At 42.3% G+C, this 115,343-nt stretch carries 113 protein-coding genes, 2 tRNA genes, 2 rRNA genes, 1 pseudogene and 1 riboswitch (1 of these 119 running past the window's edge); of the genes and pseudogenes, 38 read left to right on the top strand and 80 right to left on the bottom strand.

Features of this window, described 5'->3' with window-relative positions; all coding sequences use genetic code 11:
* The 4 genes in view from HPK16_RS10270 to mnhG are tightly spaced (at most 35 nt apart) and all read left to right on the top strand, a layout consistent with a single transcriptional unit that may run on beyond the window.
* Positions 1 to 713 carry the 3' end of a Na+/H+ antiporter subunit D gene (locus HPK16_RS10270; protein ID WP_181676888.1) on the top strand. It extends 772 nt beyond the left edge of the window, so 713 of the gene's 1,485 nt are visible here — the last part of the coding sequence; the start codon falls outside the window, past its left edge; the stop codon is at positions 711 to 713.
* Positions 714 to 720: 7 nt separating this feature from the next.
* A complete protein-coding gene (locus HPK16_RS10265; protein ID WP_181676871.1) occupies positions 721 to 1,197 on the top strand; it encodes a Na+/H+ antiporter subunit E in 477 nt (158 codons plus the stop codon).
* 35 nt (positions 1,198 to 1,232) lie between these two features.
* Entirely contained in the window at positions 1,233 to 1,484 is a 252-nt protein-coding gene (locus HPK16_RS10260; protein ID WP_222717534.1) for a Na(+)/H(+) antiporter subunit F1, read from the top strand.
* Positions 1,468 to 2,049 (top strand): monovalent cation/H(+) antiporter subunit G, encoded by a 582-nt coding sequence (mnhG, locus tag HPK16_RS10255; RefSeq protein WP_181676870.1) that lies wholly within the window; start codon positions 1,468 to 1,470, stop codon positions 2,047 to 2,049. The genes HPK16_RS10260 and mnhG overlap by 17 nt, the downstream gene beginning before the upstream one ends.
* A 46-nt stretch (positions 2,050 to 2,095) precedes the next feature.
* Here mnhG and menI read toward each other — a convergent pair whose 3' ends face one another.
* The gene (gene menI / locus HPK16_RS10250; protein WP_181676869.1) at positions 2,096 to 2,470 is read right to left on the bottom strand and encodes a 1,4-dihydroxy-2-naphthoyl-CoA hydrolase MenI; all 375 of its coding nucleotides are present in this window, start codon (positions 2,468 to 2,470) and stop codon (positions 2,096 to 2,098) included.
* Positions 2,471 to 2,613: 143 nt separating this feature from the next.
* On the opposite strand from menI, the gene HPK16_RS10245 reads away from it, so the two are divergent.
* Positions 2,614 to 3,090, top strand: coding sequence for a divergent PAP2 family protein (locus HPK16_RS10245; protein ID WP_220132313.1), 477 nt, complete (start codon positions 2,614 to 2,616; stop codon positions 3,088 to 3,090).
* A 109-nt stretch (positions 3,091 to 3,199) separates the two neighbouring features.
* Entirely contained in the window at positions 3,200 to 4,948 is a 1,749-nt protein-coding gene (locus HPK16_RS10240) for a SpaA isopeptide-forming pilin-related protein (RefSeq protein WP_181676868.1), read from the top strand.
* A gap of 58 nt (positions 4,949 to 5,006) precedes the next feature.
* Here HPK16_RS10240 and HPK16_RS10235 read toward each other — a convergent pair whose 3' ends face one another.
* The gene (locus HPK16_RS10235; protein WP_181676867.1) at positions 5,007 to 6,221 is read right to left on the bottom strand and encodes an NAD(P)/FAD-dependent oxidoreductase; all 1,215 of its coding nucleotides are present in this window, start codon (positions 6,219 to 6,221) and stop codon (positions 5,007 to 5,009) included.
* 284 nt (positions 6,222 to 6,505) lie between these two features.
* Here HPK16_RS10235 and HPK16_RS10230 point away from each other — a divergent pair, with 284 nt between their 5' ends.
* Together HPK16_RS10230 and HPK16_RS10225 are read left to right on the top strand one after the other, a co-directional pair.
* Positions 6,506 to 7,501 carry an FAD-dependent oxidoreductase gene (locus HPK16_RS10230; RefSeq protein WP_181676866.1) on the top strand — a complete coding sequence of 332 codons (996 nt, stop codon included), beginning with the start codon at positions 6,506 to 6,508 and terminating at the stop codon, positions 7,499 to 7,501.
* Between the two features lie 447 nt (positions 7,502 to 7,948).
* Positions 7,949 to 8,575 carry an SDR family oxidoreductase gene (locus HPK16_RS10225; protein WP_181676865.1) on the top strand — a complete coding sequence of 209 codons (627 nt, stop codon included), beginning with the start codon at positions 7,949 to 7,951 and terminating at the stop codon, positions 8,573 to 8,575.
* A gap of 59 nt (positions 8,576 to 8,634) precedes the next feature.
* Here HPK16_RS10225 and HPK16_RS10220 read toward each other — a convergent pair whose 3' ends face one another.
* Entirely contained in the window at positions 8,635 to 8,868 is a 234-nt protein-coding gene (locus tag HPK16_RS10220; protein WP_181676864.1) for a YuzB family protein, read from the bottom strand.
* A gap of 18 nt (positions 8,869 to 8,886) precedes the next feature.
* Positions 8,887 to 9,210 (bottom strand): YuzD family protein, encoded by a 324-nt coding sequence (locus HPK16_RS10215; RefSeq protein ID WP_181676863.1) that lies wholly within the window; start codon positions 9,208 to 9,210, stop codon positions 8,887 to 8,889.
* Between the two features lie 729 nt (positions 9,211 to 9,939).
* Here HPK16_RS10215 and HPK16_RS10210 point away from each other — a divergent pair.
* Positions 9,940 to 10,176 (top strand): NifU family protein, encoded by a 237-nt coding sequence (locus HPK16_RS10210; protein ID WP_036095114.1) that lies wholly within the window; start codon positions 9,940 to 9,942, stop codon positions 10,174 to 10,176.
* Positions 10,177 to 10,219: 43 nt separating this feature from the next.
* Positions 10,220 to 10,720, top strand: a complete 501-nt coding sequence (locus tag HPK16_RS10205) for a phosphatidylglycerophosphatase A family protein (RefSeq protein WP_181676862.1) — start codon at positions 10,220 to 10,222, stop codon at positions 10,718 to 10,720.
* 167 nt (positions 10,721 to 10,887) lie between these two features.
* On the opposite strand, the gene HPK16_RS10200 is transcribed toward HPK16_RS10205, so the two are convergent.
* The 4 genes from HPK16_RS10200 to HPK16_RS10185 form a co-directional block, all read right to left on the bottom strand.
* Positions 10,888 to 12,186 (bottom strand): hemolysin family protein, encoded by a 1,299-nt coding sequence (locus tag HPK16_RS10200; RefSeq protein WP_181676861.1) that lies wholly within the window; start codon positions 12,184 to 12,186, stop codon positions 10,888 to 10,890.
* Positions 12,187 to 12,254: 68 nt separating this feature from the next.
* Entirely contained in the window at positions 12,255 to 13,019 is a 765-nt protein-coding gene (locus HPK16_RS10195; RefSeq protein WP_343064813.1) for a TIGR01457 family HAD-type hydrolase, read from the bottom strand.
* 28 nt (positions 13,020 to 13,047) lie between these two features.
* Positions 13,048 to 13,326: a YutD family protein gene (locus HPK16_RS10190; RefSeq protein ID WP_149024253.1), complete on the bottom strand. Its 279-nt coding sequence runs from the start codon at positions 13,324 to 13,326 to the stop codon at positions 13,048 to 13,050.
* 5 nt (positions 13,327 to 13,331) lie between these two features.
* Positions 13,332 to 14,699 carry a bifunctional metallophosphatase/5'-nucleotidase gene (locus HPK16_RS10185; RefSeq protein ID WP_181676860.1) on the bottom strand — a complete coding sequence of 456 codons (1,368 nt, stop codon included), beginning with the start codon at positions 14,697 to 14,699 and terminating at the stop codon, positions 13,332 to 13,334.
* 154 nt (positions 14,700 to 14,853) lie between these two features.
* On the opposite strand from HPK16_RS10185, the gene HPK16_RS10180 reads away from it, so the two are divergent.
* Both HPK16_RS10180 and HPK16_RS10175 read left to right on the top strand, forming a co-directional pair.
* Positions 14,854 to 15,693: a sulfite exporter TauE/SafE family protein gene (locus HPK16_RS10180; RefSeq protein WP_181676859.1), complete on the top strand. Its 840-nt coding sequence runs from the start codon at positions 14,854 to 14,856 to the stop codon at positions 15,691 to 15,693.
* Entirely contained in the window at positions 15,694 to 16,068 is a 375-nt protein-coding gene (locus tag HPK16_RS10175; RefSeq protein WP_181676858.1) for a DUF1634 domain-containing protein, read from the top strand.
* A gap of 31 nt (positions 16,069 to 16,099) precedes the next feature.
* Here the strand turns inward: HPK16_RS10175 and HPK16_RS10170 are convergent, their stop codons facing one another.
* The 4 genes from HPK16_RS10170 to HPK16_RS10155 all read right to left on the bottom strand — a co-directional run bounded on the left by HPK16_RS10170 (position 16,100) and on the right by HPK16_RS10155 (position 18,071).
* The gene (locus tag HPK16_RS10170; protein WP_181676857.1) at positions 16,100 to 16,453 is read right to left on the bottom strand and encodes a type II toxin-antitoxin system RelE/ParE family toxin; all 354 of its coding nucleotides are present in this window, start codon (positions 16,451 to 16,453) and stop codon (positions 16,100 to 16,102) included.
* Positions 16,450 to 16,620, bottom strand: coding sequence for a hypothetical protein (locus tag HPK16_RS10165; RefSeq protein WP_181676856.1), 171 nt, complete (start codon positions 16,618 to 16,620; stop codon positions 16,450 to 16,452). Before HPK16_RS10165 ends, HPK16_RS10170 begins: the two co-directional genes overlap by 4 nt.
* A 187-nt stretch (positions 16,621 to 16,807) precedes the next feature.
* Positions 16,808 to 17,653 carry a DUF72 domain-containing protein gene (locus HPK16_RS10160; RefSeq protein ID WP_181676855.1) on the bottom strand — a complete coding sequence of 282 codons (846 nt, stop codon included), beginning with the start codon at positions 17,651 to 17,653 and terminating at the stop codon, positions 16,808 to 16,810.
* A 13-nt stretch (positions 17,654 to 17,666) separates the two neighbouring features.
* A complete protein-coding gene (locus HPK16_RS10155; protein WP_181676854.1) occupies positions 17,667 to 18,071 on the bottom strand; it encodes a DUF6157 family protein in 405 nt (134 codons plus the stop codon).
* Positions 18,072 to 18,127: 56 nt separating this feature from the next.
* Here HPK16_RS10155 and HPK16_RS10150 point away from each other — a divergent pair, with 56 nt between their 5' ends.
* Positions 18,128 to 18,418, top strand: coding sequence for an antibiotic biosynthesis monooxygenase family protein (locus HPK16_RS10150; protein WP_181676853.1), 291 nt, complete (start codon positions 18,128 to 18,130; stop codon positions 18,416 to 18,418).
* Between the two features lie 60 nt (positions 18,419 to 18,478).
* Here HPK16_RS10150 and HPK16_RS10145 read toward each other — a convergent pair whose 3' ends face one another.
* From HPK16_RS10145 to sufC, 9 genes are all read right to left on the bottom strand, one after another.
* Positions 18,479 to 19,429, bottom strand: coding sequence for a zinc-binding dehydrogenase (locus HPK16_RS10145; RefSeq protein ID WP_181676852.1), 951 nt, complete (start codon positions 19,427 to 19,429; stop codon positions 18,479 to 18,481).
* A 159-nt stretch (positions 19,430 to 19,588) separates the two neighbouring features.
* Positions 19,589 to 20,680, bottom strand: a complete 1,092-nt coding sequence (gene uvrC / locus HPK16_RS10140) for an excinuclease ABC subunit UvrC (RefSeq protein ID WP_181676851.1) — start codon at positions 20,678 to 20,680, stop codon at positions 19,589 to 19,591.
* 122 nt (positions 20,681 to 20,802) lie between these two features.
* On the bottom strand, positions 20,803 to 22,110 hold the full coding sequence (locus tag HPK16_RS10135) for an immunoglobulin-like domain-containing protein (protein WP_181676850.1): 1,308 nt from the start codon (positions 22,108 to 22,110) through the stop codon (positions 20,803 to 20,805).
* Positions 22,111 to 22,398: 288 nt separating this feature from the next.
* Positions 22,399 to 24,270, bottom strand: a complete 1,872-nt coding sequence (locus tag HPK16_RS10130) for a glycosyl hydrolase family 18 protein (RefSeq protein WP_181676884.1) — start codon at positions 24,268 to 24,270, stop codon at positions 22,399 to 22,401.
* A gap of 610 nt (positions 24,271 to 24,880) precedes the next feature.
* Positions 24,881 to 26,275: a Fe-S cluster assembly protein SufB gene (gene sufB, locus HPK16_RS10125; protein WP_036065803.1), complete on the bottom strand. Its 1,395-nt coding sequence runs from the start codon at positions 26,273 to 26,275 to the stop codon at positions 24,881 to 24,883.
* A 24-nt stretch (positions 26,276 to 26,299) separates the two neighbouring features.
* Positions 26,300 to 26,743, bottom strand: coding sequence for a Fe-S cluster assembly sulfur transfer protein SufU (sufU, locus tag HPK16_RS10120; RefSeq protein WP_181676849.1), 444 nt, complete (start codon positions 26,741 to 26,743; stop codon positions 26,300 to 26,302).
* On the bottom strand, positions 26,740 to 27,966 hold the full coding sequence (locus tag HPK16_RS10115; protein WP_181676848.1) for a cysteine desulfurase: 1,227 nt from the start codon (positions 27,964 to 27,966) through the stop codon (positions 26,740 to 26,742). Before HPK16_RS10115 ends, sufU begins: the two co-directional genes overlap by 4 nt.
* Before the next feature lies 1 nt (position 27,967).
* A complete protein-coding gene (gene sufD / locus HPK16_RS10110) occupies positions 27,968 to 29,260 on the bottom strand; it encodes a Fe-S cluster assembly protein SufD (RefSeq protein ID WP_181676847.1) in 1,293 nt (430 codons plus the stop codon).
* A gap of 18 nt (positions 29,261 to 29,278) precedes the next feature.
* Positions 29,279 to 30,067, bottom strand: coding sequence for a Fe-S cluster assembly ATPase SufC (gene sufC, locus HPK16_RS10105; RefSeq protein WP_036065799.1), 789 nt, complete (start codon positions 30,065 to 30,067; stop codon positions 29,279 to 29,281).
* A gap of 336 nt (positions 30,068 to 30,403) precedes the next feature.
* Between sufC and HPK16_RS10100 the strand changes: the two genes are divergently transcribed.
* Complete coding sequence (locus HPK16_RS10100) at positions 30,404 to 31,462, top strand: Lmo2079 family surface lipoprotein (RefSeq protein ID WP_181676846.1); 1,059 nt, start codon at positions 30,404 to 30,406, stop codon at positions 31,460 to 31,462.
* 279 nt (positions 31,463 to 31,741) lie between these two features.
* On the opposite strand, the gene HPK16_RS10095 is transcribed toward HPK16_RS10100, so the two are convergent.
* A complete protein-coding gene (locus tag HPK16_RS10095) occupies positions 31,742 to 32,470 on the bottom strand; it encodes a GntR family transcriptional regulator (RefSeq protein WP_036059960.1) in 729 nt (242 codons plus the stop codon).
* 42 nt (positions 32,471 to 32,512) lie between these two features.
* Positions 32,513 to 33,904: a glycoside hydrolase family 1 protein gene (locus tag HPK16_RS10090; RefSeq protein WP_181676845.1), complete on the bottom strand. Its 1,392-nt coding sequence runs from the start codon at positions 33,902 to 33,904 to the stop codon at positions 32,513 to 32,515.
* Positions 33,905 to 34,213: 309 nt separating this feature from the next.
* On the opposite strand from HPK16_RS10090, the gene HPK16_RS10085 reads away from it, so the two are divergent.
* Both HPK16_RS10085 and HPK16_RS10080 read left to right on the top strand, forming a co-directional pair.
* Complete coding sequence (locus HPK16_RS10085; RefSeq protein WP_077912480.1) at positions 34,214 to 34,324, top strand: putative holin-like toxin; 111 nt, start codon at positions 34,214 to 34,216, stop codon at positions 34,322 to 34,324.
* 191 nt (positions 34,325 to 34,515) lie between these two features.
* Positions 34,516 to 34,617, top strand: a riboswitch (purine riboswitch).
* An 88-nt stretch (positions 34,618 to 34,705) separates the two neighbouring features.
* Positions 34,706 to 36,001, top strand: a complete 1,296-nt coding sequence (locus tag HPK16_RS10080) for an NCS2 family permease (protein WP_036059954.1) — start codon at positions 34,706 to 34,708, stop codon at positions 35,999 to 36,001.
* Positions 36,002 to 36,032: 31 nt separating this feature from the next.
* Here the strand turns inward: HPK16_RS10080 and hisJ are convergent, their stop codons facing one another.
* Complete coding sequence (gene hisJ / locus HPK16_RS10075) at positions 36,033 to 36,863, bottom strand: histidinol-phosphatase HisJ (RefSeq protein WP_181676844.1); 831 nt, start codon at positions 36,861 to 36,863, stop codon at positions 36,033 to 36,035.
* A 247-nt stretch (positions 36,864 to 37,110) separates the two neighbouring features.
* Entirely contained in the window at positions 37,111 to 39,672 is a 2,562-nt protein-coding gene (locus HPK16_RS10070) for an immunoglobulin-like domain-containing protein (protein WP_181676843.1), read from the bottom strand.
* A 264-nt stretch (positions 39,673 to 39,936) separates the two neighbouring features.
* Here HPK16_RS10070 and hisZ point away from each other — a divergent pair, with 264 nt between their 5' ends.
* The 10 genes from hisZ to hisC are packed head-to-tail and all read left to right on the top strand — an operon-like array spanning position 39,937 to position 47,417.
* The gene (hisZ, locus tag HPK16_RS10065; protein ID WP_181676842.1) at positions 39,937 to 41,109 is read left to right on the top strand and encodes an ATP phosphoribosyltransferase regulatory subunit; all 1,173 of its coding nucleotides are present in this window, start codon (positions 39,937 to 39,939) and stop codon (positions 41,107 to 41,109) included.
* Positions 41,106 to 41,744, top strand: a complete 639-nt coding sequence (hisG, locus tag HPK16_RS10060) for an ATP phosphoribosyltransferase (RefSeq protein ID WP_181676841.1) — start codon at positions 41,106 to 41,108, stop codon at positions 41,742 to 41,744. Before hisZ ends, hisG begins: the two co-directional genes overlap by 4 nt.
* Positions 41,741 to 43,039: a histidinol dehydrogenase gene (gene hisD, locus HPK16_RS10055; RefSeq protein WP_181676840.1), complete on the top strand. Its 1,299-nt coding sequence runs from the start codon at positions 41,741 to 41,743 to the stop codon at positions 43,037 to 43,039. Before hisG ends, hisD begins: the two co-directional genes overlap by 4 nt.
* Complete coding sequence (hisB, locus tag HPK16_RS10050; protein WP_036059941.1) at positions 43,026 to 43,610, top strand: imidazoleglycerol-phosphate dehydratase HisB; 585 nt, start codon at positions 43,026 to 43,028, stop codon at positions 43,608 to 43,610. Before hisD ends, hisB begins: the two co-directional genes overlap by 14 nt.
* The gene (gene hisH, locus HPK16_RS10045) at positions 43,611 to 44,231 is read left to right on the top strand and encodes an imidazole glycerol phosphate synthase subunit HisH (protein WP_181676839.1); all 621 of its coding nucleotides are present in this window, start codon (positions 43,611 to 43,613) and stop codon (positions 44,229 to 44,231) included. It begins immediately after the preceding gene.
* The gene (gene hisA, locus HPK16_RS10040; RefSeq protein WP_181676838.1) at positions 44,210 to 44,935 is read left to right on the top strand and encodes a 1-(5-phosphoribosyl)-5-[(5-phosphoribosylamino)methylideneamino]imidazole-4-carboxamide isomerase; all 726 of its coding nucleotides are present in this window, start codon (positions 44,210 to 44,212) and stop codon (positions 44,933 to 44,935) included. The genes hisH and hisA overlap by 22 nt, the downstream gene beginning before the upstream one ends.
* Positions 44,925 to 45,686 (top strand): imidazole glycerol phosphate synthase subunit HisF, encoded by a 762-nt coding sequence (hisF, locus tag HPK16_RS10035; protein WP_036059938.1) that lies wholly within the window; start codon positions 44,925 to 44,927, stop codon positions 45,684 to 45,686. The genes hisA and hisF overlap by 11 nt, the downstream gene beginning before the upstream one ends.
* Positions 45,683 to 46,003 (top strand): phosphoribosyl-AMP cyclohydrolase, encoded by a 321-nt coding sequence (gene hisI / locus HPK16_RS10030; protein ID WP_181676837.1) that lies wholly within the window; start codon positions 45,683 to 45,685, stop codon positions 46,001 to 46,003. Before hisF ends, hisI begins: the two co-directional genes overlap by 4 nt.
* Positions 46,004 to 46,005: 2 nt before the next feature.
* Positions 46,006 to 46,320, top strand: a complete 315-nt coding sequence (gene hisE / locus HPK16_RS10025; protein ID WP_036059979.1) for a phosphoribosyl-ATP diphosphatase — start codon at positions 46,006 to 46,008, stop codon at positions 46,318 to 46,320.
* 14 nt (positions 46,321 to 46,334) lie between these two features.
* Positions 46,335 to 47,417: a histidinol-phosphate transaminase gene (gene hisC, locus HPK16_RS10020; protein WP_181676836.1), complete on the top strand. Its 1,083-nt coding sequence runs from the start codon at positions 46,335 to 46,337 to the stop codon at positions 47,415 to 47,417.
* 737 nt (positions 47,418 to 48,154) lie between these two features.
* On the opposite strand, the gene HPK16_RS10015 is transcribed toward hisC, so the two are convergent.
* Both HPK16_RS10015 and HPK16_RS10010 read right to left on the bottom strand, forming a co-directional pair.
* The gene (locus tag HPK16_RS10015) at positions 48,155 to 48,481 is read right to left on the bottom strand and encodes a hypothetical protein (protein WP_181676835.1); all 327 of its coding nucleotides are present in this window, start codon (positions 48,479 to 48,481) and stop codon (positions 48,155 to 48,157) included.
* 141 nt (positions 48,482 to 48,622) lie between these two features.
* Entirely contained in the window at positions 48,623 to 48,922 is a 300-nt protein-coding gene (locus HPK16_RS10010) for a DUF1433 domain-containing protein (protein ID WP_246369379.1), read from the bottom strand.
* 166 nt (positions 48,923 to 49,088) lie between these two features.
* On the opposite strand from HPK16_RS10010, the gene HPK16_RS10005 reads away from it, so the two are divergent.
* Genes HPK16_RS10005 through HPK16_RS09995 form a run of 3 tightly spaced genes read left to right on the top strand, consistent with a single transcriptional unit; the run spans position 49,089 to position 50,505 of the window.
* Positions 49,089 to 49,634 carry a Tle-like phospholipase domain-containing protein gene (locus HPK16_RS10005; RefSeq protein WP_181676833.1) on the top strand — a complete coding sequence of 182 codons (546 nt, stop codon included), beginning with the start codon at positions 49,089 to 49,091 and terminating at the stop codon, positions 49,632 to 49,634.
* Positions 49,601 to 50,104 carry a hypothetical protein gene (locus tag HPK16_RS10000; RefSeq protein WP_181676832.1) on the top strand — a complete coding sequence of 168 codons (504 nt, stop codon included), beginning with the start codon at positions 49,601 to 49,603 and terminating at the stop codon, positions 50,102 to 50,104. The genes HPK16_RS10005 and HPK16_RS10000 overlap by 34 nt, the downstream gene beginning before the upstream one ends.
* Before the next feature lie 14 nt (positions 50,105 to 50,118).
* Complete coding sequence (locus HPK16_RS09995) at positions 50,119 to 50,505, top strand: hypothetical protein (RefSeq protein WP_181676831.1); 387 nt, start codon at positions 50,119 to 50,121, stop codon at positions 50,503 to 50,505.
* 54 nt (positions 50,506 to 50,559) lie between these two features.
* Here the strand turns inward: HPK16_RS09995 and HPK16_RS09990 are convergent, their stop codons facing one another.
* Complete coding sequence (locus HPK16_RS09990) at positions 50,560 to 51,345, bottom strand: 2OG-Fe dioxygenase family protein (RefSeq protein WP_181676830.1); 786 nt, start codon at positions 51,343 to 51,345, stop codon at positions 50,560 to 50,562.
* Between the two features lie 273 nt (positions 51,346 to 51,618).
* On the opposite strand from HPK16_RS09990, the gene gdhA reads away from it, so the two are divergent.
* Positions 51,619 to 52,992 carry an NADP-specific glutamate dehydrogenase gene (gdhA, locus tag HPK16_RS09985; protein ID WP_181676829.1) on the top strand — a complete coding sequence of 458 codons (1,374 nt, stop codon included), beginning with the start codon at positions 51,619 to 51,621 and terminating at the stop codon, positions 52,990 to 52,992.
* A 39-nt stretch (positions 52,993 to 53,031) separates the two neighbouring features.
* On the opposite strand, the gene HPK16_RS09980 is transcribed toward gdhA, so the two are convergent.
* From HPK16_RS09980 to HPK16_RS09900, 16 genes and pseudogenes are all read right to left on the bottom strand, one after another.
* A complete protein-coding gene (locus HPK16_RS09980) occupies positions 53,032 to 54,921 on the bottom strand; it encodes a NeuD/PglB/VioB family sugar acetyltransferase (protein ID WP_181676828.1) in 1,890 nt (629 codons plus the stop codon).
* Positions 54,918 to 55,445, bottom strand: coding sequence for an acyltransferase (locus HPK16_RS09975; protein ID WP_181676827.1), 528 nt, complete (start codon positions 55,443 to 55,445; stop codon positions 54,918 to 54,920). Before HPK16_RS09975 ends, HPK16_RS09980 begins: the two co-directional genes overlap by 4 nt.
* The gene (locus HPK16_RS09970) at positions 55,438 to 56,868 is read right to left on the bottom strand and encodes a hypothetical protein (protein ID WP_181676826.1); all 1,431 of its coding nucleotides are present in this window, start codon (positions 56,866 to 56,868) and stop codon (positions 55,438 to 55,440) included. The genes HPK16_RS09975 and HPK16_RS09970 overlap by 8 nt, the downstream gene beginning before the upstream one ends.
* A 22-nt stretch (positions 56,869 to 56,890) precedes the next feature.
* Entirely contained in the window at positions 56,891 to 58,033 is a 1,143-nt protein-coding gene (locus HPK16_RS09965; protein WP_181676825.1) for a DegT/DnrJ/EryC1/StrS family aminotransferase, read from the bottom strand.
* Positions 58,026 to 58,634, bottom strand: a complete 609-nt coding sequence (locus HPK16_RS09960) for a sugar transferase (RefSeq protein WP_181676824.1) — start codon at positions 58,632 to 58,634, stop codon at positions 58,026 to 58,028. Before HPK16_RS09960 ends, HPK16_RS09965 begins: the two co-directional genes overlap by 8 nt.
* Positions 58,612 to 59,775, bottom strand: a complete 1,164-nt coding sequence (locus HPK16_RS09955) for a glycosyltransferase family 4 protein (protein ID WP_181676823.1) — start codon at positions 59,773 to 59,775, stop codon at positions 58,612 to 58,614. The genes HPK16_RS09960 and HPK16_RS09955 overlap by 23 nt, the downstream gene beginning before the upstream one ends.
* 1 nt (position 59,776) lies before the next feature.
* Positions 59,777 to 61,048, bottom strand: coding sequence for a nucleotide sugar dehydrogenase (locus HPK16_RS09950; protein ID WP_181676822.1), 1,272 nt, complete (start codon positions 61,046 to 61,048; stop codon positions 59,777 to 59,779).
* Positions 61,049 to 61,050: 2 nt separating this feature from the next.
* A complete protein-coding gene (locus tag HPK16_RS09945; protein ID WP_181676821.1) occupies positions 61,051 to 62,238 on the bottom strand; it encodes a glycosyltransferase family 4 protein in 1,188 nt (395 codons plus the stop codon).
* Between the two features lie 12 nt (positions 62,239 to 62,250).
* Positions 62,251 to 63,693: pseudogene (locus HPK16_RS16845) on the bottom strand (polysaccharide biosynthesis protein).
* Positions 63,694 to 63,714: 21 nt separating this feature from the next.
* Positions 63,715 to 64,401 (bottom strand): CpsD/CapB family tyrosine-protein kinase, encoded by a 687-nt coding sequence (locus tag HPK16_RS09930; protein WP_036059925.1) that lies wholly within the window; start codon positions 64,399 to 64,401, stop codon positions 63,715 to 63,717.
* A 13-nt stretch (positions 64,402 to 64,414) separates the two neighbouring features.
* On the bottom strand, positions 64,415 to 65,080 hold the full coding sequence (locus HPK16_RS09925) for a YveK family protein (protein ID WP_181676818.1): 666 nt from the start codon (positions 65,078 to 65,080) through the stop codon (positions 64,415 to 64,417).
* 2 nt (positions 65,081 to 65,082) lie between these two features.
* Entirely contained in the window at positions 65,083 to 65,580 is a 498-nt protein-coding gene (locus HPK16_RS09920; RefSeq protein ID WP_181676817.1) for a DUF4352 domain-containing protein, read from the bottom strand.
* 249 nt (positions 65,581 to 65,829) lie between these two features.
* A complete protein-coding gene (locus HPK16_RS09915) occupies positions 65,830 to 69,033 on the bottom strand; it encodes a toxin Cry1Ac domain D-VI-related protein (protein ID WP_181676816.1) in 3,204 nt (1,067 codons plus the stop codon).
* A 114-nt stretch (positions 69,034 to 69,147) separates the two neighbouring features.
* Positions 69,148 to 69,813: a Crp/Fnr family transcriptional regulator gene (locus HPK16_RS09910; protein WP_181676815.1), complete on the bottom strand. Its 666-nt coding sequence runs from the start codon at positions 69,811 to 69,813 to the stop codon at positions 69,148 to 69,150.
* A 357-nt stretch (positions 69,814 to 70,170) separates the two neighbouring features.
* On the bottom strand, positions 70,171 to 71,643 hold the full coding sequence (locus HPK16_RS09905) for an AcpB/EbpR/MafR family transcriptional regulator (RefSeq protein WP_181676814.1): 1,473 nt from the start codon (positions 71,641 to 71,643) through the stop codon (positions 70,171 to 70,173).
* Positions 71,644 to 71,896: 253 nt separating this feature from the next.
* On the bottom strand, positions 71,897 to 72,520 hold the full coding sequence (locus HPK16_RS09900) for an SH3 domain-containing protein (RefSeq protein ID WP_181676813.1): 624 nt from the start codon (positions 72,518 to 72,520) through the stop codon (positions 71,897 to 71,899).
* Positions 72,521 to 72,877: 357 nt separating this feature from the next.
* Between HPK16_RS09900 and HPK16_RS09895 the strand changes: the two genes are divergently transcribed.
* Both HPK16_RS09895 and HPK16_RS09890 read left to right on the top strand, forming a co-directional pair.
* Positions 72,878 to 73,927, top strand: a complete 1,050-nt coding sequence (locus HPK16_RS09895; RefSeq protein ID WP_181676812.1) for a lactonase family protein — start codon at positions 72,878 to 72,880, stop codon at positions 73,925 to 73,927.
* Between the two features lie 58 nt (positions 73,928 to 73,985).
* The gene (locus HPK16_RS09890) at positions 73,986 to 75,023 is read left to right on the top strand and encodes an oxidoreductase (RefSeq protein WP_181676811.1); all 1,038 of its coding nucleotides are present in this window, start codon (positions 73,986 to 73,988) and stop codon (positions 75,021 to 75,023) included.
* A gap of 55 nt (positions 75,024 to 75,078) precedes the next feature.
* Here HPK16_RS09890 and HPK16_RS09885 read toward each other — a convergent pair whose 3' ends face one another.
* From HPK16_RS09885 to HPK16_RS09785, 21 genes are all read right to left on the bottom strand, one after another.
* Positions 75,079 to 75,486: a VOC family protein gene (locus HPK16_RS09885; protein WP_181676810.1), complete on the bottom strand. Its 408-nt coding sequence runs from the start codon at positions 75,484 to 75,486 to the stop codon at positions 75,079 to 75,081.
* Positions 75,487 to 75,513: 27 nt separating this feature from the next.
* Complete coding sequence (locus HPK16_RS09880) at positions 75,514 to 75,819, bottom strand: hypothetical protein (protein ID WP_181676809.1); 306 nt, start codon at positions 75,817 to 75,819, stop codon at positions 75,514 to 75,516.
* 19 nt (positions 75,820 to 75,838) lie between these two features.
* Positions 75,839 to 76,525 carry a histidine phosphatase family protein gene (locus tag HPK16_RS09875; RefSeq protein ID WP_343064812.1) on the bottom strand — a complete coding sequence of 229 codons (687 nt, stop codon included), beginning with the start codon at positions 76,523 to 76,525 and terminating at the stop codon, positions 75,839 to 75,841.
* A gap of 107 nt (positions 76,526 to 76,632) precedes the next feature.
* Entirely contained in the window at positions 76,633 to 78,114 is a 1,482-nt protein-coding gene (locus HPK16_RS09870; RefSeq protein WP_181676807.1) for a peptide MFS transporter, read from the bottom strand.
* 91 nt (positions 78,115 to 78,205) lie between these two features.
* Entirely contained in the window at positions 78,206 to 79,387 is a 1,182-nt protein-coding gene (locus tag HPK16_RS09865) for an iron-containing alcohol dehydrogenase (RefSeq protein WP_181676806.1), read from the bottom strand.
* 173 nt (positions 79,388 to 79,560) lie between these two features.
* On the bottom strand, positions 79,561 to 80,328 hold the full coding sequence (locus HPK16_RS09860; RefSeq protein ID WP_181676805.1) for a formyl transferase: 768 nt from the start codon (positions 80,326 to 80,328) through the stop codon (positions 79,561 to 79,563).
* Positions 80,325 to 81,314: a polysaccharide deacetylase family protein gene (locus HPK16_RS09855; protein ID WP_181676804.1), complete on the bottom strand. Its 990-nt coding sequence runs from the start codon at positions 81,312 to 81,314 to the stop codon at positions 80,325 to 80,327. Before HPK16_RS09855 ends, HPK16_RS09860 begins: the two co-directional genes overlap by 4 nt.
* 24 nt (positions 81,315 to 81,338) lie before the next feature.
* Complete coding sequence (locus HPK16_RS09850) at positions 81,339 to 82,040, bottom strand: CpsD/CapB family tyrosine-protein kinase (protein ID WP_181676803.1); 702 nt, start codon at positions 82,038 to 82,040, stop codon at positions 81,339 to 81,341.
* The gene (locus HPK16_RS09845; protein ID WP_181676802.1) at positions 82,040 to 82,708 is read right to left on the bottom strand and encodes a YveK family protein; all 669 of its coding nucleotides are present in this window, start codon (positions 82,706 to 82,708) and stop codon (positions 82,040 to 82,042) included. The genes HPK16_RS09850 and HPK16_RS09845 overlap by 1 nt, the downstream gene beginning before the upstream one ends.
* Before the next feature lie 19 nt (positions 82,709 to 82,727).
* Positions 82,728 to 83,981, bottom strand: coding sequence for an MATE family efflux transporter (locus HPK16_RS09840; RefSeq protein WP_181676801.1), 1,254 nt, complete (start codon positions 83,979 to 83,981; stop codon positions 82,728 to 82,730).
* Entirely contained in the window at positions 83,974 to 84,510 is a 537-nt protein-coding gene (locus HPK16_RS09835) for an acyltransferase (RefSeq protein WP_181676800.1), read from the bottom strand. Before HPK16_RS09835 ends, HPK16_RS09840 begins: the two co-directional genes overlap by 8 nt.
* The gene (locus HPK16_RS09830; protein ID WP_181676799.1) at positions 84,503 to 85,936 is read right to left on the bottom strand and encodes a hypothetical protein; all 1,434 of its coding nucleotides are present in this window, start codon (positions 85,934 to 85,936) and stop codon (positions 84,503 to 84,505) included. The genes HPK16_RS09835 and HPK16_RS09830 overlap by 8 nt, the downstream gene beginning before the upstream one ends.
* Positions 85,933 to 87,111 carry an aminotransferase class I/II-fold pyridoxal phosphate-dependent enzyme gene (locus HPK16_RS09825; protein ID WP_281368038.1) on the bottom strand — a complete coding sequence of 393 codons (1,179 nt, stop codon included), beginning with the start codon at positions 87,109 to 87,111 and terminating at the stop codon, positions 85,933 to 85,935. The genes HPK16_RS09830 and HPK16_RS09825 overlap by 4 nt, the downstream gene beginning before the upstream one ends.
* A 7-nt stretch (positions 87,112 to 87,118) precedes the next feature.
* On the bottom strand, positions 87,119 to 87,721 hold the full coding sequence (locus HPK16_RS09820) for a sugar transferase (protein ID WP_181676797.1): 603 nt from the start codon (positions 87,719 to 87,721) through the stop codon (positions 87,119 to 87,121).
* Positions 87,693 to 88,835, bottom strand: a complete 1,143-nt coding sequence (locus tag HPK16_RS09815; RefSeq protein WP_181676796.1) for a glycosyltransferase family 4 protein — start codon at positions 88,833 to 88,835, stop codon at positions 87,693 to 87,695. The genes HPK16_RS09820 and HPK16_RS09815 overlap by 29 nt, the downstream gene beginning before the upstream one ends.
* On the bottom strand, positions 88,835 to 90,106 hold the full coding sequence (locus HPK16_RS09810; protein ID WP_181676795.1) for a nucleotide sugar dehydrogenase: 1,272 nt from the start codon (positions 90,104 to 90,106) through the stop codon (positions 88,835 to 88,837). The genes HPK16_RS09815 and HPK16_RS09810 overlap by 1 nt, the downstream gene beginning before the upstream one ends.
* Positions 90,103 to 91,272 (bottom strand): glycosyltransferase, encoded by a 1,170-nt coding sequence (locus HPK16_RS17110; RefSeq protein ID WP_181676794.1) that lies wholly within the window; start codon positions 91,270 to 91,272, stop codon positions 90,103 to 90,105. Before HPK16_RS17110 ends, HPK16_RS09810 begins: the two co-directional genes overlap by 4 nt.
* Positions 91,273 to 91,286: 14 nt before the next feature.
* Complete coding sequence (locus HPK16_RS09800) at positions 91,287 to 92,696, bottom strand: polysaccharide biosynthesis protein (RefSeq protein WP_246369378.1); 1,410 nt, start codon at positions 92,694 to 92,696, stop codon at positions 91,287 to 91,289.
* Between the two features lie 21 nt (positions 92,697 to 92,717).
* On the bottom strand, positions 92,718 to 93,221 hold the full coding sequence (locus HPK16_RS09795) for a hypothetical protein (RefSeq protein ID WP_181676793.1): 504 nt from the start codon (positions 93,219 to 93,221) through the stop codon (positions 92,718 to 92,720).
* Positions 93,222 to 93,336: 115 nt separating this feature from the next.
* Positions 93,337 to 98,001 (bottom strand): toxin Cry1Ac domain D-VI-related protein, encoded by a 4,665-nt coding sequence (locus HPK16_RS09790; protein WP_181676792.1) that lies wholly within the window; start codon positions 97,999 to 98,001, stop codon positions 93,337 to 93,339.
* A gap of 100 nt (positions 98,002 to 98,101) precedes the next feature.
* Positions 98,102 to 98,767, bottom strand: a complete 666-nt coding sequence (locus HPK16_RS09785; RefSeq protein ID WP_181676791.1) for a hypothetical protein — start codon at positions 98,765 to 98,767, stop codon at positions 98,102 to 98,104.
* A gap of 390 nt (positions 98,768 to 99,157) precedes the next feature.
* Between HPK16_RS09785 and HPK16_RS09780 the strand changes: the two genes are divergently transcribed.
* Both HPK16_RS09780 and HPK16_RS09775 read left to right on the top strand, forming a co-directional pair.
* Complete coding sequence (locus HPK16_RS09780) at positions 99,158 to 100,597, top strand: AcpB/EbpR/MafR family transcriptional regulator (protein WP_181676790.1); 1,440 nt, start codon at positions 99,158 to 99,160, stop codon at positions 100,595 to 100,597.
* Between the two features lie 222 nt (positions 100,598 to 100,819).
* Complete coding sequence (locus HPK16_RS09775) at positions 100,820 to 101,431, top strand: Crp/Fnr family transcriptional regulator (protein ID WP_181676789.1); 612 nt, start codon at positions 100,820 to 100,822, stop codon at positions 101,429 to 101,431.
* A gap of 49 nt (positions 101,432 to 101,480) precedes the next feature.
* On the opposite strand, the gene HPK16_RS09770 is transcribed toward HPK16_RS09775, so the two are convergent.
* Positions 101,481 to 101,783, bottom strand: a complete 303-nt coding sequence (locus HPK16_RS09770) for an antibiotic biosynthesis monooxygenase family protein (protein WP_181676788.1) — start codon at positions 101,781 to 101,783, stop codon at positions 101,481 to 101,483.
* 173 nt (positions 101,784 to 101,956) lie between these two features.
* On the opposite strand from HPK16_RS09770, the gene cbpA reads away from it, so the two are divergent.
* Positions 101,957 to 102,598, top strand: coding sequence for a cyclic di-AMP binding protein CbpA (gene cbpA, locus HPK16_RS09765; RefSeq protein ID WP_181676787.1), 642 nt, complete (start codon positions 101,957 to 101,959; stop codon positions 102,596 to 102,598).
* A gap of 145 nt (positions 102,599 to 102,743) precedes the next feature.
* Positions 102,744 to 103,661, top strand: coding sequence for an ABC transporter substrate-binding protein (locus tag HPK16_RS09760; RefSeq protein ID WP_181676786.1), 918 nt, complete (start codon positions 102,744 to 102,746; stop codon positions 103,659 to 103,661).
* Positions 103,662 to 103,715: 54 nt separating this feature from the next.
* Here the strand turns inward: HPK16_RS09760 and HPK16_RS09755 are convergent, their stop codons facing one another.
* Positions 103,716 to 104,873 carry a serine hydrolase domain-containing protein gene (locus HPK16_RS09755; RefSeq protein ID WP_425487930.1) on the bottom strand — a complete coding sequence of 386 codons (1,158 nt, stop codon included), beginning with the start codon at positions 104,871 to 104,873 and terminating at the stop codon, positions 103,716 to 103,718.
* Positions 104,874 to 105,168: 295 nt separating this feature from the next.
* On the opposite strand from HPK16_RS09755, the gene HPK16_RS09750 reads away from it, so the two are divergent.
* The gene (locus HPK16_RS09750) at positions 105,169 to 106,185 is read left to right on the top strand and encodes a tagatose-bisphosphate aldolase (RefSeq protein ID WP_181676784.1); all 1,017 of its coding nucleotides are present in this window, start codon (positions 105,169 to 105,171) and stop codon (positions 106,183 to 106,185) included.
* 47 nt (positions 106,186 to 106,232) lie between these two features.
* Here the strand turns inward: HPK16_RS09750 and HPK16_RS09745 are convergent, their stop codons facing one another.
* The 8 genes from HPK16_RS09745 to HPK16_RS09710 form a co-directional block, all read right to left on the bottom strand.
* Entirely contained in the window at positions 106,233 to 107,198 is a 966-nt protein-coding gene (locus HPK16_RS09745) for a tRNA dihydrouridine synthase (protein WP_181676783.1), read from the bottom strand.
* Between the two features lie 114 nt (positions 107,199 to 107,312).
* The gene (locus HPK16_RS09740; RefSeq protein WP_181676782.1) at positions 107,313 to 107,879 is read right to left on the bottom strand and encodes a DUF6630 family protein; all 567 of its coding nucleotides are present in this window, start codon (positions 107,877 to 107,879) and stop codon (positions 107,313 to 107,315) included.
* 79 nt (positions 107,880 to 107,958) lie between these two features.
* On the bottom strand, positions 107,959 to 108,351 hold the full coding sequence (gene rpsI / locus HPK16_RS09735; RefSeq protein WP_036059869.1) for a 30S ribosomal protein S9: 393 nt from the start codon (positions 108,349 to 108,351) through the stop codon (positions 107,959 to 107,961).
* Between the two features lie 21 nt (positions 108,352 to 108,372).
* Positions 108,373 to 108,810, bottom strand: coding sequence for a 50S ribosomal protein L13 (gene rplM / locus HPK16_RS09730; RefSeq protein ID WP_036095006.1), 438 nt, complete (start codon positions 108,808 to 108,810; stop codon positions 108,373 to 108,375).
* A 366-nt stretch (positions 108,811 to 109,176) separates the two neighbouring features.
* Positions 109,177 to 109,917 carry a tRNA pseudouridine(38-40) synthase TruA gene (gene truA / locus HPK16_RS09725; protein WP_181676781.1) on the bottom strand — a complete coding sequence of 247 codons (741 nt, stop codon included), beginning with the start codon at positions 109,915 to 109,917 and terminating at the stop codon, positions 109,177 to 109,179.
* A gap of 15 nt (positions 109,918 to 109,932) precedes the next feature.
* Positions 109,933 to 110,730 (bottom strand): energy-coupling factor transporter transmembrane component T family protein, encoded by a 798-nt coding sequence (locus HPK16_RS09720; protein WP_036080602.1) that lies wholly within the window; start codon positions 110,728 to 110,730, stop codon positions 109,933 to 109,935.
* On the bottom strand, positions 110,727 to 111,599 hold the full coding sequence (locus HPK16_RS09715) for an energy-coupling factor ABC transporter ATP-binding protein (RefSeq protein ID WP_181676780.1): 873 nt from the start codon (positions 111,597 to 111,599) through the stop codon (positions 110,727 to 110,729). Before HPK16_RS09715 ends, HPK16_RS09720 begins: the two co-directional genes overlap by 4 nt.
* The gene (locus HPK16_RS09710) at positions 111,575 to 112,414 is read right to left on the bottom strand and encodes an energy-coupling factor ABC transporter ATP-binding protein (RefSeq protein WP_181676779.1); all 840 of its coding nucleotides are present in this window, start codon (positions 112,412 to 112,414) and stop codon (positions 111,575 to 111,577) included. Before HPK16_RS09710 ends, HPK16_RS09715 begins: the two co-directional genes overlap by 25 nt.
* 367 nt (positions 112,415 to 112,781) lie before the next feature.
* Here HPK16_RS09710 and HPK16_RS09705 point away from each other — a divergent pair, with 367 nt between their 5' ends.
* Positions 112,782 to 113,675 carry an acetamidase/formamidase family protein gene (locus tag HPK16_RS09705; RefSeq protein WP_181676778.1) on the top strand — a complete coding sequence of 298 codons (894 nt, stop codon included), beginning with the start codon at positions 112,782 to 112,784 and terminating at the stop codon, positions 113,673 to 113,675.
* Between the two features lie 41 nt (positions 113,676 to 113,716).
* On the opposite strand, the gene HPK16_RS09700 is transcribed toward HPK16_RS09705, so the two are convergent.
* The 5 genes from HPK16_RS09700 to rrf (HPK16_RS09680) all read right to left on the bottom strand — a co-directional run bounded on the left by HPK16_RS09700 (position 113,717) and on the right by rrf (HPK16_RS09680) (position 115,338).
* Complete coding sequence (locus HPK16_RS09700) at positions 113,717 to 114,796, bottom strand: winged helix DNA-binding domain-containing protein (protein ID WP_181676777.1); 1,080 nt, start codon at positions 114,794 to 114,796, stop codon at positions 113,717 to 113,719.
* Between the two features lie 79 nt (positions 114,797 to 114,875).
* Positions 114,876 to 114,991 (bottom strand): 5S ribosomal RNA (rrf, locus tag HPK16_RS09695).
* A 19-nt stretch (positions 114,992 to 115,010) separates the two neighbouring features.
* Positions 115,011 to 115,083, bottom strand: a tRNA-Thr gene (locus tag HPK16_RS09690).
* 56 nt (positions 115,084 to 115,139) lie between these two features.
* Positions 115,140 to 115,212, bottom strand: a tRNA-Asn gene (locus HPK16_RS09685).
* 10 nt (positions 115,213 to 115,222) lie between these two features.
* Positions 115,223 to 115,338: ribosomal RNA gene (gene rrf, locus HPK16_RS09680) — 5S ribosomal RNA — on the bottom strand.
* Between the last annotated feature and the right edge of the window lie 5 nt (positions 115,339 to 115,343).

Below are 115,343 nucleotides of genomic sequence, written 5' to 3'. Positions count from 1 at the left end.
TTATTCGGGTGTATACGCTGTTCTTCTACAACGAGACAAGTTTTGCGCTACCGTTGTTGTCGACGCTTGCGCTCATTACGATTATGCTCGGTGTCATTGGCGCGATTAGTTACAACGATATGAAAACGATTATGATTTACAATATTTTGATTGCGGTTGGTGTGATTCTATTCAGCGTCTCACTGATGACCCGTGAAGCCATGACTGGTGCGATTTTCTACTTGATTCACGATATGCTGATTAAAGGGACACTGTTTCTCGTTATTGGCACTATCATTGCGATTACCGGCTTTTCCAGCATCAAAAAATTCAGTGGCCTCATGAGCGTAAAACCATCGCTCGGCTGGACGTTCTTTATCGGGGCGCTTGGTCTTGCTGGTATTCCACCACTCAGCGGCTTTATTGGCAAACTTTTAATCGTGGAAGGCGCTTTTTCCGTTCAGAATTATGTTGGTGGGATTGTCGTCCTGCTTTCTAGCCTGTTCGTCCTCCTTTCGATGATTAAAATTTTCTCCAAAGGGTTCTGGGGTGAGAAAAAAGGCACGTTTAAACTTGATATTCCGTACCGAAAAATGATGGTACCCGTCTTGATGTTACTCGCGATTTCTGTCGCTTATGGTATCTTTTCAGAAGGTATGTATCCGCTGATTGAAAAAGCGGTCGATCCATTAGTTGACCCATCGATTTATATTCAAGCGGTACTGGGGGAGTGATGCAAAAATGGCGTTTCAATTAATTATTAATATTATTCTTGCCTGTTTGTGGATGTTCCTGCAGTCTTCTTTCACGATGGGAACTTTCATTCTTGGTTTTATCATCGGGATATTCTTGCTGTTCTTCATGCGCCGCTTCCTTGGCTCTCGTTTTTACATTTGGCGAATTTTAGCGCTCGTGAAATTGATTTTTAACTTCTTTAAAGATCTTATTATTTCGACCGTGATGGTGGCGCGTATCGTTCTTAAAAAAGATATGAACATTCGTCCGGGGATTTTCCGTTATGAAACAACGCTTGAAACCGACTGGGAAGTGACGATGCTGGCGATTCTGATTACGCTGACACCGGGGACGCTTTCTATCGATATTTCTGATGACTACAAAGCAATTTATGTGCATTCGCTTCACGTTCCGAATATTGAAGAGGAAATTGCGACCATTCGCAAATCCTATGAAGGCGCGATTATGGAGGTGTTCCATTGATTATTCTAAGTACAGTTCTGGCTATTGCCCTGTTTATGTATTCCATCTCGATTTTCCTTTATCTATACAGGATTTTAAAAGGACCTACGACCTCAGATAAAGTTGTGGCGCTTGATTCGATTGGGATGAACCTTGTCGCCATTGTTGCCCTGCTTTCAATGCTTCTGGACACCAGTGCTTATTTGGACGTTATTCTCTTGATCGCCCTACTAGCCTTTATTGGCACTGTTTCGTTCGCTAAATTCGTGGAGAAAGGTAAGGTGATTGAACGTGAACGTGATAATTGAGATTATTATTTCGATCATGATTCTGCTCGGTGCCTCGCTCAGCATTTTAGCGGCGATTGGTGTTATCCGCCTTCCTGATGTCTATACGCGAACGCACGCGGCTGGTATTAGTAATACGTTTGGCGTAAGTTTACTGCTTTTTGCGACGGTTGGTTATTTTTTTCATTCAGGGAGTGGTTTTAATGCGCGGGTTCTACTTGCGATTCTGTTTATCTATCTGACCACGCCGATTGCCTCCCACTTAATTAACCGTGCAGCTTATGATACGGGTGTGCCACTGGCGATTCGAATTCGTGACCAACTGCGTTCCGTCAAAAAAGACGAGATTAAGCAGCGGAAAAATATTATTATTAAGCAAGAACAGTTGGAGCGTGCTCGTCAAGAACGTGAGGAGTTAGAGGAACAACTGGATTGGGATTTACGTGAAGAGAAGATTGTGGAGCGTGAAGAGTTGGAGGACGTTGCTCGTGAACACGAGGAAACATTGATCGAGCTTGAATCCGATGACTCGGAACAGGAAATAATCGAACTTGATGAGGAAGAAAATAGCGATAAAAAAGAATAAACAAAACGCCATGCCCTGCGAAAAAATATCGCGGACATGGCGTTTTTTATGCTCGTTTTTCTTTTACAGCTAATGTGCAGCGACTAATGCATAGTAGTTTATTCTCTGTTACGCTACGTATCTCGACTTGCCAAACGTGCGTCGTTCGGCCGATATGAATAGGTGTCGCCGTAGCAAGCACATAGCCGTCTTGTATGGATGAAATGTGGTTTGCGTTAATCTCAAGGCCGAACACGATTTCATTCGCTTGCACATGCGCTGAGGCCCCTATGCTCGCGGCTTGTTCTGCGAGTGCCACCGATGCGCCACCATGCAAGTATCCAAATGGCTGACGGGTTTTCTCATTTACTGGCATTTTTACGGTCGCGAACTCCTTCGTCAATTCCACCAATTCCATTTCTAAGTGTTCTCCTAAACTCATAGCTTAATCGCGCCCTTTCCTTACCTCTTATTTCCTCATTATAGCTGAAAAATCTGCTTAATTCTAATCCCAAGTAGGTTTCCCTTCCCTTTTCTTGTGGTACAATACTAATATAACTGTTTGCTAGGGAAGAGGAGATCGCCATGTTAATCAATGTACCTTTAATTGCTTCACTTATTGCTATTTTTTTCGCGCAATTTGTCAAAGTTCCGATCCATTTGCTCGTTTATCGTAAAATGCAATGGAGTCTCATGTTTTCAACGGGAGGTATGCCTAGTTCGCATTCGGCTGCTGTAACAGCGCTCATGACTACACTTGCTATTACGTACGGGATTGATTCTCCTTATTTCGCTATTGCTGTTGTTTTCGGGATTATCGTCATGTTTGATGCTACCGGCGTTCGGCGCCAAGCTGGGGAACAAGCCGTCGCACTTAATAAATTAGCTCGAGATTTCCATGAATTTGTAGAACACGCAAAAGGACTGACGGAACCAGGACAAGAAGAAAAGCAGAAACACTTGAAAGAAATGCTCGGTCATAAACCAATGGAAGTTTTCTTCGGCGCTTTAACTGGTATTGCGATTGGTTTTATTGTGGATTATTTATTTGGACTTTTATAGAAACACGAGGCGATTCGCAAAATAAGCGGTCGTCTTTTTTTGTTCGTTTTGAGACTTATTAGATGGGGAATAAAGAGAGTACACGAATTGAAAATAGGAGTTGAGCTATATGTTAAAAGGGAAACTGGCGTGGCTTTTTTTAGTCATTATTTTTGTAGTTGTCTGTATAAGCGGCGTGAAGGTTCATGCGTCTTCTAACTTTGAAGCGAATAATTGGCAAATATCATGGATGATTAAAAACGCTAATTTTGAAGAAGTCGATATTGCTGATTTTGGAATTTCCGCCGGAGCGCCACATGTTTGGTATGTTGATCAGGAAGGTGTGGAGGCTTGGGGAACCTCTAATCCCTCTGGTAGAATTGAAGTATGGCAAAATGGAGATGGGCAAACCATCCCTGCCTACTCGGGAAATAATTTTATTGAGTTGAATTCTGATGCTCCTGGACCTGTGTATCAAGATATAAAAACGATTCCAGGTTCGACATTAACGTGGAGTTTTGCGCATCGTGGCCGTCATGGTGTCGATACGGCTGAACTCTTGATTGGCTCACCAGATAATCTAGTCCCTATTTTTCTCGCTTCTGATGATAAAAATGCGTGGGGGACTTATTCTGGAACTTACGTCGTCCCTGCTGGCCAAACGCATACGCGACTCACTTTTGCGCCGATTTCTACTGCTAACGGAAATTTAACCATCGGGAATTTTTTAGATGATATTAATTTGTACATCAATGTTGAGGGGGCGCAGATTGGTGACCATGTCTGGTTTGATGAGAATGGGAACGGGTTGCAAGATAATGGCGAGGCTCCGGCACCTGGTGTGCAAGTGAATTTGTATGATACCACTGGAAATTTACTGCAAACGCAAACAACAAATGATCTCGGCGGCTATTTATTTACTGGTTTATTGCCTGTCGATTATGAAATCGCTTTTGTGAATCCTGATCCTAGCCACTATGCTTTCACTAAACAAGGGTTGGGCAACAACATAGAACGGGACTCTAATCCTGATAAAAATGGGATGGCCAGCGTCAATGTGCCGGGTATTCGCTCGGACGTGATTTCTGTGGATGCAGGTCTAACAACGCTTGGTTCCGCGATTATTCATAAAACAGATGGCGCTAAAAACTTGGCAGATGCCTCCTTTGATGTGCGAGATAGGGATGGTAATTTAGTCACGAATGTCACCACCGATGCGAGCGGAATAGCGATCGTTGGCAATTTAACACCTGGAACTTATACCGCAAAAGAAACTAGTGCACCGATCGGCTACCAATTACAGCAAACCGTGACTTCTTTTGACATCGTTTATGAACAAACAACCCCCGTCGAGATTAATGTGACGAATCAGCTGAAAACGGGATCCGTCACCGTGCATAAAATTGGCGAGAAAAATCAGCCGTTGCCTTATGCGGTTTTTCAGATCAACCAGAAATCAGGCGACGAGATTGGAACAATAACCACGGATAAAAATGGTGTAGCTACGATGGCAGGCTTGATTCCTGATGACTATGTCTTGACCGAGGTGGCGGCACCGGAAGGCTATGAGCGCTTGAAGGAGCCACTATCTTTCACGATTCCTTTTAACCCGACCGAGACAGTGGAATTGACGGTGAAGAACAAACTGGTGGATACGCCTTCACCTCCGCCTCCTCCGCCCATCGTGCCGAAGCCGGAAAAACCATTGAAACCTGAAAATCCAACGAAATCTGATACCGTGGCACCAATTAGTACGCCTGTGAAGCAAGGGACAACCGCAGATAAATTACCTGAAACAGGGGATGCTAATGATTTAGTTGTAGTATTTATTGGTATTTTCGCTCTAACAACTAGTATGTATCTCGTTCGACGCAAATAAAAAATAGGACTTGGAATGGAGCTCACCGTGCAGCCTCATTCCAAGTCCTATTTCGCTGTTATTTATAAAACTTAAATTTACCTTTATTCATCATGACGCCAGTTCCACCAATTTGGTATAACGCGCGGTCATCGATTACTTTTTTCATAACAGACGCTGGGTAGCCTTTCAAGCTTCGGCCCATTACGACACCAATCGCATCGTTGTCTCCGATAGAACATACTGTACCTTTTTCGTGATAAACGAATGGTGCTAAATCTGATGCGTAACCTTTTACCAATTTAGCAAGATTCACCGCAGCAATATCCGCTTGTTGCATCGCGATTTGTGCTGTTGGTGGGTACGGACGATCATTTGCCGGGTTAATCATTAACGAGCAATCCCCGATAATCAAAATTTCTTCGTTGCCTGGAACTGTCAAATCGTCGTTTACTTTCACACGACCACGGCCAGCTTCGAATCCAGATGCTTCGATAACGCTATTTCCACGTACACCCGCGGCCCAGATAACAGTCGCCGCTTTGATTTCCACGTCCTCTGTTTCACTTTTCGCATATTTAATACCGTCTGCTGTAGCTTCCTTCACTGGAGTTCCAACGTTAAACTCTACGCCACGGTCTTCTAAAACGCCTACGCCATAGTCTACTAGTTTTGCATCGAATTGTGGCAACACTTTTGGTGAAGCTTCCATACAAACAATGCGGACTTTTTCACGAGGTACGTCATATTTTTTCACAAGTTCTGGAATGCGGTTTGTTAGTTCCCCTAAGAACTCAATCCCCGTGAATCCAGCGCCACCAACGACGATTGTCAATAACTCATCGCGTTGTTCTGTTTTCCATTTTGCAAAACTGCCTTCGATTTGAGCACGAATTTTCTTAACAGAATCAATGCTTGTAATCGTGTACGCGTATTCTTTCAAACCGCTGATACCGAAAGTTTCTGCTTCTGATCCAAGTGCAATCAGCAAGAAGTCGTACGAAATATCCCCTTTGTTCGTCAATGTTACTGTTTTGTCGTCTTTATTGATTTTCTCCACAGTATCTTGAATGAAAGTTGTTTTTGTTGGGTTGACTACTTTCGCGATAGGATACATTAGTTTTTCTGCATCTAATGTTCCTGCGGCAGCTTCATGTAACCATGTTGTTTCATGATGATAGTCATTTTTGTTCACCAATATTAATTCCGCTTCAACATTCAATTGTTGCAACTTGCGCAACGTCTTCAAGCCGCCATACCCAGCTCCCAGAATGACGATTTTTGGCTTACTCATCTGTATCACATCCACTTTCCCATTGTATTTTTCTCACAAAAAACTGCATCAGGTCAAAGCCTAATGACAATTATGTAGATTGCGCTTAAACATCTACGTCTCAAGAAGAAGGCAAAAAGCCCTCACCCTATATCTTAGCTCTTTCACGCTTTTTTTTCAAGAGAAGAAGCTCACAATGTGATAAAATTCTGAAAAGCTATTGCCATACTGTTTCTGTTGTTTTTATGGTAGAATGGTTTTGTTATGAAAATTCGAGAGAACATTTATTTATAGGAGGTTTTTTTGTGGACGATCAAACAAAAATTTATGATATAACGATTATCGGTGGTGGCCCAGCTGGACTATTCGCAGCCTTTTATGCGGGTATGCGAAAAGCCAACGTGAAAATTATCGAGAGCTTGCCTCAACTAGGCGGACAACTTTCCACGCTTTACCCCGAGAAATATATTTACGATATTCCAGGTTTTCCAAAGGTTCGCGCACAGGAGCTTGTCAATAACTTGGTCGCTCAAATGAAGCCTTTTGATCCAACCATTTGTCTGGAAGAAGCCGTTGCAAGCGTTGAAAAACAAGCAGATGGTACGTTTGAAATCAGCACAAATCAAGATACACATTATAGTAAAGCCATTATTATTACAGCAGGAAACGGTGCTTTCCAACCGCGCCGCTTAGAACTAGACGACGCGATGCAATACGAAGGCAAAAATCTGCATTATTTCATCAATGACCTGAGCCGTTTTTCAGGACGCCGCGTAGCCGTTTGTGGTGGTGGTGATTCCGCAGTAGATTGGGCTTTAATGCTAGAACCAATCGCGAAAGAAGTTTCGATTATCCACCGACGTAACGCCTTCCGTGCCCATGAACATAGCGTTGAAAAGCTAGAACAGTCCTCGATTACGGTTAAAACACCATTTATCCCGACCGATATTATCGGCGATTCCGAGAATTTGACACAAATCGTTTTAGAAGAAGTAAAAGGCGACCGAAAAGAAGTACTTGAGATTGATGATTTCATCGTGAACTACGGCTTCGTTTCCTCTTTGGGACCTATTAAAGAATGGGGCCTAGATATCGAACGTAATTCAATTGTCGTCAATTCCAAAATGGAGACAAATATCCCTGGCATCTATTCCGCAGGCGATGTCTGTACGTATGACGGCAAAGTAAAACTAATCGCAACAGGATTCGGTGAAGCACCAACCGCCGTGAATAACGCCATGAATTACATCGATCCAAAGTCCAGAGTGCAACCGATGCACTCGAGCTCGATGTTTGACTGAAGTGCTGAAAGAGCCCGTTTAGCCTCGACAGAAATTGTTAGAGGGCGCAGTGAAAGTCCTCCTTTGACTTTTACGGAGGTCACGAAATTTCCGAGAGGCTGGCTCTTGAAGCCGGATCCGAAGGCGCTCAACCACGACGCAACACATAAATCATTGCCCACTTAATCGAAGTGCTGAAAGAGCCCGTTTAGCCTCGACAGAAATTGTTAGGGGGTGCAGTGAAAGTCCTCCTTTGACTTTTACGGAGGTCACGAAATTTCCGAGAGGCTGGCTCTTGAAGCCGGATCCGAAGGCGTTCAACCACGACGCAACACATAAATCATTGCCCACTTTGGTTGCCTTATTTTAATCGAAGTGCTGAGACAGCCCGTTATGTTGATTCACACAAAACAGACAACCCTGCTACTACTAATCAAAGAATTCTAATCCTAGAAAGGAAGTTTTCACATGAACATATTAGTAATAGGAGCCAATGGTCAAATCGGGAAACAAACCGTAGCACTACTGGCGAAAAATGCAAATTTCAATGTTGTGGCTATGATTCGCAAAGAAGAACAACGAACAGCGCTTGAACAACTTGGCGCAAAAGTAATCATTGCCGATTTAGAAGATGACTTTAGTCCAGCCTATAGCGACATTAATACCGTTATTTTCTCCGCGGGATCTGGTGGACATACCGGCCCTGAAAAAACCATTGCCATCGATCAAGACGCAGCGATTAGAGCAGTCCATTACGCCGAACAAAATGGTGTCTCACATTTTATCATGGTTAGTTCCGTTTGGGCTGATCAACCAGAAAATGGCCCTGAATCACTACACCAATATCTCATCGCTAAAGGAAATGCTGATAAGGCGCTCCAACAAAGCAAGCTGAATTACACAATCGTTCGTCCTGTACTGCTCACAAACGAGCCAGCGACCGAGCATATCAGTGATTACACAACGGGTCCCATGACTATTACTCGAGCAGATGTCGCCCTTTTTCTCAGCACCATTGTCGATAATAGCAAGACATACAAACAAACCTACACCTTTCAAAACGGTGATACGCCGATAGATAACTATATTAAATAAAAAAACAGGCTGGTTACAAAAAGAGTCGTCATACTCTTTTGAAACCAGCCTGTTTTCTATTAAAAAGGATTGTCCTCTAAAAATTGATAAATATTCGCGACCAAATCGGCCGGTGTCTCTCCTCGAACCACTTCCCCATCCACCAGTGCGAACATAGAAGAAGCGCACAAATCGCAATACGTCAGACAGTCATATTCAATCACATCCAAGCTCACATCAGCATCCAATGTATCAAATGCCTCCTGCGCCCCTGAAGCTAAATTATTCACACAAAACTCCACAATCGGATTCATGATTTCCTCCAATCCAATTTACGCGGGTTGATAGCCACGATCTGTCATCATCGCATAGATATCCTTCAAACGCGGATTCCCCTCAGCAATGACATTACCATCAATCACAATGACAGGATACATATAATCCTCTTCCACAATCATCGTTGCCATTCGCTTCATCTCAGCTTCTTCCTGCGGGGCAAAAATATCAACATATTCCACTTGAAACGGTTGCTCTGGAAACTTACGACCTATCGCTGCCCTAAGCCATTCTTCCGTCTCTTTAGAAGATGGAGATCCAACACAACTCGCACAAATATTCGACGATCCATAAACAAAAATTTTCGCTTCTTTTTCCATCTTTGCTCACCTCTCTTTTATTCTACAAAATATAGGCTTCAAAAGCGAGTAAACCGGTTTCTTTATTGAATTATAAAACTATTTCGATATGTAATTGTTGACACGCTATTCTGTCTATATTATACTTACAGATAGTTCCTTTAATGCGTTCAAGTAGTGCATCAAGAAACTAATACTGTTTGTTACCGTGCTTAATCCACACGGTTAACATAAAAGTAACACTCCCTTTTTTAGTCAGATTTACCCGTCTGACTATATAAACTTGCCCCATCCCTTCTTGAGCCTTAGGGATGGGGCATTGTTGAGGCTGTTCGAAATGAAATGAGTTACAGCCACAATATAAGAGTGAACGAAGTGAGCTGTTAATCCTTCTACCTACTCTACTATGCAAGTATGGCCCCGCTTCCAACTTCCACCAAACAAGTGGAATGAGGACGCTCTCGTTCGATTTGCGTAAAGCCAAATCTTCGTCCTACGCGAAAGGACGTTTTCGCGGTTTCGCTAGGTCTCAAATTCCAAATAAAATTTATCTGCATTACGAGTAAATGAACAAAAAAATTTTAGCTCTTTCTCAACATAGTTTTCAAATATTTTCATGATTGGTTCCATCTGGCATTCCTTTAGAACCTCCCTCTTCTTCTGGACTCTATCCCTTTCTTTTTTTTCTGATGCTGTTATAATAGGGGATATAAGTGAGAATTATTCACAGTTAGGAAGGAGTCGAATGCCATGAATAGCGAGATGTATGCGGAAGTGGATACTGCTCTTAAGAAATTTAGACCTTTTTTAGTCAGAGATGGCGGCGACTATGAGCTTGTTGAAGTGACGCCAGATGGTATTGTAAAAATTCGTTTACTCGGGGCTTGCGAAACGTGCCCAAGTTCAGATATGACGTTAAAAATGGGAATTGAACTCACCTTATCAGAAAAGGTAATGGGTTTTAAAGAGGTTGTTCAAGTTTTTTAAAAGGAAGCTTGTGCCGATTTTGTTTGAGTTGGGAGAGATAGAGATGGTCGAGAAACAAAGTGAACTAGAGAAGAAAGCAAGAGAGTGGCTTATAGAACGCGGGGTAACAATCGATGATATCGCCGATTTAGTACTATTTTTACAAAAACAATATCATTCTGCGTTGAGCCTCGATATTTGTCGTGAAAACGTGGAACGTGTTTTGCGTAAACGTGAGGTCCAAAATGCGATTTTAACAGGGATTCAGCTCGATGTTTTAGCTGAGGAAGGCAAACTCGTCCAACCATTACAAAACATTATCGGTGCTGATGAGGGGCTATACGGCGTTGATGAGATTCTAGCGCTTTCTATCGTCAATGTATATGGTTCCATTGGATTTACAAACTACGGCTATATCGATAAAGTGAAGCCTGGCATTTTAGCGAAATTAAACGAGCATGATGGTATACAAGTCCATACATTCCTTGACGATATCGTTGGCGCGATTGCTGCTGCTGCCGCAAGTCGGTTGGCGCATAGTTACCATGATGATATCGTACAATAAACCCAAAGAAGCATCTAGATTCAGACTCTCGATGCTTCTTTGCTGTCTAAAAACTATATTTTACGCTAAAACCTGTCCGTGTCTCCAAACCTCAGCGTGTCGACAAATACCTAGTTTCTAGGCAAAAGTGAGTACCGAATGGGTGTTTGTCGGCACACTGATAAGAATCAGACTCTCGATGCTTCTTTTATGACTTCCACTTGGCGGATCGAGTTTTTATTCATGCTTTGAATCGTGAAACGCCAACCAGATTCCTCTAAGAAATCACCAGTTTCCAAATCGAAACGCTGATAAAGTAGCCATCCTGAAAGCGTGTGAACGCCTGGACTACTAAGCTCAATCCCCAGCTCCTCTTCCACAGATACCAATGGTTCGTTGCCTTCGATAATGAAATGGCCCTCTGCAACCTTCCGAATCCCTTTTGGCGATGTCGCTTCTTCCATATCCCCAACGATAATTTCCATCACATCTTCTAGTGTAACGAGCCCTGAGGTTCCACCATATTCGTCTGTCAAAACAACGAATGACTGGCCTTCTTGCTGCATTTTGAATAGCAATTCCTGTAACTTCATTCCCTCAAAAACTTGCATAATCGGTGTCATAAATTTCTCAATCGGCTGATCTAAAACAGCTAAGTCACGCCCTAATCCTGCCATCACAGCACTGACTTGTAGCATCCCCACAATATGATCCTTGTCGCGCTCCTCTGTTACTGGAAAAATATGATACGTCTCTTTTGCAGTTAGCGAAAGTAAATCCCGAACCGAATCCGACTTGCTAATTGTAATCATTTTCATTCGAGGAATCATTACCTCTTGCGCTGGAACATCATCTAATTTGAAAATATTTTGCATATAGCGAAACTCTTGTGGATTCAGTAAGCCTTGCTGATAACTGTCATCCAACACAATCTTCAATTCCGTCGGTGTCATCCGGTCCATGTCCTCATCGCCCGACTTCACACCAAATATTCGCGTAATCAAGTTAGCCGAATGGTTGAGTAGCCAGTTAAGTGGGAACGTTATGTAATACCACCAAATCAGCGGGCGCGCAATGAACATAGCTACTTTTTCCGTACTGTGGATGGTGAATGTTTTCGGCGCAAGTTCCCCTAAAACCACATTCAAAAACGTAATCAAAATAAAAGCCGTGAAAACCGCGATTGGTCCTTCGATGCTGGCTGGTATTGGCAACACATCAAAAAGTGGCTGTAACCACCCGCGCATCGTTGCCTCACCGATCCACCCCATAGCAAGTGCTGCAAGTGTGTTACCTAGTTGGCAGGCCGCAAGATAATCATTCATTTTTGCTGTCACTTGTTCCACATATTTGGCACGCGGATTTCCACTCAATACAAGCTGGCGCACCGTGGGCTTTCTAATCGCAACAATCGCAAATTCGCTCGCTACAAAAAAAGCCGTCATCACGATTAAAAACACCACAAAAATATCATTAAATACGGCCATTCCAACATCGCTCCCTAGTAATAAGAAAAGACGGTACTTTCATCAAGTAACCACCTTTTTTCGTATCATTATAATTCCCACTCAGACAAGTTCATAACACGATGAATCGGCTGCACTTCTTTTGTCGCCAACTGTTCTGACGAGGTAAAACCTGTATGCACAATGAGTGTATCAATCCCAAATCGAATCCCAGCCAAAATATCGGTCTCATAATTGTCGCCAACCATAATGACACGCTCTTTTTTCACACCAAGTTTCGCAATCGCTTGCTCCATAATAATCGCTTCCGGTTTTCCAATGAATATCGGCTTCACGCCTGTAGCGATGGTCACAACAGATGTAATCGAACCATTTCCTGGTAGCAAGCCACGCTCTGTCGGAATCGCAGCATCCCCATTCGTCGAAATAAACATTGCGCCAGAACGAACCGCCATGGTCGCCGTCGCTAACTTCTCATAATTAATGTCTCGGTCAATCCCCATCACCACAAAATCAGGGTTCTCCGCGGTCAGCTCAAAACCCGCTTTCTCGATTTCGTGCCTCACGCCTTCTTCGCCGATCAAATAAACCGTCTTTTTGCGATCCACTTGCTCCAACATAAACTCAGCCGTCGCTTGCGATGTTGTAAAGACTTGATTCGTCGTAGCTGGAATGTCGAATTTTCGTAAAGTTGCCGCGACCTGTTCTGGCGTTTTTGAGGAATTATTCGTTACATATAAATACGGAATATGTGCCTGATCCAACTTCTCAATAAAGCCCTGCGCTTCTGGTATTGGCTCACTTCCAAGATACATCGTTCCATCCAAATCAATTAAATAACCGTCATATTTCACTTTTCGCCGACCTCTTTCTCGCTTTCGCCTATTTCACTACTTTTTTAATCACAAAATATTTGCATCCAAAATTGCAATACTCATACAAATACTCTTTTAATGTGCTAATTTTCGTATCATAAGTCGCTTTCCGGTTATCGTCATCAAAAAAGCCTTTCAATCGAAGCTGGTCATAGCCCCAATCGCCAACAATATAATCGTAGCGCGCCAAAATATCGCTGTATCTCTCCGTCAAAGCCTCTTCATCAAAAGCTTCCCGGTTATCCTCAATAATTTCATACGTCGTGTTCTGAATCGTAATCATGATTCCAGTCAACCTCCCTCACCGTATTTTTCTTTTAATTTCCATGTCATAACATCACGCAATAACTCTGGCGTATAAACTTCTTTTTCTGCTACCCGTTTAATAATCGGGAAAAATGGTGCATAGACAAACGTGTCGTGCGTCACCACTCGGTATATTTTCTCTGGATCAATCACTTCACCGTCCCATAATGCCATATTTAATTCCACATCAAAGGTCATCCGCTTTGTCAAAATGGTACCAAAGACTTCACCACGAAAACCGAAGCCGCGCAATGGAATATCGCGTAACTCCTCTTCTTTTTCCGCAATCTCATGAATCAAAACATCCAACTCCACGCCCGTCATCGAAAGCGCAATAAAATTCAGCGGATGCGGCAACAACTGGTGGATATCATACGCCGTCACAATCCCCTTTGGCAAGTCCGTCATATAAATACCTGCATTCGTCAAAAAGGTATCCGCGCCAGTCCACTCACAAGCCGCTTCGTGAAAGAGTTCTGAAATCTCGGAGCTTTTAAACCAATTATGCTCTAGTTGATGCGGAAGTGCAACCACTTTCTGATCTAATTCCGCCATTCCTTGTTCTAGAAATGCCGCCACCTGATTTTCTTCATCTACCGGCGCAGCTAATTCCGCCACTGTGTGCACGCGCGCTTGTTTTGATACCAATTTGCCAGTTGCTTCATCGAATTCTAGCGTCACTTCACCCACATATTCTCCCCATCGTCCAGCTGCAGCGAGCAAAGCACCACATACTTCTTTGCCATGTTCCAACAGATGATGCGTGTGCCCGCCTAGAATAAGATCTATTTCTGGTATTTCAGTCGCAATTTTTTCATCCAATGGCAACCCAAGATGGCTGAGCAAAATAATAACATCCGCCTGAACCCGGCTAACTTCACGTTTAATTGCCTCTATCGGTTCCGCGATACCCCAACCGAGCGACTCATAATACTCCGTAAAGCAAGCCGTTGCACCAATGACTGCAATTTTTATATCGTCACGTTGAATATAAATATGCGCTTTCGCAAAATGAGCAAGTTCCGTGCGCGCCATATCTTCAAATACATTGCAGCAAACAACCGGGAACTCCGCCGCGTCATATAGATGCGCCAATTCCTCGTGCCCAAGCGCCGCACCCTCATTGTTCCCAATCGTCACCGCATCATACGGCAAGCTATTCAAAAGGCCCACATTTCCCTGCCCCATCGAGCCTTCTGTATAAGGATGCACGCGATCAATAAAATCACCAATATCAAAAAACAAATCATCCTGCGCCGCCATTCGTTTTTCTCGTAAAAAAGCAAAGATACGCGGCCATTTCTCCAGATGACTATGAATATCATTTGTATGCCAAATCGTTAAATGCTTCATGGTAACATCCCCTTCTTTCGTCTCCCTCTATTGTAGCCTAAATGGTTCCTTTTGACACGTCACAAAACTGCTTTTTGTCCTCTATTTTCCTTTTAAATTACTCAAAAGTGGCGTATGATAGACAGTATACACTAAAAAAAGGAGGGCTTATTTCTTGGATATCTATCAAATTTTTGCACTTTTACTCATCGCTATTTTTGCAGGCGTGCTCGGTTCCGTGCTTGGTCTTGGCGGTGGAATCATTGTGACCCCAGCGCTTACACTCCTTTTTGGCATCGATATTAAATACGCGATTGGCGCCAGTATTATTTCTGTTATCGCAACAAGTAGCGGCTCAGCCATTGCTTACATAAAAGATCGCATCACCAATTTACGTGTCGGTATGTTTCTCGAAATCGCGACCACACTCGGAGCCATAACTGGCGCTTTTGTTGGCGGACTTCTCTCTGCCACCGCGCTTTACATGATATTTGGCTTCCTACTTCTCTACTCAGCAATCACAATGATCAAAAAGGTCGGCTCCGAGTTCCCAACAAATGTGAAACCCGACCCTATCGCGACAAAGTTACGCCTTCATGACAGCTATTACGACAAAGCGCTGCGTCAACAAATCGATTACCAAGTCGCAAACGTGCCAGCTGGTTTTGGAGTTATGTACGGCGCCGGGATCGCTAGCGGCCTACTTGGAATCGGCAGTGGCGCCTTCAAAGTCATGGCGCTTGACGTCTTCATGAAAATGCCGCTCAAAGTTTCGAGTGCCACAAGTAACTTGATGATGGGCGTCACAGCTGCTGCCAGCGCCACCGTTTACCTATTTCGCGGTGATATCGATCCAATGATAGCCGGCCCCGTAGCAATTGGCGTATTAATCGGCGCAACAATCGGAACCAGAATCATGCAACGCCTAAAAAGCAAAGTCATCCGTCTTGTTTTCATTCCCGTTTTGATTTATGTGGCTTTGCAAATGATTTTAGAAGGATTGGGGTGGATCTAAATGACTGATAAATCAACAACAGATGAGGAAATGCACCGCGTGGAAGCCGTCGTCAGTTCCCTGCTTCGAATCGGAGTTATGCTTAGCGCTGCAATCATTCTCGCCGGCCTACTTCTACTCATGTTCACCGGCACGAGCGGTTACCCTGGCACAACCTATCCAACGTCACTAACCGCGATTTTCTCTGGTATAGGCGAATTCAAGCCCTACGCGATTATCATGTTCGGTCTCTTTTGTCTCATCCTGACACCAGTTCTTCGCGTGGTCGTCTCGCTCGTTACCTTTTTGAAAGAAAAAGACTACCTGTACGTTGGTATAACAGCAATCGTCCTTATCATCTTAGTCATTAGTTTTCTAATTGGCACAACAGAATAAATAAAAACAGTAGATAAGCTTTTGGGCCTGTCTACTGTTTTTCGTCGTTATACATTGGTGTATCTTCCCGAATAAGGACATCATAATTCTGTTCTTGAGCCAAAATACGATGCAAAATTACTTTCTGCGTACCCTCGCAAACTTCATAGAATACAAGGTACGCCTTGCCGATCCTCATTTTCCGATATTCTCGTTTGTATTTAGGATCTCTGAGCGCTACTCCCATCAGAGGAAATATCCTCAAACGTGCTTCCAACTTTTCGAGTTTTTGATAGAATTTATCCTTCTGGCTTACGCTACAATATTGATATTCGAAGTAATGAAGGATCGCTGCTATATCTTCTTTAAAAGCTTCTGACCACTCTATTCGCAACGTGCTACTCATTGTTCATTAGTAAATCCTAGTTCTGCCCAACCGACGCTCGATGCTATTGTACGGCCATTTTTCACATCTTCTTGTGATTCTCTTAGCTTTGCAAAAATTTCTAATTCATCGTAAACAGTGATTCTTTCTAGTGTTGGAGGAACAGCATAATTATTATTTTTTGTCATTTTCATCTCTCCTCATAATTTTAACTTCGGCTCATTTTCTTCTCTTTCATCTTAACACGTTTTGCATTCTTTCACTACTTTTCACTCAAAAGGTGCTAAAAAAGTTTTTAAGCCCATTTCACTGTTTTTTAGGCCTGCTTTTAGTCCAAAAAACAAAAAAAGAGGAGAAATACATCCCCTCAAACAACTATAAATCAAATATATTCATCTGCATTGGAGCGAGTCCTTCATACGAAATATCCAGCGCCTTCTGAAGCTCCTTCGCATTATCCGCTGCATCTCCGCCAGAATTATTGTTAAAAATCACGATAATCTCTTTTGACTGCTTCTGCAAATAACGAATATTCTCAGCCCAATAATTAATTTCCTCCGCATTATAACGATAAAGCGTCCGAACTTCTCGCCATTCAGGACTGTTCGCCTTCATCCAGCCAGCGCTATTCCGACCATGAAGTCGTATCAACGTCATGTCCTCGTTCGTCGCCTTAAGTACAATCGGCACGCTTCCATTCCCAACTTGCGGCTCATCCACAACGGTATGAATAAATCCTAACTCTTTTAATAAATCCAACGTCTGGTCTCTAGTAGTCTCGGTATACCATGTCTTATTACGAAATTCAATCGCAACAGGAAGGTCTCCCATTTTCGCGCGTACAGCACGTAAATAACGCACATTTTCCTGCGTACAACTAAAATACGGCGGAAACTGAAATAATATCGCTTTTAACCGTCCTCGCTCACTCATCGGAGCAATCGCATCCATAAACCGACGATACATTTCCGTTTCTGAGTCATAATATTGCTGCCACTCTTTATGTTTCGTCATCGCCTGAAATGCCTTCACCACAAATGAAAATTCGTCTGGCGTACGTTCCACCCAGCGCTCCGTCGTAGAAGGCGCAGGAATCGCATAAAAACTCGTATCCACCTCCACCATCGGAAAATTCCCCGCATAATCCTCTAACTTATGCTTACTCGTTCCCGAATAAATCGTATCATGGTCACTCCAGCCCGTCAGTCCAATTGTAATCATTAAAAATCTCCCCCTATCGTTTAGATTTCATCGCTCGCGTAACGTTCAAGTCTTCCCGATTCGCTAATTCCCGATATTCTGGGCTTTCCACCGCAACCAATTTCACATAACCCTCCTGATTAAAATGCAAGCCCCAGCCATATCGCTTTCCAAGTGGAGAGGTCCGCATACACGCCTGACTTTTCCCCCAGAAAGCTGCTTTTTCCGATTCACGCGCAGCCTCAGGAATATTTTTATGCAACATATGCGTTTCAAAAAGCACCTCTTCTTGCGTATATTTATAATCATTCCCATTCAAAAGTTCAAATTGAATCTCGCCAATCGTTTTTTTAGGGCGTTTTACATTCGGAAACTCACCGTGATCCGCCTTACTATCCTCCGCAACCAAAATAAACGTATCATAATAATTCACATTCATTACTTACACCTACTTCTTAAGTTTATAGTACAATAGCCAAAAGGAGGAATCTAATCATGATTTTAGAAAGCGCTCTACTACAAGTAACACTCGGGGATACAAAACAATTCGAGAACGATTTTGCTACCGCATCCAAGTTTATCAGCTCCATCCCAGGCTACATCAGCCATGAATTACACCATTGCATCGAGAATCCTACTGATTATTTACTGCTCGTTCGGTGGGAAACATTAGAAGATCATACAGAAGGTTTTCGGAAATCCACAGCCTATGAAGAGTGGAAAAAACTTCTCCATCACTATTATAACCCTTTCCCGAAAGTGAAGCACTTTACACGAATTATTTAACTAAAAATGCAAAATAAAACCCGAAAAGATACACAACATATCTCTGCGGGTTTTACTGATTTAATTCAAAATAATGACCTTACCAAAACTATGGCTACTCTCTAAATATGCATGCGCTTTAGCTGTTTCCTCCAATGAAAAAATCTTTTCAGGCTTCACGCGAATACCATATTTACTTATATAATCTAGCAATTCATTCATTTGCGCACTGCTAACATCACTGGACGGGAAACCGGTCAAATATCCTTTCTTAGTATCAAAAATAGGATCAAATTCTTCCAAATACCATTGTCCGCCTAGTTGACCAGTACTACAAACTATTCCCTCTTCCAAAATATGCTCAAAACTATTTTTCACGGTAGCCGGTCCGATTAGCTCGAAAATTTTATCGTACTTCTTGTCGGTCTGCAGTTCGCCATCCCGATCTTCCATTACATCGCTAAAACCAGCTTTTTGCAACATTTCCTTTTTGACCATATTACGGCTTGTTCCATCGATTTCAATGTTTGGATATCGGCCTTTTACCAAGTTAAGGAAAGCGATACCAACACCACTCGTCCCGCCTCGAACTAAAATACGGTCCGATTCTTTCACTCGCAACATTTTCAGCGATCCAAACGCGGTATAATACGTTTCTGGAATTGTCGCTAACTCCTCCCAAGTTAAATCAGTCGTAACAGGATAGATTTGTTCGTTCGGAAGCAACACATATTCTGCATACCCACCATCAAAATCTCGTCCCATTTCCCCCATGATAGAAACTACCTTGCCACCTTCTGGTAAACGCGCTTCATCCGTTGATTCTTTTACAACACCAACTGCTTCGATCCCTAAAATTCGCGGAAACTCGACAGACGGCGATAAACCTTGACGCGTAAAAATTTCTGAATGATTAATCCCGAATCCCATCACTTTAACTAGTGACCAGCCTGGCTTTACCTGGGGCGTCGGAAGTTCTTGATAAACTAGCTTTTCCGGTCCACCAGCTTCTGATACAACAACTGCCTTCATATCATTACCTACCTTTCGATACTTCAACTCAAAATAGTTTTGTCGCAAATACTATTTTACTCGGATTTTCATTATGAGTCTCTTTTTATCTCCTGTTGGCAGTTCCATTGCAAATTCAAACTACAAAAAAACAGTCCCCGTTTAGAGACCGCTTCTCGTTTATTCTTCCGTCTTCTCCGCATACTCCAACATTTTAAAATGAGCATCGAGTGCACTTTTAGCATTCTCATGTATGAGTTCCAACAACGCTTTCTTTTCGCCTTTTTTTGGCACGCGTACTTTTATCCCTAGCGCCTTCGCCAGCAATTTCGTGTCCAGTTGTTCAGGAACGAGTAATTCTTTGGGCAACAAATGATTCGGATGATTATAAAATGCCATTACAAAACTCTCCACCATCTCCATCACATCGCCGACAATCTCAAAAACTTTCGCGTTTCTCCCAACAATAGCCCCATTTCGGATAAAAAAGAGCTGAATCGCGCAAAACTGATCCTGTTCAGCAAAATGCATCATATCTCGATGTCCGAAATCACGCGCCATCACTTTTTGCTTTTCTGTGACACGTTCTAAAACATTCAAAAGTTCATGCGTTTCCTTCGCGCGCTCAAATTCGAGATTATTTATTTGCTCATTCATCCGATTTTCGATGTCACGCTTCACCTCTTTTTGCCCGCCGTTTAAGAAGTCACTAATTTTCTTAATTTGCGCGTCATATTCTTCTCTCGTAACATCACGGGCGCACGGACCAATGCACATGCCTAAATGGTAGTAAAAACAAGGACGACCTTTCTTCCCGTTACAATGACAAAGTGGATATATCTTTTGTAGCAATTCCTGCGTAGCCGTTGCTGTATGACGACTAGCATAAGGACCAAAGTAAAAAGCACCATCTTTCTCGATTTCTTTCGTGGTCTCGAGGTGCGGATTCGTTTCATTCGTGATTTTAAGATACACGTAGCGGATTTCGTCTTTTAGCATCACATTATATGGCGGTTGATATTTCATAATGAGCGTCATTTCAAGTAGTAACGCTTCTTGCTCCGTACTAGTAATAATCAGCTCAAAATCGTGAATATGATGAACCAAACGCGCTGTTTTTCCAACCTGCGTTTTCGTAAAATAAGACTTCACACGTTGCTTGAGGTTCTTGGATTTTCCGATGTATAAAATAGTGCCCTTTTTATCACGATATATGTAGCAACCTGGTGATTCAGGCAATGTTTTTAGCTTTTGTTTCAAATCGGCTTCCATGAATAGCACCTCCAAAAACGTGTATTTATCCTCTTATTTTAGGCTTAACTAGATGTTTTGTAAAGCTGTGTCAACATTAAAAAGCAGAGATTCCACCTGATTAGGAATCTCTGCTTTCTATATCAAAATCTTCTAAGCATGCGATATGCGATTATTATTAATCCTGCACCAGGAATTATAACATGTCTTCGTTTTCCTGTTGTGACCGGTAGTGTTTCTTCCGGTTCTGATAGTGCGTTCGTCGCTTCGTCTGAACTGCTCGCTGCCTTCACTGTCATTTGTTGGGTTGTATTGGGCGTTTGGGTTGTATCATTATTATTATCGACAGCCGCTACTTCTTGCTCCATCGTCGCCGTTTTTTGAGGTGTGGTAGCTTCTGTTTTGGTTGTTCCAGACTGTGCTTGTGCTGTCGCTGTCATTGTATCCGTAGTAGTATCCACATTGACACTTCCATCAGTTACTGATGCTCCTCGTTGCGTTTCTTGCGTTGTTGTACCGCTTACGGTCTGGTTATTGGTGGTATCATTATTATTATTTGCTGCTGTCCCGTTGTTTGCCGTCCCATCATCCACGATAACAGGAGCCTCCAACACGGTAACCACACGTGTAAATGTTGTTGTATTTCCATCCGAATCTGTGACTTGATATAGGACTTCATAATCACCTGCTATGCTCGTATCCACATCATTTTGCGTCACATCTATCAATGAGGTTATATCCCCGTCCTCTTTATCATTTGCCTGCATACCTACCATTGGATCAAAATCAGCATTAGCATCCACCGTGGTATTCTGTTCACCATCTATCGTCGGCGCCTCCGTCACAATCACTTCACGTGTAAAAGTCGTTGTATTTCCATGTGAATCAGTTACTTCATATACAACATCGTAGTCTCCTGGCTTACCCGTATCCACTGGATTTGAAGTGACCACTAGTTGGTTTGTTATATCGCCATCTTCTTTATCCGTCGCCTTCATCGTATCCATTGGATCAAAAGTACTTCCAGGATTAATTTCCGTTACGCTTTCGCCTGTAATGACTGGGGCTTCCGTTCCGATAACGGTTGTAGAAACTTGCAAGCCACCGCTAACTTGGCTATCATGAACTGTAATTTTATCTCCAACTTTGAGCTCTTGGTCTGGAACTTGATAACTATAGTTCCCGTTTTCATCAACTAATATATTATTCACAACTGATTTATTTTGCGTTATGTTTAGAATGCTTACATAATCACCAGGAATTCCTGTCCCAGAAATAAATTGATCCACATCATTCACTGAATTAACTGTAAGCTGCGTACTTACCGGTGCCGTCATCATTGTTACTGCTGGCACTTCCGCCGCATTGGCCTGTACACTTTCCAAAGATAATGGCGTGATAATTAAAAAACTAGCGATTAAAAAACAAGAAATGGACTTTTTAGCATTCATTATTAACCAACCTCTTTCGCTCTTTTATACTTAAATAATATCACGGAACGAAGAAGGTGAATTGTATTTTTTATACACTTTTTCAATCTAATTATGACTTTTTGGTCATTTTCGTAGCTGCACTCCAAATGCCTTGCTCTATATAAACCAAGCTTTCTAAAAAGCCAACGACATTCAACGCTTTGGGAACATAAAAACAGAGCCTTTTTAGGGAAGCCACTATATAACTTCCAAAAATAGACTCTGTGTTTATTATTTCATTTTAAGTTAATGTATACAGTAACTTTACTATAAAACTAATTCCCATGGTCCCCATTCAGCTGCACCAGGAACGTCTCCTTGTGTCCACCATTTCGCTTTGTAAGTTTTCCCTTGATATATGGCAGTGTCTCCCGCAACGTAAATGGAGTCCGCTTTCCATGTATCTCCGGCTGGTAATGCGTTTACTGTGACTGCCACGGCATTACTTGTTACTGTACTAGTTCCTGTAGCAGAACTATCCGTGTTGGTTACAATGCAATAGTAATAACTTGTACCTACTACGCTTGTTGGTGCATTATAGGTTGCACTAGTTGCACCGCTTATTGCTGTGCCGCCAGTGTTCACTTTACTAGAAGTTTTATACCACTGGTAACTAAGTGTTCCTTGTGATACATTTGCGCCTATTGTAAGAGCCGCTGCCCCGCTCAAAGTAGTTGTTTTATCTGTTGGTTGACTCGTAATAATAGGCGTTGCGGCACTACTTGTAGCACTAACGACTACCGATACCGCATTACTTGTCGTTGTTGCAGTCTTGATTCCTGTCGCTGTATTGTCCGTATTGGTTACAACGCAGTAATAGTAATTGGTACCTTCCGCATTTGTTGGCGCATTGTATGTTGCGCTTGTTGCACCACTTATTGCTGTACCGCCAGTATTTACTTTGCTAGAGGCTTTATACCACTGATAGCTAAGTGTTCCTTTAGATACAGAACTGACTACCGTTAAATCTGCTGTGCCACCTACTTTTATCATTTTATCAGTTGGCTGGCTAGAGATTGTTGGAGCTTTAGCATCTGGTGACGGTTGAGCTGAATCATTTGCTGCTTTAATAATTGGCGCAATCGTATTTACAAAATTGTTTCCGTTCGTTTCATCCCAACCAATGGACCATGTCATAATCCCGCGGTAAGTAGGATATTTGGCAAGCAAGGTATTTAGAGCGGACGCATAGACTGAAACGCTTTGTGCCCCATTACCTGCAGCACTAGTAGCAGGAACACCGAAAGCAACTTGATCTGGTCGTAGCCCTGCAAAAGTTCCTTTATCCATCGTTACAAATCCCGTAATAAGCATCTCAGAAAGACGAGTGTATCCTTCTGCAGAATAAACTTGTGCAAAAGGCGCACCAGCATTTGCTGATGGTTGTAGCCAAGCGAAGTCGCCATTAAAACCGTTATAGTATTGTGGGTGAATGTATGTCAAAATATCACGAGTAGCGTTGAGAACGGGGAGAAATGCTCCGCCATTACCTGTACTAATTGCGCCATTTTGGACATAATTATACTCAGGAGCCGCAGAAATAATGAAGTCAGATCCGTAAGTAGTTTTCAGATTGCGAAGTAAGTATTCAAGATTTATGGACTGCTGTGAGGTAAGTTGGCCAATTTTGTCAGTATTCATAACAGCTATGGAACTGCCCTCAAAATCAACATCAAAGCCGTCAAATCCGTATTCATTAATAATACTTTTAACGCCATTCAAGAAAGTATCTCGCTGTGCCGCATTATCCATATGAACAACACCATTTTGTCCGCCGCAAGAAATGACGATTTTCTTACCTTGAGCTTGTAGCGTTTGAATATCTGCTTTAAAAGCTGCTATCTGCTGAGCTTCTGTGCCTGGATAGACTGCGGAAAGATCCATTGACAAATTCGGCGTATAGTAGTTGCCTTTCGTCTCGATAAATGAAACGTTAATGACATCCCAACCTGAACTTGCTTGAGCCAATGTTTTTTTCGATCCACCATTACCACCCAGCCAGTAGCCAATGTTCACATGCGGTTTAAGCTGTGTACTTGATGCAGCGGACACATGCGTTGTGAATGCCATCACGGCGGAGAGTACTAGAATAATAGCTAATCCTGCTGTCAGAATATTTCTTTTCAATGATACGTTCATGAAAAAATCCCCCTAATATAATCATTATTATTACCATGGTGAGATACTCTGATGTTACTTCCCTCTAAAAGATTCCCAACCTTAAGTAGACGCTAACCTTAGTAAGTGACCAAACAATACAATTTTTCCAACTAGTAAAAATCACCCTTTCGCATCATTCTATTTTTCACTAGATTTCTTCTAGGTTGATTGGGAATTATCTTTGCATTAATGAACTAGGAGATGGACATTTATTCTCGTCACAAAAGAATACGCTTCCATAGATATTATTATCAAAAATTCCCATATGTTCATATTAAGATAAAGTTATAAAAATGTCAATTTTAACCGCTAACTTCTGATATGATATCGTAATAATTCTTTCTTTTCATGTATTGAGATATGCTGGTATTGTCCATTTGTAAGAACTGGCGTAAAGATAAAATATGTAGTTAAAGGAGTCGGACATCTGTCTATCCAAATCACCGCTGATGCAACAATGAATACAATCGAAACAGATTTTATGTAGATAATAATATCCTGATAAAGAAAACGAGATAAGCTTCCGCCTACCTCGTTTTCTTTATCTATTAGGGACATTCAAAGCCATTAAAAAATGGATATCGAAATGTTACCCGATACTGCCTTCCATTTCGAACTTAATCAAACGGTTCATTTCGACAGCGTATTCCATTGGTAATTCTTTTGTAAATGGCTCAATGAAGCCCATGACAATCATTTCTGTTGCTTCTTCTTCTGTTACACCACGGCTCATCAGATAGAATAGTTGTTCCTCAGATACTTTAGAAACTTTCGCCTCATGCTCTAAGGAAATATCACTATTCAGGATTTCGTTGTACGGAATCGTATCCGATGTCGACGCGTTATCCATAATTAGCGTATCACACTCGATATTCGAGCGAGATCCTGCTGAATTACGGCCAAAGTGAACGATACCACGATAGGTTACGTTACCGCCTTGTTTCGAAATCGATTTGGAAACGATAGTCGATGATGTATTTGGTGCCAAGTGAAGCATTTTCGCTCCGGCATCTTGGCGTTGTCCTTTACCAGCAATCGCGATGGAAAGTGTCATACCACGTGCGCCTTCACCGCGAAGATGAACAGCTGGGTATTTCATCGTTAGTTTCGAACCAATGTTACCATCAATCCATTCCATTGTCGCATTTTCATCACAGAAAGTACGCTTCGTTACTAGATTGTACACGTTGTTTGCCCAGTTTTGAATTGTTGTGTAACGGCAATAAGCATCACGTTTTACAATGATTTCAACAACTGCTGAGTGAAGGGAATTCGTCGTGTAAACGGGAGCTGTACAGCCTTCCACGTAGTTTACGCTTGCGCCTTCATCCACGATAATTAGTGTACGCTCAAATTGTCCCATGTTCTCCGAGTTGATACGGAAATAGGCTTGTAGCGGTGTATCGACTTTCACGCCTTTTGGTACATAGATGAACGAGCCACCTGACCAAACTGCTGAGTTAAGCGCCGCGAATTTATTATCGGTTGGCGGGATAACTTTTGAGAAATACTCACGGAAAATATCTTCGTTTTCTTTGAGCGCTGAATCTGTATCTTTAAAGACGATTCCGATGTCTTCAAGATCTTTTTTCAAGTTATGGTAAACTACTTCGGACTCGTACTGCGCAGAAGCTCCGGCAAGATATTTCTGCTCTGCTTCGGGAATTCCCAGTTTGTCGAAGGTACGTTTGATTTCGTCTGGAACCTCGTCCCAATCGTTTACCGTGTGATCCGATGGTTTCACGTAATAGCGAATATCCTCAAATTTCAGTTCGGATAAGTCGCCACCCCATTGCGGCATCGGCATTTTATAAAATTGTTCTAAAGACTTCAAGCGGAAATCAAGCATCCACTGAGGTTCTTCTTTAATACTCGAAATTTCTCTCACGATATCTTCTGTTAAGCCGCGTTCACTACGGAAAACGGACGTATCTTTATCATGAAAACCGTATTTATACTCGCCCATTTCTGGAATTTCAGTCATAGTCAAGATCCTCCTTTAAACTTATTATTTCTTTCCTTCGAATTCAAAAATGGCACGTTCCATGGCTTTCCATGAAAGAGTTGCACATTTGATTCGAGCTGGGAATTTAGCAACGCCTGATAAAGCTTCTACGTCACCATTTTCGTCGATAACATCATGTTCGTGACCTTGTACCATTTCTGAAAAGTCACGCGACATTTTGAGGGCTTCTTTTTCTGATTTCCCGATAATGCTCTCGGTCATCATGGAAGCACTCGCCATCGAGATCGAACATCCGCTACCTGTAAATTTGGCGCCAGTAATGATTTCATTTTCCACTTTGAGATGGAGATGAATTTCGTCACCACACGTCGGGTTATTCAGGTCAATCGTGACACTTTCGTCGTCGAGCGTGCCGTTGTTGCGCGGATTTTTGTAGTGATCCATAATAACTTGGCGATATAATTGATCTAATTTGCGACCACTCATAGTCCGAAATACTCCTTTGTTAGCTTGAGGCCAGCGATAAACTGGTCGACCTCCTGCTTGGTATTATATACGTAAAAACTCACTCTGGCTGTGGATGACGTATCCAACCACTTCATGAGCGGCTGTGCGCAATGATGTCCGGCGCGAATTGCCACGCCTTCTTCATCGAGTACTGTCGCGATATCGTGTGGATGCGCGCCTTCCAAATTAAACGTAATCAGTCCGCAACGCTTCGTCGCGTCTAGTGGACCATATATCGTAATGCCGTCCAGCTTCTGCATTTCTGCCATCGCATAGGCGGTTAATTCTTCTTCGTGATTGTGAATCAGGTCAAAGCCAATCGTTTCCAAATAGTCAATCGCAGCGCCAAGACCAATCGCTCCCGCAATGTTCGGCGTCCCTGCTTCCATTTTCCACGGCAGTTCTTTCCACGTCGAGTCATGTAACTCTACAAAATCGATCATTTCACCGCCAAATTCCGTCGGGTTCATCGCATCAAGCAATTCCCGTTTCCCATAAAGCGCACCGATTCCTGTCGGCGCCATCATTTTATGCCCCGAAAAAGCGTAAAAATCAGCGTCCAACGCGAGTACGTCGACCTTCATGTGCGGCACAGCTTGGGCGCCATCTACAACGATAACCGCGCCAACTGAATGCGCCAAATCCGCAATCTCACGAACCGGTGCAATCGAGCCGATCACATTGGAAACGTGAGCAATCGCAACAATCTTGGTTTTTTCATTGATTACTTTTGCAGCGTTAGCAAGCGTAATCGTCGCATCCGCGTCCAATTCAATATAAACTAGCGTCGCGCCCGTCCGTTTCGCCAACTGCTGCCACGGAATCAAGTTACTATGATGCTCCAAATGGGAAATCACAATCTCGTCTCCCGCTTGTAAATTAGCGTCACCATAACCGTTTGCAATCATATTAATCGCCGTCGTCGTCCCGCGCGTGAAAATAATTTCCGCCGTCTCGCGAGCACCAATAAAGCGCGCCACCTTCGCCCGGCTACCTTCATAAGCATCCGTCGCGCGAGCCGCCAGCGTATGAACACCGCGGTGAACGTTCGCATTTTCCCACTCATAATATTTCATGACTGCATCTAAGACTTGCTTCGGTTTTTGGGAAGTAGCCGCATTATCCAAGTAAGCAAGCGGTTTTTCATTGATCTCCTGCTTTAAAATCGGAAAATCAGCCTGAATTTTTTGGGTTAGCGTCATGTTAGCGCACTTTCCCTTCGATAACTTCCTTCAGTTGAAGTTTCACACTTTCGATTGGTAGTTGACGTACAACTGGATCAAGGAAACCATGAATAACAAGTCGTTCTGCTTCTTGTTTCGAAATTCCGCGACTCATTAGATAGAAAAGTTGCAACGGATCCACACGACCAACTGACGCCGCATGTCCAGCCACTACATCATTTTCATCAATTAAAAGAATTGGATTCGCATCTCCACGCGCTTTTGGACTAAGCATCAACACGCGAGATTCTTGTTGCGCATCCGATTTCGACGCACCATGTTTAATATGGCCAATACCGTTGAAAATCGTTGTCGCGCTATCTTTCATAACACCGTGTGACAAAATCGTACCCAGCGATGCCAAGCCGTAATGCGTCACACGCGTCGTAATATTTTGCGTTTGTTTTCCACGACCAACCGTCACCGTTTTCACGTCACTGACAGAGCCATTGCCCATCAAGTTCGTCGTATTTTCATTAATCGTATCGCCATCATTCATCAAACCAAGCGCCCACTCCACACGGCTATCGTTTCCAACATGTCCACGGCGGCTAACATAAGTCGTCGCGCCACTTCCCAAGTTGTCCACCGCACCGAATTTAATTTGCGCATTGTTCTTTGCAATAACCTCAGCAACAATATTCACAATACCTTTATTCTCCGCGTTAAGCGTCACATAGTTCTCCACGTAAGTCACGGCGCTATTATCATCAGCAACTAGCAACACATGGTTCACAAGTGGAGAGCTCGCATTTTCATGTGCAAAAACCGCTTGAATCGGCTCTTTCACTTCCACGTTTTTCGGTACATACAAGAACAATCCACCGTTCACAAGCGCCGTATGGAAGGCCGTCAAACGACTTTCATCCACTTTTACCGCTTCGGTCATGAAATATTTCTGTACCAGTTCCGGATGTTCCTTCGCCGCCGTGATGATATCCGTAAAAATAACACCCGCTTCAGCCAATTCTTTGCTCAAATGAAGTCGCGCTGGGCGATTATCAATTTGAACATATACATTCGCGTCCTCAGCAACTAAAGCCTGCACACTCTCCGGTAACGCCTCATTCGTCACACCCGCTTGAAAGGCCGCATAAGCCTCAAACTTCGTGAAATTCCAGCGATCAATCTTTGTTTTATCTACAAATGGCAATGCTAATTCCGAAGCTTGTTGCCATGCATTTATCCGTAGCTCTGTTAACCAGCCAGGCTCGCCTAAATCGCCTGAAAAAGCACGGATAAAATCATCTTTTACAGCTAAATTTTCTGTCATGATTTATCCCTCACTCTCTTATTTTTGGTCAACGGTTTCTTCTTCTTCGTCAAACTCGATACCAAGTTCTTGCTTAATCCAGTCATAACCTTCGCCCTCTAAGCGCTTCGCAAGTTCAGATCCGCCACTTTTCACGACTTTCCCTTGCATCATCACGTGTACAAAATCAGGCTCGATATAATTCAACAAACGTTGGTAATGGGTAATAATCAAGCAACCAAAACCTTCGCCGCGCATTTCGTTAATACCTTTTGAAACGACTTTCAGTGCGTCGATGTCAAGACCTGAATCGATTTCATCCAAAATCGCAATCGTCGGCTCAATCATCAATAATTGCAGAATTTCGTTACGTTTTTTCTCTCCGCCAGAGAAACCTTCATTCAAATAACGCTCAGCCATCTCTTCGTCCATTTCCAAAATAGCCATTTTCTCGTCTAATTTACGGATATATTGCATCAACGGAATTTCTTTACCTTCTTCACGACGGCTATTAATCGCAGCACGCATGAATTCAGCGTTTGTAACCCCACTAATTTCACTCGGATATTGCATTGCTAAAAATAGACCAGCACGAGCGCGTTCATCTACTTCCATTTCCAGAACATCTTCCCCATCAAGTTCGATAGTCCCTTGTGTTACTTCATATTTAGGATGCCCCATAATTGCTGAGGATAGCGTCGATTTACCAGTTCCGTTAGGTCCCATTATTGCGTGGATTTCCCCAGTCGAAATTTCTAGGTTAACCCCTTTTAGAATCTCTTTACCTTCTATTTCAACATGTAAATCTTGAATTTTCAACGTTGACATTAAAAATTACCTCCTAATTTTTTCGCATTATTTTTCAGTACGTATGATTCTAGTTTAGTATAATTCTAATCTAATTACAACTATCCGAAATACATTCTTTTTAAAATAGTCTTGCTTTGTGGTATAGCCTTACTTTCCCCTCCATCAATCATATTATCAATCGTTCCATGACACTTGAGAAAATCGCACGTAACGTCCTTTACTAGTGTACCAAAATGCCACACCGAAAACACTCAAAAAGGTTTAAAAAAGGATTGTCGAAATGCAGTCGGTATGCTATGGTTGTGTTAGTATAACAATTCTGGAATACCCAAAATTATGGGAGGCATATTTAATATGAAGAAAGCCATCATCGCATTAGCTTTGATTGTCCTGTCGGTAGCCTTATTTTTAACGGCTTGTACATCGCCAAAATCAGAGTTCATGTCATCTTTTCGAAATACCGTAAAAAACAAGCAATTTACAACTTTAATAACGTTGCAACCAACGGAAATCTCAGGTTTTGAGGAACTTAACCAGTTGAATCCGGACGCCTTAGTAGCAAGCAATGTAACCGTCAAAACATCGCGTGACAGTGAACGCGATTTAACCTATAATACATTCGGACTTCATGTCGGCGGCGTCCCAACGATGGATGTAACCGCCCATTCTTTCCAAAACGGTAGTACTGGCAAAATTTTTGTACCTGCCAATGATTTTTTCCAAACAGCAACACCAGTCACAAACATGCTAGATTTAGCGACCAATTCGGTATTCTCCAAAGTGCTAGCTGAAAACGAAGACTTAAAAGACAAGCAACTTGACCTATTACAAACGTGGCAAAATGTCACCAATCAAGTCATCGATGAAAAAACAGTGGACGAGCAAGCCGATCAACTTCAAGCAATCGAAGGAAAAACCGCTTTTCTGATCTATGAAAACTTGAATAAGTTAGATAAGAGTCATTATCAAACGGAAAATGGGACGATTAGACTCACGCTTAGCAAGAAAGAACTCGCCGAATTGGCAAATGCTTGGCTAGAAGAATTCCGCTCAAATCCTGATTTTATAAGTTTTTACGCAAACGTATCTGGACTAAAAGAATCGCAAGCAAAGGAATCATGGGATGCTAATAGTAGCGATATGCAAGAAACGCTGAAGGCGCTCATTCAAAATAAGAACATCCAACTGAGCACGGTGATGACCTTACATCCTGACGCAGACAAAGGTATTAAAAAGCTTGTTATGACCGTCGATTATGCCAATCAGGAAAATCATCAGAAACTAAAATTCAACTTTATGATGGAGCTTCTAGACTTTGAGAAAATTCCTGAGTCTCCGAGTAAGGCAGATATCGTTACGAAGAAAGAACTCGATAATGTGATGACCGACGTTATACAAGCGCAGCGAAAATGATTATCGCGTACGTCTGATAGTACAATCACCATTACCTTATTGGGACCCACATTACTGATTTTCATGAAATTCTTAGATTCCCTTCCTTTTGTTTTCATCCGTTTTCTGTAATATAGTCTTTGTAAACAAGATAGCTTTTACGTTTCCCCCCTTTTTCGTAATTGACTATCTATCCTTTTTTCAAGCTAGTTCCCCTGCTAGCTTGTTTTTTTATTTCTGGAACGAAAAACAGGCGTATCGAAAATCTAATGACAGATTTCCGATACGCCTTTTTCTTATTCACCGTCTCGCAATATTCACCGTTGTAAACACGAATTTATCATACCGGTGGCGCGATTTCGAATACTCGAAAGCCATCCCATTATTCAAATAAACCGTTTGTTCAACTTCAATCACCGGGTCCATCTCCGAACAATCAAGATAATCAAAATCCATTTGTCCCGGCTTATCCGCCCGAATTTGCTTATAGGAACTCGCAATTTTCAAGTTCAACCGTTCGCGAATATACGTATAAATCGAATGCTCCAGCACTTCCTGCGTCACACCAGGAATCAGCGCAACAGGCATGCACGTATGCTCTAAAACATAAGGCTCACCGTCCACAAGCCGTGCCCGAACAATATCATAAACCGGTGTTTCCAGATCAATATTTAATCGTTCGGCTACATATTTATCAGGAAATGTCACCTGGAACTGCACGATTTTACTTTCTACATCGCGTCCTTCCAACAACTTTGTAAAGCCGTTCACTTCCTGACTATGAATGTTCAACCGATCCATGTCAAGCGCTGACTTAATGATAAACGTTCCGTGTCCACGCTTGCGATACAACAACCCTTCCAAAACAAGAACCTCAAGTGCCTTCTTCATCGTCATGCGGCTACAATCAAATTCTTTTGCAAGTGTCATTTCATCTGGAATTGGTTTATCAAGCGAATATTCTTTGGCGAAAATACGCTTTTTCAACGCCTCCGCGATAAAACTATATTTTGTCTGATTATTTGCCATGGCGCTAAACACCTCTTTTTTCTTTCTATTCTATCACAAAAATTACTCAGCGAAACCATGATTATCGGAAAGCTCTTTATACCAGCGACCAGAAGATTTGATTGTCCGTTTGTAATCTTGATCTAAGTTCACTTCCACCAAGCCGTAACGGTTTTTGTATGCATTTGCCCACGACCAACAATCCATAAATGTCCACAAATGATACCCTTTACAGTTCGCACCTTCCGCCATTGCTTTATGCAACCATTTCAAATGATCCTTAATAAACGCAATCCGGTAATGGTCATCAATGTATCCATCCGCTGTACGATAACGATCCTCGCCCTCAACGCCCATCCCATTTTCAGAAATGAAGAACGGAATGTTACCATAATTATCACGCAGATTAATCGAGATATCATAGATCGCCTTCTCGAAAATTTCCCAGCCACGATACGGATTCATTTTACGATAAGGCATTTCATAGTTATCAAATAAATGCTCTGGCATAAGCGGCGCATCTGGGTGAGCGGCATACTCCTTCGCTTTCACACGACGCGGCTGATAATAGTTCACGCCAAGAATATCAATAATATTGTTCTTAATAACCGCCAAATCTTCCTCTGTATAGGTCGGTAAAATAGCATGTTCCTTCAAAATATCTACCAAATCAGCCGGAAATTCTCCCTTTGTCACAGGATCTAGGAAACTGCGATTAAAAATCAAATCGGCAATATGTGCTGCGCGAATATCAGCTGGATTTTGGCTACGTGGATAAGATGGCGTCAAGTTCAAGATGATACCAATCTCCCCACCTTGTTCAAGCGCATGATATTCCTTCACCGCAAGCGAATGCGCAACCGTCGTGTGATACGCCACTTGCACCGCCCGTTTGAAATCGACAACATTCGGATAATGCGCATCATATAAATAGCCCATCTCAACCGGAACAATTGGCTCGTTAAACGTAAACCAATGCTTCACTCGATCGCCAAACAGCTCAAAACACGTTTTTGCAAAAGTCGAATACGCACTAACAACTTCACGGTTTTCCCAGCCACCGATTTCCTGCATCGACATCGGCATATCAAAATGATACAAGTTCATAAACGGCTCGACACCATTCGCTAACATTTCGTCAATTACACGGTTATAAAAATCAACAGCTTTCGGGTTTACCTCTCCAATCCCATCAGGAATCAAGCGCGACCACTGAATCGACGTCCGGAACGAATTATGTCCCGTTTCCTTCATTAACTGGATATCCTCTTTATATTGATAATAGAAATTAGACGTGTTCGCAGGCCCAACATCATTGAAAAAACGACCCGGTTCAATGTCATACCAATGATCCCAAATGCTCGGTTTTCTGCCATCAACATCAGCAGCACCTTCCGTTTGAGGACCCGAAGCCGCACTACCCCACCAAAAATCTTGCGGAAATTCATATTTCATCATTTCTACCTCCAAGAGACGAGCATCAAGCGCCCGTTTAATATCTTTATTATACCCTATTTATTTAAAAGTATAAACTTATAACTCGTCAAAGGTATATTTGATGTGAAAGTAAAGTAAAAACACTCATTTGGACTAAATACAAACATCCAAATCGAGTGTTTTATTATATTTCAATTCGATTAGAGATATACATACTTCATCTTTCTTGTTATAATAAAATCAGTAGAGACGTAAAGATGGTGGCTATCAACATGAAGGTGGTGATGCTTATGAACATGAGCGCTAACCCTTTGGAAAGGATCAGCAATGTCTGTTGCAGAAGCACTCGCGCTCATGATCGGCTTTGGAAGCTTTTTAGTTTCCTTAATCGGTCTAGTAGTCAAGATTGCTAAAGCAGTACAACAAGACAAAGAATAGCCATCTACCTCAACTTTGACGGGTTGATAGATGGCTATTCTAGCATTTATAAATAAGTCACTGTTCTTGGAAATCTCTACTTGCGAAGAGGGTTGTGTTACTAGCACGACTCTCTTTTCATATTCATTATAACAAAATTCCTATCCCCACGCAACATTTCTTCTCCTCCCCTCTTGCTAACCGCCCCCAACTAAGCTAAAATAAAAACATGTCGTATATGTCTAGGAATATGGCCCAGACGTTTCTACTTAGCTACCGTAAATGGCTAAACTACGAGCAATAGCATACTCGATTTCTGCTTTTTAGGCAGGATCGGTTCTTTTTTGCGATGGCTCATCTTTGAAAAATGTGCGACAACACAATTCAGGGAGGCTTTTTTTAATGGAAAAATTGTTTAGACTACGAGAAAATAAGACAACGATTAAAACAGAAATTTTGGCGGGGTTAACGACTTTCTTGTCAATGGCTTACATATTATTTGTGAATCCGTCCGCACTTGCAACAACCGGGATGGACATGAGCGCGGTATTCGTTGCTACGGCTCTTGCGGCTGTCGTCGGATCGTTACTCATGGGACTTATCGCGAACTATCCAATCGGGTTAGCGCCAGGAATCGGACTTAGTTCTTTTTTCGCGTACACGGTTTGTGCGCAGTGGGGAATTCCTTGGGAGACCGCATTATCGGGTGTTTTAGTCTCAGGCTGTGTATTTATTGTCCTAACCGTTACAGGAATTCGTGAAAAAATTATTAACGCAATTCCAACCGAGTTAAAATTCGCCGTGGGTGCAGGGATTGGTTTTTTCATCGCTTTTCTTGGCTTGAAAAACGCGGGGATTATCGTTGGAAATAAGGCGACACTCGTGGCACTGGGCGATTTGCATAATAGCGCTGTCCTGCTCGCCGTTTTCGGTATCGTTATTACCATTATTCTCATGACTTTAAATATAAATGGAGCGATTTTTATCGGGATGGCAGCGACTGTCATTGTCGGCATGATTTTCCAACTAATCGATGTGCCAACTCAAGTCGTGGCGCCGATTCCAGATATTTCGCCTACTTTTGGACAAGCACTCTTTCACCTTGGCGATATTTTCACACCACAGATGTTGATCGTCATTTTGACATTCTTCTTCATTGATTTCTTTGATACGGCTGGAACACTCGTTGCGGTAGCGAATCAAGCAGGATTCATGAAAGATAACAAAATCCCACGCGCAAGCCGTGCCTTGTTCGCTGACTCCTCGGCGACGATTGTTGGCTCGATTCTAGGAACCTCTACAACAACTTCTTATGTAGAATCGACAGCGGGGGTTGCGGTTGGCGGACGTACCGGATTGACCGCGATTGTCATAGCAATTTGTTTCGGATTATCGATGTTCTTTTCACCACTACTCGGCGTTATCACAAGCGCTGTAACAACTCCTGCCCTAGTGATTGTCGGCATTCTAATGATTGGTAACGTGGCACATATCGACTGGTCCAAATTCGAAATCGCCGTTCCTTGTTTCATGGTTATTTTGATGATGGTACTTAGTTTCTCGATAGCATCAGGAATCGCGCTCGGCTTCATTTTCTACCCGATTACGATGTTTTTCAAAGGTAGATACAAAGAAGTCCACCCGATTATGTACGTATTAATGATCTTATTTATCTGCTATTTTATATTCGTTGTTTAAAAAAAGTTGGGCGCGATGACGCCCAACTTTTTTAATGGTTTTCATAGTAGTCATAGCCTCGCCCCGCATCCGCCAAGCTATGCGAATCCGAGCCATAAACCAATTCAATCCCCAATCCTCGCGCCTCGTTCACTACATCAAGCGGTGGATACGTTTCTCCACAAAATTCCTTGTAAAGTCCCGCCGTGTTCCAATCCAACTGATATTCCCGCGCCTTAACATCCCTCAGCAAATCTGAAATATGGAGTCGCGTATCCTTTTTCATCCCAGTTTCTTCATTTACAAAAAAGCGCTGAAACTTCTGGCAAAGTGAAATATGCCCCAATCGCGTCGGCTTCGCTGGCCCTAAGTCAGCAAACAACGATTCTCGAATCAATGCATAATACCCCTTCTGAACTGCATCAAAGCTACCATAATACTTCAAAATTCCCGCCTCAAAATCCTCCGCTGAAAAATCAATAAAGCGCCAACCACCGACTCCTGGCATAAAGTGTAGCGACAAAACACCATCATCCATCTGCGAACCATACTCCCTTAACAACGCCCGCGTATCCTGCTCAAATCCCGGCAAAAAATCCACTTCTAAACCGACATGAACCCGAATCTGATCTTTATATTTACGCTTCATAGCATGCGCTCGCTCAAAATAAGCATCTAATTGATCCCATCGAATCGCTGCTGTCGCAATGTCTTCCATTGGATTCGCAATAACTTCCTCAAAGGCTCTCGGCATTGGTGGATGCTCCGTAATCGAGTAATCTGTAAACCCTAAAGTAATCGCCTTTTCAATCATCGCCTCTACCTTATCCCCCGAACCATGCGGACAAAATTCCGTATGCGTGTGTCCATCCCATTTTTTCACTTTGCATCGCTCCTTTTTTTGTTTATTGTATCATCACTCCGTCAAAAAAAGCCATGATAGTGTATATCATGGCTTCATACTAAGGATTACATGCTCGCTTTGCTCTCATGCATATTGGGGCCGTAACTCTTTTCTTTCGAACAGCCGGGAAGGATTACATGCTCGCTTTGCTCTCATGCATATTGGGGCTGTAACTCATTTCATTCGAACAGCCCCAACAATAATTATTTATCGACACGCTGATATTCTATTTCACTATAACTGGTATCCGCTTGATTTCTTTAAATTTCGCATCCACCGCTACAATTTCTAAATTATCCGCGCTGCTCGTAATTTTTTTGATGATATCTGTACATGTGTAGGTTCCTGTTATTGGATTCAAATCAGCTTGTTTTGCAACTTCACCGTTCACAAAAAGTCGCACGTATTTAATGTCTTTACCGTATGTTCCTGTTAGCGTTAGACTTCCAAATGCATAATCGTCGGCTGTTAACGCAAGATCAAGCGCAATCGGCTCCACGAAAACTGTTGTACGACCAACTTCCACGTAACCATTGTCTACTCCAACAACTTCTACTAAATCGGTATCTTTTAAAATACTTTTCTTAGCATTCTCAAAAATATAGCTACCGTCTGCTTTTATCGTTGCTTCTTGCACTGCTTTACCATTGACCCAAAGACGTACTTTACTGATATTCTTACCAATCGTACCAGTAAGTGGCAATGTACCAAATTTATACGTATCCGCTTTTATCCAGTTTTCTAGTGGAGAGCTCGTAACTTTTACTCTCACGCGTTTCACTTCCACATTTCGTGCATCAACACCAACGACTTCCACAACTTCATCCTTTGATACTACAAATTCAGAGATATCCATCACGCGGTAAGTTCCATCTGGATTAGTTGTCGCTTCGGCCACTGATACGCCATTTACCCAAAGAGAAACTTTTGTGATGTCTTTTCCGTATGTGCCTTCGATATTCGCCGTGTCCATTTGATATGAATTAGCTGTTAGCGCATAATCTTTGACGATAGAGCCTGTAATTTTCACTGAAACGCGTGTTAGTTCGATAAATTTAGAATCAACCGCTACGATTTCAACTTTGTCTGTTAGTGATTTGACATAGTTTGCTGCTTTTTCAATGGTAAACGTGCCATCTGCATTCAAAGTGGCTTGTGTCACAGCAATCCCGTTGACCCACAGACGAATTCGCGGAATGTCTTTGCCGTAAGTTCCTGTTATCGTTGCTTCACCTAGTTTGTAATCATTCGCAGCAAGGGTGATGTCTGCTCCTTTTGTTACATATATACTCGCTACGATTGTTTTGCCACTAAGTGGTTTTGTAGTGTATACAGTGAGGTACGTATTAATGACTTGTTTGGGTATCGAAACGCTGTACTTTCCGTTCGCGTCTGCCGTGCCTGATCCTAAAATAAGCGAGCCATTTCGAACAACCACGCTTGCATTCGGTTCGCCGCTTCCTGTTACCTCTGTTGTCAGTGTCGTCACCGGATTAATCGTGATTGGAGTAATGATATTGAATTCACTCTTTGCCTTATCCAAATCTTTCTGAATGCTCATTCTTGTTGTATAATCTACTACTAAATTGACCTGTGTCTGCGCTTTATTCAAGTCTATTTGATTTGTTGTTGGTTTGACATTATTCGCAGCATTGTCTCCAATAAACAGTTCATTGACTAGTTGACGCGCAAGTTCTTCTGGTGTCGGAACGGCTGTTACTTTCAAGTCTGCAATTAAATACGACACGTTTTGTACTTGTGCCCAAATCGCAACGGTATCGCCAACTGCTAAAGTGTTTGGGGACACGATACTCTTAATATTTCCGCTTACTGAACTCGTTGTCGTCATCGGATTATTATTTAACGTAAACTTGTAAGCATATTTCGCTTGTTCCGTATTATCCAATGCAAAAGTAGCCGCTTTATGATCAGCATTTAGCGTGATTCCTTGAAACGCATCGCGCGCGCCTACAAGTGTTTCGGCTTTATTCACATAGCTTTGTAGTACATCTTTTTCTGGTGATGCAGGTAGGACCGCGACTTTCATTTGCGCTGCTGCAACACTTGCCTTGCTCGCCGTTTTAGCCACCATTTTGGTAGGATCATTCGCCACAAACAGGCCTAAAACCGCGGTTTCTGCTTCTTCATAAGGTATGCCAATGACATCTTGTGTTGACTCTGTTGCCACAAAACGCTGTCCTTTAGAGTTCAGTAGGTTCACGTAAACTTTGACTTTCATGCCTTTTTCTAAAGTCACAGCTCCCATGTTGAGCCATGAGCCGTCTGCATCGTACCGATTCACACGATTTAGCGCTACCTTGTATGTATTGTCTGCCGTTGCCATGCCTGTTGTCATCGCGATTCTCGTGCCGGCTGCATTGTAAACCTCTGCGATGAAAACAGTTTGTGATTCGAGTTTTCCAGTGATTTCCGTTGCTCCGTTTAGAGCGCTGTCGATGGTTAATGAGGATTGGATTTTCGCGGTTAATTGGCTGATCGCCTTATCCAGAATCAATCGTAACTCGGCTTGCTGGATTGGATCTTCTAAAAGTGCCACATCTGCAATCGCATCGTTGACTGGTGTTTGATCTAGTCCCGCTCGAATATCATTTTTTGGGTCTTTACCTACAAATAATGCGTTGATTTCGGCTTTCACATTTCCGTAGATAGAGCCTTGTACTGCTTGGTTCGCTGCTTGTGCCCCAACTGGTGCCACTGCGATAACCGATCCTGCAAAAACATTCGCTGCTAAAAAAAGTAATGCTGTTTTCTTCATTATTCTATTCATTCTTTTCGCCCCTTTTGATTTATTTGTTCATAGTTCTACTTCAATCCTAGCAGTGTCCGCCTCGAAAAAAATACAATATTTCCGCTTTTTGCTGAAAATTAATGACACTTTAGACATATTTAGAAGATACAGCTCACTTATTTCTAGAATATTCTATGAATTTATTGGTATACTGGAGATATTCTTCCTTTTATATTTACAAAAACGCTTTAACCTGCTAATATGGTAATACAATAAAGTTTACGTGAAAAGGGGCTCGAAAATATGAAATGGAATCGGAATTTACCTATTGGAACCAGAGATAAACTTTTTAAAGAAGCGGCGTCGGCTTATGATATGGAGCATCTGGTGAATCGGTCGTTTCATGCGCGCGGGTATCAGAGAATTGAAACGCCTGTCATCGAATTTGATGATGTTTTCTCGGCGATTAGTGATGTGAATTTGTACCGATTTTTTGATAAAAAGGGGCGGTTGACGGTTTTGCGGCCAGATATGACGTCTCCGATTGGTCGGGTGATTAGTACGACGGGTGTGACGCCGCCACTCAAGCTTTCGTATAGCGGAAAGGTGTTTCGGGCGAACGAGGAATTGGCTGGGGAACGCAATGAAATGACGCAGGCTGGGATTGAAATTATCGGGTTTGCTTCTATTAAAGCGGAGATTGAATGCATTACGAGTGCGATTATGGTTTTGAAACAGCTGGGAATTAGTGATTTTCAAATTGAGATTGGGCACGCGGCGATTTATCAGGCGGTGATTCAGACGCTGGATTTGCAAGGTAGCGACGAGGAAGCTTTTCGCCAAGTGTTGCAGAATAAGAGTTTATTTGGGATTCGGGCGTTTGTGGAAAGCCATCCGAGTGTGATGGATGATTTTATTCTGGCATTACCGCGCTTATTTGGTTCGGTGGATACGATTCGGGAAGCGCAGGCGTTGACGGACAATGTCGTTATTTTGGAGGCATTGACGCAGATGGAGACGATTATTGAGGTCGTGAATGTGCCGGAGCATTTGTCGGTGGATATTGGTTTGGTGCAGGAGCTTCATTATTATACGGGCGCGATTTTCCGTGGTTATGCGGATATGTCGGCGGTTCATTTTTTGAGCGGTGGTCGTTATGATTCGCTTTTCGCTGAATTTGGTGAGGATAATTGGCCTGCTGTTGGGTTAGCGCTGAATTTGGATGAGATTGTATCGCTGAAGCGGCGGTCGTTGAAGGAGGATGCGCCGGACGCGAAAACGTTTATTCATTATTCGCTTGAAACGACGCATCTGGCGGAAAAAATTCTTGCCGAAACGCCTAATAGTTCGCTTAGTTTTTTCGATCAGCTGTCGGAGAGCGTTGCCTTTGCGAAGAAATGGCAATTTAGTAAAATTATTGATGTTAGCGACCATACTGTGCGCGAAATCGATCCGGAAAAGGAGGTTTTGACATGAAATCACTGCAAATTGCCTTAACGAAAGGACGCTTGGAGAAGTCCGCGGTAGCACTTTTGGAGCAGGCTGGTGTGGATTGTGCGATGTTACATGAGAAAAGTCGGAAGCTTATTTTTAAGAGTGAGGACGCGCCGTATTCGTTTATTTTGGCGAAGGCTCCGGACGTGACGACGTATGTGAAGCATGGTGTTGCGGATATCGGGATTGTTGGGAAAGACGTGCTGATGGAGCAGGACAAAGAGCATTACGAGATGCTGGATTTGAAAATTGGGCGGTGTCAGTTCTGCCTTGCGTCGACGCCCAGCTACGATCCTAGTGATTATAGGCGCAAAATTATCGCGACGAAATACCCGACGGTGGCGACGAAATATTTTCGCGAACGTGGCGAGGATGTCGAGATTATCAAGATTGAGGGTTCTGTTGAGATGGCACCAATTCTGGGACTCGCCGATGCGATTATCGATATCGTAGAAACTGGTTCGACGCTGCGTGAGAACGGCTTGGTTATTTTTGATACGATGTACGATATTTCGGCGCGGCTCATCGTGAACAAAGCGTCGCTGAAACGGAATAAAGCGCAAATTTTTGAATTGATTGATTTGTTGGAGAGAACGCTTGAGGAGGACGCGAAATGAGGTTTATTTCTGGAGATAAAAAGGCGATATTGGAGCAGTTACATAGCGCGACGAGTGCGGATACACAAGTCGAGACCGAGGCTTCTGTCAAAGCGATTATCGAGGATGTGAAAGCGAATGGTGATGCGGCGCTTTTTAGACTGACGGAGCAATTTGATGGGGTTCGATTAACGGATTTTAGAGTGGCGCAAAGTTTGCTGGACAATGCTTTGGATCACGTGGAAGCTGATTTTATCAAGGCGTTGGAACAGGCGAAGGTGAATATCCTGTCTTACCACCAAAAGCAGAAGCAATCTGGGTTTGTGGACACGGAGAAACATGGCGTGATGCGCGGTCAGCTCGTTCGTCCGCTTGAAACGGCTGGGATTTATGTTCCCGGTGGCACGGCAGCTTATCCTTCTTCCGTTTTGATGAACATTTTACCTGCTAAAATCGCTGGTGTGCCGCGGGTTATCATGGTGACACCGCCTGGAAAAGATGGCTTAAATCCGTATATTCTAGCTGCTGCGAAAATTGCGGGTGCCGATGAAGTTTATCAAATCGGGGGCGCGCAAGCCATTGCTGCTCTCGCGTTTGGGACTGAATCGATTCCAAAAGTGGATAAAATTGTTGGGCCAGGTAATATTTTTGTGGCGCTGGCAAAACGGGAAGTGTTTGGCATCGTGGATATCGATATGATTGCGGGGCCTTCAGAGGTTGTCGTGGTCGCGGACGCAACGGCGAATCCTCGTTTTGTTGCTGCGGATTTATTGTCGCAGGCGGAACATGATACGTTGGCGCGCGCGATTCTTATTACGACGAGTGCGGCGTTTGGTCAAGCCGTTGCTTCCGAAGTGGAAAAACAGCTTCAAACCCTTCCACGAGAAAAGATTGCTCGGGCTTCGATTGCCAATTTTGGACAGGTAATTGTCGCTGAATCTGTGGAAATCGCGTTCGATATTATGAATGAGATTGCGCCGGAGCATCTCGAAATCCAGTTGGAGAACCCGATGGATTATCTGAGTTATGTTAAAAATGCTGGCTCGGTTTTCTTGGGCGCTTATGCCTCCGAGCCGCTTGGTGACTATTTTGCGGGGCCGAATCATGTATTGCCGACGAGTGGAACTGCGCGCTTCTTCTCCCCACTCGGTGTCGCTGATTTCTGCAAACGGACCTCGTTTATTTCTTATACAAAAGACGCGCTGGCGAAGGAAAAAGATGCGATTGTACTGCTCGCTGAAAAGGAAGGCTTGACGGCGCACGCTCGCGCTATCGAAATTCGATTTGAGGAGGATGACGAAGATGAGAACAGCTAAAATAGAACGGAAAACCGCGGAAACATCGATTAAAATGGAGGTTTATTTGGACCAGCCGGAGAAATGCGAGATTAACACTGGGGTTGGCTTTCTTGATCACATGTTGACTTTATTTGCGAGGCATAGTCGAATTGGATTTGTTTGTGAGGCGATTGGAGATCTGGATGTCGATTCGCACCACACGGCGGAAGATGTCGGGATTGTGCTCGGCCAATGTTTGAAGGAAGCGCTTGGCGATAAAGCTGGTATTAATCGTTATGGTTCGGAATATGTGCCGATGGATGAGTCGCTTGGCTTTGTGGCGCTTGATCTCAGCGGGCGTTCATATCTCGTTTTTGATGCTTCGTTTGATAATCCGAAACTTGGTGATTTCGATACGGAACTGGTGGAAGAATTCTTCCAAGCGGTGGCGTTTAATGCTGCGATGAACCTGCATTGTCGCGTGCTTTACGGCAAAAATACACATCACAAAATTGAGGCGCTTTTTAAGGCGTTTGGGCGTGCTCTGCGTCAAGCAATCACGGTGAATCCTGATATTCAAGGGGTCAACTCGACGAAAGGTGTGCTGTAAATGCAGATCGCCATTATCGATTATGACGCTGGCAATACGAAAAGTGTGAGCAAGGCGCTTGATTTTATCGGGATTGAAAATACGATAACTGCTGTGAAAAAGACGATTTTAGAGGCGGATGGCATTATTTTGCCAGGTGTTGGCGCGTTTCCGCAAGCGATGGCGGCACTCGAAGAACGCGATTTAATTGCAGTTTTGCAAGAGGCTGTCGCACACGGAAAACCGCTACTTGGTGTTTGTCTCGGAATGCAATTATTGCTTGATTCTAGTGAAGAATTTGGCTATACGCAGGGACTTGGACTCATTCCTGGTCACGCGAAATTGCTGCCAGATACAGCGAAAATTCCGCATATGGGCTGGAATCAGTTGGAAGTGAAACAGGACTCGCCGTTAACGCGGGATCAGGATGGTAATTTTGTGTATTACGTGCATTCTTATTACGCGGTTTGCGACGCTAAGTACGTGATGGCATCCAGTGATTATTCCGTGGAAGTTCCCGGTATTATCGCCAATGAGAACGTGTATGGCGCCCAGTTTCACCCTGAAAAAAGCGGACAAGCAGGACTCGAAATTTTACAAGGATTTAAGGAGGTAATCACATGCGCATCTTCCCAGCAATAGATTTGAAAAACGGTCGTTGTGTGCGGCTATATCAAGGCGATTTCGCACAGGAAACCGTTGTAAACCCTGACCCAATCGCCCAAGCTACAGCGTTTAGTGAACAAGGCGCAACCTATTTACATATTGTCGATTTGGACGGTGCGCTTGAAGGAAAACCGATTAATCTGGACGTAATTCGCGCGATGAAAAAAGCAGCTGGGCTCCCCGTGCAAGTTGGTGGCGGCATTCGAACGATGAAACAAATCACGTTTTATCTCGAAGACGCTGGTATTGATCGTGTTATTATTGGCTCGGCGGCACTGGAAAACCCAGATTTAGTTCGTGACGCGGTGAAGCTTTATGGTGCCAAAATCGCGGTCGGAATTGACGCGAAAAATGGCTTTGTTGCAACGTCTGGTTGGCTTGATGTGAGCGCTACAGATTACTTGACGTTCGCAAAAGAAGTCGAAAAAAGCGGCGTCCAAACGATTATTTTTACGGATATCGCAAAAGACGGGACGCTCGAAGGTCCGAATTTGGAGCAACTTCAAGCTTTGCAAAAGGCGGTAAGTGTCGATATTATCGCATCTGGTGGCGTGAGTAATAAACAAGATTTGGTGCAGCTTTCCGAGCTCGGTTTATACGGCGCAATCTGCGGTAAAGCTTTGTACAACGGCAATATTTCGATGGCAGAAATCACGGAGGTGGAGAATCTTGCTGACTAAACGAATCATTCCATGCTTGGATGTGACGGATGGACGCGTCGTGAAAGGCATCAATTTCGTATCGCTAACCGATGTCGGTGATCCTGTCGAAATCGCCAAAGCTTACAATGAAGCTGGCGCGGACGAGCTCGTTTTCCTTGATATCACCGCAACCCATGAAGAACGCCGCACGATGATCGATGTCGTCGAACGCACCGCAGAACAAGTCTTCATCCCGCTTACTGTCGGCGGTGGCATCCATTCCGTCGCAAACATGAAAGCCTTACTTCAAGCTGGCGCGGATAAAATTTCACTGAATTCTGCGGCTCTCAAAAATCCCGATTTAATCGCGGAAGGCGCTGCCAAATTCGGCAATCAATGCATCGTTGTTGCCATCGATGCCAAATTTCACGCGGAAGATGATTCTTGGCACGTTTACAGTCGCGGCGGGCGTGAGGACACCGGTCTTGATGCCATCCAATGGGCAAAAAAAGCCGTCTCACTCGGCGCCGGTGAAATCCTGCTGACTAGCATGGACGGTGACGGCACCAAAGACGGTTACGATATCGCACTCACCGACGCGATTTGTAAAGCGGTCTCCGTTCCCGTTATCGCATCAGGCGGTTGTGGAAACGCCGATCACATGGCAGAAGTATTCGCCAAAACAGGCGCTGACGCCGCACTTGCCGCTTCAATTTTCCATTACGGCGAAATGACGATTCCAGAAGTCAAACAAATTTTGCAAGAGAAAGGAGTTGCGATTCGGCCATGACACTCGATTTTTCCAAAGGCCTCATCCCCGCGATTATCGTGGAGGACACGACTGGCGACGTCCTCATGCTCGCCTATATGAACGCCGAAAGCTATCAGAAGACGCTCGACACGAACACAACTTGGTTTTTCTCCCGTTCCCGTAACGAACTCTGGAATAAGGGCGCGACATCCGGCCACTTCCAGCACGTCAAAGAAATCCGTTCCGACTGCGACAACGACACACTCCTGATTCGCGTCGACCAAATCGGAGCCGCCTGCCACACTGGCGCGCACAGCTGTTTCTTCAATCTAGAAAAGGAAGTGACCGAAAAATGACGATTCTAACCGAACTTTACAACCAAATCAACGACCGCAAAACCACACCAAAAGAAGGCTCCTACACCAACTATCTATTCGACCGCGGACTCGATAAAATTTTGAAAAAAGTAGGCGAAGAAACGACCGAAGTAGTCATCGCTGCAAAAAATAACGACAACGCGGAACTCACATCCGAGCTCGCCGACCTGACCTACCACGTCCTCGTTTTGCTGGCAGAGAAAGGCCTAACACCCGACGACATCGCACGCGAACTCGAAAAACGCGAAGGCAAAATCAGCGTCACGAAAGACCGCAAGCCAATCGACGAATTATAAGGAGGCTCACTCACATGGTAAAATCATCGCTAAACACCCTATCCGCCTATAAACCAGGCAAACCATTAGAAGAAGTCCGCCGCGAACTAGGACTCAAAAAAATCACCAAACTCGCATCCAACGAAAACCCGTTCGGCACATCCAAAGCCGTCACGCGAATCCTCAAGGAAGACACGATTGATCTATCCTACTATCCCGACGGCGCCGGCCGAATTCTGCGCGAAAACATCGCCACTTTTCACGGCGTCGCGACAGATAATATCCTGCTCGGTTCAGGCCTCGATGACGTTATCCAAATCATCTCGCGCGCCATCCTAGAACCTGGCGACAACATCATCGAAGCCGCGCCGACCTTCTCCCAATACTCCCTTCATGCCACAATCGAAGGCGCCGAAACGCAGCGCATCCCAGTCGATGAGACAACCGGAAAATCCGACCTCATCGCCATGGCAAGCGCCGTCAATCCGCGCACAAAAATCATCTGGCTCTGCAACCCAAATAACCCGACAGGCACCATCTCCACCCAGCAAGAAGTCCTGTCCCTACTCGAATCCGTGCCCAAAGACGTCCTCGTAATCAGCGACGAAGCCTATTTCGAATACGCCACAACCACAGAATACCCAGATACATTCGCGCTCCTAGACCAATTTCCAAATCTCATCATCATGCGCACTTTTTCCAAAATTTACGGCTTAGCAGGCTTGCGCATCGGATACGCCATCATCCCAGACGCCCTAAAAGAGCCCCTCAACATCGTGCGGCTCCCATTCAATACATCATCGATCGCCCAATCCGCCGCAATCGCTGCACTTGCCGACCAAACCTTCGTCGAAAAATGCGTCACGGCCAACACCGAAGGCCTAAAGCAGTGGTACGACTTCTTAGACACACGCGGCCTAGCCTACTACAAATCAGACGGCAACTTCATCTTTTTCGACACCGAGCGCGACGCCGCCGAACTTTTCAACCAACTACTCCAAAAAGGCTTCATCGTACGCGCCGGACTCAAACCAAATTGGCTACGAATCACCATCGGATCCGAAGCCGAAAACCGCGAATGCATCCAAGCCTTAGCATCTATTTTAAACAATAAATAACGCACTCTAACACGTCTCTAAGCCTACTCTCATCACATTTTAATCAAAGTAGACCAACCTGACAAAACTGTCACATTGCCGTTTCAAAATGTAAGCCAAAGCGATGTTACAACTCCCCATTTAAAGTTATACTTGTTTTATTGGAGCAAGTCATCTTTTCCCCAAGATGATGTGGCGGCGACGATAAATAAAAATGAGCTTTCTTTTAAAGACCTAATACACGCTTCAAAAGAAAACTCATTTCCTATTCAAAATAGACGAGCATTACTCGCTTTGCTCCATATGGAGAATACATCCTATACCATAAAATTTCCCTGATATCCCTTTTATATCGTCGCCACCACATACTCCTAAAACTCCCTACAAGCACATGCGGTTCCCCCCGTGTGTGTTTTTTGTTGATGCACTTACGAAGCGTACTTAGCTGAGTTAGAGCATCAATATGCATGCGAACGCAGTTGAGCAGGTAATCCCCCAGCGACTCTTACACTCCAAACCACGAACCAACACCACACCAATACCAGCCACCCCAAGAAACTATTACTTCTTCCCGCTAGCCACAAAACACGAAATTCAATACCAAGCCCACCACCGCAACAATAACGGCAATCAACAACAATCCCGATTTCGTGTTTACATAATTGATTACATTCAATACCAGAAGTAACGACCAGATTTAATTTTGATGCATATAATCGCTTCATACCCGCGCTCACATCCTTACTTATTTCTATCTACTAGAAAGTTTTCCCCGTATTCTCCTCTACCCATTTGTCTAAACCAGTCTTCGGATAGTAAATATAGCCATCTATAGTAATACTAGGCAAATTCCCAAGCTTTTTCAGTTGCTTCATTTCTTTTTCACCAATGCCTAAATAAGACGTCACTCCGTCCTCGTCCAACAATGTTGTTTCCGAGTTCTCAACGTGGACTCCTATAGATGATCCATCATCCGACAGCTCAATTGGATTTGGGCTATCTTCCGAATCAGATAAGCCGCTTCCAATCATAAAACCAGCCACAATCACACAAATCCCAATAATCCACGCATGCTTATTCTCCATATCATTGTTCTCCCTCTTCTTATTCTATTTCCAAGACAGACTTATAGACACCTATCTTAACCAATTCATCCTATTGGATTAGTTCCTATATTCGCGATCATAATGCTATGTATATTTTAAGCAACCCTCATCATCCATTTCCTAATCTAATTCTTTAATTTCAGAAACAGACTTATCCACATCATATTTAGCCAACGCCCCTAATTCGGCTGACATGTCAATAGATTCCTCAAAATGCCCGTCATAAATATCCGCACTGAAATTCAAATTCTTATCACCATTTACATAACCATCTATATAAGGTATGCCCATCGGTGTTACGCCAGTCTTGGTTATTTCAACATTACTAATATCCTTATAATTGTATTTCAGGTAAGTTTCAATCCGATTTTTTTCAACAAGCATCTGAGCCTCTTGCTTATTTTCCACATTATTGTTCATAATAACTATTCCTCCTATCGCTATTGCTACGAGTACACACAATGAACCCACAATGATTATCCGCTTCTTCAAACCCATCACCTCTTGGATAATTATATCATATAAAGCTCTATTCTGTTATAATGGTGGTAATTCCTGTTATGTACTACAAAAAAGGAGCATACTGATGATAAAAGACGAGCTGAATTTCGAACTATCCAATAAAATATATAAAGATGCAAACTTAGAACAAGGTCACATTATGAAAATCACCAATCAAAAATGGGTTACATTGGACTCCATAAATACTAAAGATAGCCTACAAGGTGCTGCAGTGGTAACACTAAAAGAGTACAACGATTGGAAATCAGGTAAACTAAAAGAATTCTCACATATTATTTTTGCATCGCGAGGTTCTCAGGAGGCAAAAGACTTCGTCGTTGATGCCAAATTAGCCACGCCATCCAAGCCAGAAGCTGGAGATCAATTTTATGATTACGACCAATTTGTCAGCAAAACTATTAGCAAATATACAACGAAAGATTACAGTTTTACTGGTCACAGTTTAGGCGGCGCACTTGCTCAATATGAATCTGTAAAACATCTAAAGCCCGCAACTACTTTTGCAGCAGCCAGAAGTTTCAATAAACTAACTGATGAAGAACAAGCAAAAGCAAAAAACGGTGACTACAATTTTCCATGGAACGTAATGATACCAAGCATTCTGTCCTAAATATTTTTAATCTATCTGGGCATATGCCTAACACTTTTACAGGGCGTTTCAATTCTAACGGCTCTGCAAAACTAGCTATTTCACCTGATGATATTCAACAACTAGGCAACCGCATTAAAAATTTATCACTACATATAGATAATATGATACGTTCCCTTGAAGAAGCCCGTGACTTTGAAGAAAGTAAAATACGCTCGCTCAAAAACAAAATGTATAATGAAACATACGGCGGTACGTATAGTCGCTTAACTGAATATGATGTAGATGATATGTTACAATATCTATCAAAAAATAAAGCAGGGGGCATTTACCGACTGCATGACGATGAAGAATTAGTCGATTTTGTTAGCCGCTTAAGAAAAATAAAACAAGAACTATATGAATTCGGTGATAACGTTGGCTATGCTGGGTATAAATTCAAAGAACAAGATGCTGACCTTGGCAATATTCTATCAAGGATTTTATCATAGAATAGGAGTTAATAATGGATTATTCAAATATGTTAGCCGATATAGATAAAGCACTGGAAAACGCCATTGCACTCGGTTCTAAGCAAGCTATCGACAGCTTGCAATCTGAGAAAACATACATCGAGCGTCAAGCACAATTGACTCTGTTACATGCAGAACTAGAGCAAGCAAGAAATGAGATTTCAGCTGAAACTAAAGAAATACTTAACGGCAACACCCAACTCTTTGAAGAATGGTTTCATGAATTAACAAGCATAGAAAATCAACTAAAAATTTCTTTCGAGAGTAAAACGGGGCAAGCAATTGGGACTTCACTCATGGACAAACGCAACAAACTTTGTCAATACTATGCCCAAGACTATCGAGAGTTACAGAGCAGCTTTAAAGTCAGAACGTTTTAAAGAGAATAAGCGAGTAATCATCATTCCGCATGGTTACTCGCTTATTCTAGCCCATCAAAGCGGCTTCACAACAGTCGGCTGATAATCAATTAAAATCATCGACCGCTCTCCAGCCTCGTCATCCTCACCCTTACGCACCGCACTCACATAATGGCTCACCGCCACATCCGCAACTCCGTAAGACTCCAAACCTTCCGTCAACGCAAAATCCGCAAAAATATGCCCCTCATCAATATCTTCTGGGAACTGATCCACATCATCCACCGTCGCAATCACATTCTCTCCACCAACAACATTCTGGCGTCTCACCAAATGCGCAAACGTAAACGGCTCCCCGTCTCGATGCAAACAATTCGGCGATGAAACCGCCTCGTCCCCATCACGCTCCACCTTCAACTTCACAAAATGCACACCCACATTCACCGGCATCACCATATCCCGCGCGTCCCAATACGTCTGCGCAAAATCAAACTGAATAATCCGCTTCAAAAGCTCATTTTCAAGCATCGCCGGCCGCAGCATTGGAAAACTACGATACGCATCCTTAAACTCCGGATTAAACGTCCCTTGAAAATACTCCGCAACCGCTTCCCCGTCCGCATTCACCATCGCCGGCAACCATTCCACCTGATTTGACCACGGCAAAATAACCGCACGCGAAAAACGGCGATAACGATGAAGTCCAGCTGCATAAGCATCCATCGGCAAATCCTCAAAAGCCCGCTCAATCTCGGCAAACTGTTCCGCAATCCAAATCGTATCCTTCTTATATAAATGACCAATATCCGCTCCCGCATCGAACCGAATAAAGCCTTTTTCTAACATATCATTTTTGTACACTATTCATTCCCTCATTTCTTTTCAAAACTCCCTCTCATTGTAACATTCCGAAGCCGCTCAAAGAAAGCGTTTATAAATTGCGCACCTTGTTAAAAAAATCAGAAAAATCGTTTTTTTACCTTGTAACCTTGACCTTTTTCATGTAAACTAACATTATAAGTGAAATTTCAGAATAACAAAGCCCTGAAAAATAAGAACAAACGCAAGTATCTATATCCCATTCAATGATACGTTTATTCTCACTTAAAATAAAACCACAAGGAGCGATTCAATATGGTACAATCAACAACACTGACAAAAGAAGTCGAGGCTGCCGAAAGCTACACGGCACGTATCTTTGAAACAGTAAAAAAACGCAACCCTTCCGAAAGCGAGTTCCACCAAGCAGTCGAAGAATTTTTACAATCCTTAGTCCCTGTTTTAGCAAAAGAGCCAAAATATGAGGCAGCTGGAATTTTAGAAAGATTGACCGAGCCAGAACGACTCATCACATTCCGCGTCCCTTGGGTAGACGATAACGGCAATGTCAAAGTCAACCGTGGTTTCCGCGTGCAATTCAATAGCGCTATCGGTCCATATAAAGGCGGACTTCGTTTTCACCCATCCGTAAACGGCAGCATCGTCAAATTTCTTGGGTTCGAGCAAATTTTCAAAAACTCCTTAACTGGCTTGCCAATCGGTGGCGGTAAAGGTGGTTCCGACTTCGATCCTAAAGGCAAATCAGACAATGAAGTTATGCGTTTTTGCCAGAGCTTCATGTCCGAATTACAGAAATACATTGGGCCAAATACCGACGTTCCAGCTGGTGATATCGGTGTCGGAGCTCGCGAAATCGGCTTCCTATTCGGTCAATACAAGCGCCTAAACGCCTTCGATGCCGGCACATTAACAGGTAAAGGCCTGAACTACGGCGGAAGTTTAACACGTACCGAAGCAACCGGTTACGGCGTCGTGTACTTCACACAAGAAATGCTCCAAGACAAAGCTGATTCCCTAAAAGGCAAAAAAGTCATCGTTTCCGGTTCAGGTAACGTCGCGATTTATGCCATCGAAAAAGCCCACGAACTTGGCGCAACCGTCATTGCATGTAGCGATTCAAGCGGCTATATCCGAGACGAAAACGGCATCAACGTCGCAACCGTCAAACAATTAAAAGAGCAGGAACGTAAACGCATCAGCGAATACACGACGCATCATCCAAATGCCACTTTTGTCGCAAACGGAGATATTTGGTCCCTATCCGCTGACATCGCATTACCTTGCGCAACACAAAATGAAATCAACGCAGATCAAGCCGCGACACTCGTTAAAAATGGCGTCATCGCTGTAGCAGAAGGTGCGAACATGCCATCCACACTCGATGCTGTCGCTGTATTCCAAGAAAATGATGTGTTATTCGGACCTGCCAAAGCCGCAAATGCTGGTGGAGTTGCTGTATCAGCGTTAGAAATGGCTCAAAACAGTATCCGGATGAGCTGGACTTTTGAAGAAGTCGATTCTCACTTGAAATCGATCATGAAAAATATCTACAAAAACGCTAGCGCCACGGCATCAGCTTACGATGCATCCGGTAATCTAGTCGTTGGTTCCAACATCGCCGGTTTCCTCAAAGTTGCCGATAGCATGTTGACGGAAGGTATTATCTAAACAGCTAAAAGACCAAATAATGACGGATTGCTTCCCTCACTATTCGGTCTTTTTTCTGCTATATTCTAATGTGTTAGTCTCAATATTATGCGTCAGTGTACTCCCTGCACCAACAACGGCGTTCGCACCAATACTGATATTCGGCACCACGACACTCCCGGCACCAATCAATACGTTATCTTCCACCGTACATCCGCCCGTCACAACACTTCCCGGAGCAAAATGAACAAAATTCCCAACCGAAATGTCATGTTCCACAGTAGCTCCGCTGTTTACAATAACATGTTTTCCAAGCACCGTATTCGCCTGAACGATCGATCCTGCCATCACTAAGCTGCCCTCGCCGATTTCCACCGTTGCCTCGATAAACGCAGTCGGATGAACGATCACCGCAAATTTTTTCCCAGCCAAAGCCAAGGTTCTAGCGATTTTTTTCCGAATGTCATTATCACCAATCGCTACAAAAAAGGCAACATCGGCATCCATTTGCGTCAATCCTTGTAATTTTTCGTCGAGTGATGTATAGAAAATCCCTTCTCGCGCAACGGATTCACGATACTTATCATCCCAGACCTCGGTCAGCCGATACGTCCCACTCTCCCGAACGATATTCTGAACCATTTTACTATGCCCGCCGTCGCCAATAATAATGAGCGATGCCACCGACGATTCTTTTTTCCTAAATAAAAATGGCGCCACCTTCCGGATATCCTCCCATTTCACAAACAATACATCACGAAACGGCACTTTATATTTCCGCTTAAACCAAAACAGCATCGTCATGCCACAAAAGGCATACGAAACCACAGAAGCAAACGCAGAACCATAAATATGAAACGATGGAATAAGCGCCACATTCAAGCCAATGTTCAGTAACACACTAATGAGCAATGTGATGAAGTAAAAGCGCCATCCACCATTTGCCGAAAACAGCGTTCCAATAATTTTCGTATACACCATAAAAGGAACCGCCAAAAACATCAATACAACAATTGGATACGCCGCTACAAAATCTGCTCCGAATAAGAAGCCCAGTATCGGTTTTCCAAACACAATCACCATAATCGCAACGAGAACAACCGCCGTGAAACCTAACCGAATCGAAAATGTCATGCGTTTGATATCATCTTTTCGCGCATTATGATGGAACATGACCTCTTTAAAAATATCCGGAATCATCCACGAATACTCCGCAAGCGCCACACCCGTGCTATACAACCCAATATGATAAAAATCAACGGACATCATTTTCAAAATAATAATATCTGCTTGATAATTAATCGCGATTAAAAAAGAGGTCAACAACGGGAGAAAGGCCAGCGCTGTCATCTTCTTATATTTCACTGGAACAATCGTAAACTTAAAGTCCTTATCCCACAACGACACTAGAGAAAAGACCATCGATACATAGCTTTTCAATCCGAAAATAATCAAGATCAGATACAGATTTTCACTCGTCAGAAAAAAGGCGAGAGTAATCAATCCTGTATTGATAAGCGATGACATAATAATAATCATCGACTGCTGCTTCAAATTTTCCACTAGATTAATCTGTGTCACTTGTAAATTCAGCACATTCACACTAATCAGCATCGCCGTTATACTTAAAACTACATTTTTCGTGATAATCATAATCAGCATAGAAATGATTAAATACAGGAAAAACTGGAGGAAAGAATAGCTCACAAAAAGATTTTTAGCACGCTTATCTTGTTTTCTAAAATGCGGATAAATGAGCGAAATACCCAAATTTAGAATCGTCGTCCCTACAATCACAACATTGACGATAAACATATATTCCCCGCGCATCGCAGGCCCAAAATATCTCGCCACCAGCATCAAACTAATAATCCCATTAAGAACGACGAACCCCTTTTTAACAAAAGTCAGGAAGAACGCATTATTAAACATGTTTGAAGCGAAACTCATAGCACTGTTTCCTGCGTGCGAATCACACGAGCTGGCACGCCACCAATAATCGTATGTGGCTCAAAATTCTTCGTTACTACCGCGTTGGCCCCAACAGTTGTACCTTCTGCCACCGTAACTCCCGCATTAATCACCGCATGACTCGCGAGCCACGAACCTTTTCCAATGACGACACCATCCGGCTTGTAATCCATCGAAACCTCACCATTTTCATACACATGTTTCGACGTCACAATCACACACATCGGCCCAACCGAAACATTCCGCTCAATCTTCAAACCGCCCGTACCGTTCAAATAACATTGGTGCGCAATATACACATCATCGCTAATACTAATGAGGTCCGGACGATTAATAATAACCCGCGCTCCAATCCTGAAATTAGACCCACATTGCTTAAAAAACGGACGCATCAACCGACCACGAATTTTCGTCGTAATATCTGTATTCGGCATCCACGCAGTCAATAATTGAATACAGTGCATTGGCAAAACATATCGGAAAAACAGTTTTTTCTTACTCATAATGAACATCTCCTAAACGTTTCTTGTAAACAATTTTGCGATTCACATAGTAAACAATTAAAAACAGCGCCAAGTTATAACTCAAATCATTGATAATATTCATCGTATTCTGCCCCATCAACATCCCCATTCGCGTACAAACTAATGTAAGGAAATAGAACATCTCGATAGAACGCGTCTGATCAATTTTGGATTGAATGAAGTAAGCCAGACAAACCACTAACACCGACAACAACGGCGACAATAAATAACCAAAAAACAAGTTCCCTTGCCCGATCATTGGCAAAATTTGCGTCGCATGATCCGAATAAAAATAACGTTGATTAAAGAAAATATTCGAATACTCAAACGGCAAATCTTTCACCAACATGTTAACCCCAATCATCGGTCTAAAAATATCGAAAAACAGTACACTCCAATGTTGCGCTTCTGGGTAAATCAGCTTCGTTTCAAGCGCCATCGCCACATTATACGGTCCGCCAAAATACACTTGTAAATTATCCGTAAAATCCGTAACCCCACTCGTGCCACCAGATATCGAGGCAATATTTCGCACCGTACTCATAATCAAAAGAATTCCAACGAGCATTCCGACGACAAGCAATACAACGAGTTTGAAATACTTCGGAAACAACAATCGAAATGTCACTAAACTAACAATCGCAACTAACACAATATCTGAACGATTCGTACCGATAAATATGCCAATATTAGCAAATAAAGCACCTATCGCAATCCACACATAGAGTAACTGACTTGTTGCCCGATGCCTCTTATGCGCCCACCACGTAACCATAATGAAAACAAGCTGCTTCGCTAAAATAAACATGTAGCCACCAAGCATAACCATCACATTACTATCTTCCATCACGTCCACTAAATCCGGTTTTGGAATAAAGAAGCTAATCGATGAAATCACATTTGGTATTCCAAGCGCCGCCACAATAGCCACGACGATAAACACAGCATATCCAAAATAACTTTTCGTTTCATCAAATGGTTGCTGCGTATTTCTCGGTTTGTATTTCTTATTTTGGAAGTAATCCAGTATTCCAATGACAATCGTCACGACAATAAGCTCATACACCATTAAATAAATCGCCGTTTCCATCGAGCCTGCAAGCGGCGGTTCCGGTGATCTGCCTCCATAATAATCATTGAACACGATAAAATAAGGCAACACGACAAATCTAGCAAATCCAATTCCCGTAAAAACAATGAGAAATACTTTGAACCGCTGAAATAAGGCTCTCGAAAAGACTAACAAGAAACAAATCGTAAATGTCAATGGTAATAAATAGAGTCGCTCATAACCACTTGCATTGATATTTCCTGCCACGTAGAAAGTGACAAATCCACCGATGCCGAGCATGATTACATTTACTGCTATAACGTAGAATTGTTTAGGAATTTTTATTGGCATATTTATTCATACATCCTTCAAATTATTTGCTGAGAATATTCTTTACTGCTTCGATTACATATTCCTGTTCTTCTTGCGTCATCTGCGTACTGGACGGAAGGCATAACCCTGTCTCGTACAACTTTGTCGCCACATCTCCTGCTTCATCTGCATAAAACGGCGCATCTTGGAAAAGTGGTTGCTGATGCATCGGCTTCCATAATAAGCGACTATCAATTCCCTTCGCCTTCAATAATGCCATCACGTCTTCCGGTGTTTTCTCATCCGTATCAAATGTCATCGTCGAAAGCCACCGATTTCCTGTTGCAACATCCAATTCCGGCATCATGATAATACTCGGAACATCCGCTAATCCTGCCTCATACGCTGCAAATATCTCCTGTTTTTTAGCCACCCGATCATTCAAAACGTCCATTTGCGCGATACCAATCCCGGCAAGCACATTACTCAAGCGATAATTATAACCAACTTGTTGATGTAAATAATACGGCGCATCTTCTTTCGACTGGCTAGCTAAAAAGCGGGCTTCTGCGATTTTCTCTGGTTGCTTAGAAACTAAAGCACCGCCACCCGATGTCGTAATGATTTTATTCCCATTAAAAGAGAAAATACCAAGGTCACCGAGCGTTCCAAGCGGGACATTTCGATACGTGCCTCCAAGTGCCTCCGCCGCATCTTCTACGATAGGAACCCCGTATTCGTCAGCCAAAGCGATGATTTCGTCCATTTTCGCGGACTGTCCATAAATATGCACAACGATGATTGCTTTTGGCAGTTGCTTCTTTTGTCGCGCGTCTTCTAGTGCCGTTTTGAGAGCAATTGGGGACATGCACCAAGTCTCTTCCTCCGAATCGATAAATACTGGTTTGGCGCCTAGGTACAACGCCGGATTGATGCTGGCGACAAACGTAAACGTGGAGCAAAATACCGTATCGCCCGCACTAACATTTAAAAGTTGAAGCGCTAAATGAATAGCTGCCGTTCCAGAAGAAACAACCGCTGCCTCGGAAACATGATTATACGATGCGATACTTGCTTCAAAGCCGTCTACATTCGAACCCAATGGCGCAATCCAATTTTCCTGAAAAGCCTTCTGAATATATTTCTCTTCCATACCACTCATGTGAGGTACTGCTAACGGAATCATCTTTTTTGTTTTAAGCATGTTTAATCTCGTCCAACCTTTCCATCGTCACTTGCTCTGACGTATTCACATTTTCTCGACGAATCACTTTCAAAATCGTTTTTTTGTAGATGCGCATATCGAGTTTCAGCGACTGATTTTCGACATAAAAGAGGTCTAATTGAAACTTCTCCTGCCAACTGATGCTATTGCGCCCATTCACTTGTGCCCAACCGCTGAGACCTGGCTTCGTATCGTGACGTTTCTTCTCTTCTTCGGAGTAAAAAGCGAGATATTCTTTTAACAGCGGTCGTGGTCCAATAAAATTCATATCACCCTTGATAACATTCAGTAATTGTGGCAACTCATCCAAACTCAGCTTCCGTAATGTGTTACCAAATGGATGAAGCCGTTCGTTATCCGGTAATAACTGACCTTCTGCGTCCCGCTCATCTGTCATTGTTTTAAACTTATATATCTTGAAAATCTTTTCGTGCAAACCTACGCGTTCTTGCGAAAAGATGATTTTCCTGTCTAATTTCACCCATACGAGTACGGCGATGACTAGTAACAATGGCGCTAGTAACAATAACATCACGATGGCTAGGCACCGATCCATATTATTTTTCCATTTCATATACATCTTGCTTATCGACCTCCGTTTCTCTGTACACACTATCTAACTGGTGCCAAATAATTTCAGATCTAAATTCTCGACCCACTCGCATGCGCCCGTTTCTACTAAACTTGTCGGCCAAATCGGTATCTTCAAGTAACGTCATCAGCGCTTTTTTCATATCCGCTACATGACCCGCTTCGACCAGTAATCCCGTTTCATTCGGTATAATCGCGTCTTTTGCTCCCGTCACATTTGTTGTAATAACAGGCACATTCGCCGCAGCTGCCTCTAAAATGACATTTCCAAAGCCCTCACGGTAAGTCGGTAAAATAAACACGTCCATCAAGCGGTAATAAGAAGCAGTTTTAGGGACAAATCCGGTTTTTATGATATCTGGATTTTCCTCGATTCGCTTTTGCGTTAGCGGCGAAACCATATCACCCGCTTCAAAATCACCAACTAAGAGTAGCTTGAGATTCTCGTGTTCCTCAGAAAGTTCCGTGAAAGCCGCCACCAAATCATCGATGCCTTTGTCTTTCGTCAACCGTCCTACATAACCAATGACCTTGCGCCGATTATCTGGCGAGTGTTGTTTCTTCAGATGTGCTACCTCCACCACGTCTAACTGAAATTCAGCTAAATCTAGACCGTTGTAGCTCCCAGATCCCAACACGTGAATCTTCTCTCGCAGTGCTAGCCGTTCTTCCACCAAAACTTCCTTCAAACTAGGGCTGACCGCAAGACATGTCGTGCTCAGTTTACAAACTAATTTTTCAATGAAGTGTAGTAGCTTTCGTTTTTTCCCAGTACACGTCTCAAATCTTAGTCCAATCACCGAGTAAATTCGCATCGGTGTACGTGTCAGAAATGCCGCTATCATGCACAGTAAACTCGCTTTTGGGGTGGATACGTTGGTGATGTCTGGTCTCACTTTTAAATAAATCATGATAATTCGGAGCAAGGAGAACAAATCGGAAAATGGTGATATTTCGCGCGTCATTCGTACGTTGTGCACCGTGATATTCTCCGGTAGCATCTGATCTATCTCTCCACTTGGCGAACAAATCAAGTGAACGTCGTAGCCCAGTTTGCTAAAGTATTCTAGCTGTCCTCGGAGAAGTTGTAGGCTGATCGATGACGTCACGCCCATGAGTAATTTGGCCATATTATAGTCTCCAGTAGTCAATATGACTTGGTTTTTCCACGCTATTTAACGCACCTTTCACATCCATGAAAATCCCGCCTGGCGTGACTAAATCGGCTAAGCCTTCCCAACCAGCTGTTAGATACTCGGCGTGTGGTACTGCCATAATAACCGCGTGACTCGGTTTCAACTCCGTAAAAGCTACGATTTCATCGTTAAGCTTCGTACCTTCCGCTTCCAATTCCGTATCTGAAAGTTGAACCTCGATGCCAAACTGCTTTAATTCAGCGATAATATCCATTACTTTGGAGTTTCTCATATCAGGAACATTCTCTTTAAAAGTCACACCTAGAATCGTCACCACGCTATTTTTTATCGGTAAATCAGCGGCAATCATTTTTTTGATGAGACTAGCAACGATAAAATGGCTCATACCATCATTAATTCGACGACCGGCTAAAATCATATGTGGATCGTAGCCAAGCATCTGCGCCTTGTGTGTTAGATAATAAGGATCGACGCTGATACAATGCCCACCAACAAGACCTGGTGCGAAGGGTAGGAAATTCCACTTCGTTTTCGCTGCGGCTAACACTTCCGATGTATCGATGTCTAACCGATCAAATATCATCGCAAATTCGTTCATGAGTGCGATATTTAGATCTCGTTGCGTATTTTCAATCACTTTCGCGGCTTCGGCTACCTTGATGCTGCTTGCTTTATAGACATCCGCTTGAATCACCGACTTATACGTCTCATAAATAATTTCTGTTACCGCTTCTGTTTGACCAGATACAATTTTGTTAATAGAGGAAAAGGTGTTCTTCTTATCACCGGGGTTAATTCGCTCTGGGGAATAGCCTACATAAAAGTCTTGACCTGCTTTTAATTGGGCATATTTTTCGAGGACTGGCACACATTCTTCTTCGGTCACGCCGGGGTACACTGTCGATTCATACACGACAATCGTTCCGGCTGTTAAATTCTCGCCAATGGTCTTGGAGACACTAATTAACGGCGCTAAATTCGGTTGTTTATCGTTGGTAATCGGGGTTGGTACAGCGACAATAATAAAATCGCATGCCTGTAATTTCGTTACATCTGACGTAAAGTCAATCCTTGCTTGTTTCAGGTTTTCCGTCGTTACTTCTTTTGTCATATCGATATTATGTTGAAGGGCTTGGATACGCTCTTGATTAATATCGAATCCGACGACGTTTTCCTTTTGTCCGAAGGCTACCGCTACTGGTAAGCCGACATAGCCTAGACCTACGACTGCAATTTTCCTAGCCATTATTATAATTCCTCATTTCGTTTGTTGTGTATGGTGTTTTTAAAATCCTGAAAGAATCGTTGTCTGATTTCTTGTAACCGTTCACTCTGAAAAGTTGCCGCTCGTTCAAAAGCCAGCTCGGCGTATCGTTGCCGCTGTTCTTGGTTGTTTGCGAGTTTGACTAATTTCCTAGCTAGCTCGGCAACATCGCTTGGCTCGTGTCGTTGTTCCTTTGTGATGAGTTCTGGAATACCACCGACGTTCGATCCTAAACAACTGCAACCTCTTGATAAGGCTTCGATTAACGCTCTTCCTTGCCCTTCTGTTTTGCTTGGCATCAGGAAAATATCGATATCATCCAACCATTCGTAGACGCCTTGATGAGGTAATGTTCCCGAAAAAACGACGTGTTCTGTTAATCCTAGTTGCTCAATCATTTCAAGCCATTCTTCTTTTGAGCCACGCCCTAAAATTCGAAACTCGAACGGTGGTAAGTCTGATGTAATACTTGCAAGTGCTTGGAAAGCCGTCTCAAAACCTTTATAAGGCGATGATAACGAACCATTCATGCCGATAATCAGTTTTTCCGCTGGCGTCGCGTTTCTTTTTTGGCGTCGCTCAATAGTTTCCATTGCCAGCTTGGGAAGTTCTACATTAGAACAAGATACGCTGTCACCATTTGTCGGGTAACGTTCTTGCAAGTGCCTATCCGTGATATAAAGCGTACGTTGAGATTCTCTAACGCTTCGCTTCATTTTCCGTTCTGCAAAAGGAGCGTATAATTTCCCTTTCCAATCACCGTACGTCGCCATCGCGTTATAAGCATCGCCAACGACTTCAATACAGTAAGGCGTATTCGTTTTCCAAGCTGCTTTGACTGCCATATAGCCGATTTCTGAAGGTAAGCGAGCGATGACTCCATCGGCTTTTTCAACCGCCGCGAGTACCGTTTTGTATCCTTGTGGAAATGGTGTGAAAGCCCTGATTCCATATGGATTTGGCATGCCTTCAAACGCGATTTTTTCTCCACTTGAAAGATTTAAAAACTTCGTATCCAAATCCCCCAACGGTTCCATACGTGCAATGACGGTGAGTTGATCCACATGCGCCACATAACGTTCCCAATTACTATACGAAAACGCCACTTCCGAGTATACCTGCCCATCTTCCGCTTCCAAAAATCGATTATCGTGTGCAAACAACCAGTTCAAACGACTCACCACCTAGACTTTCAAATTATTTTTTTCTTGCGTTACCTGATTACTATTCGCTAGCGCCAACATCTCTTTGCGCAGTTCCTCTTTCGTCCACGCATCATTGTTTTCTAAAATTCTATGCAACGTTTCAAAACTAACAAATTTAGTCTTCCCAACGTAGATTTTAGGGTATATTTGTTGCGGCTCCAGTTCATTCTCTAGCAATAATTCTTCATATAGTTTTTCGCCTGGACGTAAACCGGTAAATTTAATTTCGATGTCGTCTAAAGAATAACCAGATAATCGGATGACATTTTTCGCTAAATCTAGAATTTTGACTTCCTCGCCCATATCTAGGACAAAGATTTCGCCGCCTTGTGAGAAAACTCCAGCTTGTAAAACGAGGCTCGCCGCTTCGGGAATTATCATGAAAAATCGCGTCATCTGCGGATCTGTTACCGTTACCGGACCACCTTTAGCGATTTGCTTTTTGAACATTGGGACAACACTGCCACGACTACCAAGCACATTTCCAAAACGGACCGCCGCGAATTTCGTATCACTTTTTTACGCGAATTCTTGGATAACCATTTCACACATTCGTTTAGATGCACCCATGACACCTGTTGGATTTACCGCTTTATCCGATGAGATCATCACAAACGATTGTACGCCGAATCGATCAGCTGCTTCACTAATATTTCTTGTTCCAATCACATTGTTGTTGATGGCTTCATGTGGATTTGCTTCCATCAACGTCACGTGTTTATGCGCTGCCGCGTGATAGATCGCATTTGGGGCGTATTCTTCCACGATTTCGTGCATTTGTTGGCGATTTTTGATATCTGCAATAATCGGTACAAGTGTTGTATTCCCAGCCTTTTCGCGCAACTCCTGCTCAATCAGATAAATACTATTCTCACCGTGACCGAGCAAGATGAGCGATTTCGGTTCATATTTTAGCAACTGGCGACACATCTCCGAACCGATGGAACCTCCTGCACCTGTGATCAGTACCGTTTGCTGATGCAATTGTCGTTTTATATCCGCATCATTTAATTGAACTGGTTCACGATTTAACAAAGATTGTGTTGGAATATCTGCTAAATCGATGAGCGGCTCATTTTTTAAAAGTAAGTCTTCGATGCATGGAATTCGTCTCAACTCAATGTCAGCAAGCTTACAAAGGCTTTCTATTCTTGTAAAAGCGACTCGCCCCATGTTCGTGATAGCGACAATAACCAAATCTATATCATATAGCTCGATCAACCGTTGTAAGTCTGCTAAAGTCCCGATAACAGAAACACCAGCCAAACTAATATCTTGTTTCTCTTGTGCATCGTCTAGAAAACCGAGAATTCTAAATGTTCCCTCTTGCTCTTTCATGATTTTCTTAGCGATAATATGGCCAGTGTCACCCGCACCTAGTATTAACGTATTTTTTACTTGTTGAAAGTTAGTCTGTTCCATTTATAAACGCATCCTTATCATTTAATAGACGTAATAGTTTTTGCCTTGGCCTTGTTTTTTCACATCGTTTAGAATATATCCCATGACTTTACTATTGGATTGCTCTAGTATTTGTACACTTTTCTGAATCTCTGCTTTATAGGTCTTGTATGCTCGTACAATTAGAAAAGTTCCATCTACCTTACTTGCCAAAATTGGTCCATCGGCAATATCAATCAATGGCGGACTGTCAATAAAAATGAGATCGTATTTCTGTTTGCATTCTTCTAGTAGTTTCTCAAGTTTGGTCGAGGAAAGTAATTCAGCGGGGTTAGGCGGAACGGGGCCACTTGGTAAAAAGTCGATATTGTATTCTTCAATCGGTTGAATGGATTCTTCCAATGTGTGTTGGTTGGCAAGCAAAGTACTCAGTCCGACATTGTTTAACCTGCGAAATAGCTTGTCTTGCGTCGGTCGTCTCATATCGCCGTCAATCAGTAATACCTTCTTATTTTGTTGACCAAAAGTCATCGCGATGTTCGATGTTATCGTGGACTTCCCTTCTCCCGGAATGCTTGATGTGATAAGATACACGTTATTTTGTCCCATGGAGACGAACTCGATATTCGTTCTAATAATCCGAAACTGTTCATTGACTGATTTATTTTCTCCCAACTGAGCTAGTCGATTCACTGGTGGTTTATTTTTTTTCCGAGATAGCGATAGCATACATTTACTCCTATCAAAATTGATTTATATTGCCTAAATGGGTGGCTTTAATAATCGCACGTAACTCTTTTTCATCTCTGATATTCTGCCTCATCGTTTCTTTGAGCACAATAATGGAGATAGCTACGAGGAGCCCGACGATGAATCCCACACCAATCACCAAAGTTTGATTCGGCTTAACTGGTGACATATTTTCAGTCGGTTGTGTCAAAACTCGAATATTATTGGCAGACATAATTTTATCGGATTCTTTCGTTGCTGCTTTGATCAGTTGTTGATTTATTTGTTTAGCTAGTTCACGATCTGCATTTAATACATTAACAGTAAGCACTTGAGAGTCTTTCGAGTTCTCGATTAATATTTGTTTTGCTAGTTGCTCTGTGGATTCTGGTAAATCTAAATTTTTGATTACCGTTCCTAAAACAGTTGGACTTACTAGGATAATTTTGTAGGTGTTAACTAGCTGGATGTTACTCTGTGTTTCTGTTGTTGTGGCTGTGTCCTTTTTATTTTCTTGCTTAATGACTAATTGTGATTGAGATTCATAGATTGGGGTCATAAACTCTTTTGAAATAACAAATCCGCTCATTGCACCCACGATGCATAGGATAATGATGAGCCAGAACCATTTTTTTAACACGTATAGAAAGTCGGCTAGTTCAATTGTTTTTTGCTCCAATGCTATTTAACCTCCACTTTCCATGAAGCCTTTTTATCTGAGTCTTGGTCTTTGTAGGTGATTGTGTATGGTGCATTGCCGTTCACTGTGAAATAACCTGCGCCGCTGATGGACTTGCCTGGTTTGATTTTATCACCTAGGTTTTCGCCTGGATAAATCGCTAATTTCTTGCCTTTGCTGTCTTTAATCTCCATATCGATTGTTGTAAAGCCACGTGATGCAGCTGATTTATTTTCTACCTTCATATCTATTTTCATCACACTATCTTTGACGCCTTTGTCATTTTCTAAATAGGTGGATTTTTCAAATGTAACAATTAGCCCTAGAAAATCTACATGATCGCCTAGTTTGAATGTTTTTTGGTCTGTTGCTTTTACTGTTTCTTGTTGTGCTACTTGTTTTGTTTCTGTTTGATCTTTTTCTGATGATGGATTGCCGCATCCTGTAAGTGCTGATGTGAGACCGATTACTGCTACGAGTCCGATTGCTAATTTTTTCATTCTATTACCTCGCTTATTTTTATATGCTAGGACGGAAAAAACTGTGTTTCCCGTCCTAGCTCGTTTTGTATTATTTTGTTACGACCTTGGCTGTATCGTCTGATCTGTTGTTCTTGCTGTTAATTCTATTAAACCATTTTTGAGAATAGATTAGAAATCAGATTTGGCTTCAACATCCGCCATTCTGTTATGTTACTGATTTCATATACTGGGACGGAAAACCATTCTCCTGTCCCAGCTCATTTTTTATTATTTTGTTACGACTTTTTCTGCGGAAATCCAAGTTCCAGTAGCATCTTTATAGTCTACTTTGACTGTATCGTCAGCTTTTAGATTTGCTTTTGTCCATGTGAAGTTACCGTTTGTTGCAGATACTATTGTTTGTGCAACGCCGTTTACCCATACTCTAACAGTTGTAACGCTTGTTGGCACTGTACCTGTTACTACGCCTTGGCCTTCTGTAATCGTGTTGATGACTGGTGCAAGTGTCGCATTACCTGTTCCTGTTGTAACTGTCACTGATTGTGGTGCTGTATATTGGTTTGTGTTTTCATTTAAAAGCTCTACGCTAACTACTACGCCGTCTTTTTGTTTACCAATAAATTTGCTGTAATTTCCTGATGCGTCTGCAGTGATAACGCTAACTAGATTACCATTGATAGAGAATCTTAGTTTTGCATTTGCAGGGGCTGTTCCTGTTAGTGTGTCGTTATCTGTTGTTAATGCTGCTACAGTATAGTTCACGCTTTTAGGAGCGCCTGTTACAGTTGTTGATTTCGCAAGTTCGTATCTTCCTGTGTCAGGGTTTAGCATTTCTACTGCTACTGTTGTTCCTGCGATTTGAGTTCCTACATATTTGCTGTAGTTACCGCTCGCATCGGCTGTGCCTACATTCACTGCTGCCCCGCCAACTAGGAATCTAAGTTTGGCATTCGCTGGAGCTGTACCCGATACAGTATCTGTTGAGTTTGTCATTGGTTGAATCATCACGTTCACTGCAGCTACTGTTGTTGTTACCGCTGCTTTGTATTTATTTGTTGCTGGATCAAATACTTCTACCCCAACAACTGTTCCTGTTTTTTGTTTGCCGATAAACACTGTATAATTACCGTTCGTATCTACACTCCCTACATTCACAGCTTGACCATTGACAACATATCTCACTTTTACATTTGGTGTTGCTTTACCAGTAATCGAGTCATCATTTTCTGTCATTTTGTTGATAGTTACATTGCTAGATACTGGTGTTACTGTAATCAATGTTTTCGTCGTAAGATTGTATTGACCTGTACGATCTTTGTAATCTACGCCGATAACATCACCAGCTTTACGGTTTCCAATGTTATACGAGAAGTTACCGTTACCGTCCACTGTTACAACTGTTGCTGGTGCATTATTGATGTAGATGCGAATTGTGCCTGGGTTGTATTTCGAAACATCCAATTTACCGCTAAATACGGTGTCTGCTTCTGTCATTGGATTCAATTGTGGTGTTGCTAGTACGCTGTTATTTAGCAGTTGTTGTGCTTTATCTAACTCTGCTTGTAATGCTACTTTTGCTGCTGAGTCTGTTACTTTGTTGACTAGGGCTTGCGCTGCATCAATTGCTGCTTGGTCTGTTAGTGTTTTGATGGCATTACTTGATGGTGTGTTGTTGTTGAATAGCTCATCTACTGCTTTTTTCGCTGCATCTTGCTTCGCTTTTTCGGCTGCCGTTGCTGCGTTTTTAGCGTCTAGTAGGTTTTGAGCTTTGTCTATATCTGCTTGCAATGCTGCTTTTGTTGTTGAATCTGTTACTTTGTTGACTAGGGCTTGCGCTGCATCAATTGCTGCTTGGTTTGTTAGTGTTTTGATGGCATTACTTGATGGTGTGTTGTTGTTGAATAGCTCATCTACTGCTTTTTTCGCTGCATCTTGGTTTGTTTTTTCGGCTGCCGTTGCTGCATTTTTAGCGTCTAGTAGGTTTTGGGCTTTGTCTATATCTGCTTGCAATGCTGCTTTTGTTGTTGAATCTGTTACTTTGTTGACTAGGGCTTGCGCTGCATCAATTGCTGCTTGGTTTGTTGCTGGTTTGATGGCATTGCTTGATGATGTGTTGTTGTTGAACAACTCATCTACTGCTTTTTTGGCCGCATCTTGGTTTGCTTTTTCTGCCACTGATGCTGCGTTTTTAGCATCTAGTTGGCTTTGTGCTTTGTTCAGATTGTTTTGTAACGTTGCTTTTTTCGTTGGGTCCGTTACTTTGTTGACTAGGGCTTGTGCTGCATCAATTTCAGCTTGTGTTAGGGTATTTTTGATATTGCCATTTGGATCTTTATTCGTGAATAAGTTATCGACTGCTGCACTTGCATCTTCAAATGTTGGTCCTTCGTTAGATGCCACTGCTTTTTCTTTAGACTCATACATATCTGTTACTTTAACGTCACTGTATGCTGGTTGACTAGGAGTTGTCCATCTCAATGAAGCATAGCCTTCACCAGCTTCGTTAACAAGTGTTTGCTCAATTTTGATGGTCGCTCCTTTTTCTAGATAGATACTCCCTGTTTCGGCATAATTCGGATACTTCAAACTTTTAATCAATTCTTTTCCATCAATGGCAAGCGTAAAATAATCATCTCCACCGCCATTAAAACGGTAATTACCAGTTTCAGAAATATATATATAACCTGTCTTCTTCACTGTGTAATCAGTAGTTCCTACCCCTGGATATGGTTCTGTCGAGCCGTAATGTTTCGTGAAACTTTCAGGCTCAACTACTTGACCTTTAAAAACATTGGATGAAGTACCATCAAAATATTCTGTCAAGACGCCATGGTCCTTCATTTTTGCTGCTGCTTGTTCCGCTTGTTCTCTTGTTGGGAACGTACTAGAAAGAGGAATATCTGTTCTTTGTCCATCTGGATTTTCTAATTTTAAGTTTGGCATTCCCCATTTTAAAGCCATAAAACCGATACTTCCATCATTCTCCATCGTCTGTGAAACTTCAACGATATCTCCACCGTGGAAATAGCCTACATTCTTGTCGTCAGTTGCATTATACGCACCTGTTGATAACTTTTGCACTCCATTGATTTTAACAGTCGTTCTGTCATCTCCTTGTGTTCTGAAATTATATTGTCCAGAAACTGGGATGACAACGAAAGCTGTTTTCGTTACGGAATAATTCGTTTTTCCTACCCCTGGAAAAGGCTCGTTCGTACCGAAATCCTCACTGAATGTTTTTGCTACATATTCTGTCCCAACTAAGTTGCCTTGCCATGGGTTCGTTTTAATCACTTGCGTATACTCTACTTTTACGCCATTTTGGATGGTGATTTGCCCATTTGCTACCTGTGTTCCCGTTACATCAGCTGCTAACGTATTAAAAGGGATTGTCCCTAAGCTAGAAAACACAATTGTTCCTGCTACTATTACTTTTGATACCTTACTTATCATTTGGTTTTGCTTCTTCATTTTTAAAATCATTCTCCTTCTCAATTTATTTTCTTAACCGTATACCCTTGACTGACTCTCCATATAATCATTTAAGTTTTTTGCGGGCGCGGGAGAACTTATAAACCCATGTTTCTATTTACCTACCATCTTATATTTTCTGAATTCGGATATACCTTTATCCTTTTTTTCAAATAATTTCATTTCCTTAAATTCTCTCAATACTCTATTAACACTAACTCTACTCACACCACAATAAGCAGCAATATAATGTGCGTCCAAGCCTTTTGGCAAAATAAATTTTTGCGGACTTATTTGTGTTCCTAACTGTTCGAATAACATAAGGATTCTGTCCTGCAACTCGTATTGAAACTGCCTGGCATACAATTCAGCAAGTTCCTCATTTCGATTCAGTACCTCAATGAGGACATCTGTGAAAAACGGATGTGTTGCTAGTACATTAAAAAATATATTGGCATCAATTTTCTTTAATACAGCTCTACTTAGTGGCTCATAGCTTATCTTGTTATCACTAATAAATTGGTTGCTCCAAATAACGTCTGTCTCCCCCAAGAAAGCTTGACATATATTTTTTTCTACATTTTTATTATGGGTGATTATTTTGGCTATATGACCTTCCTCAATGATGTAAATATCTTGAATCCTACCTTGTATTATTCTATCTCCTTTTCGAATAACTATCGTTTCCAATAAGTTATCCTGAAAATCATTGGAGTTTATGATGCTTTGTAAAATTGTCTTATCTCGAATGAGTAGCTTGTTTATTGCTAAATAATCCATTTGTAAACCTCCCTAAATGACTAAAATTAATACTACTACGTTTTTGTATTTTTATTAATACGCTAATCCAATCAAAACGTCTTTTTTTATAAGTGCTTCAGAATGATATCCTACACCACATGTTTTATTCTTTTTTAATAAGTTTTTTAACCTTGCTATGACAAGGCTAGTCTCCGTCACAACTCCGACATTTTTTTATGTCTTTTTTTTGTGGTCCATTGCTCTTGTTGTTAATTCTATTAAACCATTTTTAACAATTGATTAAAAATCAAATTTGGCTTCAACATCCGCCATTCTATTTCCAATAAAAAACTCCAATATCAGCAACTTTACTAATACTAGAGCCTCCTTCTATTATTAAACAATTTCATCCATATAAAATATGATGTTACGAATTTGTTCCCAATCATTCTCTGTTGGAACCCGCTCGGCCTTATATAGTTCGCAGTCCAATACCTCATTTTCATCTTTGTAATTACATACAACAACATCCACCTGACGTTCTTTTATAAGCTCATTAGTAACATGATAATTCATCAACAGTGTGATTCTGACATTTTTAATATTGAATTTCTCTACCAAAGTCGCCAAATAGTTTAAATAAGCATTTGGTCCATCGAATGTAAATAAAATGTGGCGCTCACGTTCTTTGAAACGCTTATTATAAGTCATACAATGTGTAAATATCGTCAAATTCACTGCTACATCCTCTATATACTCTATATTAGCAATTTGCTTAATTTGGTCATTTTGCAATAAATCTACCCATTTGTAAAACAACGCCTTATGTCCACCTTTTATGAATTGATTGACCTCATACACATTTTTTTGAAATAAAGGGGTTAGCTTAGACAATAAAATTTGATTACGAAAATAGGAAATAAAAATCCTTAAATCAGATGCTTCGATTGCATCGATGCCTAACACTTGAAATGCCTTCACTAGAAAATCATCGACTGCATCCATTTCCGCTTTAGTATGAAAGCCGCTTATAACCCTATCCTCTAAATACACAAAAATATCCATCGTCAACAAATCCATGTACACCAGCTCATCCTCAGGCATACTATCTACCACCATAATCGGGAGTAGTGATTCCACTACTTGTGCTAACACCTGATATGTCTCCATTTGTTTTTGGATTTTTTTAAGCTCTGGATTTATTTTGATAAAGTGATCTTGTTTAATGCGAGTATTCACTACCATAAGCCAATATATTCCTCTTCTGTATTGTGAATAATTACTGGTTTTCCTGATTTCATCATATCCAGCTAATAATTTTATGTGCAAATCATACTCAGCTTCTGTTGGATGGCTTATCGTCGAAATATCATTCATATTGTAAAAAAAGTTAAAAAAGAAATGTCGAATATTTACTTCCTCACCAAGGATTGCTATCGGTGTTAACGATAACTCCAACTTAAACTCCTTCAATAGGTTTTTCAAGTACGTTAAATATCTGTGTAGCGTCGATGTTGATATAAACAATTCGTCGGCCCACTCATCGATACTCTTGAACTCTTCCTGAAAAACGCCGTTCACAATCAGAAGCAATGGCGATTCCTCAGAAATTCTAACAATCAGATCATCGACGTAATGCGAGTGACTAATCGAATAGCCATACACCGTATTTAGTTCTAATACTTCTTGCTCTGGAAACGAGTGCTCGATATCCTTAATGTCTCTGGATAACGTTCTTTTGGAAATATCCAAATCCTCGGCAATCTCATCTACTGTAAGAGGGAATTTTGCATCGTAGATTTTCTGCAATACCTTGATTTGTCGCCTAACCTTTTTTTCTGCAATTAGCTGTAAAAAGAAATGATTCATACACAACACCCCCATTAAATAAGTGTAAAAGTTAACGTGTTCTTGCATCTCATTATACCCAGCGAATCAAAAAAAGCAATTCACAACTCTTTTTCCTCACAACAAAATAGGACGCAAACTGATTTATAAAACCAGTTTGCGTCCTATTTCGTACTTCGTGGGGGGAGTTTGTGCAAAAATATATGTGATGAGTTACTCATTCTTGTGATGCAATCCTACTTACTTCACAACTTTCACTCTTGTTGCTGAAAACTTATTTCACGTTTAAGAATTGTGTACCTACATATCCTGTTTGACCTTTATAAATTACTTTACTCCAGCCATAGTTGTCTTCAACAAATGTTACTTTTTCACCTTTTTTAAGTGTTCCTAAAATCTTAGATGTTTTGCTTTGGCCAGCGCGAACGTAAACAGTTGATTTAGCAGTTACTGTTTTTGTTGTCGCTTTTTTCACTACTGGCGCTGTTTTTGGTGCTACTTTTGCTTTTGGTGCCACTTTTGTTGGTGCTGGTTTCACTGCTGGTGCTACTTTCTTAGCTGTATCAACTTGTTTGCCTGGAACGTTTAGGAATCTAGTTCCAACATAGCCAGTTTTACCTTTGTATGTTACTTTACTCCAACCGTAGTCATCTTTTACAAAGTATACTTTCTCACCTTTTTTAAGTGTTCCGAGTACTTTAGATCCAGTGTTTTCACCAGCGCGTACATTTACTGCTGATTTCACGGTTACCATTTGTGGTTTTGCTGTGTAATAAGTAGTTTGTGTTGCTGCCTCTGCTGTGAATGCTCCTGCTGCTACTGTTGTGAATGCCAATGTCAATGCTAGTCCTGCTGCTGCCACCATTTTAGTTGTTTTGTTGTTCAATACGTTGTTCATCATAATCTCTCCTTCAAATTTAGGTTTATTAGTTATTTTGGATAATTGCAGTGTTTTTATTTTTCTAAGGGGCGCCCTTTCGATACCTTTATATTACACCACGATGATTTCAAAGTCAATACTTTTATTACGATTATATTACAAATATTTATGAATTGTATCAAAAAAAGAGCGATTCTTACACTAAACTAGCCTTTTTAAGCTTATTTTTAGTAACGAATTGGCATTATATCAAGTGAAACACATCTCCACGTTACATTTTTGTAACATTACCGTAACATAGGTTTATTAGGCTATCCTTTTCCCTAGCTATGATATAATAATAGAGACAAGAATGCTTAAAGGAGGAAATGATTTATGGCTAACAAAGAAGCAATTGCCTACATTGGTACATACACCAAAGTAGAAAGTGAAGGAATTTATCGCCTTCATATTGATAAAAAAACAGGTGAGATTACACAAAATAAACTCGCTGGAAAAATGGATAATCCAACCTATCTAAAACTAACGGATGATCAAAAACATCTTTATTCGGTAGCAAAAGACGGTGACAAAGGTGGCGTTGCTGCTTTTGCGATTAAAGAAGATGGCTCTCTTGAACATCTGAATCAAGAAGTCCAAGCTGGAAATCCTCCTTGTTATGTCGATGCATCCAAAGACGGCGCTTATGTCGTATCAGCGAATTATCATTTAGGAACGATTGTTGCCTATCCAACCGAAAAAAATGGCGCGCTAAAAGCTCCGAGCTCATCCGTTCAGCATATCGGAACTGGGCCTAACACAGAGCGTCAAGAAAAAGCTCATGCTCATTTCGCTGGTTTTACACCGGATGAGAAATTTGTCATCACGTGCGATCTTGGTACGGATTACGTGACAACTTATGCATTAAATGACGGAATTCTTGATAAAGTTAGTGATTTGAAGGTGGCAGGTGGTAGCGGTCCTCGTAACCTTGTTTTCCATCCGAACGACAAAATTGCTTATATTATGACGGAAATGGCGGCTGACGTTGTTGTTGCAGCTTATGATGAAGCAACTGGCGCGTTAACTGAGATTCAAAGCATTGCTTCTTTGCCAGCTGATTTTAGCGGTGAAAATAAAGGTAGCGCGATTCATATTTCTAACGATGGTCGCTTCCTCTACGTTTCCAATCGTGGACAAGACGCGGTTGTGACTTTTGCGATTGATGCGGAAGGTAAATTGAGCTTGGCTGCTACTACTCCTGTGGAAGGCGTTGGTCCTCGTGACTTTGACCTTGATCCAAGCGGCGAAATTTTATTGGTATCAAACGAAAACACGAACAACGTAACGGTATTTGGCGTGAATAAAGAAACCGGCGCGCTGACTTTACTTCAAAAAGATATCCACGTGCCAGAGCCGGTTTGCGTGAAATTTATTAACGAGTGATAAACAAAGAGGCCCCAACGCGCAAACGTTCGGAGCCTCTTTATTAGGAGGAAATTTTATGACATTAACTATTGGTTATATCGGATTTGGGAAAAGTACGACGCGTTATCATATGCCTTACACGCTGATTCGCGACAATATTCGGATTAAAACGATTTACAATCATCGCCGTAAACCAGAGCTTGAGGCAGAGTACGCGGCACATAATATTCAATTCACGGATCAACTTGAGGAAATTCTGCAAGACGAGGAAATTCAATTGCTCAGCATCTGCACGCCCGCAAGCACGCACTATAATCTCGCTAAAAAAGCATTAGAAAATGGCAAAAATGTACTCGTCGAAAAACCGTTTTGCACGACCTCCGAGGAAGCTGAGGAATTGTTCACACTCGCTAAATCAAAAGGCTTAATCGCGATGGCGTATCAAAACCGTCGTTTCGATAGTGATTTCCTGGCTGTCAAAGAGGTACTAGCTAGCGGTAAATTAGGCGACCTTGTCGAGCTCGAATCGCATATGGATTACTACCGTCCAGAAGCTCCCGACGCACCCGGCGAATATTATGACGGTGCATTTTACGGACTTGGCGTTCACATGATGGACCAAATTATCGATTTATTCGGTCGTCCGGATGAAGTCAGCTATGATATTCGTTCCGTCCGCAATCCGAACAACACCGATGATACGTTCGAAGTGCAATTCTTCTATCCAACATTGAAAGTTATCATCAAAACGAGCCATTTAGTGAATATTCCCTATCCAAAATTCATCCTTCACGGCACAAAAGGCAGTTTTGTCAAATACGGTATCGATCAACAAGAAACGTATCTGAAGGCTGGTGTGATGCCTGGTGCGCCTGATTTTGGTGTCGATCCAGAAAGCAGTTATGGCACACTCGTTTATGTCGATGCAAACGGCGAAACACAAGAAGAAACTGTACCAACACCGCTTGGCGACTACGGTCGACTTTACGACCAGCTTCACGACGCCATCCTAAACGGCACACCAAAACTAGTCAGCGATGAAGAAACGCTAACCAACATGACTATTCTAGAACAAGGTTTCACCGGCAAAAATCCGCGCGTGATAACTTTATAAATAAAGAAAGTCCATCGCTCTCCTTTTTCTCGAGAACGGTGGACTTTTTCCTAGTTTACCAGACTAATTGCCAAGTTACGCCGAATTTATCGGTTACCCATGTCACTTTTTTGAATGGCGGAAGTTCTATTGGTCCCATCATCACAGAGCCACCTTCAGAAAACGCTGCAAACAGGCGATCAAATTCTGGCTCATCTTTGCATTGCACAAGAATCGAAAACGACCACGCAAACGGTGTCGCGTACTCCGCCTCCATGTCCATCACCATGAATGATTGACCGCGAATTTCGAACGTACCATTCATCAGTTTCCCCGTATCACCACGATCATTTTCACCAATGTACGTCTTGCCTAATGTCTTTACATCATCACCAAACAGCCCCACATAAAAGTCCATCGCTGCTTCTGCTTCCCCGCTAAACGTCAAAAAAGTGGAAACCGTACTATTTTTATCAAGTTCCATTTTGCATTCCTCCATCTCACTTATTTATTACATCACACCGATTAATATCAACAAGAAGAAAATAATCCAGAACACGATATACGCCATCGAAATAATAAATCCGATAATTGGGAAAAAATTGCGTTCTCGCTCGCTGGCAATTCCTGAAATCGATACAATTAGCGTTAAAACCGCTACACCAAAAATTACAATAAACCAATTACTCGCCGTGACAAATCCAATCTCCACTGGCTTTATAAAAATCATAACAATACATAGAATTCCTAGTAAAAATGCCATAAAGCCTAAGAAAGTTGTTCGTTTTTTGATCGGTACTTCTTCCATGTCATTCATTGTTCTTCATCCCTTTATCCTAATTTTTAACGACACCACGCGCTACGTATTGCATATCATTCGCCGATTCTACCGTGTATTTGCCGTTTTCATAACTTATTTTAGTCACGCTCGCATTTTCAATCGGCCCGTCAACACGTGTTGGGTCAAGCAGCGAAAGCAAGATATTAATGACCATACCGTGGCAAATCACGAGTACATTGCCATCTGTTTGCTCGCTACAAATCAAATCCAGCGACTGCAACAATCGCTCCGTGAAAATATCCCAATTCTCCGCCATGCCAGTCTCATCCATATCTGCTACCGCATCGATCATCACCCGCGGCGCATCATGCTTATGTACTTCAAAAAACGCCTCCACAGAATCAAATCCGTGCATTTTACTCACCGTTTCCCACATAAACAAGTTGTATTCGCCTTCAAATTTACCAAAACCGAACTCGCGCAATCCTTTCAACTGATTCGCAGGCAATTCGAAAGCCCCATGCCTCATCACAATATCCGCCGTTTCAAGCGTCCGCCCGCGATCGCTCGTATAAAGCGCTTCAAACTTCGTATTCGCAAGACCTCGTCCTAGCTGCTCCGCCACAAGAACGCCCTCTTCTGTAAGCGGCGAATCCGCCCAACCTTGCACACGCTCCGTCGTATTCAGCATCGTTTTTCCGTGTCGCGTCACATATAAAGTCACTTTCCCAGCCATTTTCACAAGCACCACCGTTTCTTAAAAGATACCCTTAGTGTATCAAGCCCAGCCGCGTTTTGCAATAAAACAAAGCGCCTTTCTTGCAATAAGAAAAGCGCTTTGTCGTATAATTAATCCACACCACGCATATATTTTTTCAAAAGCGGTGCGCCAAGGAAAAGTAAAATTGCAAAGGCTACAGCGCCAAATCCGAAAAGTCCGAAATACAAAATCTCTGTTTTCGCGTTGAAATACTGCGTTGTTTGCGCGTTGAATGCCTGTGCCATCGAGTCTGACAAGAACCAAACACTCATCGTTTGGGAGGCAAATGCCGCTGGCGCTAGTTTTGTCGTAGCTGATAACCCGACTGGTGACAAGCACATCTCACCTACGATACAGATAAAGAAGCTCAGCACTAGCCACATCGGACTTACCGCGGTTGTCGTGTTTCCCGCAAGCAACCCTGGCAACATCATAATCACGAACGATAGGCCAGCAAAAAATAGACCTAACGCAAATTTTCGCGGTGTTCCTGGTTGCCTTTTTCCAAGCTTTGTCCAAATCCATGCGAAAATTGGTGATAAAATAATAATGAACATCGGATTCAGTGATTGGAAAACACCTGGCGATAATTCAAAACTGCCAACGCTCAGATCCGTTCGGTTCGCAGCAAATAAGGCTAGTGTGGTCGATCCTTGCTCTTCAATCATCCAAAACATGACCGAAATAAGGAACAGAGGTATGTAAGCTGTAAGTCGCGAGCGCTCGTCCTTCGTCGTTTTCTTACTCGTCATCATGACAATAAAATAAATCAGCGGGATAATGACACCCATAATCGTCACTGTCATAATCACCGTTTGCAATGTAAATTCGCCTTGAAGCCATGCCACAATCGTACCAATCGCAGCAATACCAGCTAATACGCCAAGCGCCAAACCAGACATTTTCTTCTTCTCGGCACTTTTTAGCGGGTTCGGAACTTTCTTCCCAGCATCGCGCAAATACATTTTTCCAGTAATAACATAAACAATGAGTCCCAGAGCCATCCCGACAGCCGCCACACCAAACCCAGCATGATAACTATTCGCGGAATTCGACACTTGCGTCACGATAAATGGCGCGATAAAAGCCCCCAAGTTAATCCCCATGTAAAAAATACTAAACCCTGCGTCACGTTTCTGATCCCCTTTTGGATAAAGATCACCTACAACATTCGACACATTCGGTTTCAAAAAGCCCGTTCCAATGATGATAAAGAACATCGATATGAAAAGTGCCGACGCGCCTCCAGGAAATGACAAGACAATGTGCCCCACCATAATCAAGACACCACCATAAAAAATCGTGCGGCGCGGTCCTAAAATTCGATCCGCCGTCCAGCCACCGATAACGCCAGACATGTAAACGAGCGAACCGTAAATCGACATAATCGCCGTCGCTGTCGCCTGAGAAAATCCGAGTCCACCATCAACAACCGCCGTATACATATAGAAAATAAGAATAGCGCGCATTCCATAATAAGAAAAACGCTCCCAGAATTCCGTAAAGAACAATGTCGCGAGCCCTCTAGGATGTCCAAAAAATGTCTTACCACTACTGTCCTTAATCTCCATCGCCCTAACCTCCCTTTTTCCTAGTTAAAAATAGGACGCCGAACTTAAAAACCGCCCAGCGTCCCAAAAGTACAAACAAAATTAGCCGATATTACAAGGCATTCTTATAAATTTCACGACTCACGTCAAGCGTTTGATCGCCACGTTCGGAAACAGCCGTCAGACCATGTTTTTCAAGTTGTGAAACGAGCGCATCCACGACTTCATCGCCAAGCTCATAATCCTTGAAATGCGTCGGCGCGCCTAGTAATTCAAAGAAAGCACGCGTTTTATCGATGGCCGCTTGAATTTTCTCATCATCCGTCCCGTCCGTAATATGCCAAACACGCTCTGCATATTGCAACAACTTCGCGCCCTTTTGCTCTTTACGAATCTCAAGCAACGATGGCAACACAATCGCCAACGTCCGCGCATGGTCAATATGATACAGCGCCGTAATCTCGTGGCCTAAACCGTGGCTCGACCAATCCCCCGGAACCCCTTTGTTCAGCGTCCCGTTCAGCGCATAAGTCGCCGCCCACATAAAGTTCGCACGCAGATTGTAGTCATGATTCGACTCATCCACCACGTCCGGCCCAATCTCAATCAGCGTCTCAAGCAAGCCTTCCGCAAACCGATCCTGCACCATTCCGCCGACCGGATACGTCATATATTGCTCCATAATATGCACAAACGAATCGATCACACCATTCGCCAATTGGCGCTTCGGCAACGTATACGTCAACTCCGGATCAAGAATCGAAAACTGCGGGAACGTCACAGCGCTACCAAATCCAAGTTTCGCTTTTTTCTCAACGATACTCACGACACCGCCACTGTTCATCTCAGACCCCGTCGCAGGAAGCGTCAACACCGTACCAAACGGCAAAGCCTCCTTAATCGGAATACCTTCACCAATCCCACTACCAAAAATATTAATCGGCTCACTATCAAAAAGCGCGCCCGCCGCAACGAATTTCGTTCCATCAATAACAGAACCACCGCCGACAGCTAGCAAATAATTGTAGCCATCCTTCTTCACCAGCTCAATCGCACGTAAAAGCGTCGCGTATGTAGGATTCGCTTCAATCCCACCAAACTCACCAAACGTGTGTCCAGTAAGCGCCTCGCGAACCTTCGCAAGCGTACCAAAACGCTCCACACTGCCGCCACCATAAAGCACTAGCACCTTCTTATCGGTTGGAATCAATGTCGCTAATTCACCAATCCGGTCTTTTCCAAACACGATGTGCGTTGGGTTATAATAATCAAAATTTGCAATTCCTTTATTCATTGTATAAAGTCCCCGCTTTCTTTTTGCCTTAGATTTTGTCACGTATCCATATTATCACAAATACCACCATCTGTAACGAATAGACCACTACACTATAAATACACCTTTTTAGAACAATTTAAACAAAAAAACAGAAACCCCGAAAGATTCCTGCAATTTAGCATGCCATTCCTTTACTTCACTTTCAATCGTTTTCTAAAATGTAAATACTGAAACAGCGTCGGATGATAAAAAACATGACCTTTCCTATCTTTGTCCGCTATTTTTGGCGTTATTGCCTCCGTTTTATTCTCCAAAAGAAATCGTTGTAGCAACTGGATTCCCTTTGCCAATTGCAAGTATGGATAGGTAACAAAATTATCTTTTGACGTCACGGAAATTTTTTCTTGTGCAATAATGTTACCCGTGTCGATTCCAGTATCAATGTAATGTAATGTCACGCCACAATTTCTTTTATCCTGCTTGACCAGTGCCCAATAGCCACCATGACTGCCTCTGTAATAAGGTGTAATCCCCGCATGGATATTCACAAAAGGCGCTCCTGTTGCTTCTAACACTTGCTTACTGATAATCCTCGTTCCACATACTAAGATTAAATCCGGTGCCTCTAATTGGATGGCTGCTATCGTTTCCTCGTCATTAATAGACGATACTCGCTGTATTTCAGATTCTGGTATTGGCGCCATATCTAACGCTTCGTTACGAATGATTTGTTGTGTTCGACCTCGCGCCGCACGTTTTAAAATGGGCAGACACACAAGTTGAAATAGCACTTGCCCTACAACCGTTCGGAGCCCTAAACGCTTTCGTCGCATTTTAAGCATCCCTTTTTTGGATAACGAGCCCTCCATCACAACCGTGCTGATTGGAGACGTTTTGTTGATTTTTTGGTAGACGAGATGACTACTCGATTTGTTTCCTGCAAGCATCATAATTTTCATGCGGTGACTTCCTTTCTTCTCACTTTTTCAGCCAATTCTTGCATCGTCACGCTCTCAAAGCCAAACTCATTTTGCAAGTCTTCATAATACTGACAGATTTCTTGTAACATTTTTATATTAGCTTCCATGTTCGCACCAAAATTATGCGGGTGAAACCAGAGATGGAAAACCTCTCCGTGCTTACTGGCGTGGCGCATTGCTTTTTTAATACGATGCAACTTCAGCGATTCTAAATAACGCGTTGGTTTCGCATATGGCCTTAAAAAACGACTAGAAGGAATATTCACCATGCCTTGATCCAAACAAGATTCAGGCGAAAAAGTATGATACCCCGAAATATTAACATATGCATCCATCAGCCTCAATGCACGATGTAGCTTGCTTTCACGCCCTTCTCGTTCACGATATAAATGGTGCTTTTCATTCCCACGAACAACATCCAATCCGTGCTTCTTTAATACCTCCAACAAGCCTGGATGAAATTGATTACGTGGAAAAATAAAACTCTTAGGCTGAATATTTTGCGCCTCCATCATTGCCAGTGCCGCTCGCGTATCCTTTTCAAACGTTTCCTCTGCATTCTTATTATCGAGACAGTAAAAATGGGAGAATGTATGCAGCCCTATTTCTTGGTGCTCTGTCGCACTTATTTGCTCAATCAAAGAAAGCGCATAGTGGGAAGGATCTTCCGACTCATTTTCACCAAGCGTTGTACATTCTTTCAGAAAGGGAGACATGTGCGACACTGATTTATCATCGAAATACTGCTCATTCAATTTGGAAATCGCCATTTTGGATGGTGCAAATAACGCACCCACCGTCGCCCAAGTAGCGTGAATCTGATACGCCTCAAAGGTTCGGAGCATATCTGGAATCGCTTTTCTCGCACCTAAAATATTGGTATCGTATACGTGATTTGTGTCCCAAGCATAGCTTCCCCATCGTAATTCAAAATCCAGGGATAGGACGAAATAACCGTTTTTCAAGAGGCTTTCCCTACCTTTTCTCATTTACTTTTGATTTTTTGTGTAATAGACCGTTTTGTAGCTATCGCCTCGATTTTTCCTACCGTTTAGCACCGCGCCGATCATCTTAATTTTGGATTGTTTAATCTTATCTAATGTCTGCACCGCATCACTTTGGTCTGTGTGCTCACTTCGCAAGACTAAAATCAGACCATCCACCATATTGCCAATGATTAACGGATCCACAACTGGCAAAACTGGTGGGGCATCAAATATCACAATATCAAACATATTCGAAACGATTTGTACAAACTCTTTCATCCTATTAGAAGATAGTAGCTCCGCCGGGTTTGGTGGAATAATGCCACTGGTAATCACGAATAAATTTTCATGCATCGTAATTTCTTGGAGGCACGCTTCTAACTTGCCTTGTCCAGCGAGATAATTGCTGAGCCCTAGTTCGTTGGAAAGACGCAACGTTGTGTGTACCGTCGGCCGTCTTAAATCTGCATCAATTAGCAAGACTTTATTCCCCTGTTCGGCAAAGGAAATGGCCAGATTCATCGAGATAAAAGACTTGCCCGCGCCTGGTTCTGGTGAGGTGACAACCATCGTGCGCAACCGTTCCGTGGAGGCAAATTGAATGCTCGTTCGTATGGTACGCAATTGCTCTGATGAAATCGAGTTGGATTCTTTTTGCATAATCGAGATATTTTGCTTCTTCTTTGACCTTAGTTTAAGTGGCATTATTTATTTCCCTTCTCTATTTGATTAACCGTTCCTAAAATCGGTAGTCTTAATAGTTGTTCAATTTCATCTTGCGTTTTAATCGTGTTATCAAACACTTCTTTTAGTACAATGATGATAAAACTGAGGAATAAAGCTGCGAGTAAGCCAATCGCCAGATGCATGTTATGATTCGGACTCGATGGTTTGGCGCTATCTTCCATGTAAGCTTTGGACAGAATCGAGACGTTATTCGACTTAATCAAATCACTCGTATAATCCACAAACATACTACTCACGGTATTCGCAATATCCACCGCGACGTGTGGGTCTTTGTTATTCACTTTGAGATTGATGACTTGCGAGTTGGAATCACTGGTCACCATCATCATTTTGGCAATATCATTGGATGTATATTGGGGGTATACTTTCGCCACTTCTTTCAGGAGCTGCTTGCTTTTTAAAATGACAGAGTAGGTGTTTACCATCTGAATATTCGCCTGCACCTCGGAACTTTGTGCATTGTCGGTTTCCTTTGCCTGTGTGACCAAAATTTGGGTCGTCGCGCTATATCCTTTTGGAATGACGAAGAAAGTCAGCGTGCCTGCTAGTAACAATCCTGCACAAGCTAGCATGATAATCAGTCGACTATTTCTTTTTATCGTTTGGAAAATAAGTTTTATATCCATAGTATCGATTCGTTCTCCTTTATCTCTTCATAATTTGTCGTATCTGCACAACATCTTGTTTTTTGATGAGTATCGCGTCGTACCACTTCGCTTCGGTATTTCGGATTAGCCAAATGAGGAAAACCCCGCCGGAAATGCTATAGGAAACAATCGATGCAAGCGCAGAACCAATCGTTCCAAAGAATGGCACAAGCGCAAAATTGAGGGCGATGTTCAGTAAAACCGTGATGAGTAGCGTCACAAAGTAGAAACGCCATTTCCCGTTTGCGATGAACAACGTCCCGATAATTTTCGTGTATACCATTGCAGGGACCGCCAAAAACATCAGGACCGTGATGCTGTAGGCACCGCTGAAACTTGCGCCAAACATAAAGGCAATGAGCCACTTGCCGCCTATAATCATAAGCAGTCCGAAGAAAAGCACGGAGATTGTCGCCATCCGAAGCGAGAATAGTAAAGCGTTGATATCATCGCGTCTTGCATTTTTATGCAACATAACTTCTTTAAAAATATCTGGAATCATCCACGCGTATTCGGCCAATTGCACGCCGGTACTATAGAGTCCAATGTCATAGAACGGAACATCCATCCAGCCGAGTAACACGATATCAATTCGGTAGTTAATCGAGATCAGAAACGTCGTCAGCATCGGCAACATACCAGCCACTAAAATACCTTGGAACGCTTTTTTCGAGCCGCCAAAATGGAAGTTTTTCAGGAGTACTTGGAGTGTGAAGCCAATTAAAATCACATTTTTGATGAGAAAGACCACTAAGACCAGACTCACGTTACTGTTGAAAAAGTAGAATAAGAGGACCGTGAAAAGAAGATTAGACACGGCGCCGATAATCGTAATGATACTATGTGACCGAATATCCTCTATCAAATTCAATTGGGAAAGCTGTAGGTTCAAAATACTGACAGAGATAAGAATCGCGACAAGACCGTAGTTTCCCATTCCGGATAGGAAGAAAAACAGGAGTGACATCGCAATGTATAGTATAAATTGGAGTAGGGACAATGTGATAAACACATTCCGATAATCGCGCCCTTTTCTCTTATATTCTGGATATACGAGCGAAATACCTAGATTTAACACCGTGGTCCCAATCGTCACCAAGTTAAAAAGATAACTGTATTCTCCTTTTAATTCAGGACCCAGAAAGCGGGTAAGGAGAATCATCGATAGCAAGCCCGTGATGATGACGATGCCTTTTTTGATTATTGTGATACCATATGCATTTTTAGCGATATTTCGAAGCGCCCTAAGCATCGCCTGGTTTTCCAATGAGCTTCGCTGGGACGCCGCCTATTTTACTTTTCGCAGGAAACGATTTCGTCACGACTGCACCTGCTGCAACAAGTGAATCCGCGCCAATTTCGACGCCATCGGTAATGACTGCTTTGCTGGCTATCCAACAACCTGAATGAATCCGGACGGGAGCCGGGATATAACCGCTCGTCATTTTGCCATTTAGAAACGCGTGTTGGGAGGTGACAATCACGCTCATCGGACCGATTCGAACATTGGTATCAATTTTCAGACCACCGACGCCATTTATCCAATTATTATGTGCGATATAAACATTATCTCCGATTTCAATGCGTTCGGGATTATTGATGATGACCCCACTCGCGATTCGAAAACCTTTGCCGCATTTTTTGAAGAACGGGCGCATCAAGAAGCCCCTAATTGCAACGGTTGGCGTGCAATTAGGCAAGATAGCTGTGATCAAATTAATCAAGTGAATGGGTACCGAATACCGAAGAAAACGGCCGGCTTGGTCTAATTTTTTATTCATATAAGGAGCTCCTTTGTTTACGTTTATAGATGATTTTTTGATTTAAAAAGTAAATGAGCAGGAATAAAACGAGGTTATAACTGATATCATTCACCAGATTCATTGTGTTCTGCCCCATCAAGAAACCGATACGTGCGGTTGAAATAGTCAAAAAATAGACGAGTTCAAGGTTTCCGACACGCTCAATTTGTGATTGGAAAAAGTAAGCCAAAGCCACAAAACTAACTGTAATAAGTGGCGCAAAGAGATAACCGAAGTAGAGATTTCCTTGTCCAATCATTGGTAAGATTTGCGATACGTTATCTTTAAAGAAATAGCGCTCATTGAAGTACAAAACGGAGAAGTCAATTGGCAAATCCTTAATGAAGATATTGACACCGATCATCGGCCTAAAAATATCATAGAACAAGACAGACAAATGGCTAGCCTCGGGAAACATGCTTTTCATTTCGATGGCCATCGCCACATTGTATGGCCCGCCAAGGTAGACTTGCATCGTGTCCGTGAAATCAATCAATTGGCTAGCCTCACCTGACACAGATACGATTTGCCGAACAGACGCAATCAGTACAACGACGAATGTTACAACAGAAACGATGAGAATGGCTGCTTTTTTGAAATGGCTTGGAAATAGTTTCTTGAAGACAAACAGGGATGTGATTGTGCAGAGAATGATATCCGTTCGATTCGTCCCTGCAAAGATACCGATATTCAACACCATCACGGCAACCGCGGCATACACATAATACACCTGCCCTTGTGCCTTATATTTTTCACAACAAACCCAGATAATCAAGAGTGCAACAATTTGTTTCGCAATCATAAACATGTATAGTGCGAAGTAAGATGGAAGAGATAATGTTTGGAGAACACCGACAACCCGGTCCGTCGGTATGAGAAACGATATACTATTTAAGGCGCCTGGCACAATGAACACGCCTAGAAAACCGACGATCGCGAATAGTATATAGAAAAAAATCGATGGACTACGTGTCAGTGCTTTTTCAGGTAATGGATTTTTCTGTTTGCGTTTTTTTCGTATCGCATCAAAAATCACAATCGCAACAGTCACGACGATAAGCTCGTATAACATGAGTTTCAAAGCCAAGTCATAGCTGTGTGCCATAGGTGGTACGGGCGACCTGCCTCCATAATAACTCGCGTACACGATGAAAAAAGGAAGCACAACGTAACGCATAAAAGCAAGCGCCGTAAAAACGAGATTAAACATTTTAAAATCGTAGACAAGCGAGCGAACGAAGACAAAACTGGCTGCAAAGAGAAACAACAGTGGCAAAAATGGTAACAGTTCGTACCCTGGTTCTCTCTCATGCAAACTAATGAAAATGAAGCTAAAAAGCGAGAGAAGACCAATGACTGTCACACCTGAAAATTCAAGGAGTCGCTCTTTAGAAATGGATTTCACTTAGATTCACCTGCTTGGATTAAGAATTTAGCGACGGTTTGAATGACACGATGCTGTTCATTCGATGTCATTTGAGTCGCAGATGGTAAACAAAGACCACTTTCAAACAGGCGTTGCGCATTGCTTATATTGACATTAGGATCTTCGGCAAAAAAGCGATTCTTCTGGAAAACAGGTTGTAAGTGAAGCGGCTTCCATAATAAACGACCTTCCATTCCAGCTGCATCCAACGCTTCCTTCAATTGAAGCGGGTGGACTCCTTCCATTTGAATCGTAGACAACCAGCGATTCGAAAAAGTACCAGCTATTTCTTGTTGGCATGTAATACGTGGAAAATTACTAAACGTTTCCATATACCGCGTAAATCCTTCCTTATACCGTTCAAAAATGAGCCTTTTCTGGTTAATCCGCTCCTGTAACACTTCCATTTGACCACAACCGATACCTGCGGAAACATTGCTTAGTCGGTAGTTATAACCAATTTTTTCGTGTTGATAATATGGGGCAGGATCTTTCGCTTGTTCGGATAAGAACTTGGCTTCTTGTGCCCATGCTTCATTTGCCGAGACTAGCATACCACCGCCAGAAGTTGTAATAATCTTATTCCCGTTGAAAGAATAGATACCGATATCACCGATTGTTCCTGTTTGCACGCCTTGGTATAGCGAGCCCAGGGATTCGGCTGCATCTTCAACAATGGGAACTTTGTAGGCTTTGGCCAACGCCATAATTTCCGTCATTTTCGCAGGCTGTCCGTAAATATGCACGACGATGATAGCTTTTGGTAACTGATTGTTTTGTTTCGCATCTAGTAAAGCTCGTTCCAGCGCAATTGGTGACATGTTCCAAGTCTCCAGCTCCGAATCAATGAATACTGCTTGGGCGCCTTGATAATGAATCGGATTTGCCGAAGCAGCAAACGTGAAGCTTGGACAAAAAACGGTATCTCCTTGCGTCACATCAAGCAACTGTAACGCCAAGTGAATCGCGGCTGTTCCCGAACTCGTAGCTGTCGCAAATTCGGCACCAGTGTAATCGCGTACCTTTTCTTCAAATAAATCTACATTGGGGCCGACTGGTGCAATCCAATTTTCCGCAAATGCTTTTTTAATATAATCCATTTCTTTCCCACCCATATGGGGAATGGCTAGTGGAATTCTTTTCATTGATTGCATCGTCTCCTTACTTTTTGCTACCTTCAAATGGTGGCGTTGTCGCGTAACCGTCTCGTGCAATATCTTCGATGAACAGTACTTTTTTTATCGTGCGCACCAAGATGTGGATGTCTTGTTGGATTGATAGCCGTTCCACATAGCGTATATCCCAGACGAATTTCTCCTGCCAACTAATCGCATTGCGTCCGTTCATTTGCGCCAGTCCCGTCATCCCAGGTTTCACAAGATGCCGTCTTCTTTCCTCTTCCGAATAGAGTTCCAAATATTCCACAAGTAACGGCCGCGGCCCAATAAAACTCATATCCCCTTTTAAAACATTCCAACATTGCGGCAACTCATCTAAACTTGTCTTTCGCAAAAAATTTCCTAGTTTTGTAATCCGTTGTTCATCTGGCAAAAGTACGCCTTGTTCATCCCGCGCATCGGTCATCGTTTGAAATTTGTAGATCCAAAAAATGTGATCTTCTTTTCCAACGCGTTGTTGCTTATATAAAACATGCCTTTGTGTCGCGAACAACGCTAGACTGATCAATAAGAGTGGCATTGAAAAAATCAGAAGACAGATACACGCTCCTAAAATATCAAGAACTTGCTTTATGTGCCCATACATTCGCTTCTCCCCCTTTTAAATACACGTCTTTCATTCGCTCCCACATCTGCTCAGATTGGAACTCCAAAATGACGCGTTTTTTGCCGTTAAAAGCATAACGTTCTCGCAAAGTTTCATCGTTTTTTAGCGTAGTAATCGCTGCTTGAATCGCCGAGCTGGATCGTGCTGGAATGAGTATGCCGGTTTCTTGATCCACCATCGCATCTCTTATCCCTGTCACATCTGTGCCAATCACCGCAAGTCCTGCCGCCGCCGCCTCTAAACAAACGTTCGAAAAACCTTCGCGGTAAGACGGAATCACAAAGACATCCATCATGTTGTAATAGGGCGCAGGATTCGGAAGGAAGCCTGTGACATGAATATTCGGATGGCTTCGAATCATATCCACCGTCTCTTTTTTCAAGCCGTGTTGGTCGTCGAAATCGCCTACTAATAATAAATTCATGTCTTCTGCGGCAAGAAAAGCGGCGATTAACTCTTCGATTCCCTTGTCTTTCGTAATTCTGCCTGTAAACCCAATCACAAATTGCGATTTATCGAAAACATAGCGAACTGTTTCTTGGCGTTTCACTGTAAAGTCTGCCAAATGAATCCCGTTACTGCTCCCTTTTCCTAAAACTTGCATCTTGGAAGTTCCTTGAATCTGCAACGCTTTACATGTCGTAATCAAACTCGGACTAATCGCTATTACTTTCGTGGACAAACCAATAATCAGCTGCTCGATCAGCCACAATAATGTTCGAAGTTTGCCTGTCGCTGTTTCCATTCGCAATCCGCGTAACGTATAAATCCGCGTTTTCGTTTGCGTGAGGAATGCCGCGATACTTCCTAACAAAGCCGCTTTTGGCGTCCCCACATTCGATATGTCCGGCCGTACTTTTCGGAAAACACGAATCATCTGGATCAATGCTTTCATGTCTTTCCAAACCGATATTTCCCGCGCCATTGCCACATGATGTACTGTCACTCGACCACCTCGTTTCAACGCCTCTGAACTTTCTCCTTTTGCCACTACTAGGTGAACATCAAATCCCTGCCGTACCAAGTAATCTAGTTGCCCATTCAAAAGCCGTACACTGATATCCGCTGTGACTGCAATGAGTAGCTTCGTCATCACAAATTCCAGCTATACGAACGAGAATTTTCCAACGCTTTCTTTAAATCCACTAGCATGCTTGACTCATCTTTCAAAATACCGCGTACGAGCTTACCATTTTCCGCCACAAACGTTTCATGTGGCACTGCCAAAATTACGACATCTGAGTCTTCTAATTCTGGGTAACTCGCCATTTCCAGCCCGTATTCTTTCGCCACTTCCTGCTCATTTGCCAACGGATCGTACACGTGCACCTGCATCCCGAACGACTTGAGTTCCTGAATCAAATCGATAACCTTCGAATTTCGGATATCTGGCACATTTTCCTTAAACGTCAAACCAAGCACGCTCACTTTTAGCTCACAAATATTTTTCTTTTGTTGCAGCAACTCTTTCACGATTTCTTGTCCAACAAACCCTGCCATACTATCATTCACTCGGCGTCCAGCCAAAATGACTTCTGGATGGTAACCAACCGACTCCGCTTTGTGTGCCAAGTAGTAAGGATCCACGCCGATACAATGTCCGCCAACCAAGCCTGGCTCGAATTTCAAGAAGTTCCATTTCGTTCCCGCTGCTTGAAGGACTTCGTGCGTATCAATATCCAGCGCGTGGAAAATGCGAGACAGTTCATTCATCAACGCAATATTTAGATCTCGTTGCGTATTTTCAATCACTTTCGCGGCTTCTGCGACACGAATTGATGAAGCTTTATACACTCCAGCCGTCACAACCGAAGCATATACATCCGCAATGATATCCGTGATTTCCTCTGTTTGTCCCGCTACGACTTTTTGAACGGTTGTAAAGGTGTGAATTTTATCGCCTGGATTAATCCGTTCTGGAGAATAGCCAACAAAGAAGTCCTCGCCACATACAAGCCCAGAGTAACGTTCCATAATCGGCACACACTCATCTTCGGTCGCGCCTGGATATACGGTCGATTCAAAAACCACAATTGTTCCTTTTGCCATGTTTTCCCCAATCATTTGCGATGCTTTATGCAAAATCCTCATGTCTGGTTGATTACTCTCATTGATTGGCGTTGGCACTGCAACAATGATAAAATTACAATCCGCTAATCGCGCTGCCTGACTCGTGAACGCAATATCCGTCACAAATAAATCTTCCGGCGTGACTTCTCCCGTATCATCGACTTTGTTTTGAAGTGCCGCAATACGCGCTTCGTTGATATCCACACCAATGACTGGCATTTCTTTACCAAACGCCACTGCTACCGGAAGACCTACATATCCAAGACCTAAAACACCAAGTTTTAATTCATTCATTTATTTTGTCCCTCGATCCAATTCATAAATTTTTGATAATGCTGTTCACGTTTTGCTGTTAGTACTTGTTTCGAAAATTGCAGTGATTTTATATAATTACGCTCGATTTGTTCCTCATATAGCGCATGATTTTCAGTTAACGTTGTAATAATGGCCGCTAATTCCGCGTCATTTTCACTTTCAAATTGCATCGCTTGTTCAGCCAATTCTTTCATACCACCGACACTCGAAGTAATAACCGGGCATCCCATCGCCATCGCCTCAATCACAGAACGTCCTTGCCCCTCGGTGCGACTCGGTTGGAGATAAATATCCACATCGGCGAGCCAATCAAATACTTCATCTGACGGCTTTGTCCCGCAGAAATCCACCATGCCTTCTAGACCGTTTTGTACAACAATCCGTGTCCATTTACTACTGGCACCACTGCCTAGGATTCGAAATTCAAAATCGGGAAGCTCTTTTTTGATACGTGCCAGTGCTCGAATAGCCACATCGAGACCCTTATACTGCGAATCGAGAGATCCCATCATCCCAAACACGATTTTTTTATTTAAGTCTCTATTTTTTCTTTCCATCAATAATACGGCTCTTGAAATATCGGGTAATTCTGTGTTGGAGCAACTGGTCTCGGTTCCTTTAGTTGGATATAGCTTTTGTAGTTCTTTCTTCGTAATATATAAAGCAAATGGTGCTTGTGCGACAGTCTTTTCCATCGTTCTTTTTGCAATCGGCGCGTATAATTTCGCCTTAAAACTCCCATGTAATCGGTAGGTTTCACTTGGATCGCCAACGACTTCGACGGCATACGGTTTCCCTAATTCTCTTGCCACTTTGACAGCTAAAAAACCAATTTGGGAAGGCAATCGTGCAATGACAGCGTCTGCTTGACGTACCGCTTGTCGCATCGCTTGAATTGCTGGATTGCTTGGCATAAAGTACGCGTAACCACTTGCATTAGGAATCGCCGTAAACGACACCCGTTCGCCACTCGAAACACTATATCCCCGCGCTTCCTCTGTCAGTGGGTATAACCGACAAGCCACCGTCAATGTGTCACTATGCGTTAAATAACGTTGCCATGTCTCATATGGAAAGGCCGTTTTTGACAGCACATCCTCCCCACTCGTATAAAATTTATGATCATATGCGAATAACCAGTTCACTTGCCATCATCTCCTTACGCTCTCTGTACTTGTTTACTCGTTAATCCGCATATCGCATCCAATAACTCGCCTTCTGACAGGTGTCGATGCTCCTCTGATAAACGAATCAGTTCTTTCACATCAAATGGAACCGTCTTGCCGATATGAATTTTCTCCGATATTTGTTCTTGATGAATCTCATCTGCGTCCAACAATTCCTCATGTAGCTTTTCACCAGGCCTAATGCCCGACTCCACAATCGCAATATCTTGTAGCGAATAACCCGAAAGTGCAATCAAGTTTTGCGCCAAATCCATAATTTTTACCGATTCGCCCATATCCAAAACATAGATATCTCCACTTGTAGCGAGTGACCCTGCTTGGAGTACCAACGATGCCGCCTCTGGGATCGTCATAAAATAGCGCGTCATCTCACGATGCGTCACCGTCACCGGTCCGCCCGCCTTAATTTGCTTTTTGAAAAGTGGAATCACACTGCCACGACTACCCAACACATTCCCAAACCGCACCACAGAAAAATTACACGTCGTCGCTTGATCTGCCATCGTTTGGATATACATCTCCGCTAACCGCTTCGTGCGCCCCATATTATTCACAGGCTTCACCGCTTTATCCGTCGATACCATCACGCACGTCTCCGCCTGAAAAGCTTCTGCCATATCCGCCACATTTTTCGTTCCAATAAAATTATTTTTAAAGGCACTACGTAGTGAGCGTTCCATCAACGGTACATGTTTGTGCGCCGCCGCATGGTAGACAATCTCAGGTTCATATTTTGCAAAAACAGCACGTAATTCATCCTGATCTTGAATATCCGCAATAACAGGCTCGATTCGGTCATTTTCTAAATCCATAACCAGTTGATAAATACTATTTTCTCCATGTCCCAACGCAATCAATTTTTTCGGTGCGAGTTTCAATAACTGTTTGCAGAGCTCCGAACCAATCGAACCACCTGCGCCCGTTACTAACACCGTCTTCCCAGTGATTTGCGATAACAGAAGCGCCTCATCTAGCTTGACTTGTGAGCGTCCCAACAACTCCAGCATCGTCACCTCTTCTAACGCTTTAAAAGAATCGTTTTGCGTGATTAATTCGCGAATACCCGGAATCGATTTCACCGTGACCTGTTTCGCCATACCCGTTTGAATGATCGCCTCTCGTTTACTCGCGTCCATATCAGAAATCGCAATGACAACCATCTGAATATTCAATCTTGTAATCATGTCGCCTAATCTTTCTAATCCACCTAAAACAGGATAGCCATGAAACACCGCGTCCCATTTCGTTTTATTATCGTCCAAAAAACCAGCAAGGGTATATTGCTCTGGATAATCTTTTACAAAAGAAGCAAGGACATTCATGCCCAGTTCCCCTGCGCCAACAATCAAGATTTTTTTTCGTGTGCTCGGAATGTTTTTCATTCGATTTGCACCTTTCGCATGTTATTTTTGGATTGCTAATTTCCACGTCGCTGTTACTGCTTTGTGATCCGGATCAATATACGTCACACTGAATGGAGCCGAACCCTTGACCATAAAATAGCCAGCGCCTTTATCGCTTGTTCCCGTTTCGATTTCTTTCCCGTAGTTTTCACCAGGATAGACATCCAGCAACTCGCCTTCTTTATTCTTTACTTCCAAGTTAATAGCTGTGAAACCTTCTGTATCCGCCGTAGGATTGCTTAATTCGAAAGACAATTTCAAAACGCTATCCTTCTTGCCTTCTGTTTCGAGCAATTGCGCTTTTGTAAACGCGATACGCAAGCCATCCACATCTACCACATCATGAAAACCGTATGTGGCTTTACTGTCTGCTTTTAGCTCTTTTTTCTTCGTTGTTTCTTGCTTGCTATCTTCCGTTTTCTTGGTATCATCTGGATTAGAACATCCCAATAAGGTAATGCTCGCCACCATGACCGTACATATGAGCGTGACTACTTTTTTCATGTATTGTATATCTCCTTCGTTTAAAAATGGGCGAGGTGACTGAAAAACGCTCAGCCCCTCCCCCCATTTTTCGTTACTTATATCCTGAAATTTCATCTAGATGCTTTTTCTTTCTTTATTCAGCCGCTGGAGCTTCTGTAACAGTTGTTTCAGCGAATGAGGTATACGTGCTATTTTCTTTCAGTTCTACTTTGATGACTTGTCCTACTGTTACTCCGCTTATGAAGTAGCTGTAGTTTCCTTGCGCGTCTGCTGTGATAACAGTTTTCGCTTTACCATCGACGCTAACTTTCAATTTACCAGATGATATCGTTTTACCAGTAACCATTGTGTCTGCATTTGTTAGCGCGTTGATTGTTACTTGACCTGCTTCTGATTCTGAGATAACTGTTCTTTCTACGAATTCTTCATATTTACCTGTTTCTGTATTTCTTAGTTCGATTTTAATAACATCCCCTGTTGCTACAAGGCCGATAAGATATGTGTAATTACCTGCTGCATCAGCTACTGTGACAGATTTAGGAACACCATTGATACTAATACGAACGGTTTTACCAGCTGGTGCTTTCCCAGTAATCGTACGATCTGTATCTAAAATTGGGTTCAATGAAAATTCTGCTTTGACAATTTTTTCAGTTGCAAGTAGATATTGTGTACCTACACGTACATCTACTTTTACTACATCGCCGCCAGTTAGAACGCCTACGTTATAAGAATACTTACCATCAGCGGTCGCGACTGTATTTGCTTTCACTACACCATTCACACTAATGCGAACGGTATAGCCAGCTGTAGCTTCCCCAGAAACAAGACCCTCTGGTGCTTTCAAATCATCTAATGTCAATAGAAGACCTGGTATTTCACCAGAAACAACAACTGATTTTGATGTGTCATAAGCTCCTGTCAACGAATTACGCATCTCAACTTTCACTTCTGTTCCAGCTACTAATGCGCCAGTTGCATACGTATAATTACCTGTTGCATCAGCTGTGACAACTGCTTTTGCTACACCATTTATGCTAATACGTAATTTTGCATTTGGTGTTGCTGTTCCTGTTATTTTGTTATCAGCAATCGTCATTTCATTGACTACTAATTCTATTGCTACAGCATCTGCTACTGTAATACTTACTGTTTTAGCAACATTGGCACCAAGTAGTACTTCTGCTTTTACAACGTCACCTTTCACTAAATAGCTACTTAGGTAACTAAAATCACCTGCTGCATCTGCTGTTACTGTTGCTTTCAATACACCGTTAATACTTACACGAACACGGTGGTCTGCTAACGTTGTTCCAGTAATATACATATCTGAAGCTGTCATTTCATTTAAAACAAGGGCAACTGATTCTTCTGTAACTACAGTTGTTCCTACGTATTTACTATCTGTCAAATAAGAACCGTTTGGTCCAACATATTGTACTTCGATCGTTGTTCCAGCTGCTAAATTCCCTGTGTAGTAAGAGAATGAACCGTCTGCTCCAACTGTCAAAATTGTTTTAGGAGCTCCATTAATAATTAATTTCACTTTAGACGCTGGGAATTGTGACACATCGATTGTTCCTGTAACAGTAACGTCAGAGATTGTCATCGGATTAATTACCGGTTGTGGTAAACCGACAACGGTTACTGTAGTTGCTTCACTTGCTACGCTATAAGCATTTTTAAGTGTTACTGCAATGTTGGAATCAGCTGCTTGTGCAGGGATAACGATAGAGAAATCGCCATTCGCATTCACTACACCAGTTTTCTCTGTTCCGTCTGCTAATTTGACAACAACTGTCATACCAGCTTGACCTTTACCAGTAACTTTTGTATCTACTGCTGTTACGCTGTTTACTGTTGGTGCATTTGGAGCTACTAAATTAGCATTTAATTGTGCTTGTGCTTTATCTAGATCTGCTTGTAATGCTGCTTTTACTGCTGGATCTGTTACTTGGTCGATTAAAGCTTGCGCCGCATCGATTTCGGCTTGTGTCAATCCGATTTTCGTATCACCAGCCGGGTTTTGATAGGCAAATAGGGCGTTTACTGCCGCACGTGCTTTATCTTGCGCTGCTTGTTCTGCAGCTTTTACTGCGTCTAATTGGTCTTGTGCTTTATTTAAGTCTGCTTGTAATGCTGCTTTTACGGTTGGATCTGTTACTTTGTCAACTAAAGCTTGCGCCGCGTCGATTTCCGCTTGTGTTAATCCTGTTTTTGCATCGCCGGTTGGATCTTGGTTTGCAAATAGTGCATTTACTGCTGCACGTGCTTTATCTTGTGCTGCTTGCTCTGCTGACTTGTCTGCGTCTAGTTTCGCTTGTGCTTTATCTAAATCTGCTTGTAGTTCTGCTTTTTTCGCTGGATCTGTTACTTGGTCGATTAACGCTTGTGCTGCCTCAATCTCAGCTTGAGTAATACCAGTTTTTAGATCACCAGTTGGATTTTGGTTAGCAAATAAGTTGTTTACTGCTTCGCGTGCTTTATCTTGTGCTGCCTTATCCGCATCTAGTTGTGCTTGTGCTTTATCTAAGCTTGCTTGTAGTTCTGCTTTTTTCGCTGGATCTGTTACCTTGTCGATTAACGCTTGCGCTGCATCGATTTCGGCTTGTGTTAATCCTGTTTTTGCATCCCCAGTTGGATCTTGGTTCGCAAACAAGTTGTTTACTGCTTCTTGTGCTTTGTTTTGTGCTGCTAATTCTACTGCATTTGCTGCATCTAGTTGGTCTTGTGCTTTATTTAAGTCTGCTTGTAATGCTGCTTTTTTCGCTGGATCTGTTACTGCATCGATTAATGCTTGTGCCGCATCAATTTCGGCTTGTGTTAATCCTGTTTTTGTATCGCCAGTTGGGTTTTGATTCGCGAATAAATTATTTACTGCTTCGCGCGCTGCATTTTGTGCTGCTAATTCTGCTGCATTTGCTGCGTCTAGTTGGTCTTGCGCTTTATTCAAGTCTGCTTGCAATGCTGCTTTTTTCGCTGGATCTGTTACTTTGTCGATTAAAGCTTGCGCCGCATCGATTTCCGCCTGTGTTAATCCAGCTTTTGTAGCACCAGTTGGATCTTGATTCGCAAATAAGTTATTAACCGCTTCACGTGCTTTATTTTGCGCTGCTAGTTCTGCCGCATTCGTTGCGTCTAATTGTTGTTGCGCTTTATTTAAGTCTGCTTGTAACGCTGCTTTTACTGTTGGATCTGTTACTTGGTCGATTAAAGCTTGCGCCGCATCGATTTCCGCTTGTGTCAATCCTGTTTTCGCATCACCAACTGGGTTTTTCCCAGTAAATAGATCATTGACTGCTGCACGTGCTTTATCTTGTGCTGCTTTCTCGATAGCTGCTTTTTCTGCCGCTATGAGTGCATCTACTTGTTGTTGCGCCTTATCAATGTCCGCTTGCAATGCTGCTTTTGTTTTAGGGTCAGTTACTTCATCCACCAAAAGTTGCGCTGCATCAATTTCCGCTTGTGTTAATCCTGCTTTTGCATCATTCGCTGGATTTTGGCTCGTAAACAAGTTGTTCACAGCTATACGTGCTTTGTCCTCTGCTTCAACTTGCTTAGGATCTTTTACAAAATAACCACCTTCAATACGACCAACTTTACTCGTATCAAAGTTTTTCGTGATATCTGCATTGTTCGTAACAAGGTTCGTTTGTTTTGGCCCTGCATAACCACTTAATGTGAACTTAGCCTCTAATGGCCCTTGGTATGAAAAAGTTGGTTCCTCAAGTGTTGTTTTACCGCGTTCCCATGTGCTAACGCCAATAGTAGAATTGATGACCATTGTTGTTGCATTCGCTTCACTACCTAACGCACCATTTCTTGTGTTTGTAATAGAGAAATTAGCACCGTCTTCAATAACTAATTCTTTACCTGTTGTCAAAGTAGAAGAAGAACCTTGCGAAACCGCAATCAGTGTTGCTCCACTTTTCACAAAAAGAGAACTATTGTAGAACATTGCTCCCTGTACATCTGTTGCTGTCGACTTAACATCTAATGTAGAGCCTGAATTTAGTGTTGTTGTACTTGTGTTGTAAGTTGCGATAGCATCACGAGCTGATGTTGCTTTGACAGTACCATTGTTGGTGAAATTAACTTCATCCAATCTGATAGCTTGCCCTACCGTAGAGCTTACATTTAGTTGTGCACCTTCTGCGACAGTAAGAACACTGCCTCTTGTCGTATGAAGTGCACCGCGATCTCTGGCATATCCACCACCATCGATATTTACTACTGCGCCACTTTCGATAGCAATATTTTTCGCCCACACGTTGTAGTTGTTATTACCACTAAGTTGCGTAATGTTGTTTGTACCTTGAAAGACAATAGAACCAGCCTCTAGTCTTGCAAAGGCTCTATTACCTTCACCGGTTGCATTATTAATCGTGTGCGTTCCAGCTATAGTACTCCATAGGAAACCATTCGTACCACTGTTTTTGATTGTGATATTATTTATTGATGTTTTTGCATTTGCTTTTGTCACACGAATATTTCTAGTATTCATATCCAGAGAATAGCCTTCACCATGAATATTTTTCTCATCAATTGCTATACTAAAATCCGCGCCTTCCATTTTTAAATCTGCTTGTAGATAAATATCTGTTGTTGTCGTATTCTGAAGCTCTGACTTAAATGTAGCCCAGTCACTTACATAGACGTCTACTGCATCAACGCTCGGATTCGTAATCCCCTCATTTGCGAGTGTATTCATTGGCAAAGTACTGATACTTGTCAATACCATAGCACTTGCTAAAAATAATTTTAAAGACTTATTTAATATTTTTGATTTTTTTGACATTTTTCTTTTTCTCCCTTCAAACTCTTCTGTATCTGGTAACCCATCTTTTTAAATATTCTCCTCCACGATAAGATTTAAGTTTTTTATGGGCTGGGCGAACTTATAAACCCGAAGCAACTGTTTCAAAACGAAGAACTCGATTGCCGTTTAGTTGCACTATTTGATGTGTGTTCTCTAACTCCTTTAACTTACTCTTAGCCGTTCGTGACGTAATCTGACAACACTTCGCAAGTAACGCATAATTCACGAATTTCGGAATATAGTATCCTTCTTTGCCTTTTTTGGAGAGCCTGCGAATGACATCCCTTATCCTTTCATCTGTTCCCTTAGTTAACATTTTTGAATATTGAAAAAAATTATCTTCTAACCGTTTCATATTATCAATTAAAAGATCTGGGAAAAATGGGTGCTTCGATATTTCTTGTAATACTATTTGAGCATCAAAAATCTCTAATGTCACATCTCCGAGTGCTATATATTCATAATCGTTCGACTGAAAAACATTATGGAAAACACAATCATCTTTTGTCCATATCGCATTAATTGTATTCTTATCTGTTTTCGAATTAGTAATTTGTTGAAGTAACTTTCCCTCTATAATATGAATGATTTTCCCAGTCTCATCAAAAAGTGAAGTTTGACCATGTTCCAGTACTTTCACATCGTAATAGTCTTTATATCGTCGCTTCCAATTAGACTTTTGCAATAATGTTGCTAGTAAATTAGGCTCTCTTAGTAACAGCCCATGGACTGTAAGAAAATCCATCCTCGTAACCTCCCTTTCGTTTAACTACTCATTTAGTATATAATTTCAACATGTGAACTAATAGTGTGTTAAAAGTGCTTTTTTCGTAAAGAATATTTCTTTTTATATAGTAATTTTCCTTTTCCTAGCTGTCGTGTGTAGATGTATCTAGGTAGCGTCTTATTCCATGCTATTTTTGTCTAAACGGTGAATGTTCTCTTCGTGGTATACCTCATGATAGCATCATAAATCGCAAAAACCCCATATATTCCAGAAAACTTATCCTTTTCACGATATCTTTGGAAACTACTTAAAGTTTGCTTTTTGACCTCAATAGCTCCTATACTTAATTGTTTATTCCTACAAAATTGTCGGACTAAGATTTGTCTAATACAAAGGAGAGTGCTTTTCATGCAAAAAATATTGACTAAATCAGATTATAGACAACTACGTTTAATAAGTTTATTGTTTTTCAAAAATGAGTATGTTTCTAAAAAAGAGGCCGCGAATTATCTTGAAATAAGTGAATTAACATTGAACAAAGATATCACTGGAATAAACAACTTTTTCTCTGAAGAAACTTTAGAAATTCAAACATACAAAGCTAAATGGATTTTCTTATCACGAGATAATAAAACAAACTTCTCCCTGATAACAGCAACGATGATTTATAACAGCCAAGCCTATCGAATCGCATTATCTACGTTAAATGAGGATAAAGAAACCCCTACAAGCTTTGCAAATAAAGAGTATATTAGTAAATCCCTCATCTATAACAAACTAGAAGAATTGGATAATTTGCTAGCTGAGAATAGATTAATTCTAAACAAAACACCCATTGAAATTCTGGGAAATGAGTTATCTATCCGATTTTTTTATTTCCATATATTTGATAGATCCAACCCTCGCTCAGGCTGGCTATTCAAAGAAATACCCAGAGAACAAATCTATACTTATATTTATAAAATGGAAAAATTCTTAGGAGTACGCCTGTCCCCCATAGCTAAAAATGATTATGCAATCGCCATAGGTATCCATCTTAAAAGAATCCAAACCAATCATCCTTTAGACCTTACCGAAAAACAACTCATATATTGGCAACAGATTATCCACTTTTTTGAAATCGAAAAAATGGATTTTACCGATTTAGAAAGCCTCCTTTCACAGAAAATTACATTGAACGAAAGATCAATTATTTATTTATCTCTATTTCTCGTTTCCTTTACCTATTCAAAAACTGAATCTTTGAATAGGATTTTAAATTACTACAAGACATTTCGTCCCATGCGCTATAAAGCAGCAGAAGAACTTGTAGGACTTTCCAATGTAGATGAAAAAGACTCCAAATTTGTAACAGCAAACTTACTCAGCTTCTTTGGAAAATATACTCTCGTCGGTAAAACGGCGTACATCCTTGAAATCGAGGAATATGAGAATAAAAATAAAATAAATCAGATTGATGAACAAAAAATAGAAAAAAAACTACTGGAAGTAAGCACATACTCGAAGGATTTAGAGTTTATTCGCGAAAATATGAAAGCCATTTTGCCCTATGTGCACGAACTGCTCAATATTTCTTCACTACTGAGTCAACAACATGAGAAACTACATTTAAAAGTGATTTCTAAGCATGGTTATATGTGGGAAGAACTTTTAAGATACCAAATTAGGCAGAACTTTTCTGAAGAATATCTTGTTTTTTCAAATAATAATAACGTACTGGATGATATCGATTGCGACTTGATTATCACGGACTTTCCAATTTCAGAAAAAACGTCAGTCGAGATACTAACCTGGAATTCACCACCGACAAACCTAGATTTTGAGATGCTGCGAAACTTTATTAAATAAAAATCTAGGCACCAAAAAAAAGCCAAAATCTTTTATCCGAGATTCGGGCTTCTTTCTGGTGCAGTATATGTATTTAATAAAAATGTTACATATAATTTTAGTTTTTCTATATTTTTGTGGAAAACTCCAATTTTATAAATGATTCATGCTAAATTAGATATACGAGTTAAGGACGAAATATAACTAGTCCAGTGAGCGCGCACCAAATATTGGAGGGATACTATGCAAAAATTTTTAACATTTTTATTAGATGACGCAATTATGCCAATTAAGAGTGAACAGCAGTATCTTCATAAGGGTGATAAGTTAGATTTAGAAGATGCTATAAGTAAATCTCACTATATTTTTGGTATTTCTGATGGAATAATTGCAGTCCACAGAGGTGATACTATCCTTGATTTTTCAACAACAGATCATTTTATTGGCTTCTATACAGATAACGATTCTCCCATGCACGGCGAAGTGTTATCGAAAACCGCGACAGTTTGGAAATTTGAACTACAAGATGTTTTCGCTAAAATATCACTTACTAGAAACGGTTTTTTACTATATAACAAACATGCTATGAACATACACGACAGCCTCATGAAAAAAATAAGTATCATGAAATTGAATAATCCTAATAAACTGATTCTATCTTTACGCTGGCTAGCATCACGTTTTGGAGAATCCTCGACAGACCAAGAAGCCCGCAGATTGCCAGTATTCTTCACAAAAAAGATTCTCTCAGATTATACAGGGATTCGATTGTCTAGCCTTACACTTACTCTAAACAAGCTACACGATGAAGGAAAAATTATGTATAGTAGACGCGTCATTTTAGTCTACGCTTAAAAAAGCGCTAAACCAGTCCCTACAAATTGGTTTAGCGTTTATTTTCATTTCACATCATAATCATATCATACGATCCCGTCTGCCGTGTCACAACCAACTCTGAGCCGCCACCAGTCCGCTTCATCTCCCGGTGGAAATCACGATGCTGCTTCATCCATACCGTAAACTGCTCCTTCGACGCCCAGCGCGACACATTCATCACCGTCGACTTCCGCGCGCCTTCCTTCAACCAAACCTCATATCCTAAAAAACCTTCAAATTCGGCCATTTCTTCACGATGATGCGCCACAGATTGCAACATTTTCTCCTTATTACCAGTTTCAAACTCAATACTCACTGTCTCAATATGCATAACGCCACCTACTCTTTCTCACTGATAATCATTATCAATGATGTTTTCTCTATTCTAATGGACACCCCTTTGCCTGTCAACTAATTCATACAGTGATTTCTATACAAATGCAACAACTTGGGTTAGAATAAAAGAGACGTATCCTATACTAAAGAGATTGGAGTGACCGAAATATGTTGATTAAAAATCTTTGCATCCCTAAAATCAACCTAACGACCATTACCGAAACCGCAACACTCAAAGAAACGCTGGACATTTTGGAAGAAGCCGGCTATCGTTGCGTTCCCGTTCTAGATAATAAAGGCGAGAAATTCATCGGGAATATTTACAAAATGCATATTTATCGTCATGCCGCAAATGGAGGTGACTTATCAGATCCAGTCACAAGTCTCATCAAAAACCAAACGAAACATATTGGCATTAATTCTTCTTTTTTCGAGGTTTTCTTCACAATCAAAGAACTGCCATACATTGCGGTCCTAAATGAACAAGGCGATTTTTACGGTATTTTAACACACGGTAAATTGCTCGGTGTTTTGCAAGACGCTTGGAATATCGATTCAGGGAGCTACGTTCTAACCATCGCAACCGGTGAAGTCCCTGGCTCTCTAACCAAAATCACAAAAATTATCGACAAGCACACAACGATTGCCAGCCTGATTACGATGGATTCTCAAGTAGAAGACTACATCCGCCGCGTTCTCGTGACGTTACCCGCAGGCATCACAGAAGCAGAAAAAGACACGATTGTCGCCAACCTTGAGCGAAAAGGGCTACGCGTCATCGAAGTCGAACATTTGAAGCTCAGTAAATAAACAAGATATAGATACAAAAGTCGGGTCAACAGATTCGGCTTTTTGTATGCGCAAAAAATTATTTTCCCAAACCCCTTGAATATTCCCGAAACTACCTCTATAATTATCTTATTGAGAATAGTTTTCAATTACAGGAGGTTTAAGGATGAAAAAGAGAAGATTAACAGCACTTCTACTCGTTGTTTTAACGTTAGGACTAGTACTTGCAGCATGTGGGGGTTCAGGCTCGAGTGACGAGGCGAAGACGGAAGACAAGGCGCGCACACTAACCGATGCACTAGATCGTAAAGTGGTACTACCAGCAACACCGAAGAAAATTGTGGCCATTCAAAATGCAGGGGAACTTTACGCGCTAGACATTAAACCACTTGCCACAACGGATTATTACATGGGAATCTACCCAGACTTCCTAAAAGGCGTTGAAAATATCGGTGGCGACAAGCCAAATGTGGAGAAAATTGCTTCTCTAAAACCCGATTTAATCATCATTTCCGATTATCAAAAAGATATGTTGACGAATCTGGAAAAAATCGCACCCGTTTATGCAACAAAATTCGGCGTGACACCAGACGAGCAACTTGCTGATATCGCTAATTTAGTCAATGCAAAAGACGCCGAAAAAACATACCAAGAAAAATACGCAAAAGAATCAAAAGAAGCCAAAGCAACACTAAAAGACGCTGGCATCGAAAACCAAAAAGCTGCCGTAGTCCAATTTTGGGGTAAAGAAATCTACATCCATGACCCAATCGTATTTGACGGCCTCTACACTGGCGCTGGTTTCACACCAACAGAAGCAGCCAAAAAGAATAAAGAAACGAAAGCCATCTCCTCAGAAGCCATTCCAGACTACGTTAGCGATGCTGATCAGCTATTCATCCTAACACCAGAAGGCAAATCAACTGACGAACTAAACACCCTGCTAACAGGAATTTGGAAAGACATCCCAGCAGTTAAAGCAAAACACGTATACCCTGTTAACAGCGATGAGTGGAGTAACTACACAGCACCATCCAGAGAATACCAAATGCAAGATGCAATCGACAAAATAACAAATAAATAATATAAAAACCAGTATTAGATACGCCTCCCAAAACGTATCTAATACTGGTTTTATTTAATTATTCAAAATCTGGTAAATCCGATTATTCACCTTGCCAAATGATTTAATGTTATTTTGAATATTCGATAGTAGCACTACGACCGTTTTCCCACTATGGCTAAAGCTATTCGATACATTCCAGCCACTCAAAACCCCGTGACTATTATAGCTTCCAGGATCAGCATAGAATCCCATTCCGTATCCCGAAGTACTTCCCGCCGTGAACATCTTCTCGAAACTCGCATCATTAATCAATTTTCGTTCCGACAATGCCCGGTCAAACAAATACATATCCGTCGCGCTCATGTACATATCGCCACATCCATAAAGTTGCGATAAATCTGGTAAATATGGTTTCTCGAAAGTTCCATCTTTCTGAATACTATACCCCACTGACGGCTTCTTTTCCTTCTCAAACGTTGTATAAATTCCCGAATGCTTCATCCCCGCAGGTTCAAAAATATTCTTTTGCACGTATGTTAGCAGTTTTTCCCCACTCAACTGCTCCACAATATAAGCTAACACGCTATAATTCGAATCATTATAATCCCATTTTCCCGGCTGGCGTTTAATCCCTTGTGACTCAATATCCTTGATCAAGTCCTCCGGTGTAATTTTCACATTTTCCTCCGTGTGTCCGACAATGCCTGACGTGTGATTCAGCAAATTTCGCAGCGTTATGCGGTTCCCATTTGGAAAATCCGGTAAATAAGTTGCGACCGTATCATCAACATTCAGCTTGCCACGCTCTTCTAACTGCAATATCGCTGTTGCAATGACCGCTTTCTGAGAAGATCCAATATAATATACGGTATCCGGCGTGTTCGCTACATCCGTATCCCGATTCGCCACTTTATACCCCTTATTCAGCACAATCTTGCCCTCACGATATACAAGCGCCGTCCCACTAAAGCCCAGGCCTTCTAAATATTCGTCAATTTCCTTGTTATCGGCAACCGTCGCCGTTTCCTTCTCCACCTGTTTTTTCGGTGCTACTTGCTTCGGCTTCGCAGGTGCCTTTTCCTCACTCTTCTTCTCGTCTGCTTTTTCCAAATCTGCCGGTGTTATCCATTTCACAGCCACAAAAATCACTGCCAATAATACAAAAATCAACCCAATACCAATATAAAAATCACGTTTCTTTTTGTTGCGCCGTTTCGAGGAGCGGCTCATTTGCTGATTTGCCATGCTTTGTCCTCATTTCTTAGTAAAATTGCTCGCTTCGTCCCCACGAATTTTGACACAATACAATTCTCCAGTTTGCACAACTCCTACTCAAAATACTAGACCATTCAGGCCAAAAATGCAACCAGATTCCCAAATTATTTTGCATATAACAATTTCGGTGTTAAAATAGGGTGTGTAAGGACAGGATTCAAAGGGCAAATCTAGGTTTGCGCCCCATTTTATCAGGGTATTGTAATGAGGTATGCGTTCTAATAGAAAAAGAAAGAAGGAGATTAGAGTTATGGTACAAATTACAAAAGGTAAATTCGATGGTTTACAAAGACTTTCCAATGATAAAGGAATTATTGCTGCGCTAGCAATTGACCAACGCGGCTCCCTCAAGAAAATGATTCAAGAGGCAAAAGGTTCCGAAAGCGACAAAGATGTAGAAGATTTCAAACAAATGGTTTCCGAAGAATTGACACCATACGCATCCGCGATTCTGCTGGATCTTCAATACGGTACGCCAGCCATCAAAGCACGTAATGAGAACTGCGGCCTACTAACATCTTATGAAAAAACTGGCTACGATGCCACAACTCCTGGTAAACTTCCCGATTTAATCGCTGACCTATCCGCACTCCGTATCAAAGAAAGCGGTGGCGATGCAGTGAAAATTTTAGTATATTATGATCCAGATGAGCCTGCTGAAATCAATGAAATTAAATACGCGTTCCTAGAAAGAATTGGCGCCGAGTGTCGCGAAGTCGATATCCCATTCTTCCTAGAACCGATTACGTACGATGCAAAAGTAACCGATTCAGCCAGCGCCGAATACGCGAAACTGAAACCTGCGAAAGTGAAAGCATCGATCAAAGAATTCTCCAAACCGCGTTATGGTGTGGACGTACTTAAACTCGAAGTCCCAGTGAACTTCAAATATGTAGAAGGCTTTACGGATGGCGAAACCGTTTATTCAAAAGAAGAAGCTGGACGCCATTTTGAAGAATGTTCCGATTTAAGCCCACTGCCATTCATTTATTTGAGTGCTGGCGTGACGGCGGAACTTTTCCATAAAACGATTGCCTTTGCGAATGAACATAAAGTGCAATACAGCGGTGTATTATGCGGCCGTGCAACATGGAAAGATGGTATTGAAGTCTATGGCAAACAAGGCGACGATGCTTTGCGTGAATGGTTACGTACGCAAGGTAAAGAAAACATCACATCTCTTGACGGCTTGCTAAACGCTGGCGCATCTCCATGGTGGTCTAAATACGGCTCATTTGAAGATGTACACGTCGTTGAAAAACAATAATAAGTAACAGCAAAAAATCCCCGATTAGTTTCGAGGATTTTTTTGCTTTAATTATCAGTATTTCGAAACTCAGCTAATACTTGCCGAACCTCTTCCGTCGATTTCGTCCCCATCAATTGGATTCGCAGATCATTCGCACCTGGAAACCCCTTCACATAAATCTTAAAGAAGCGATGCAATCCTGTAATCGAACGCGGAACCAACTCAGCAAATTGATCTTGCAAATCCAATTGCATTTCTAACAATCCAATCAACTCCTGCGCCGTATGTTCCTTCTTCACCTTTTCAAATGCATAAGGATTCTTGAAAATGCCGCGACCAATCATAATACCATCCACGCCATATTTCTCCGCAAGTTCTAAGCCCATTTCGCGGTCCAGAATATCCCCATTAATCGTAATCAGCGTCTGAGGCGCCACACGATCCCGAATCGCCATCACTTGAGGAATCAGTTCCCAATGCGCATCGGCCTTACTCATCTCATTCCGAGTCCGCAAATGAACAGATAAATTTGCAATATCCTGCTCAAGCAAATGCGTAATCCAATCCTCTAACTCATCCAATTCAGCATAACCAATACGCGTTTTGACACTGACAGGTATCCCACCAGCCTTCGCCGCTTCAATCAAATCCGCCGCCACTTCCGGCCGCAAAATAAGACCACTACCCTTTCCACGCCCCGCGACATTCGGAACTGGGCATCCCATATTAAGATCGATACCTTTAAAACCCATCTCCGCCAAACCAATACTCATTTCTCGGAAAAACTCAGGCTTATCCCCCCAAATATGCGCCACAATCGGCTGCTCATCCTCCGTAAAAACCAACCGCCCACGCACACTCTCAATACCATCAGGATGACAATAACTATCCGAATTCGTAAACTCAGTAAAAAAGACATCCGGCGCACCAGCCTCTTTCACAACATGTCGAAAAACAACATCCGTCACATCCTCCATTGGTGCTAAAACAAAAAAAGGCTTCGGCAACTCTGCCCAAAAATTAGTTGTCATGATTCAATCTCCATTTCAATAAACTCTGTTACTTCCGTAAAAACATGGTTATTCTACTAATAATACTAGAAAAAATCAATAGCATCAATCACCAATTTTCATTTTCCACAAAACTCAATCCTTATAATCATAGAAAAATCTATAACCAATCGACTGCCCCAAATAAATCAACCTATCCATTTTCTCATTAGGCACAATAAAAAGATGATAGCAATCACTGTCTGTATCCAGTGTTACCAACGTATAACCTTCCGCCAAAAAATATTCATTTATCTTATCCAACGCCTCATCAGTAGGTTCTTCTCCCGTAAAAATAATTTTATTGAGATTAAGTGAATAACCCAAGCTATCAATCGTGCTTTTAAGTTGCCATAAAATATCTTCAGTCTCCTCTTTCCAATCAATATATGCACCAAATTGATGCGCTGTCTCATAACCAACAAACCAGTAAGCAGCAATTAACAATCTCGCACTGTGACTATCTAAGGAGTCTTCCCACATTTCCGAACACCATTTATCATTCGTTTGCCGAAATTTTTCATAATCATTCGCCATTAAAGTAGCATCATCAACTAACCCCTTGTTGTCATTACTTAAAATCCTTGCAATTTCTATCAGCTTACTATAGTCAACTGCATCCATATCGAATTTTTTCTTCTTAAAGAAACCAAGCATCCCCATATTATCCTCCCCTCCAAAATTTAAAATATAACTAGAAAAAGACCCCCATCCAAAAGATGAGAGCCTTGAAAAATTTGTCTTAACGTTTTGAGAACTGAGGTGCACGACGCGCGCCTTTAAGACCTGGTTTTTTACGTTCTTTCATACGTGGGTCACGAGTTAACAGACCTGCACGTTTTAATGGAGAACGGTAATCTGGTGCAACTTGTAGCAATGCACGTGAAATACCGTGACGGATTGCTCCAGCTTGACCAGTATAACCACCACCGTTTACGTTTACTAAAACATCATAGTTTCCTAGAGTTTCAGTTGCAACTAATGGTTGTTTAATAACTTCGCGAAGAGCCGCGAATGGAATGTAATCTTCCCAATCTCTACCGTTAATAATTACTTTGCCATCGCCTGGTACTAAACGTACACGAGCTACTGAGCTTTTACGACGACCTGTTCCATAATATTGTACTTGAGCCACTATATTTCCCTCCTCTTCTAATTATCCGCGTAATTGATACACTGTTGGTTGTTGAGCTGCATGTTCGTGCTCAGCGCCACCATAAACGTGTAATTTCTTGAAAATTTGACGTCCTAGAGAATTCTTTGGAAGCATTCCTTTGATAGAAAGTTCAAGTAATCTCTCAGGATTATTCGTACGTAGGTCACCCGCTGTACGTGATTTCAAACCGCCTGGATATTGAGAGTGACGGTAGTAAATTTTGTCAGTTGCTTTCTTACCTGTTAGAGCAATTTTACCTGCATTAATAATAATTACGAAGTCCCCTGTATCAACATGAGGAGTAAATTGTGGTTTAATTTTACCACGTAAGATTGAAGCTACTTCACTAGATAAACGGCCAAGCGGAATACCTGTAGCATCAACAACATACCATTTACGTTCTACTTCGCCTGTTTTCGCCATATAAGTCGTACGCATAATTTTCCCTCCTAGATTTTAAGAAAAATGCGATCAGTAAACTGTTCCATAGCCCACGATCTGCTTTTCGATTTGATTTATTAAAATTTCCATTGTTTTGTTCAACACAACAACCTTCCGGGGCTTATTGTGGGGCAAACAATACCATAGTCAATAATACAGTCTTTATCGTCAAAAGTCAATGCGATTGAAGAAAAAATTTCAAACTACTTTAAAGCCGTCTGTTTTCCGCAAAACTTATCAGCGCGCTGACAAATGCTCAGATACTAGGCAAAGGCGAGTACCAGCGCGGAATGTACGATTTGTACATGAGCACTGGAACGGAGTCTTTAACGACGTAGATGAGTGTTTGTCGGCGCGCTGATTTTACTTATAGTAGACTTCCCATAAGTATAATCCCTGTGGCGGCGCTGTTTTGGCACCTTGCGTCCGATCTCGCGCCTCTAAATTCGCTTTGACCTGCGCCACCGTCAACCGATCATTCCCAACATCAAGTAACGTTCCAACCAAAATCCGGACCATGTTATACAAAAAACCGTTTCCTTTAAAAGAAAAAATCAGCGTATCTTCCTCTTCGGTAATCTCAATCGCATAAATCGTCCGAACTTTATCCTCACGACCAGATCCAGCAGCACAAAAACTCGTAAAATCATGCTCACCAGTCAAAACATCCGCCGCCTCACGCATCCGTGAAATATCTAATTTATAAGGAAAATGCAACGTAAAATGTCGCGCAAACGGGTCAAAAAACTCCGAACGCTGAACAAAATAGCGATATTCTTTTCCAATCGTCCCAAAGCGCGCGTGAAAATCGTTATCCACTTCCTCCACAGAAACAATACTAATATCATATGGCGTGAAAGTCTGCAAAGCCTTCCGATATTTTGCCGGTGGTATCGCAAGCGGTGAATCGAAATGAATCACCTGACCTTTTGCATGAACGCCCGTATCTGTTCGCCCAGAGCCGACAATCTTCACCACGTCACCTTTATGCATCCGCAATAGCGCTTTTTCAATTTCCTCCTGCACCGTTCGCCCATTCGGCTGAATCTGATAACCGACAAAATTAGTCCCATCATATTGAATTACTGCCTTAAATCGCTTCATTTGTTACACCTCATCTTATGATCGCAGCCAAACCAACAATGCCGTTACAACCAACATCATCACCAGCAAAAATGTATCCGAAAACCGCCACGCAAGCAGTCTAAATTTCGTCCTGCCCTTACCGCCACGATACCCACGCGCTTCCATCGCTATCGCCAAATCCTCCGCGCGTTTAAAAGCACTGATAAAAAGTGGTACGAGCAGCGGCACAATCGCCTTCATCCGGTCTTTGATTGGACCACTTGAAAACTCCACCCCGCGGGCCTTTTGCGCCTTCATAATTTTCTCCGTTTCGTCCATTAGCGTCGGAATAAACCGAAGCGCAATACTAAGCATCAGCGCCAATTCATGCACTGGAAACCGCACAAATCGTAGCAATGCCAGCATGTTCTCAATCCCATCCGTCAGCTCAATCGGACTCGTCGTAAGCGTCAATAGCGTTGTCATAAATATAATCAACACAAAACGCGCAAAAATCATCGCCCCGTTCATCAATCCGAGACTCGTCACGTGAATCGGTCCCCACTCAAAATACGTCGTTCCACCCTGCGTAAAAAACACCTGCAACAACAGCGTCAAGATAATCAGCCAAAACACCGGTTGCAGCCCTTTTATAAAGAACATAAACGGCACACGTGACGCAAATAGCAAACTCAGTACAAACACAAATAATAACGCATATGTAAGCCAATTATTCGCGAGAAACACGATGATAATAAAATACATCACGGCTGTAATTTTTGCACGAGGATCGAGACGATGTAACCATGATTCGCCGGGGATAAACCGACCGAGAATCATCTTCTCCATCATTGGCTCGCCACACCCTTCCCAAGGTACGGCACCATTTCTCCCACCAATTCATCAATCGTCAAACACGTTTTCTCAAGCTTCACCGCAAATCGTTGCTCAAAATTCCGTTGAAAATGCACCACATCCGGAACCGAGAGTCCTAAATCCGTCAACGCATCCGGCTGACTAAAAATTTCCCGAGGTGTCGCCACTCGTTCCACCGTTCCGCCTTTCATCAAAATTACTTTTTCCGCGTAAGTCGCCGCATCTTCCATACTATGCGTCACAAGAACCGTCGTCAGCCCTTTCGTCCTGTGCAGCGTCGCGAACATCTCCATGATCTCCTTACGCCCGTTCGGATCGAGCCCAGCCGTCGGTTCGTCAAGCACCAAAACCCGCGGATCCATCGCCAAAACACCAGCAATCGCCACACGTCGCATCTGACCACCAGAAAGTTCAAACGGCGAACGCGTCAAAATTTCCTCCGTCAATCCGACCTCAACGATCACCTTACGTGCCCGTGCCTTCGCATCTTCTTCCGACACACCAAAATTAAGCGGTCCAAAACAAATATCCTTTTCCACCGTCTCCTCAAATAACTGTGCCTCTGGAAACTGAAAAACAATGCCCACACGTTCCCGCAAATCACGCAATCCCTTTTGCTTTTCGCCAGCCTTAATAACCCGATCACCAAGTGTCACGGTACCCTCCGTCGGCAATAACAATGCATTCAAATGCTGCAATAACGTCGACTTTCCAGAGCCCGTATGCCCAATAATCGCTGTATAACTCCCAGATTCAATCGTTACGTTGACATCCTGAAGCGCTCGCGTCTCAAAAGGAGAATTTTTCTGATAACAATAACCTACTTGTTCGAATGTAATGTCCATAACTGATCCATCAACGCCCCTTCCATCAAGCTCCGATCCGCTAGCGTAACCCCTGACTGCTCTAATTTTTCCTGCAACGACGTTATAAAAGGTACACCAAGCCCGATTCGCCGCATTTCATCTGCCTGCGCAAAAACCTCTTTTGGCGTTCCCTCGAGGTGCCGCTCGCCTTTATTCATCACGATAACCCGGTCCGCCATCACGACCTCATCCAAATCATGCGTAATCGAAATCACCGTAATTGCCTCACGTTCCCGCATTATGCGAATCGTTTCCATCACCTCGGCACGACCACGCGGATCAAGCATCGATGTCGCCTCATCCAAAATAATCACATCCGGCTGCAAAGCAAGAACCCCAGCAATCGCCACACGCTGCTTCTGACCGCCCGAAAGACGAGACGGCTCATGTAATGCGTAACCTTGCATTCCGACCTCGTCCAGCGCACTCTCCACGCGTTTCACCATCAATTCATGCGGCACACCGTGATTCTCGAGCCCAAACGCCACATCATCCTGCACCGTCGCGCCAACAAACTGATTATCCGGATTTTGAAAAACCATCCCAACCTGCTTCCGAATATCCCAAATCGTTTTTTCACCCAATTTAAAGTGTCCAATTTTGACCATGCCCTCTGTCGGGAATAGCAAGCCGTTCAAGAGTTTTGCAATCGTCGACTTTCCAGACCCATTATGCCCGACCAGCGCCAACCACTCGCCCCTTTTCACCGTAAAAGAAACATCCTTCACCGCGAAAACATCTTCATCCTCATATTTATAACTAACGTGATCCAATTTCACGAAATCATCCGACATCACGCACACCTCACTCTCACACGATCCTATACCCTGCTTATTATAGTACAAAAAAACACCCCACGCAAAGAAAGGTTTTTCTATCCACGCAATCACACAAACAAAATAAAAGTATTTTTCATATTTTAAGGCCTTCGAAATCAGCGAAAAAACACCCAAAAACCGCAGTAAATAAGCATCTCCAAAATATATCTAGCATTCTAAGCAATAAAAGCCGTTAAAAGCAAACAATACGACTCAAACTGTTCACAATATGTCCATGTACTTCGTTTTAGAGAGATGCTATACTTTATCAAAGTACTCCAATAAATTTAATTATTCATTGTTACTTGAAGCACCACCACTCTAAAAGAAAGGAGAAATTTTGATGCATCCCACGACGAAACAACACGTTATTTATGCAATGGATAAGAACGCAGAACCAAGCATGACAGTTGATAATGGCGCAGTAGTTACGATAGAAACCTACGACTGCTTTGAAAACCAAATTAAATCCGAACATCAGCCATTCCATCGCCTTGATTGGAATAGAGTAAATCCAGCAACTGGTCCTATTTTCATCAAGGATGCAGAACCTGGAGACATACTGGCTGTAACTATAGAGAAAATTCAATTAATTGGCGACGCAACAATGTTAACGGGTCCAAATTTAGGCGTCCTTGGTGATGACCTAACAGAAAACACCATCCGCCAGTTTCCAATTGTAAATGACCAACTTATTTTTTCAAAAGAAATCACCGTTCCTGTAAACAAAATGATTGGCGTTATCGGAACTGCACCAGCCGGCAAACCTATCTCATGTGGCACACCAGACGCGCACGGCGGCAATATGGACTGCAAAGAGATCACAGAAGGCGTAACACTATTCCTTCCAGTTAACGTCTCTGGCGCTCTACTCGCGCTTGGTGACGTACACGCTGCAATGGCGGACGGAGAAGTATCTGTTTCCGGTGCCGAAATTGCTAGCCAAATCACGATGCGTCTCCAAGTAGTTAAAAATAAAAACTGGCCAACACCGAGTCTAATCAACGACGAAAAAATCATCACCATCGCGTCCGCACCAACACTCGACGACGCCAGCTTAATTGCAACAAAGAACATGGTTCAACTTTTGACAGACGCAACAAAGGCAACACAAGCCGAAGCCATCATGCTGCTTTCACTCGCAGGTGACCTTCGAATCTGCCAAGTGGTTGATCCAAACAAGACCGCACGCATGGAACTACCACTCCAATACTGGTCTGAAAACCCATTTTTATAAAGAATGCGACACAATCGGTGCAAAACAATCCGGTTGTGTTTTTATTCATATACAATTCCCTGCAACTTCTTCCCAAGAAACTCCGACAACCGTTCTGCCTCAACACCAACACGCTTCTTATCACTTGTGGAAATCCGCCCAAAAGTATAACAAGTAAAGCCAATCGTCTCCCCCTTAATCTCATACCGCCACGTCCCTCGAATTTGCCCATCAATCAGAAGTACAGCCTCAATATGCCCCGCAGTCCTCCAAATCTCCCTCTCATATTTCACATCTGCAAGCCACCCCTTATCAGCAAAACTCACAAAAAGAGGATCAAATTTCCCAAGCAATTTCACCTGTGGAATCACTTCCTGCCTACTTAAATCTAATTCACCCTGAGGATAATAGTAAACCTTCCCATCAATATCAAAACGATCCAATCGCCCCTCAATCCTACGAAAAGCATCCAAAAACGCATAGTTCGGCAAACCACTCCAATGCTTAAAATCAGCCAAAGTAGCAGGACCATAGCAAGCTAAATACCGAGATAAAAACCTATCTATTGCATATTCATCCACATTATCCTGCCATGAATCCTGCGATATCCCATCCACCCATTTCCGATGCGCATAAAATCGCGTACTCGGCCTCTGCGGCACAGCATAAATCTGACCCAGCAAAGAAGCCTCAATCAAGACACCACCCCAGGTCATTAACTTTTTAGCCTGATCCCCCATCAAACTAGCCAGCTCTTCTTTCGATACAAACCGTTCCGATCTTCCAAGCTTGTCGATTCTCACCAACAAATCATCCAAATCCACACCTAACTCCTCACAATGCTTCCTAACCCACGTTCTTCTAGGCGAATAAATCTCGTGTAAGTTTTTCCAATCCTCTGGTACATACAAATGCACCGTAGTCCTTTGCCCCCAAAGCTTAATAATTTCATTCTGAGCATATATCTGGTCCAATATATCCCTTGTCAGCCCATCCACCCGATGAAATAAACTGATTTCCCCAAACTGCTGATACTGCGCTTGAATCCCGACCAACTTTTCTGTACAACTTACCACCGACTCAAAAGAATTACCCAACCCCGAGTTAACAATCCGTATATTCCTCACATCAGCTAGATCCAAACCAACCATCCTCCATTTCTAAACATAAAAAAATAGCCTACAAATCAATTACGATTTCATAGACTATCATACATCATTTGCCTGGCAACGATCTACTCTCACAGGGGGAAGCCCCCTACTACCATCGACGCTGAGAAACTTAACTTCCGTGTTCGGGATGGGAACGGGTGTGACCTTCTCGCAATAACCACCAGACATTATTTATATCGTATAAAGCTTCCAACCAGATTCGAACTGGTGACCTCTTCCTTACCATGGAAGTGCTCTACCTACTGAGCTATGGAAGCACTAATATCATCAGACTTCTAACACACCTCAAAACTCTAGTTAAACAAAAATAAGGCTCCACAGGCAAGACTCGAACTTGCGACCGATCGGTTAACAGCCGATTGCTCTACCAACTGAGCTACTGTGGAATAATACATTGCCCGGCGACGACCTACTCTCACAGGGGGAAGCCCCCTACTACCATCGGCGCTGAAAAGCTTAACTTCCGTGTTCGGGATGGGAACGGGTGTGACCTCTTCGCCGTAACCACCAGACAATG

The sequence above is a fragment of the Paenilisteria rustica genome, from assembly GCF_013820765.1.
GTDB lineage: Bacteria > Bacillota > Bacilli > Lactobacillales > Listeriaceae > Listeria_A > Listeria_A rustica.
The sequence above is the reverse complement of the archived record's forward strand: the minus strand, read 5'-3'. Positions and strand labels throughout refer to the sequence as shown.

Bases quoted from the DNA above. Each gene is read 5' to 3' on its own strand.
- HPK16_RS09760 (WP_181676786.1), top strand. From the start codon at position 102,744: ATGAAAAAGAGAAGATTAACAGCACTTCTACTCGTTGTTTTAACGTTA.
- HPK16_RS09710 (WP_181676779.1), bottom strand. From the start codon at position 112,414: ATGTCGGATGATTTCGTGAAATTGGATCACGTTAGTTATAAATATGAG.
- HPK16_RS10175 (WP_181676858.1), top strand. From the start codon at position 15,694: ATGACTGATAAATCAACAACAGATGAGGAAATGCACCGCGTGGAAGCC.
- uvrC (WP_181676851.1), bottom strand. From the start codon at position 20,680: ATGGAAGCCGATTTGAAACAAAAGCTAAAAACATTGCCTGAATCACCA.
- HPK16_RS10135 (WP_181676850.1), bottom strand. From the start codon at position 22,110: ATGAATGCTAAAAAGTCCATTTCTTGTTTTTTAATCGCTAGTTTTTTA.
- HPK16_RS10070 (WP_181676843.1), bottom strand. From the start codon at position 39,672: ATGAATAGAATAATGAAGAAAACAGCATTACTTTTTTTAGCAGCGAAT.
- HPK16_RS09850 (WP_181676803.1), bottom strand. From the start codon at position 82,040: ATGCCACTTAAACTAAGGTCAAAGAAGAAGCAAAATATCTCGATTATG.
- HPK16_RS09880 (WP_181676809.1), bottom strand. From the start codon at position 75,819: ATGAATGACATGGAAGAAGTACCGATCAAAAAACGAACAACTTTCTTA.
- HPK16_RS09865 (WP_181676806.1), bottom strand. From the start codon at position 79,387: ATGAATAAAGGAATTGCAAATTTTGATTATTATAACCCAACGCACATC.
- HPK16_RS10155 (WP_181676854.1), bottom strand. From the start codon at position 18,071: ATGAATGTGAATTATTATGATACGTTTATTTTGGTTGCGGAGGATAGT.
- HPK16_RS10080 (WP_036059954.1), top strand. From the start codon at position 34,706: ATGGAAAAATTGTTTAGACTACGAGAAAATAAGACAACGATTAAAACA.
- HPK16_RS10215 (WP_181676863.1), bottom strand. From the start codon at position 9,210: ATGGAAAAAGAAGCGAAAATTTTTGTTTATGGATCGTCGAATATTTGT.
- HPK16_RS09720 (WP_036080602.1), bottom strand. From the start codon at position 110,730: ATGATGGAGAAGATGATTCTCGGTCGGTTTATCCCCGGCGAATCATGG.
- HPK16_RS09955 (WP_181676823.1), bottom strand. From the start codon at position 59,775: ATGGCCAAATTACTCATGGGCGTGACGTCATCGATCAGCCTACAACTT.
- HPK16_RS09910 (WP_181676815.1), bottom strand. From the start codon at position 69,813: ATGGATTATTTAGCAATAAACAAGCTACTCATTCGAGATAAGACAATT.
- HPK16_RS10010 (WP_246369379.1), bottom strand. From the start codon at position 48,922: ATGAACAATAATGTGGAAAATAAGCAAGAGGCTCAGATGCTTGTTGAA.
- HPK16_RS09915 (WP_181676816.1), bottom strand. From the start codon at position 69,033: ATGAAGAAGCAAAACCAAATGATAAGTAAGGTATCAAAAGTAATAGTA.
- HPK16_RS09835 (WP_181676800.1), bottom strand. From the start codon at position 84,510: ATGAATAAAAAATTAGACCAAGCCGGCCGTTTTCTTCGGTATTCGGTA.
- HPK16_RS09790 (WP_181676792.1), bottom strand. From the start codon at position 98,001: ATGTCAAAAAAATCAAAAATATTAAATAAGTCTTTAAAATTATTTTTA.
- HPK16_RS09975 (WP_181676827.1), bottom strand. From the start codon at position 55,445: ATGAGTAAGAAAAAACTGTTTTTCCGATATGTTTTGCCAATGCACTGT.
- gdhA (WP_181676829.1), top strand. From the start codon at position 51,619: ATGGTACAATCAACAACACTGACAAAAGAAGTCGAGGCTGCCGAAAGC.
- HPK16_RS10225 (WP_181676865.1), top strand. From the start codon at position 7,949: ATGAACATATTAGTAATAGGAGCCAATGGTCAAATCGGGAAACAAACC.
- HPK16_RS10205 (WP_181676862.1), top strand. From the start codon at position 10,220: ATGGTCGAGAAACAAAGTGAACTAGAGAAGAAAGCAAGAGAGTGGCTT.
- HPK16_RS10220 (WP_181676864.1), bottom strand. From the start codon at position 8,868: ATGAATCCGATTGTGGAGTTTTGTGTGAATAATTTAGCTTCAGGGGCG.
- HPK16_RS09885 (WP_181676810.1), bottom strand. From the start codon at position 75,486: ATGGAACTTGATAAAAATAGTACGGTTTCCACTTTTTTGACGTTTAGC.
- HPK16_RS09995 (WP_181676831.1), top strand. From the start codon at position 50,119: ATGGATTATTCAAATATGTTAGCCGATATAGATAAAGCACTGGAAAAC.
- HPK16_RS09775 (WP_181676789.1), top strand. From the start codon at position 100,820: ATGCAAAAATTTTTAACATTTTTATTAGATGACGCAATTATGCCAATT.
- HPK16_RS09930 (WP_036059925.1), bottom strand. From the start codon at position 64,401: ATGCTATCGCTATCTCGGAAAAAAAATAAACCACCAGTGAATCGACTA.
- HPK16_RS10260 (WP_222717534.1), top strand. From the start codon at position 1,233: ATGTATTCCATCTCGATTTTCCTTTATCTATACAGGATTTTAAAAGGA.
- HPK16_RS10235 (WP_181676867.1), bottom strand. From the start codon at position 6,221: ATGAGTAAGCCAAAAATCGTCATTCTGGGAGCTGGGTATGGCGGCTTG.
- menI (WP_181676869.1), bottom strand. From the start codon at position 2,470: ATGAGTTTAGGAGAACACTTAGAAATGGAATTGGTGGAATTGACGAAG.
- HPK16_RS09980 (WP_181676828.1), bottom strand. From the start codon at position 54,921: ATGAGTTTCGCTTCAAACATGTTTAATAATGCGTTCTTCCTGACTTTT.
- hisG (WP_181676841.1), top strand. From the start codon at position 41,106: ATGAAATCACTGCAAATTGCCTTAACGAAAGGACGCTTGGAGAAGTCC.
- HPK16_RS09820 (WP_181676797.1), bottom strand. From the start codon at position 87,721: ATGTATGGGCACATAAAGCAAGTTCTTGATATTTTAGGAGCGTGTATC.
- HPK16_RS10115 (WP_181676848.1), bottom strand. From the start codon at position 27,966: ATGACGCTAACCCAAAAAATTCAGGCTGATTTTCCGATTTTAAAGCAG.
- hisI (WP_181676837.1), top strand. From the start codon at position 45,683: ATGACACTCGATTTTTCCAAAGGCCTCATCCCCGCGATTATCGTGGAG.
- HPK16_RS10170 (WP_181676857.1), bottom strand. From the start codon at position 16,453: ATGAGTAGCACGTTGCGAATAGAGTGGTCAGAAGCTTTTAAAGAAGAT.
- HPK16_RS10005 (WP_181676833.1), top strand. From the start codon at position 49,089: ATGATAAAAGACGAGCTGAATTTCGAACTATCCAATAAAATATATAAA.
- hisH (WP_181676839.1), top strand. From the start codon at position 43,611: ATGCAGATCGCCATTATCGATTATGACGCTGGCAATACGAAAAGTGTG.
- HPK16_RS09750 (WP_181676784.1), top strand. From the start codon at position 105,169: ATGGTACAAATTACAAAAGGTAAATTCGATGGTTTACAAAGACTTTCC.
- sufU (WP_181676849.1), bottom strand. From the start codon at position 26,743: ATGAGTGGTCGCAAATTAGATCAATTATATCGCCAAGTTATTATGGAT.
- HPK16_RS10160 (WP_181676855.1), bottom strand. From the start codon at position 17,653: ATGATTACAATTGGACTGACGGGCTGGAGTGACCATGATACGATTTAT.
- HPK16_RS09800 (WP_246369378.1), bottom strand. From the start codon at position 92,696: ATGAAAAACATTCCGAGCACACGAAAAAAAATCTTGATTGTTGGCGCA.
- HPK16_RS09965 (WP_181676825.1), bottom strand. From the start codon at position 58,033: ATGCTTAAAACAAAAAAGATGATTCCGTTAGCAGTACCTCACATGAGT.
- HPK16_RS10265 (WP_181676871.1), top strand. From the start codon at position 721: ATGGCGTTTCAATTAATTATTAATATTATTCTTGCCTGTTTGTGGATG.
- HPK16_RS09905 (WP_181676814.1), bottom strand. From the start codon at position 71,643: ATGAATCATTTCTTTTTACAGCTAATTGCAGAAAAAAAGGTTAGGCGA.
- HPK16_RS09950 (WP_181676822.1), bottom strand. From the start codon at position 61,048: ATGGCTAGGAAAATTGCAGTCGTAGGTCTAGGCTATGTCGGCTTACCA.
- HPK16_RS09890 (WP_181676811.1), top strand. From the start codon at position 73,986: ATGACATTAACTATTGGTTATATCGGATTTGGGAAAAGTACGACGCGT.
- HPK16_RS10185 (WP_181676860.1), bottom strand. From the start codon at position 14,699: ATGAAGCATTTAACGATTTGGCATACAAATGATATTCATAGTCATCTG.
- HPK16_RS10245 (WP_220132313.1), top strand. From the start codon at position 2,614: ATGTTAATCAATGTACCTTTAATTGCTTCACTTATTGCTATTTTTTTC.
- HPK16_RS10085 (WP_077912480.1), top strand. From the start codon at position 34,214: ATGTCTGTTGCAGAAGCACTCGCGCTCATGATCGGCTTTGGAAGCTTT.
- HPK16_RS09705 (WP_181676778.1), top strand. From the start codon at position 112,782: ATGCATCCCACGACGAAACAACACGTTATTTATGCAATGGATAAGAAC.
- HPK16_RS09770 (WP_181676788.1), bottom strand. From the start codon at position 101,783: ATGCATATTGAGACAGTGAGTATTGAGTTTGAAACTGGTAATAAGGAG.
- HPK16_RS09780 (WP_181676790.1), top strand. From the start codon at position 99,158: ATGCAAAAAATATTGACTAAATCAGATTATAGACAACTACGTTTAATA.
- hisZ (WP_181676842.1), top strand. From the start codon at position 39,937: ATGAAATGGAATCGGAATTTACCTATTGGAACCAGAGATAAACTTTTT.
- hisA (WP_181676838.1), top strand. From the start codon at position 44,210: ATGCGCATCTTCCCAGCAATAGATTTGAAAAACGGTCGTTGTGTGCGG.
- sufD (WP_181676847.1), bottom strand. From the start codon at position 29,260: ATGACAGAAAATTTAGCTGTAAAAGATGATTTTATCCGTGCTTTTTCA.
- HPK16_RS09860 (WP_181676805.1), bottom strand. From the start codon at position 80,328: ATGAAAATTATGATGCTTGCAGGAAACAAATCGAGTAGTCATCTCGTC.
- HPK16_RS09960 (WP_181676824.1), bottom strand. From the start codon at position 58,634: ATGTATATGAAATGGAAAAATAATATGGATCGGTGCCTAGCCATCGTG.
- HPK16_RS09815 (WP_181676796.1), bottom strand. From the start codon at position 88,835: ATGACGAAGCTACTCATTGCAGTCACAGCGGATATCAGTGTACGGCTT.
- HPK16_RS09745 (WP_181676783.1), bottom strand. From the start codon at position 107,198: ATGACAACTAATTTTTGGGCAGAGTTGCCGAAGCCTTTTTTTGTTTTA.
- HPK16_RS10210 (WP_036095114.1), top strand. From the start codon at position 9,940: ATGAATAGCGAGATGTATGCGGAAGTGGATACTGCTCTTAAGAAATTT.
- hisC (WP_181676836.1), top strand. From the start codon at position 46,335: ATGGTAAAATCATCGCTAAACACCCTATCCGCCTATAAACCAGGCAAA.
- HPK16_RS09715 (WP_181676780.1), bottom strand. From the start codon at position 111,599: ATGGACATTACATTCGAACAAGTAGGTTATTGTTATCAGAAAAATTCT.
- HPK16_RS09900 (WP_181676813.1), bottom strand. From the start codon at position 72,520: ATGAACAACGTATTGAACAACAAAACAACTAAAATGGTGGCAGCAGCA.
- HPK16_RS09840 (WP_181676801.1), bottom strand. From the start codon at position 83,981: ATGCTTAGGGCGCTTCGAAATATCGCTAAAAATGCATATGGTATCACA.
- HPK16_RS10095 (WP_036059960.1), bottom strand. From the start codon at position 32,470: ATGGCAAATAATCAGACAAAATATAGTTTTATCGCGGAGGCGTTGAAA.
- HPK16_RS10150 (WP_181676853.1), top strand. From the start codon at position 18,128: ATGATTTTAGAAAGCGCTCTACTACAAGTAACACTCGGGGATACAAAA.
- HPK16_RS10145 (WP_181676852.1), bottom strand. From the start codon at position 19,429: ATGAAGGCAGTTGTTGTATCAGAAGCTGGTGGACCGGAAAAGCTAGTT.
- HPK16_RS09970 (WP_181676826.1), bottom strand. From the start codon at position 56,868: ATGCCAATAAAAATTCCTAAACAATTCTACGTTATAGCAGTAAATGTA.
- HPK16_RS09870 (WP_181676807.1), bottom strand. From the start codon at position 78,114: ATGGAGATTAAGGACAGTAGTGGTAAGACATTTTTTGGACATCCTAGA.
- HPK16_RS10015 (WP_181676835.1), bottom strand. From the start codon at position 48,481: ATGGAGAATAAGCATGCGTGGATTATTGGGATTTGTGTGATTGTGGCT.
- HPK16_RS10090 (WP_181676845.1), bottom strand. From the start codon at position 33,904: ATGAAATATGAATTTCCGCAAGATTTTTGGTGGGGTAGTGCGGCTTCG.
- HPK16_RS09785 (WP_181676791.1), bottom strand. From the start codon at position 98,767: ATGGATTTTCTTACAGTCCATGGGCTGTTACTAAGAGAGCCTAATTTA.
- HPK16_RS10100 (WP_181676846.1), top strand. From the start codon at position 30,404: ATGAAGAAAGCCATCATCGCATTAGCTTTGATTGTCCTGTCGGTAGCC.
- HPK16_RS09845 (WP_181676802.1), bottom strand. From the start codon at position 82,708: ATGGATATAAAACTTATTTTCCAAACGATAAAAAGAAATAGTCGACTG.
- HPK16_RS09920 (WP_181676817.1), bottom strand. From the start codon at position 65,580: ATGAAAAAATTAGCAATCGGACTCGTAGCAGTAATCGGTCTCACATCA.
- sufC (WP_036065799.1), bottom strand. From the start codon at position 30,067: ATGTCAACGTTGAAAATTCAAGATTTACATGTTGAAATAGAAGGTAAA.
- rplM (WP_036095006.1), bottom strand. From the start codon at position 108,810: ATGCGTACGACTTATATGGCGAAAACAGGCGAAGTAGAACGTAAATGG.
- sufB (WP_036065803.1), bottom strand. From the start codon at position 26,275: ATGACTGAAATTCCAGAAATGGGCGAGTATAAATACGGTTTTCATGAT.
- HPK16_RS10165 (WP_181676856.1), bottom strand. From the start codon at position 16,620: ATGACAAAAAATAATAATTATGCTGTTCCTCCAACACTAGAAAGAATC.
- HPK16_RS10130 (WP_181676884.1), bottom strand. From the start codon at position 24,270: ATGAACGTATCATTGAAAAGAAATATTCTGACAGCAGGATTAGCTATT.
- HPK16_RS10240 (WP_181676868.1), top strand. From the start codon at position 3,200: ATGTTAAAAGGGAAACTGGCGTGGCTTTTTTTAGTCATTATTTTTGTA.
- hisD (WP_181676840.1), top strand. From the start codon at position 41,741: ATGAGGTTTATTTCTGGAGATAAAAAGGCGATATTGGAGCAGTTACAT.
- cbpA (WP_181676787.1), top strand. From the start codon at position 101,957: ATGTTGATTAAAAATCTTTGCATCCCTAAAATCAACCTAACGACCATT.
- HPK16_RS09755 (WP_425487930.1), bottom strand. From the start codon at position 104,873: ATGAGCCGCTCCTCGAAACGGCGCAACAAAAAGAAACGTGATTTTTAT.
- HPK16_RS09825 (WP_281368038.1), bottom strand. From the start codon at position 87,111: ATGCAATCAATGAAAAGAATTCCACTAGCCATTCCCCATATGGGTGGG.
- HPK16_RS09740 (WP_181676782.1), bottom strand. From the start codon at position 107,879: ATGGGGATGCTTGGTTTCTTTAAGAAGAAAAAATTCGATATGGATGCA.
- HPK16_RS09795 (WP_181676793.1), bottom strand. From the start codon at position 93,221: ATGAAAAAAGTAGTCACGCTCATATGTACGGTCATGGTGGCGAGCATT.
- HPK16_RS09895 (WP_181676812.1), top strand. From the start codon at position 72,878: ATGGCTAACAAAGAAGCAATTGCCTACATTGGTACATACACCAAAGTA.
- hisB (WP_036059941.1), top strand. From the start codon at position 43,026: ATGAGAACAGCTAAAATAGAACGGAAAACCGCGGAAACATCGATTAAA.
- HPK16_RS09810 (WP_181676795.1), bottom strand. From the start codon at position 90,106: ATGAATGAATTAAAACTTGGTGTTTTAGGTCTTGGATATGTAGGTCTT.
- HPK16_RS10000 (WP_181676832.1), top strand. From the start codon at position 49,601: ATGGAACGTAATGATACCAAGCATTCTGTCCTAAATATTTTTAATCTA.
- truA (WP_181676781.1), bottom strand. From the start codon at position 109,917: ATGAAGCGATTTAAGGCAGTAATTCAATATGATGGGACTAATTTTGTC.
- HPK16_RS10200 (WP_181676861.1), bottom strand. From the start codon at position 12,186: ATGGCCGTATTTAATGATATTTTTGTGGTGTTTTTAATCGTGATGACG.